94 protein-coding genes, 1 tRNA gene and 1 rRNA gene (1 of these 96 running past the window's edge) are annotated in these 115343 nt (G+C 47.3%); 65 read left to right on the top strand and 31 right to left on the bottom strand.

Translation table 11 applies throughout. The features are described from left to right. The 3 genes from AC3Y23_RS10865 to gyrA form a co-directional block, all read right to left on the bottom strand. A 16S ribosomal RNA gene (locus tag AC3Y23_RS10865) occupies window positions 1-167 on the bottom strand; the annotation flags it as partial. Window positions 168-562: 395 nt separating this feature from the next. Beyond that, window positions 563-1660 carry an HD-GYP domain-containing protein gene (locus tag AC3Y23_RS10870; RefSeq protein WP_379198628.1) on the bottom strand — a complete coding sequence of 366 codons (1098 nt, stop codon included), beginning with the start codon at window positions 1658-1660 and terminating at the stop codon, window positions 563-565. A gap of 221 nt (window positions 1661-1881) precedes the next feature. After that, window positions 1882-4416 (bottom strand): DNA gyrase subunit A, encoded by a 2535-nt coding sequence (gyrA, locus tag AC3Y23_RS10875; RefSeq protein ID WP_379198631.1) that lies wholly within the window; start codon window positions 4414-4416, stop codon window positions 1882-1884. A 302-nt stretch (window positions 4417-4718) separates the two neighbouring features. On the opposite strand from gyrA, the gene AC3Y23_RS10880 reads away from it, so the two are divergent. Continuing rightward, window positions 4719-5573, top strand: a complete 855-nt coding sequence (locus AC3Y23_RS10880) for a YheC/YheD family protein (protein ID WP_379198633.1) — start codon at window positions 4719-4721, stop codon at window positions 5571-5573. 108 nt (window positions 5574-5681) lie between these two features. Here AC3Y23_RS10880 and gyrB read toward each other — a convergent pair whose 3' ends face one another. From gyrB to dnaA, 6 genes are all read right to left on the bottom strand, one after another. Next, on the bottom strand, window positions 5682-7592 hold the full coding sequence (gyrB, locus tag AC3Y23_RS10885; RefSeq protein ID WP_379198635.1) for a DNA topoisomerase (ATP-hydrolyzing) subunit B: 1911 nt from the start codon (window positions 7590-7592) through the stop codon (window positions 5682-5684). Between the two features lie 47 nt (window positions 7593-7639). After that, window positions 7640-7888 carry an extracellular matrix regulator RemB gene (gene remB / locus AC3Y23_RS10890; RefSeq protein ID WP_379198637.1) on the bottom strand — a complete coding sequence of 83 codons (249 nt, stop codon included), beginning with the start codon at window positions 7886-7888 and terminating at the stop codon, window positions 7640-7642. Between the two features lie 16 nt (window positions 7889-7904). Beyond that, entirely contained in the window at window positions 7905-9023 is a 1119-nt protein-coding gene (gene recF, locus AC3Y23_RS10895) for a DNA replication/repair protein RecF (protein ID WP_379198640.1), read from the bottom strand. Between the two features lie 227 nt (window positions 9024-9250). After that, entirely contained in the window at window positions 9251-9478 is a 228-nt protein-coding gene (gene yaaA, locus AC3Y23_RS10900; RefSeq protein WP_379199337.1) for a S4 domain-containing protein YaaA, read from the bottom strand. A gap of 49 nt (window positions 9479-9527) precedes the next feature. Continuing rightward, window positions 9528-10670, bottom strand: a complete 1143-nt coding sequence (gene dnaN, locus AC3Y23_RS10905; protein ID WP_379198642.1) for a DNA polymerase III subunit beta — start codon at window positions 10668-10670, stop codon at window positions 9528-9530. Between the two features lie 195 nt (window positions 10671-10865). Further along, window positions 10866-12212: a chromosomal replication initiator protein DnaA gene (gene dnaA / locus AC3Y23_RS10910; protein ID WP_379198645.1), complete on the bottom strand. Its 1347-nt coding sequence runs from the start codon at window positions 12210-12212 to the stop codon at window positions 10866-10868. A gap of 678 nt (window positions 12213-12890) precedes the next feature. Here dnaA and rpmH point away from each other — a divergent pair. The 12 genes from rpmH (at window position 12891) to AC3Y23_RS10970 (ending at window position 25443) form a co-directional block, all read left to right on the top strand. After that, the gene (gene rpmH / locus AC3Y23_RS10915; protein ID WP_019914530.1) at window positions 12891-13025 is read left to right on the top strand and encodes a 50S ribosomal protein L34; all 135 of its coding nucleotides are present in this window, start codon (window positions 12891-12893) and stop codon (window positions 13023-13025) included. Between the two features lie 397 nt (window positions 13026-13422). Next, complete coding sequence (gene rnpA / locus AC3Y23_RS10920) at window positions 13423-13773, top strand: ribonuclease P protein component (RefSeq protein WP_379198647.1); 351 nt, start codon at window positions 13423-13425, stop codon at window positions 13771-13773. An 86-nt stretch (window positions 13774-13859) separates the two neighbouring features. After that, window positions 13860-14744 (top strand): YidC/Oxa1 family membrane protein insertase, encoded by an 885-nt coding sequence (locus AC3Y23_RS10925; protein WP_379198649.1) that lies wholly within the window; start codon window positions 13860-13862, stop codon window positions 14742-14744. Then, a complete protein-coding gene (gene jag / locus AC3Y23_RS10930) occupies window positions 14741-15469 on the top strand; it encodes an RNA-binding cell elongation regulator Jag/EloR (RefSeq protein ID WP_379198651.1) in 729 nt (242 codons plus the stop codon). The genes AC3Y23_RS10925 and jag overlap by 4 nt, the downstream gene beginning before the upstream one ends. Before the next feature lie 352 nt (window positions 15470-15821). Further along, window positions 15822-17198 carry a tRNA uridine-5-carboxymethylaminomethyl(34) synthesis GTPase MnmE gene (gene mnmE, locus AC3Y23_RS10935; RefSeq protein WP_379198653.1) on the top strand — a complete coding sequence of 459 codons (1377 nt, stop codon included), beginning with the start codon at window positions 15822-15824 and terminating at the stop codon, window positions 17196-17198. 228 nt (window positions 17199-17426) lie between these two features. After that, window positions 17427-19313, top strand: coding sequence for a tRNA uridine-5-carboxymethylaminomethyl(34) synthesis enzyme MnmG (gene mnmG / locus AC3Y23_RS10940; protein ID WP_379198655.1), 1887 nt, complete (start codon window positions 17427-17429; stop codon window positions 19311-19313). A gap of 3 nt (window positions 19314-19316) precedes the next feature. After that, window positions 19317-20039: a 16S rRNA (guanine(527)-N(7))-methyltransferase RsmG gene (gene rsmG / locus AC3Y23_RS10945; RefSeq protein ID WP_379198657.1), complete on the top strand. Its 723-nt coding sequence runs from the start codon at window positions 19317-19319 to the stop codon at window positions 20037-20039. Window positions 20040-20933: 894 nt separating this feature from the next. Beyond that, window positions 20934-21749, top strand: a complete 816-nt coding sequence (gene noc, locus AC3Y23_RS10950; RefSeq protein WP_379198659.1) for a nucleoid occlusion protein — start codon at window positions 20934-20936, stop codon at window positions 21747-21749. A gap of 232 nt (window positions 21750-21981) precedes the next feature. Further along, complete coding sequence (locus tag AC3Y23_RS10955) at window positions 21982-22743, top strand: ParA family protein (protein ID WP_379198661.1); 762 nt, start codon at window positions 21982-21984, stop codon at window positions 22741-22743. Further along, a complete protein-coding gene (locus AC3Y23_RS10960) occupies window positions 22736-23581 on the top strand; it encodes a ParB/RepB/Spo0J family partition protein (RefSeq protein WP_379198663.1) in 846 nt (281 codons plus the stop codon). Before AC3Y23_RS10955 ends, AC3Y23_RS10960 begins: the two co-directional genes overlap by 8 nt. Window positions 23582-23759: 178 nt before the next feature. After that, entirely contained in the window at window positions 23760-24926 is a 1167-nt protein-coding gene (locus AC3Y23_RS10965; protein ID WP_379198665.1) for an aminotransferase class V-fold PLP-dependent enzyme, read from the top strand. A gap of 16 nt (window positions 24927-24942) precedes the next feature. Continuing rightward, complete coding sequence (locus tag AC3Y23_RS10970) at window positions 24943-25443, top strand: DUF4446 family protein (protein ID WP_379198667.1); 501 nt, start codon at window positions 24943-24945, stop codon at window positions 25441-25443. Here AC3Y23_RS10970 and yyaC read toward each other — a convergent pair. Then, the gene (gene yyaC / locus AC3Y23_RS10975; RefSeq protein WP_379198669.1) at window positions 25415-26020 is read right to left on the bottom strand and encodes a spore protease YyaC; all 606 of its coding nucleotides are present in this window, start codon (window positions 26018-26020) and stop codon (window positions 25415-25417) included. The genes AC3Y23_RS10970 and yyaC overlap by 29 nt on opposite strands. Before the next feature lie 120 nt (window positions 26021-26140). Here yyaC and AC3Y23_RS10980 point away from each other — a divergent pair, with 120 nt between their 5' ends. The 4 genes from AC3Y23_RS10980 to AC3Y23_RS10995 all read left to right on the top strand — a co-directional run bounded on the left by AC3Y23_RS10980 (window position 26141) and on the right by AC3Y23_RS10995 (window position 27774). After that, window positions 26141-26410: a putative Se/S carrier protein gene (locus tag AC3Y23_RS10980; protein WP_379198671.1), complete on the top strand. Its 270-nt coding sequence runs from the start codon at window positions 26141-26143 to the stop codon at window positions 26408-26410. Beyond that, window positions 26403-27428 (top strand): mechanosensitive ion channel family protein, encoded by a 1026-nt coding sequence (locus tag AC3Y23_RS10985; RefSeq protein ID WP_379198673.1) that lies wholly within the window; start codon window positions 26403-26405, stop codon window positions 27426-27428. The genes AC3Y23_RS10980 and AC3Y23_RS10985 overlap by 8 nt, the downstream gene beginning before the upstream one ends. Next, window positions 27428-27640: a DUF951 domain-containing protein gene (locus tag AC3Y23_RS10990; RefSeq protein WP_379198675.1), complete on the top strand. Its 213-nt coding sequence runs from the start codon at window positions 27428-27430 to the stop codon at window positions 27638-27640. Before AC3Y23_RS10985 ends, AC3Y23_RS10990 begins: the two co-directional genes overlap by 1 nt. A 43-nt stretch (window positions 27641-27683) precedes the next feature. Then, a tRNA-Ser gene (locus tag AC3Y23_RS10995) sits at window positions 27684-27774 on the top strand. A 372-nt stretch (window positions 27775-28146) separates the two neighbouring features. Here AC3Y23_RS10995 and AC3Y23_RS11000 read toward each other — a convergent pair. Next, window positions 28147-28344 carry a YjzC family protein gene (locus tag AC3Y23_RS11000; RefSeq protein WP_379198677.1) on the bottom strand — a complete coding sequence of 66 codons (198 nt, stop codon included), beginning with the start codon at window positions 28342-28344 and terminating at the stop codon, window positions 28147-28149. Between the two features lie 213 nt (window positions 28345-28557). Between AC3Y23_RS11000 and rpsF the strand changes: the two genes are divergently transcribed. The 21 genes from rpsF to AC3Y23_RS11105 all read left to right on the top strand — a co-directional run bounded on the left by rpsF (window position 28558) and on the right by AC3Y23_RS11105 (window position 52575). Further along, window positions 28558-28842, top strand: a complete 285-nt coding sequence (gene rpsF, locus AC3Y23_RS11005) for a 30S ribosomal protein S6 (RefSeq protein WP_025706808.1) — start codon at window positions 28558-28560, stop codon at window positions 28840-28842. Window positions 28843-28890: 48 nt separating this feature from the next. Next, on the top strand, window positions 28891-29403 hold the full coding sequence (ssb, locus tag AC3Y23_RS11010; RefSeq protein WP_379198680.1) for a single-stranded DNA-binding protein: 513 nt from the start codon (window positions 28891-28893) through the stop codon (window positions 29401-29403). A gap of 20 nt (window positions 29404-29423) precedes the next feature. After that, on the top strand, window positions 29424-29696 hold the full coding sequence (gene rpsR, locus AC3Y23_RS11015; protein ID WP_019914552.1) for a 30S ribosomal protein S18: 273 nt from the start codon (window positions 29424-29426) through the stop codon (window positions 29694-29696). Between the two features lie 571 nt (window positions 29697-30267). Next, the gene (locus AC3Y23_RS11020) at window positions 30268-32202 is read left to right on the top strand and encodes an endonuclease MutS2 (protein ID WP_379198682.1); all 1935 of its coding nucleotides are present in this window, start codon (window positions 30268-30270) and stop codon (window positions 32200-32202) included. A gap of 304 nt (window positions 32203-32506) precedes the next feature. Further along, the gene (gene opp4A / locus AC3Y23_RS11025) at window positions 32507-34234 is read left to right on the top strand and encodes an oligopeptide ABC transporter substrate-binding protein (protein ID WP_379198684.1); all 1728 of its coding nucleotides are present in this window, start codon (window positions 32507-32509) and stop codon (window positions 34232-34234) included. A gap of 218 nt (window positions 34235-34452) precedes the next feature. After that, window positions 34453-35406, top strand: coding sequence for a D-alanyl-D-alanine carboxypeptidase family protein (locus AC3Y23_RS11030; RefSeq protein WP_379198686.1), 954 nt, complete (start codon window positions 34453-34455; stop codon window positions 35404-35406). Between the two features lie 358 nt (window positions 35407-35764). Continuing rightward, on the top strand, window positions 35765-36790 hold the full coding sequence (locus AC3Y23_RS11035; protein ID WP_379198688.1) for an LCP family protein: 1026 nt from the start codon (window positions 35765-35767) through the stop codon (window positions 36788-36790). Window positions 36791-36981: 191 nt separating this feature from the next. Continuing rightward, on the top strand, window positions 36982-37407 hold the full coding sequence (locus AC3Y23_RS11040) for a CBS domain-containing protein (RefSeq protein ID WP_379198690.1): 426 nt from the start codon (window positions 36982-36984) through the stop codon (window positions 37405-37407). A gap of 175 nt (window positions 37408-37582) precedes the next feature. Beyond that, window positions 37583-37885: a MazG-like family protein gene (locus tag AC3Y23_RS11045; RefSeq protein ID WP_379199339.1), complete on the top strand. Its 303-nt coding sequence runs from the start codon at window positions 37583-37585 to the stop codon at window positions 37883-37885. A 6-nt stretch (window positions 37886-37891) separates the two neighbouring features. Further along, complete coding sequence (locus tag AC3Y23_RS11050; RefSeq protein WP_379198692.1) at window positions 37892-38809, top strand: DUF2232 domain-containing protein; 918 nt, start codon at window positions 37892-37894, stop codon at window positions 38807-38809. 11 nt (window positions 38810-38820) lie between these two features. Continuing rightward, complete coding sequence (locus AC3Y23_RS11055; RefSeq protein ID WP_379198694.1) at window positions 38821-40827, top strand: DHH family phosphoesterase; 2007 nt, start codon at window positions 38821-38823, stop codon at window positions 40825-40827. Then, window positions 40824-41270, top strand: coding sequence for a 50S ribosomal protein L9 (gene rplI, locus AC3Y23_RS11060; protein ID WP_379198696.1), 447 nt, complete (start codon window positions 40824-40826; stop codon window positions 41268-41270). The genes AC3Y23_RS11055 and rplI overlap by 4 nt, the downstream gene beginning before the upstream one ends. A gap of 1 nt (window position 41271) precedes the next feature. After that, the gene (gene dnaB / locus AC3Y23_RS11065; RefSeq protein WP_379198698.1) at window positions 41272-42633 is read left to right on the top strand and encodes a replicative DNA helicase; all 1362 of its coding nucleotides are present in this window, start codon (window positions 41272-41274) and stop codon (window positions 42631-42633) included. 216 nt (window positions 42634-42849) lie between these two features. Then, window positions 42850-44136 carry an adenylosuccinate synthase gene (locus tag AC3Y23_RS11070; RefSeq protein ID WP_379198700.1) on the top strand — a complete coding sequence of 429 codons (1287 nt, stop codon included), beginning with the start codon at window positions 42850-42852 and terminating at the stop codon, window positions 44134-44136. A 168-nt stretch (window positions 44137-44304) separates the two neighbouring features. Next, window positions 44305-44976 (top strand): hypothetical protein, encoded by a 672-nt coding sequence (locus tag AC3Y23_RS11075; RefSeq protein WP_379198702.1) that lies wholly within the window; start codon window positions 44305-44307, stop codon window positions 44974-44976. Window positions 44977-45284: 308 nt separating this feature from the next. Then, entirely contained in the window at window positions 45285-46859 is a 1575-nt protein-coding gene (locus AC3Y23_RS11080) for a peptidoglycan DD-metalloendopeptidase family protein (protein WP_379198704.1), read from the top strand. Window positions 46860-47009: 150 nt separating this feature from the next. Continuing rightward, entirely contained in the window at window positions 47010-47747 is a 738-nt protein-coding gene (gene yycF / locus AC3Y23_RS11085; protein WP_379198706.1) for a response regulator YycF, read from the top strand. Next, a complete protein-coding gene (walK, locus tag AC3Y23_RS11090) occupies window positions 47744-49573 on the top strand; it encodes a cell wall metabolism sensor histidine kinase WalK (RefSeq protein ID WP_379198708.1) in 1830 nt (609 codons plus the stop codon). The genes yycF and walK overlap by 4 nt, the downstream gene beginning before the upstream one ends. Next, window positions 49570-50892, top strand: a complete 1323-nt coding sequence (locus AC3Y23_RS11095; protein WP_379198710.1) for a YycH family regulatory protein — start codon at window positions 49570-49572, stop codon at window positions 50890-50892. The genes walK and AC3Y23_RS11095 overlap by 4 nt, the downstream gene beginning before the upstream one ends. A gap of 26 nt (window positions 50893-50918) precedes the next feature. After that, window positions 50919-51656 carry a two-component system regulatory protein YycI gene (yycI, locus tag AC3Y23_RS11100; protein ID WP_379198712.1) on the top strand — a complete coding sequence of 246 codons (738 nt, stop codon included), beginning with the start codon at window positions 50919-50921 and terminating at the stop codon, window positions 51654-51656. 112 nt (window positions 51657-51768) lie between these two features. Continuing rightward, window positions 51769-52575, top strand: coding sequence for an MBL fold metallo-hydrolase (locus tag AC3Y23_RS11105; protein ID WP_379198714.1), 807 nt, complete (start codon window positions 51769-51771; stop codon window positions 52573-52575). On the opposite strand, the gene AC3Y23_RS11110 is transcribed toward AC3Y23_RS11105, so the two are convergent. Further along, window positions 52544-52750: a hypothetical protein gene (locus tag AC3Y23_RS11110; protein WP_379198716.1), complete on the bottom strand. Its 207-nt coding sequence runs from the start codon at window positions 52748-52750 to the stop codon at window positions 52544-52546. The genes AC3Y23_RS11105 and AC3Y23_RS11110 overlap by 32 nt on opposite strands. Window positions 52751-53094: 344 nt before the next feature. Between AC3Y23_RS11110 and AC3Y23_RS11115 the strand changes: the two genes are divergently transcribed. The 8 genes from AC3Y23_RS11115 to AC3Y23_RS11150 all read left to right on the top strand — a co-directional run bounded on the left by AC3Y23_RS11115 (window position 53095) and on the right by AC3Y23_RS11150 (window position 62399). Next, entirely contained in the window at window positions 53095-54336 is a 1242-nt protein-coding gene (locus AC3Y23_RS11115) for a S1C family serine protease (protein ID WP_379199341.1), read from the top strand. Between the two features lie 290 nt (window positions 54337-54626). Further along, window positions 54627-54827: a cold-shock protein gene (locus tag AC3Y23_RS11120; RefSeq protein ID WP_039878010.1), complete on the top strand. Its 201-nt coding sequence runs from the start codon at window positions 54627-54629 to the stop codon at window positions 54825-54827. 187 nt (window positions 54828-55014) lie between these two features. Beyond that, window positions 55015-55245, top strand: coding sequence for a cold-shock protein (locus tag AC3Y23_RS11125; protein WP_066377880.1), 231 nt, complete (start codon window positions 55015-55017; stop codon window positions 55243-55245). 224 nt (window positions 55246-55469) lie between these two features. Beyond that, window positions 55470-56873, top strand: coding sequence for a cytochrome ubiquinol oxidase subunit I (locus AC3Y23_RS11130; RefSeq protein WP_379198719.1), 1404 nt, complete (start codon window positions 55470-55472; stop codon window positions 56871-56873). After that, window positions 56860-57876 carry a cytochrome d ubiquinol oxidase subunit II gene (cydB, locus tag AC3Y23_RS11135; protein WP_379198721.1) on the top strand — a complete coding sequence of 339 codons (1017 nt, stop codon included), beginning with the start codon at window positions 56860-56862 and terminating at the stop codon, window positions 57874-57876. The genes AC3Y23_RS11130 and cydB overlap by 14 nt, the downstream gene beginning before the upstream one ends. After that, window positions 57876-59759, top strand: a complete 1884-nt coding sequence (locus tag AC3Y23_RS11140) for an ABC transporter ATP-binding protein/permease (protein ID WP_379198723.1) — start codon at window positions 57876-57878, stop codon at window positions 59757-59759. Before cydB ends, AC3Y23_RS11140 begins: the two co-directional genes overlap by 1 nt. Then, entirely contained in the window at window positions 59756-61687 is a 1932-nt protein-coding gene (locus AC3Y23_RS11145; RefSeq protein WP_379198725.1) for an amino acid ABC transporter ATP-binding/permease protein, read from the top strand. Before AC3Y23_RS11140 ends, AC3Y23_RS11145 begins: the two co-directional genes overlap by 4 nt. A gap of 544 nt (window positions 61688-62231) precedes the next feature. Continuing rightward, window positions 62232-62399, top strand: coding sequence for a CxxH/CxxC protein (locus tag AC3Y23_RS11150; protein ID WP_066377900.1), 168 nt, complete (start codon window positions 62232-62234; stop codon window positions 62397-62399). A gap of 173 nt (window positions 62400-62572) precedes the next feature. Here AC3Y23_RS11150 and AC3Y23_RS11155 read toward each other — a convergent pair whose 3' ends face one another. Next, window positions 62573-62854 carry a hypothetical protein gene (locus tag AC3Y23_RS11155; protein WP_379198728.1) on the bottom strand — a complete coding sequence of 94 codons (282 nt, stop codon included), beginning with the start codon at window positions 62852-62854 and terminating at the stop codon, window positions 62573-62575. 260 nt (window positions 62855-63114) lie between these two features. On the opposite strand from AC3Y23_RS11155, the gene AC3Y23_RS11160 reads away from it, so the two are divergent. The 5 genes from AC3Y23_RS11160 to AC3Y23_RS11180 all read left to right on the top strand — a co-directional run bounded on the left by AC3Y23_RS11160 (window position 63115) and on the right by AC3Y23_RS11180 (window position 69597). Then, a complete protein-coding gene (locus AC3Y23_RS11160) occupies window positions 63115-64527 on the top strand; it encodes a hypothetical protein (RefSeq protein ID WP_379198730.1) in 1413 nt (470 codons plus the stop codon). A 51-nt stretch (window positions 64528-64578) separates the two neighbouring features. Continuing rightward, window positions 64579-64737 (top strand): hypothetical protein, encoded by a 159-nt coding sequence (locus AC3Y23_RS11165; protein WP_379198732.1) that lies wholly within the window; start codon window positions 64579-64581, stop codon window positions 64735-64737. Between the two features lie 55 nt (window positions 64738-64792). Continuing rightward, a complete protein-coding gene (locus AC3Y23_RS11170; protein WP_379198734.1) occupies window positions 64793-65641 on the top strand; it encodes an EcsC family protein in 849 nt (282 codons plus the stop codon). A gap of 206 nt (window positions 65642-65847) precedes the next feature. Then, window positions 65848-66327 carry a 23S rRNA (pseudouridine(1915)-N(3))-methyltransferase RlmH gene (gene rlmH, locus AC3Y23_RS11175; RefSeq protein WP_066377914.1) on the top strand — a complete coding sequence of 160 codons (480 nt, stop codon included), beginning with the start codon at window positions 65848-65850 and terminating at the stop codon, window positions 66325-66327. Between the two features lie 204 nt (window positions 66328-66531). Beyond that, a complete protein-coding gene (locus tag AC3Y23_RS11180; protein WP_379198737.1) occupies window positions 66532-69597 on the top strand; it encodes an ATP-binding protein in 3066 nt (1021 codons plus the stop codon). Between the two features lie 453 nt (window positions 69598-70050). On the opposite strand, the gene AC3Y23_RS11185 is transcribed toward AC3Y23_RS11180, so the two are convergent. From AC3Y23_RS11185 to AC3Y23_RS11195, 3 genes are all read right to left on the bottom strand, one after another. After that, window positions 70051-70935 (bottom strand): HNH endonuclease family protein, encoded by an 885-nt coding sequence (locus AC3Y23_RS11185; protein WP_379198740.1) that lies wholly within the window; start codon window positions 70933-70935, stop codon window positions 70051-70053. Next, on the bottom strand, window positions 70932-73013 hold the full coding sequence (locus tag AC3Y23_RS11190; RefSeq protein ID WP_379198742.1) for an AAA family ATPase: 2082 nt from the start codon (window positions 73011-73013) through the stop codon (window positions 70932-70934). The genes AC3Y23_RS11185 and AC3Y23_RS11190 overlap by 4 nt, the downstream gene beginning before the upstream one ends. A gap of 611 nt (window positions 73014-73624) precedes the next feature. Next, entirely contained in the window at window positions 73625-73969 is a 345-nt protein-coding gene (locus tag AC3Y23_RS11195; RefSeq protein WP_379198744.1) for a hypothetical protein, read from the bottom strand. Between the two features lie 304 nt (window positions 73970-74273). On the opposite strand from AC3Y23_RS11195, the gene pyrH reads away from it, so the two are divergent. The 5 genes from pyrH to AC3Y23_RS11220 all read left to right on the top strand — a co-directional run bounded on the left by pyrH (window position 74274) and on the right by AC3Y23_RS11220 (window position 85226). Next, on the top strand, window positions 74274-75011 hold the full coding sequence (gene pyrH, locus AC3Y23_RS11200) for a UMP kinase (protein ID WP_301880595.1): 738 nt from the start codon (window positions 74274-74276) through the stop codon (window positions 75009-75011). A 225-nt stretch (window positions 75012-75236) separates the two neighbouring features. Further along, a complete protein-coding gene (locus AC3Y23_RS11205) occupies window positions 75237-76136 on the top strand; it encodes a helix-turn-helix domain-containing protein (RefSeq protein WP_379198747.1) in 900 nt (299 codons plus the stop codon). Between the two features lie 64 nt (window positions 76137-76200). Then, window positions 76201-77301, top strand: a complete 1101-nt coding sequence (locus tag AC3Y23_RS11210) for a phosphotransferase enzyme family protein (RefSeq protein WP_379199343.1) — start codon at window positions 76201-76203, stop codon at window positions 77299-77301. A gap of 267 nt (window positions 77302-77568) precedes the next feature. Then, window positions 77569-80085 (top strand): winged helix-turn-helix domain-containing protein, encoded by a 2517-nt coding sequence (locus AC3Y23_RS11215; protein WP_379198749.1) that lies wholly within the window; start codon window positions 77569-77571, stop codon window positions 80083-80085. 257 nt (window positions 80086-80342) lie between these two features. Further along, on the top strand, window positions 80343-85226 hold the full coding sequence (locus AC3Y23_RS11220) for an SGBP N-terminal domain-containing protein (RefSeq protein ID WP_379198751.1): 4884 nt from the start codon (window positions 80343-80345) through the stop codon (window positions 85224-85226). Between the two features lie 204 nt (window positions 85227-85430). Here the strand turns inward: AC3Y23_RS11220 and AC3Y23_RS11225 are convergent, their stop codons facing one another. Continuing rightward, window positions 85431-85994 (bottom strand): sugar O-acetyltransferase, encoded by a 564-nt coding sequence (locus tag AC3Y23_RS11225; RefSeq protein WP_379198753.1) that lies wholly within the window; start codon window positions 85992-85994, stop codon window positions 85431-85433. A 249-nt stretch (window positions 85995-86243) separates the two neighbouring features. After that, window positions 86244-87284: a sensor domain-containing diguanylate cyclase gene (locus AC3Y23_RS11230; protein ID WP_379198755.1), complete on the bottom strand. Its 1041-nt coding sequence runs from the start codon at window positions 87282-87284 to the stop codon at window positions 86244-86246. A gap of 408 nt (window positions 87285-87692) precedes the next feature. On the opposite strand from AC3Y23_RS11230, the gene AC3Y23_RS11235 reads away from it, so the two are divergent. Next, window positions 87693-88274, top strand: coding sequence for a sensor domain-containing protein (locus tag AC3Y23_RS11235; RefSeq protein ID WP_379199345.1), 582 nt, complete (start codon window positions 87693-87695; stop codon window positions 88272-88274). Window positions 88275-88395: 121 nt separating this feature from the next. After that, window positions 88396-90189 (top strand): response regulator, encoded by a 1794-nt coding sequence (locus AC3Y23_RS11240; RefSeq protein ID WP_379198757.1) that lies wholly within the window; start codon window positions 88396-88398, stop codon window positions 90187-90189. 124 nt (window positions 90190-90313) lie between these two features. Here the strand turns inward: AC3Y23_RS11240 and AC3Y23_RS11245 are convergent, their stop codons facing one another. Then, window positions 90314-92383: a serine hydrolase domain-containing protein gene (locus tag AC3Y23_RS11245; protein ID WP_379198759.1), complete on the bottom strand. Its 2070-nt coding sequence runs from the start codon at window positions 92381-92383 to the stop codon at window positions 90314-90316. A 253-nt stretch (window positions 92384-92636) separates the two neighbouring features. On the opposite strand from AC3Y23_RS11245, the gene AC3Y23_RS11250 reads away from it, so the two are divergent. Next, on the top strand, window positions 92637-93173 hold the full coding sequence (locus AC3Y23_RS11250; RefSeq protein ID WP_379199347.1) for a DedA family protein: 537 nt from the start codon (window positions 92637-92639) through the stop codon (window positions 93171-93173). 134 nt (window positions 93174-93307) lie between these two features. Further along, window positions 93308-93448 carry a hypothetical protein gene (locus tag AC3Y23_RS11255; RefSeq protein ID WP_379198761.1) on the top strand — a complete coding sequence of 47 codons (141 nt, stop codon included), beginning with the start codon at window positions 93308-93310 and terminating at the stop codon, window positions 93446-93448. Between the two features lie 207 nt (window positions 93449-93655). Here AC3Y23_RS11255 and AC3Y23_RS11260 read toward each other — a convergent pair whose 3' ends face one another. From AC3Y23_RS11260 to AC3Y23_RS11295, 8 genes are all read right to left on the bottom strand, one after another. Then, entirely contained in the window at window positions 93656-94468 is an 813-nt protein-coding gene (locus tag AC3Y23_RS11260) for a hypothetical protein (RefSeq protein ID WP_379198763.1), read from the bottom strand. A gap of 77 nt (window positions 94469-94545) precedes the next feature. Next, a complete protein-coding gene (locus AC3Y23_RS11265; protein WP_379198765.1) occupies window positions 94546-95184 on the bottom strand; it encodes a hypothetical protein in 639 nt (212 codons plus the stop codon). Between the two features lie 548 nt (window positions 95185-95732). Then, window positions 95733-98360, bottom strand: a complete 2628-nt coding sequence (locus AC3Y23_RS11270) for a family 16 glycosylhydrolase (RefSeq protein WP_379198767.1) — start codon at window positions 98358-98360, stop codon at window positions 95733-95735. 232 nt (window positions 98361-98592) lie between these two features. Then, window positions 98593-100164: a response regulator transcription factor gene (locus AC3Y23_RS11275; protein WP_379198769.1), complete on the bottom strand. Its 1572-nt coding sequence runs from the start codon at window positions 100162-100164 to the stop codon at window positions 98593-98595. A gap of 3 nt (window positions 100165-100167) precedes the next feature. Next, a complete protein-coding gene (locus AC3Y23_RS11280) occupies window positions 100168-102006 on the bottom strand; it encodes a sensor histidine kinase (RefSeq protein WP_379198771.1) in 1839 nt (612 codons plus the stop codon). 148 nt (window positions 102007-102154) lie between these two features. Next, entirely contained in the window at window positions 102155-103816 is a 1662-nt protein-coding gene (locus tag AC3Y23_RS11285) for an extracellular solute-binding protein (protein ID WP_379198773.1), read from the bottom strand. 271 nt (window positions 103817-104087) lie between these two features. Beyond that, complete coding sequence (locus tag AC3Y23_RS11290; protein ID WP_379198775.1) at window positions 104088-104972, bottom strand: carbohydrate ABC transporter permease; 885 nt, start codon at window positions 104970-104972, stop codon at window positions 104088-104090. 19 nt (window positions 104973-104991) lie between these two features. After that, entirely contained in the window at window positions 104992-105912 is a 921-nt protein-coding gene (locus AC3Y23_RS11295) for an ABC transporter permease (protein ID WP_379198777.1), read from the bottom strand. Window positions 105913-106059: 147 nt separating this feature from the next. Here AC3Y23_RS11295 and AC3Y23_RS11300 point away from each other — a divergent pair, with 147 nt between their 5' ends. Together AC3Y23_RS11300 and AC3Y23_RS11305 are read left to right on the top strand one after the other, a co-directional pair. Next, window positions 106060-106803, top strand: a complete 744-nt coding sequence (locus AC3Y23_RS11300; RefSeq protein WP_379198779.1) for a glycoside hydrolase family 16 protein — start codon at window positions 106060-106062, stop codon at window positions 106801-106803. Window positions 106804-107013: 210 nt separating this feature from the next. Beyond that, a complete protein-coding gene (locus tag AC3Y23_RS11305) occupies window positions 107014-107877 on the top strand; it encodes a phosphotransferase enzyme family protein (protein ID WP_379198781.1) in 864 nt (287 codons plus the stop codon). 44 nt (window positions 107878-107921) lie between these two features. On the opposite strand, the gene AC3Y23_RS11310 is transcribed toward AC3Y23_RS11305, so the two are convergent. After that, window positions 107922-108776 (bottom strand): LysR family transcriptional regulator, encoded by an 855-nt coding sequence (locus tag AC3Y23_RS11310; protein WP_379198783.1) that lies wholly within the window; start codon window positions 108774-108776, stop codon window positions 107922-107924. A 337-nt stretch (window positions 108777-109113) separates the two neighbouring features. On the opposite strand from AC3Y23_RS11310, the gene AC3Y23_RS11315 reads away from it, so the two are divergent. Further along, complete coding sequence (locus AC3Y23_RS11315; protein ID WP_379198785.1) at window positions 109114-110100, top strand: zinc-binding dehydrogenase; 987 nt, start codon at window positions 109114-109116, stop codon at window positions 110098-110100. A 14-nt stretch (window positions 110101-110114) separates the two neighbouring features. Here the strand turns inward: AC3Y23_RS11315 and AC3Y23_RS11320 are convergent, their stop codons facing one another. After that, a complete protein-coding gene (locus tag AC3Y23_RS11320; protein WP_379198787.1) occupies window positions 110115-111554 on the bottom strand; it encodes a serine hydrolase domain-containing protein in 1440 nt (479 codons plus the stop codon). 186 nt (window positions 111555-111740) lie between these two features. Between AC3Y23_RS11320 and AC3Y23_RS11325 the strand changes: the two genes are divergently transcribed. Both AC3Y23_RS11325 and AC3Y23_RS11330 read left to right on the top strand, forming a co-directional pair. Beyond that, window positions 111741-112367, top strand: a complete 627-nt coding sequence (locus AC3Y23_RS11325) for a type 1 glutamine amidotransferase family protein (RefSeq protein WP_379198789.1) — start codon at window positions 111741-111743, stop codon at window positions 112365-112367. A gap of 146 nt (window positions 112368-112513) precedes the next feature. Then, window positions 112514-113737 carry an ATP-binding protein gene (locus AC3Y23_RS11330; protein WP_379198791.1) on the top strand — a complete coding sequence of 408 codons (1224 nt, stop codon included), beginning with the start codon at window positions 112514-112516 and terminating at the stop codon, window positions 113735-113737. Between the two features lie 106 nt (window positions 113738-113843). Here the strand turns inward: AC3Y23_RS11330 and AC3Y23_RS11335 are convergent, their stop codons facing one another. Next, window positions 113844-114761, bottom strand: a complete 918-nt coding sequence (locus AC3Y23_RS11335; protein WP_379198793.1) for a DUF5643 domain-containing protein — start codon at window positions 114759-114761, stop codon at window positions 113844-113846. Window positions 114762-114773: 12 nt separating this feature from the next. Further along, on the bottom strand, window positions 114774-115343 hold the 3' end of the coding sequence (locus tag AC3Y23_RS11340) for a DUF5643 domain-containing protein (protein ID WP_379198795.1). It continues 621 nt past the right edge of the window; the window shows 570 of its 1191 coding nt (coding positions 622-1191); its start codon lies off the right edge, out of view; the stop codon is at window positions 114774-114776.

Below are 115343 nucleotides of genomic sequence, written 5' to 3' on the forward strand. Positions count from 1 at the left end.
CGTTTCCGGTAGTTATCCCAGTCTGTGGGGCAGGTTGCCTACGTGTTACTCACCCGTCCGCCGCTAAGTTGATTTGAAAGCAAGCTTTCAAATCAACTCCGCTCGACTTGCATGTATTAGGCACGCCGCCAGCGTTCGTCCTGAGCCAGGATCAAACTCTCCAAATAGGTATTTAGAAAGAGCGATTGCTCATTTTGAAACATCTGACGAGAATTAAATTCTCATTTATGAATCCACTTGCGTGAATTCGATACTCACTCGTTGTTCAGTTTTCAAAGATCAAGCTGTTCTCGTCGTCTGCTTAATGTCTCAGCAGCAACTCTTATACTATATCATGTCCGACGTTTTAATGTCAAGCTCTTTTTTGAATTTCTTTTTTCGAACTTCATTTTCGAGCTCGGCATCGTTATTTCTTGGCCGGAATTAGAATATACCATGTATAGCAACTCATTGCAAGTCTTTTTTTAGAAAAACTATAATGCTGCGATATATCCCTATTTCTCTCTCCTTGAAAGCTATCAAAAGCCCAGGATATATAGCAGCCGTACAGCTTCACTATCAGTTAAGCAATGATTTCATCAATATATAGCTCACGTTCGGTGGCGAGGTTAACAATGTTGCCCTCCACCTGTACCATAGGCCGGGTAGGGTGTGTGCGATCCGTAAAGATAATCTCTCCATGGCGACCATCACTGAGGCGGATCCGGGTCCCGTTATATAGCTCTGTCGACTTCTGAATAAAGGTTTGAACGATGGCCGGGTCTAGCTTCCCGAAACTCTCGGTTAAGATCTGCTCCAGCACAAGATAAGGCGACTGTGCCTTCTTGTAGGCTCGTTCCAGTGTCATAGCATGGAAGATATCCGCTACAGCTACAATCTTGGCGTACACATGAATCTGACTGCCTTCCATCCGAAGTGGGTAGCCTGACCCATCCACCTTCTCATGGTGCTGCAATGCGGCAAGTCTCACACCTTCATTTATCGCCGTAACGTTACGCAGTAACTGATAACCATAGGTGGTATGTCTACGCACTTCTTCCTTCTCTTCATCCGTTAAGGATTCAGGCTTCAGTAGCAGTGAAGGATCTACCTTTACGTTTCCTATATCATGCAGCAATCCTGCGAAGGCAGCCTGCAGCCAATCTTTTTGCGGATGACCGCACCACTGAGCGATCTTGTATGAAGTCAACGCCGACAACACGGCATTATGGTAATTGTAGTCCTGTTCATTCAATGTCCGCGGCGCAAACTTCAGAACATGATATTCCTTCAAATGGCCGATCAGTATTTCGAGTTGGTTTCTCAATTCAAGGATAGGGAGGGGTGCTGCCGCAGCAGAACGATAGCAGCTCTTAATGAGAGCTACCATTTTGTCATATTCATCATGTAAAACCGAGTTTTTGGACAGTGTTGACTCATTGATGAGCGAACCTGTTTTCGCCGTAACTGCTTTATTGCCAGACTTGACCGGCTCACTGACCTTGGTCTCACTCTCGCTGCCTTCAATCTCCACTTGTTGAATCAAAAAAGCCTGCAAAATCTCCATATCACGTGGCAGCAATACTTTACCCTTAGGAAACAATGTTCCTCCTAACGGTGTGACCACATCTTGTGTAATTTTCGAACCTGGTTTAACTTCTCCAACCGCTATGTATGGCATAAGCTCAGCCCCTTTATTCGCTAACCCATTAATAGTGACACTCTTGTAGTTTGAAACACATGACGTCCGGCTGATTCCAGTCCGAAGTTCCTTATTTCACCATATCCCTAATTATAGTATGTAAGGGAGCAAGCGACCAGTATAAGGCAGGGTAATCTTGAATTTTATATAAAAAAGAGTGGAAGTCTCTATAAAAGAAACTTCCACTCTTCATACATACTTTATTCCAGATGATCATCTTCGTTCTTGATCTCTGTAACGGACTCATCGCTTACGTCTGCTTCTGTAGTCTGTCCTTCTACGCCTTCCTCTGATTCAGACAAATCGTCCTCCTCATTCTTGTCGGCCCGACAAAGGGTAGCCACTGCATCGTCTTCGCGAATATTGATCAATTTAACACCTTGTGCATAACGACCCATGGTAGAAATACCATCCATGCTGGTACGGATCAAGGTACCGCTGGTCGTAATGATCATCAGGTCCTCATCCTTCTTAACGACCTTCAGGCCAACCACCAGACCGTTCTTATCTGTAAGGTTGATCGTCTTGATCCCCTTACCACCACGCGTCTGGGAACGATAATCCCCGGCTGGTGTACGTTTACCGTATCCCTTAGCCGTTACGATCAGCACCTCAAGCTCCGGATCGACACTGTCCATACCGATAACATGATCGTTGCTGTCTAGGGTAATCCCTTTGACACCCGTTGCGCTCCGTCCCATCGACCGTACATCGTTCTCGGAGAACGTGATCGACATGCCGCGCGCTGTACCGATAATAAGATTCTGCTGCCCATCGGTCAGCTTCACTTCAATCAGAGAATCCTCTTCACGAAGATTGATAGCAATCAAACCGCCTTTGCGGATGTTGTTATAGTCTTCGAGAGGCGTCTTCTTAACGATACCTTCACGAGTGGCAAAGAAGAGGTACTTATCGCTATCTGCATCCTCTACCTGGATAACCGCACTGATCTTCTCTCCCTGCTCGATCTGGATCAGGTTGATGATCGGCGTCCCCCGTGCCGTGCGGCCGAGCTCCGGAATCTCGTAAGCCTTGATTCGGTATACTTTACCCTTATCGGTGAAGAACATCAGATAGTTATGGGAGTTACTCACAAAGAGATGCTCCACGAAATCCTGATCCTTCGTATCCATACCGATTACGCCGCGGCCCCCGCGCTTTTGACTGCGGTAAGTTGTCACTGGTAGACGTTTGATATAGCCGGTATGCGTAATAGTAATGACAACCTCTTCACGTGGAATCAGATCCTCGTCCAGGATGCTCTCTTCCCCAACGGTGATTTCTGTACGACGGTTGTCGGCATATTTATCACGTAGCTCCTGCAGCTCGTTGCTGATAATCTCCAGCACAAGGTGCTCGTTAGCCAAAATCTCACGGTATTCCGCAATTTTAGCCAAAAGCTCATTATATTCGTTCTCGATCTTCTCACGTTCCAGACCGGTCAGACGCTGCATCCGCATATCGAGAATAGCCTGAGCCTGCTCAATACTGAGGCTAAAGGTACTCATCAATCCTTCACGTGCGATGTCTGTCGTACGGGAAGCTCTAATGAGGGCAATGACCTCATCAAGATGATCAAGTGCAATGCGAAGACCCTCCAAAATGTGGGCACGGGCTTCCGCTTTTTTCAGATCAAACTCTGTACGGCGACGAATAACCTCAATCTGATGCTGCAGATAGTGGTACAACACATCGCGCAGATTAAGAATCTTCGGTTCGTTGTTCACAATCGCCAGCATATTGATTCCGAATGTAGACTGCATCGAAGTATGCTTGTAAAGATTATTCAGTACCACGTTTGGATTAACGTCACGTCTCATCTCTACAACGACACGCATACCCGTTCTATCCGATTCGTCACGAAGGTCAGTAATACCGTCAATCCGCTTCTCACGCACCAGTTCGGCGATCTTCTCAACGAGTCGCGCCTTATTGACCTGATACGGCAGCTCATGCACGATAATACGCGCCTTGCCGTTGTTCTCTTCGATCGTAGCCTTGGCACGCATCGTAACCGAGCCCCGGCCTGTACGATAAGCCTGGCGAATCCCTTCGCGGCCCAAAATGTATCCCGATGTAGGGAAATCCGGTCCTTGAATATATTCCATCAATTCCATTGGCGTAATCTCGGGATTACGGATCATTGCCTGTACCCCATCAATAACCTCTCCCAGGTTATGCGGCGGAATATTGGTAGCCATACCTACAGCAATACCAGATACACCGTTGACAAGCAGGTTCGGGTAACGGGAAGGCAGAACCACAGGCTCGTGCTCTTCACCATCATAGTTGGGAGCGAAATCTACAGTTTCTTTATTCAGATCCCGGAGCATTTCCATTGCGATTTTGGACAGACGCGCTTCCGTATACCGCATGGCAGCAGCCATATCACCATCGATTGAACCGAAGTTACCGTGACCGTCAACCAGCATATAACGCATCGAGAAATCCTGAGCCATACGTACCATTGTTTCATATACGGCAGAGTCACCGTGAGGGTGGTACTTACCAATAACCTCACCGACGATTCTCGCTGATTTCTTATGGGGTTTATCCGGAGACATTCCGAGTTCCGACATCGCAAACAGAATGCGCCTGTGAACCGGCTTCAATCCGTCCCGCACATCGGGTAAAGCTCGACTGACAATGATGCTCATTGCGTAATCCATAAATGAATCGCGCATTTCCACCCCAATGTCCCGGTCTTTGATTTGCGGGTTATTTTGTTCAGCCATGAGTGCTGGACCTCCTTCAGTTAAAAAACCGCTACCCTTTATTATATTACTTTCACAAAAGTAGCACAATTAAACATAATAGCCTTTTATCTTTTAAACCTGATTTCTTTTGTTCCTGTAAGGGTATATGCCCTTTCCGCGAACGCCCCCCACACATAGACTGTATAGAGAGAAAGATAGCTTATATCGTTCTGTATTCGTCCAATAAAGCATAATCCCATATCCTTGTATTATACCATTGTTTAAAGAGCTTGTCCTGAAATTTCAACCACAGGAGATTAGGCTCCCTAAGGAGGAGAATGATGAAAATTCAACGGGTCTCCAGCAAATGGGCTAAAACAACTGCAATCCTTCTCAATCCCGCATTATCAAACTATATTCCTGATACTCGCAAATACAGCTTCCCTACACTTGTAGAAATGCTGGCCATCCACGCAACAGTGTATGTTAAGCCTGACCGAGGGACATATGGCACCGGTGTGATGAGAGCCGAACAGCGAATGGTCTCCCTAGCGCCCAGCATTCACGGTGACGACAGCGATCATCGCAAGGCAGTTCGGAAGGAAGAGAAAACCATGTACATTCTGCGTTTCAACAAAACAGCGCAAATCTTCGCTTCTTCCCAGGAACTGCATGAAGCTATATTAAGACGGACGCAGGGCAAATTCTATCTGATTCAAAAGGGAATCGAGCTGCTGCAGCATCATGACCGCCCATTCGACCTGCGGGTTCTTACCCAGAAAACGCCAATCGGCACCTGGGAAACCTCCGGTATGCTTGGCCGGGTCGCAGCACCGCATAAAATCGTGACCAATTATCACAGCGGAGGGCGCATTCTCCAGGTGAATACTTTATTCAAAGAGCATATGGACCCTACCGAGTCCAGCTCCGCCATCAAGCAATTGAAGCAGCTCGGTGTTCAAATCGCGAGGCAACTGGAGCTATCCTATCCGGGAATCAAAGAAATCGGCCTGGATGTCGCTCTGGACCAACACCATGACATGTGGCTCCTAGAGGTGAACACCCTCCCCTCCATCGTTGTATTCAAGCAGTTCCCCGACAAATCCATCTATCGCAGAATCCACCGTAATGCAGTCGCCTACGGAAGACTCAAGAAATCAGCGGGCACTGTTTCTTCCCGTAGTAAGGCACTATGACATCTTCTATGATCATTATCTAAAAAAGAAAACCTCCGGGCTGCTTATCCCGAGCGGAATAGCAACCGGAGGTTTCTGTATTGTTGATACTTGTTATTCTTGTTCAGCCTACACGTCAAGGTTCTTGACGGATTTGGCATGCTCTTGAATAAAGTCACGCCGCGGCTCAACATTATCGCCCATCAGTGTGTCGAAGATGCTATCAGCCAGGATCGCATCTTCAATCGTGACTTGCAGCATGGTCCGGCTTTCAGGATCCATGGTTGTATCCCAAAGCTGCTCTGCATTCATCTCGCCCAGACCTTTATAGCGCTGGACATTGACCTTCACGTTCTCACCGAAAGCGGCAATGATTTCATCGCGCTCCCTTTCGGAACTGGCATACCGTACAACCTTGTTCCGTTCAAGCTTGAACAACGGCGGCTGGGCAATGTAGATGTACCCCGCCTCTACCAATTTCCGCATGTACCGGTAGAAGAACGTCAGCAGCAATGTTCTGATGTGAGCTCCGTCAACGTCTGCGTCTGTCATAATAACAACTTTGTGGTAACGCGCTTTAGACAGATCGAAGTCATCACCGATACCTGTACCCAAAGCGGTAATGATCGCCCGAATCTCAGCGTTGGACAAAATACGATCCAAACGAGCTTTCTCTACGTTCAGGATTTTACCGCGCAGCGGCAGAATCGCTTGGAAATGACGGTCCCGGCCTTGTTTGGCCGATCCTCCAGCAGAGTCACCTTCGACGATGTACAGCTCACTGATAGAAGCGTCCTTGGACGAACAGTCCGCTAGCTTACCTGGCAGGGCGCTGACTTCAAGCGCACTCTTACGGCGAGTCAGCTCACGAGCCTTACGCGCAGCTTCACGGGCACGTGAAGCCTGCAAGGATTTCTCCAGCACACGGCGGGATACTGCCGGATTCTCTTCCAGGAATTCCTGAAGCTTCTCTCCGAACAGGGATTCCACAATACCGCGGACTTCACTGTTGCCGAGCTTGGTCTTCGTCTGACCCTCGAACTGAGGCTCAGGGATTTTGACGGAAATAATCGCTGTCAGGCCTTCCCGTACATCATCCCCGGTCAGATTGGAATTGCCGTCCTTGATCACGCCGGATTTGCGGGCATAATCGTTAATAATACGTGTCAAAGCGCTTTTGAAGCCCGACTCGTGGGTTCCGCCCTCATGCGTATTAATGTTATTGGCAAAAGAATAAATATTCTCCGTGTAGGAATCGTTATATTGCAGCGCTACCTCAACTTGGATCATGTCCCGTGAGCCTTCCACGTAGATAGGCTCCTCATGCAACGCTTCTTTTTTCTCATTCAGATATTTCACATATTCCACGATACCACCATCGTATCTGAACGCATTAGAGACACCAGTGCGCTCATCCGTGAGCGAAAGCTCAATTCCCTTGTTCAGGAAAGCTAGTTCGCGAATACGAGTGAGTAGCGTTGTATAATCATAAACCGTCGTCTCAGTAAAGATCTCCGGGTCCGGGTGAAACGTAGTTTTCGTACCCGTCTCTTCCGTATCACCGGTAATCTTGATATCGTACTGCGGCACACCGCGTCTGTATTCCTGCTGGTGGATATGCCCTTCACGCTTGACGGATACAACAACTCTCTCCGACAAAGCGTTTACTACGGAAATACCTACACCGTGCAGACCGCCGGATACCTTATATCCGCCACCGCCGAATTTACCACCAGCATGCAGAACAGTCATAACCACTTCAAGCGTCGACTTCTTGAGCTTCGTGTTCTCCCCTACAGGGATTCCCCGCCCGTTGTCGATAACGGTGATGCTGTTATCCTCGTGTATGATCACTTGAATCCGGTCGCAATAACCTGCCAGCGCCTCGTCGATACTGTTATCTACGACCTCCCACACCAAATGATGCAGACCTTTGGCGCTTGTAGAGCCGATGTACATGCCCGGGCGTTTCCGAACCGCTTCCAGCCCCTCCAGTACCTGAATCTGGCTCTCATCATATGTCGGTTGATTCATTGACATGCCTTCACCTACTTCTTTCAGATTATCTCTTTGTTACTGTGGTAGAGCTATATTTCCAACAGCATTTTGGCTCTTTTCTTGAGAGTGGAGGAGGAAATGGGGGAGTAATACACGCTATTCTTGGTTACGACAATAGATTTTGCTTCCTCTTCACCAATCCGGACCAGCTTCTTATCCTGCTGGGACTGGATGACGAACTGTTTGGATATCTTGGAAGATTTCTCAATCGAAATATCAAATATAGCAATCAGCTCTGATGACCGGATGATCTTTTCCCCGCCCAAATGAATATACATCTGCTTCCTCCGCTCTTTATAACTCCACTTGTCCGTCACGGACATGATATAGGCTTGCGCCCTTTAATTTATCGGCATGCAGACCTTCAATTCCCGTAGCGGTAATGAAGGTCTGCACCTTGCTTTGAAAGGTTTCAATAAGCTGAGTCTGGCGATAAGGATCAAGCTCGGACAGCACATCATCAAGAAGCAGCACAGGGTACTCCCCGATCTCCTCATGGATCAGCTCGATTTCCGCCAGCTTGAGCGACAGGGCTGTCGTGCGCTGCTGTCCTTGGGAACCGTAGACCTGGGCTTCTCTTCCGTTGATAAAAAAGGACAGGTCATCCCGATGGGGACCCGTCAGCGTCATGCCGCGCCTGATTTCCTGCTCTCTCGTTTGTGATAACTTTAACATAAAATTGTCTAATAAGACAGCTTCATCTTCTTCCTCTCTCTCGCCAAAAGAGGGTACGTAGCGCAATTTGAGCTCTTCTCCACCATTTGTAATTCCCTTGTGGATACTTTCCGCCCAGATCTGCAGCTTCTTTATGAATTCTTTCCTTTTTTTGACGATTTTAACACCATGCTCTACAAGTTGGGCATCCCAAATCTCCAGCATCTCCGTTCCGCCAGCTGGCTTACCCCATAATTGCTTCAGCAGATTGCCTCTTTGCACCAAAATTTTCTGGTACTGTTGCAGGTGGAACAGATATCCTGGCTGCACCTGTCCGATCTCCATATCGAGGAAACGGCGGCGAACACCCGGTGTACCTTTGACAATCTCCAGGTCCTCTGGAGCAAACATCACCACATTGAGCGAGCCTACGAACTCACTCAGCCGGCGCTGCTCCAGACCGTTGACCTTCGCCTTCTTCCCTTGGGCAGAGAGACTGAGCTCCAGCTTCAAATCCCCGTATTTACGCCCAATCTCGGCATAGATCTGTGCACTGCCGGCAGGAGCATCAAACGAGATTAGCTCACGATCCTTGGAGGTGCGGTGGCTTTTGGTCATCGCCAGGACGAACAAGGCCTCCATGAGGTTTGTTTTGCCTTGGGCGTTCTGACCGAGGATCAGATTCACATCCCCCAGGCTTTCCAGACGCAGCAGCCCGTAATTGCGATAATGCTGCAGGCCGATATTTTTAACAAACACGAAATGGTTCCTCCCAAGACCCCACAAGCGTGGAGTTTATGCTGCAAAGCTTATTTCGTAAAACGAGAATTATATGGTCCATGAAGCGTCCATGAGCATAAATGCCCTAAAGCTTTATTTTATACCAAAAACACGGATTGTTGTAGTCTCGCAAATGCCGGCCGTTCTTGGAACTAAAAAAAAGCGACTCCGAAGAGCCGCTCTGATCTTTAGGGGGCTTCCCCCTCTTATTTCTGCACTTCGCCGCCAATAACCTCGAACGTGCCTTCATCCTGCACTTCAATGCGGTCACCTGGATAGAGCTTTCTGCCCCGGCGTTCTTCTTTCTCCCCATTGACCATGACAAGCCCTTCCTGCAACAGAGCCTTGGCCATTCCCCCTGTGGATACACAATCCGACAGTTTTAGAAATTGGTCCAGCTTAATATATCCACTGTGGATAAGTATTTTTTTTATCATTTTTTATCCTTTCCACCACTTATCCACAGACTCGTGAACAGTGACTTTAGTTAGTCGTACGATATGGCAAAATCACATACATGCTGCGGCTGTCATCCAGCGGACGCAAAATAATCGGACTCATCATTCCAGTGAAGGCAATGACAAGCTGCTCGCTTTCGATAACTTTGAGCACATCCAGCATATATTTGGAGTTGAAGGAGATTTTCAAAGGTTCCCCTTTAAAATCAATGGTCTCCAGCTCTTCACGCACTTTACCCAGCTCTGAGGAGCTGGAGGAAATCTCGATGCCGCCCTGATCCAGGGTCTGCATGCGGACAATGTTCGTTTTTTCCTCACGGGACAACAAATAAGCACGGTCAATGGACTCGCTTAATTTTTTTGTGTCCAAAGTTAGTTCTGTTTTGTATGCCGTTGGAATAATTCTAGAAGTATCCGGATAAATACCGTCCAGGATGCGGGAATAGAACAGCACTTTGTCGATTTTGAAGAGCACCTGGTTATCGGCTACGACAATATCCACCAGCATATTCTGGTCCGGAATGATTTTGCTCAGTTCGTTCAAGGTTTTACCGGCAATTACAACATTGGAAAAATGAACATTCTCTGTTCCCTCCAAATGGGCTGCCCGTGTAGCGAGCCGGTGACGGTCTGTAGCGGTAAATTTGAACTCGTTATCGCTCAGATTCCAGAGAATCCCCGTAAGAATCGGTGTTGTTTCCTGAGTTGAGATGGAGAATGCCGTCTGCTTGATCATATTTTTGAGCAAATCGCCTGGGATAGAGATCATATCATTTTCTTCGATGTTTGGCAGTACCGGGAATTCTTCTGGGTCGAGTCCTACGATCTGAATCTCGGTGGAACCGGAAGAGATATAGGTTTGGAAGCCTTCTTTGACTTCCATGTGGATTTCTTTGGACGGCAATTTTTTGATGATTTCGACGAAAAATTTAGCTGGAAGCACAACGCTGCCTGGCTGCTCAACTTTTACGATGGTGTGGCTGTCATTCTCAGCAGGAATAAACGACTGGATCGAAATATCAGTGTCGCTTGCTGTCAAAGTTACGCCTTGATGGGTAACCTCTAGCTTAATCCCGGTCAAAATGGGAATAGTCGTTCTGCTGGAGATCGCTTTGGATACATGTCCAATGGATTCGTTGAGTTCGTTTTTGAGAATGCTGATCTTCATAATTTCACTCCTAGCTGAAAATGGGAAAGTTGCGTTATGCCGTGTGGCATTCACGCTTGTTATAGATGATGAATTATTAAAGTTATTTAATAGTATTAGTAGTAGGGGCGTCTAATATGTGGATAACCTTCGCAAGCCGCATAAAATTAAGCCTACCCACATGTGTATAGATTGTGTATAGGCTCTGTATTCCTCTTAGGAAGGATTTTTAATTTTCTCCGCAAGATTATTTACCACTTTGTATAGCTCCTGATCGACCTTTAGTGATTGCGTTATTTTCTCATGTGCGTGAATGACGGTCGTATGGTCGCGTCCCCCGAAGGCTTCACCGATCTTAGGCAACGAATAATCCGTTAATTCACGGGAGAGATACATGGCAATTTGGCGTGGGAAAGCTACGGCTTTCGTGCGTTTGCGTGCCTTGAAATCCTCCAGGCGCAAATTGTAGTATTCACCGACTTTTTGCTGAATATCACCGATGGTAATCATCTTCGGACGGCTGGATGGAATGATATCCTTCAGCGCTTCGGCTGCCAGATGAGTCGTCACATCCTGATTGGTCAAGGAAGAATAGGCAACGACCCGAATTAGTGCACCTTCAAGCTCCCGAATGTTCGTATCAATCTGGTTAGCAATGTACATCATCGCTTCATTAGGGATATCTAGGTTCTCGGCTTTCGCCTTTTTACGCAAAATTGCGATCCGTGTCTCCAGATCCGGCGGCTGAATATCCGTAATAAGACCCCATTCGAACCTGGAACGCAGCCGTTCCTCGAGGGTTGGGATTTCCTTTGGCGGTCGGTCACTGGAAATAATGATTTGCTTGCGCTCTTCGTGCAGGGCGTTGAATGTATGGAAGAATTCCTCCTGCGTGGATTCTTTGCCGGCCAGGAATTGAATATCGTCAATAAGCAGAATGTCTACGTTGCGGTATTTGTTGCGGAAGCTTTCCCCACGGTTGTCACGGATGGAGTTGATGAACTCATTCGTGAATTTCTCGGAGGAAATATAAATAACCTTGTTGTTGGGGTTATGCTCCAGCACATAATGGCCGATCGCATGCATCAGGTGGGTTTTTCCGAGACCCACTCCGCCGTAAAGGAACAAGGGGTTGTAGGCTTTGGCCGGCGCCTCGGCGACGGCCAGCGAAGCCGCGTGGGCAAAACGGTTGCCCGAACCGATGACGAACGTGTCAAAGGTATATTTGGGATTGAGCAAATGGGTCTGCGCCTCTTCGCGCGATACGGCAGGGGAAGGGGCGGACTGCTGAATGATCAGCTCAGCCGGCTTGTTCTCCTCAATGACGAATTTGACATCCACTTGTTGTCCGGTAACTTCCAAAACTGTAGCTCCCACCAGCTTGGTGTAGCGACTTTCCAGCCATTCTACTGCGAATGTTGTCGGAGCCGAGATAATGAGTGCCTGCTGGTTGAAGGTTAACGCTTTGGTGGCCTTAAACCAGGTATCGAAACTCGGCTTGCTCAGTTTGGATTGGATGATTGATAATATTTGCTGCCATAATTCGGAAGTATGGCTGTCCACAGACTGTCACTCCTTTAAATCTTCCAAATGTGGCATCAGCCATGAAGTGGAAATGTCGAAGAAAATATATAGATGCTGATATTTATCCCCAATGCACAGCATGAAGGGACAAAAAAATATGGATAAATTTGAATTGTTCACAACTTTATCCACAGCTTGTTGATAATATATAGAGCAATCAAATCTATTCACATTCAAAAGTAATACCATCATAGCAAAAGCACCCCTGTTTTTCAATGATTCGGGCTATTTTATCCACAAATTCAATCACTTGTGTACAAAATTTAAGAACAACACTACATATTGTTGATAAAGTGTTCACCGTTCGACAGGAACTGTCAGACGTTCGATATTTTTATACACAGGTTGTTCTAGTCTGCGGACAATCGACTTCTTTTTTTAATCACAGGTGGATAAGTGTAGAACGCTGTGGATTATTTTTTTGACGGATGGGGATTGTGGATAATAACGTTCTATATAGAGGGAGAGGAAGACTGCAAAGACAGGTTGACTTTTGACCGTGTGTTGTGTTTAAATATATAAAGGTGTTTTCTGTGAGGATATGTCTTCAACCATTTAAATGATGATACTGTAGATACTGTCCCTACTTTAAGGACGGCCAAGCCGTTTCTGCTTAGATATGACAGTAATTAAGATCCTGTAAGGGAGGTGCAATACATGAGACCGACGTTCAAACCGAATGTGAGCAAACGCAAGAAGGTACATGGTTTCCGCAAAAGAATGAGCACGAAAAACGGCCGTAAAGTGCTGGCAGCTCGCCGCCTGAAAGGCAGAAAAGTTCTGAGTGCGTAAGTTAGGCCATTAAGGACCACTGCGGTGGTCTTTTTTTCAACATATAAGACAGTATTTGATCTATATTCGTACTCCGCTTTCTTATAGTTCAGAGGTGAAACGGGTATCGTCTTTCGGAAAGGGCGGTACCCGTTTTTCGCTTGTTACATTCATACTTTTCCGGTGAAACCCTGCGAAGGTCTAGATTACGCTAGTATGCGTCGGCTACACTTTGTGGGGCTATTCGTATATGTACCTATATAGGAAGTAATCCGAATTGTCGGACCGTTAAGCCAGGCTGCCCAATCTATGTACAAGCTGCCGTTTACGGCTATCGCCGGGTGAGTATACTACTAAATAGAAGGAAAAATTCCGGAACGCCTAAAACAGACCGGTCTTTTCAAGTAAGGAGATTCTCGTGCACAAAAGTTTGCGATTACGAAACCGCGCCGACTTCAGTCGCGTATATCGACATGGAAAGTCATTTGCCAACCACCAATTCGTGGTGTATTGGTTCAATAGAAAAGAGGTGGAGCGTTTCCGGCTTGGGGTGTCAGTCAGCAAAAAGGTAGGGAACGCTGTTGTCCGCAACCGGATGCGAAGAGTCGTGAAGGAGATCGTTAGGCATCATGAGCCAGAGATCGCAAGCGGCCTGGATCTGGTGTTTATTGTGCGAAAAGGGGCTCTGTCCATGGAATACGCAGAACTTGAGAAAAGTGTGCTCCATGTGCTTCGCAAAGCCAAGCTACTCAAGGCTTCTCGCAAATAAGAAGGGCCGAAGAGGCTTGTTTATTTGTATTCATAATTATGGTATGATTTACGGTGCAATGGAATGTTCAAGAGAGGGGTTTTGAAGTGTCTCTAATGAAGACTAGACGAGGAAAATGGTTCTTCCTCATCGCTGTAATGGTGTTGATGATCGCTGTCTTGTCCGGTTGCGCTCCGTCAGCCACTGTTACACACACTACGGAGGATTTAAAGAATGGCGGTTTCTGGCAAAGTAACGTTGTTTATTATTTTGCTATATCGCTGGACACATTCGCAAAGTGGTTTAACGGACAATATGGACTAGCCGTACTTGTTATGGTTCTTATTGTGCGCACGCTGATCTTGCCGCTTACGATGAAACAGGTAAAGAGTTCGCGTGCGATGCAGGCCATACAACCGGAACTCCAGAAAATCCAGAAAAAATATAAAGACACACCTGAAAAAGTGCAACAAGAAACAATGCGTCTCTTCCAGGAAAACAAGGTTAACCCAATGGCGGGATGTCTGCCGCTAATCGTACAAATGCCGATTTTCATCGCGCTGTACAACTCGATTTATTACAACCCGCATCTGCGTGAGCATTCATTCTTGTGGTTAGAGCTTGGTAAGCCGGATCATCTGTTTATTCTCCCGGCATTGGCTGCGATAACAACATTCTTGCAGACTCGCATGATGACGAAGATGAACCCGATGCAGCAGCAGGGACCTATGCAGTTCATGATGATGGTATATCCTGTCCTGATTTTCATCATGTCCTATAATTTCCCGTCCGCTCTTCCGTTGTACTGGTTCTATAGTAACCTCTACACCATTGTTCAGAACTACTTCTTATACCGCAACAACGATAAAAATAAAATCGCTGTCGTAAACTCCGCTAATGACAAGGAAGTAAGCTCTGCGAAGAGTAAGAATGCATCTTCCTCGAAAGGGAATGGCAGCAAGGCATCGAAGGGGGCTAAAAAGTCGAAATGAGCAAAGTCGTCGCGACAGGAAAAACCATTGATGAAGCTGTAGAACGGGGAATGACCCAGCTTGGAGTTAACAGGGACCGCGTTACGGTCAATGTGCTTGAACAGCCCTCAAGAGGATTCCTGGGATTGATCGGTGCGAAAGAGGCCAAGGTTGAAGTGACCTTGATCCCTGCACCGGCGCCCGCGGCGAGTGCTCCGTCAGTGCCTCAGCAGTCAGCCAGAGAAAGTACACAGGAGGCTATCGGCGGTGTACCACGCCAAGATTCCGGACAACCGGGGGAAGAAGCTTACCAGCAAGCTGTACGTTTCATTGTGGACGTCGCCAAGAGCATGGGGCTCACGGTGGAAGTAGAAATCGTCCATACTAAGGAATCGACTACTCTGCAAATATCCGGTCCTGATCTTGGACTGGTCATTGGCAGAAGAGGACAAACGCTTGACGCCTTGCAGTATCTGGCGAATATCGTAGCCAATCGCTATTCCGACAGCTTCATTCGTCTGGTCCTGGATGCTGAGAATTTCCGGGAACGGCGCAAGAAAACGCTGGAGGAGCTGGCCGATCGGCTTGCAGGACGTGTCGTCCGCACCCGCAAAGAGGTGGTGCTGGAGCCGATGTCGCCTCAAGAACGGAAGATTATTCATTCCAGACTGCAGGATCACAAGCAAGTGAACACACTCAGTAAAGGCGAGGAACCTAATCGCCGCGTCGTAATTACTTTGAAGTAGAGACTATATGCCGCAATGACTCCTAGTCCAAACTAAGGGGTCATTGCTTTTTTACAAATAAAACAGATTATATTAGATGAATAAAAGAGTGAAACAAAAAGCGAGAAGGAACGAAGGGGAAGTTTGGAACTGTAGAAGCGATAGCGATCGCCTGAAAGCTTTTCGTAGAAAAGCTGGCATCGAAAGCACAAGCTGTCCCCGGATTTCAACCGCTAGAAGCGGTTTATATAGAAGAAATCTGGGGACAACAGCGACCGAAAGTCCAAACATTCTCCGTAGTGACGACTGAGCCTTATATTCGTATCTTAAGTTCATCTTATATAGTTTGTCATATAACGAGGTGAAAGACAGCATGTTCAGCGATACTATAGCCGCCGTCTCGACAGCACTCGGAGAAGGCGGTATTGCCATTATTCGGGTAAGCGGCCCGGAGGCTATCCCTCAGGTAGCACCCTTATTCCGCAGCAGGGTTCCATTGACAGAAGCGGAGTCCCATACGGTTCATTACGGGCATATCGTCAGCCCTGAGAACGGAGAAGCCATGGAAGAAGTGCTGGTGACCGTGATGAAGGGTCCTCGTTCCTTTACAACCGAGGATGTTGTGGAGATCAGTGCCCATGGCGGGATTATTTCAGTACGCCGCGTGATGGACCTTCTGCTACAGCAGGAGATCAGACTCGCCGAGCCAGGGGAGTTCACTAAACGGGCTTTCCTGGGAGGAAGAATCGACCTGACACAGGCTGAGGCGGTTATTGACCTTATCCGTTCCAAATCAGATCGTGCCTTCTCAGTAGCACTGAAGCAAGTTAGCGGCTCCCTGTCGGAGCGAATTCACGCCCTTCGTCATACTTTAATTGAGACGTTAGCACATATAGAGGTTAATATCGATTATCCCGAACACGACGTGGAGTCATTGACGGCTGAGTTTATTAAGGACAAGAGTAGTGAAGTGATGGAAGGTATCACTAGATTACTGAAGACTGCAAGTGAAGGCAAAATTCTTCGCGAGGGTATTACGACAGCGATTGTTGGGCGCCCTAACGTCGGTAAATCCTCACTCCTTAACGCATTGGCTCGGGATAACAAAGCGATTGTTACGGATATTCCCGGGACTACGCGTGATGTCATTGAAGAATATGTAACCATCAATAACATTCCTTTGAAGCTGCTCGATACCGCGGGTATCCGTGAGACAATGGATATTGTAGAGCAGATCGGGGTGGAGCGTTCTAAGGCTGCGGTCACCGGAGCCGATCTGATTCTGCTTGTGCTGAACGCCAACGAAGAGCTGCATGAAGACGAATTGGCACTGATGGAACAAATCCACGGTAGACAATGCCTGGTGATCATGAATAAAATGGACTTACCGTCCAAATTAGATAAGGCCAAACTGCTGACCTATTTTGAAGAAAGCAGTATTGTTCCGATGTCCGTTCTGGAAGAGGAAGGTCTGGATAAACTGGAAGATGCTATTTCAACACTGTTCTTCGGCGGCAAGCTGGAGTCCGGTGATTTGACATATGTGAGCAACGTCAGACATATCGCCCTGCTGAAAAAAGCGTACAAATCGCTGCAGGATGCTTATGATGCGGCGGAGCAGTTCATTCCGATCGACATGATTCAAATTGATGTGCGACTGGCTTGGGAACAGCTTGGCGAGATTGTCGGCGATACTGCCGCTGATTCGCTGCTCGACCAAATTTTCTCGCAATTCTGTTTGGGTAAATAAGCTTACAACCAAAATTGAGGTTATCTCTTACGAACAGAGCCGTTACAGGTTCGAAAGGTTCTTACGACCACTGTTAAATGCCGATTTCATGATGTGTTTGGTTAATGGTTGAAATCGGTCTTTAAAGGCGGCCACTTCGTTTCTACAGAATCTTTTCGACCCTCCGCTATGTTCTGGGAGGACACATTTAGGTTGAGCCATTAATTATAATATAGGAGGAAACAGGACATGAGTTATGATGGAGGCAGCTATGACGTAATCGTCATCGGCGCCGGTCATGCCGGATGCGAAGCAGCTCTGGCTGCCGCCCGAATGGGCTGCAGTACATTAATGATCACGATCAACCTGGATATGGTGGCATTCATGCCCTGTAATCCGTCTATTGGCGGACCCGCTAAAGGACATGTGGTGCGTGAGATTGACGCGCTTGGCGGCGAGATGGGCCGTAATATAGATAAGACTTATATACAACTGCGGATGTTGAATACAGGGAAGGGGCCGGCTGTACATGCTCTGCGTGCACAGGCAGACAAGTTCCTCTATCAACATGCGATGAAAGAAACGATGGAGAAGACACCCAACCTGACGCTGCGTCAGGGGATGGTAGAGCAACTAATTATTGAAGACGGCCAGTGCACGGGTGTTATTACGAAGACTGGCACGGAATATCACAGCAAGTCCGTTATTCTGACTACGGGTACTTATTTGCGGGGTAAGGTGATTATGGGTGAACTCATGTATGAGAGCGGACCTAACAATCAACAACCATCCATTAAGCTATCCGAGCATTTGCGTGAGCTGGGCTTTGAACTGGCTCGCTTCAAGACGGGCACACCACCGCGCGTGCACAAAGATAGTATCGATTTCTCCAAGACGGAGATTCAACCGGGAGACAGCAAGCCTAAGTTCTTCTCCTTTGAAACGAAATCGTCCGATAACGAACAGCTTCCTTGCTGGTTGACTTATACTTCGGAAGAGACACATCAGATCATCAACGACAACCTGCACCGGGCGCCTATGTTCACGGGAGTTATTGAAGGAACCGGTCCGCGTTACTGTCCATCCATTGAGGATAAGGTAGTCCGGTTCAGTGACAAGTCAAAGCATCAAATTTTCCTGGAGCCAGAAGGCAAAAACACATCGGAATACTATGTACAGGGTCTGTCCACCAGTCTTCCCGAAGATGTGCAATTGGCTATACTTCGTTCTATTCCGGGTATGGAAAAAGTAGAGATGATGCGTAATGGTTACGCCATCGAATATGATGCCATGGTGCCTACCCAGCTCTGGCCATCTCTAGAAACGAAACGTCTGCCTGGCTTATTCACAGCCGGACAAATTAACGGAACTTCCGGTTATGAAGAAGCGGCAGGACAAGGGGTTATCGCTGGTATTAACGCTGCGCGCAAGGTTCAAGGCAAAGAGCCTGTTATCCTGGACCGTTCGCAAGGCTATATCGGTGTGCTGATTGATGACCTTGTAACCAAGGGAACGAACGAGCCGTATCGACTGCTCACATCGCGGGCTGAATATCGTCTGCTGCTCCGCCATGATAATGCAGATTTGCGTCTGACGCCGATCGGTTATGACATCGGATTGATTACGCAGGAACGTTATGATGCTTTTCTTGATAAGAAGGAGCGGGTGGAGCGTGAAATTATCCGCCTGCAAGAAACCAAGGTGAAGCCAACAGAAATTAATTCCATCCTGGAACAGTATGAATCCGCGCCTATTGTGGATGGTAGCAATCTGCTTGTCCTCATGCGTCGTCCGGAAGTGGATTATAGTTTGGTCGACCAATTCTCCCCATCTCCTGTTGAGCTGGACGAGGACATGAAGGAGCAAGTAGGAATCCAGATTAAATACTCGGGTTATATTGAGAAGCAACTGCAGCATGTGGAGCGTCTGCAAAAGATGGAGAAGAAGAAGCTTCCTGAAGATATTAATTACAATGAGATTCACGGCATTGCCATGGAAGCTCGTCAGAAGCTCTCCAACATCCGTCCAATCTCTATTGGTCAGGCTTCCCGGATCTCCGGAGTAACTCCAGCAGATATTTCAATTCTCCTTGTGTATCTGGAGCATTATAACCGGGTGACGGCGGCGAAAGGATAAGTTATGGATCAGACTGTAGCACAATTTACAGAGCTTCTGGAGCAGCATGGGATAAGACTGAATTCCACTCAGCTGCATCAATTCGAGCTTTATTATCAAGAATTGGTATCCTGGAATGAGAAGATGAATCTGACCGGGATTACCGAACGAGATCAGGTCTATACCAAGCACTTTTACGATTCTATTTCGCTGGCCTTTTACCTCAATCTGGAGGAGAGAGGAAGCTTGGCGGATATCGGCTCGGGTGCGGGCTTTCCAGGTATTCCTCTGAAAATATGCTTCCCCCATCTAAAGCTGACGATTGTGGATTCTCTCAGCAAGCGGATCAAATTCCTCCAGCATATCTGCGATACGTTGCAGCTGGAGGGTGTACAGCTAATTCATGGACGTGCTGAAGATATCGCTAGACAGGGTGCTCACCGCGATGCTTATGACGTAGTGACAGCCCGGGCAGTGGCACGGATGGCACTGCTGAACGAGTTCTGTCTTCCTTTTGTCAAGAAGGATGGCGTCTTCGCAGCCATGAAGGGCAGCGATCCTGCTGAGGAATTAACGGAAGCCAAGTACAGCTTGAAGGAATTGCGAGGCCAACTTATTAAGGTAGAGCCTTTCAAACTTCCTGTAGAGGAATCGGCGCGGCACATTATTCTGGTTAGTAAGACAGCTACTACACCAGCGAAGTATCCGCGTAAGGCGGGAATTCCCGCCAAGACACCTTTGGTATAAATGTTTCACGTGAAACATCAGCAGCTATAGATTTATCGTGATATCCCAAGAGTCGCTCTCATCGTTGAAGATGAGGGCGGCTTTTTTTATGAAGACAAAAATGTGTTGTAGATCCTGAGCCTTCCCTTGTGAGCAGTTCATAAACTGTGATTTCGGTATACGGCATTAAAGTGTTGGCCGTCATATGTGAAATGAACAAAGCACCTGCTTTGATTATTCGGGAGTGGTAGCTGAACGGAGAGAGCGATAGGGATCATTTTGCTTCTTAATGGAGAGGGGTGCCTATTATAAGCTGAACTCAAGAAAGAAAACGAAAAGTGAGAAAGAGTGAAGGGGAGATTGTAACTGTAGGAGGGATAGCGATCCCCTGAAATTGTTTCGTAGGAAGGCTAGCTTCGGAAGCATAGCTTATCTTCGTATTTCAATCGCTAGCAGGGGTTAAATAGAAGTCTGGGAACTACAGCGATCGGAAGTCCAAGCTTCACCGGAACGACGCCGATCCCAAAGTTAGTCCCTTAAGTTCAATAAATAGATGTCCTTTTCTTTAAAAAATAGTGGGGCTTATGCAAAAGGTGAGAAGGGCTTATGTCTAAGGGCAATATTTAAAGTAGCAATGCAAGAGACGACACCTCCTTGTGAAATGTAAAGAGACGCATATTTGATAAATGCAGGAAAAATAGGTCTTTACGGAGAATAGGATTATAGAAGAAAAAGTGATAGAATAATATAGTAAGAATTTTATAGCGGAATAAGGCTCTCTTCGGCATTTATAGCGGGGGAGAGGGAAGAACTTGCTGGCCTAGGCGAGCAGTTTCCATTGCTGTACGATATGCTTTTACCGGGAAAAAGGTCAAGAAGATCGTACTATAACGAAATTAGGTGGTTATGAACGGAATGAAAGAACAATTCACCAAGCTTTTTGGATTTACCGAGCGGAGCAGCGGAGATGAGGTCAAACAAATCCCGGTTCATGAGGTCATCAGCAGTCCTTATCAGCCACGGACGATATTTGATGACGAGAAGATAGACGAGCTGTGCCAGACGATAAAGACACATGGCGTGATTCAACCTATAGTGGTTCGTATGCGCGATTCACAGTATGAGATCATTGCCGGTGAACGTCGCTGGCGGGCTGTGAAGAAGCTCGGTATGGAGACCATTCCAGCTATTGTTCGCGAGTTCAATAATTCCCAGGCGGCCTCTATTGCATTGATTGAGAACCTGCAGCGCGAAGATCTGACCGCTATCGAGGAAGCCTACGCGTATCAGAAATTGATTGATTTACATCAATTGACCCAGGAAAGCCTGGCGCAACGGATCGGTAAGAGCCAATCTACTATCGCTAATAAAATCAGACTGCTTCAGCTTCCTGAAGAAGTGAAGACAGCGCTTATGGAACGCCAGATAACAGAAAGACATGCACGTTCATTGTTGTCTCTGGATAGTCTGGAAATGCAGCTGAAGGTTCTGGAGGAGATTATCTCCAAGGGATTGAATGTTAAACAAACAGAAGCGCGTATCGCATTTTATAAAGAAGTATCACAAATTAAAAAAACAAAACGGGTTTCCTATACAAAGGATGTTCGTCTAGCTCTTAATACAATTCGTCAATCTATTGATATGGTGTCAGGCTCGGGGATGGAAATCAAAACGTCGGAGAACGACCGTGGTGACCATTACGAGATTGTAATCCAAATTCCTAAAAGATAAATTGTTTCAATAGCTGAAGGCGACCCGGTGGTGTTTGGTCGCCTTTTCTGTGGCTTAGCCAAGGATGTACAGCGAATATTCATAATGTTATACCGCCTGCTTCTTCGGAAAGGCATCCATAGATGCTTTGCTTATAATTCTCGCAGAAAGTGATGCTGTCCATCAGGTCAGCAACGCCGTTTCTACTTGCGACCTACAAGAAGACTCTTCCTAACTATTCGAGGTGAAATAAGTGTCCAAGATTATTGCCATAGCAAATCAAAAGGGTGGTGTCGGTAAAACAACGACCTCTGTGAATCTGGGTGCCGGCATGGCTACTCTGGGAAAGAGAGTGCTTCTTGTCGATATCGACCCTCAAGGCAACACTACCAGCGGCGTTGGCATCAACAAAGCAGATGTAGCAAATTGCATTTATGATATTCTAATCAATGAAGCCGAACCCGGGGAAACGATTCTGGAGACCACAATTGAGGGTCTACATATCATTCCTGCCACCATTCAGCTCGCAGGTGCGGAGATTGAATTGGTATCCACCATCTCACGGGAGCTCAAGCTGAAGAAAGCCCTGAATGCAGTTAAGGCGAATTATGATTACATCATTATTGACTGTCCGCCTTCGTTGGGGATATTAACCATTAACTCTTTGACTGCTGCGGACTCTGTGATTATACCGATCCAGTGTGAGTATTATGCGCTTGAAGGATTGAGTCAACTATTGAACACGGTACGACTTGTTCAGAAGAACTTGAATCCTCAACTGAAGATTGAAGGCGTACTACTGACTATGCTGGATGCTCGGACCAATCTGGGAATTCAAGTCATTGAAGAGGTTAAGAAGTATTTCCAGGAAAAGGTATATAAAACGATTATTCCACGAAATGTACGGCTTAGTGAGGCTCCGTCTCATGGACAGTCTATCATTACGTATGATTCCCGCTCTAAGGGAGCGGAAGTGTATTTAGAGTTGGCAAAGGAAGTGATTTCTTATGAGTAAGCGTTTGGGTAAAGGGCTGGATGCATTGATCCCGTCCCTGTCTATTAATGAAGATGATAAGGTGGTAGAAATCTCGTTAGGACAGCTTCGCGCTAACCCTTATCAGCCTCGTAAAGATTTCAACGAAGAGGCCATTCAGGAATTGGCAGAATCCATTCGGCAACATGGTGTCATCCAACCGATCATTGTACGCAGTGTGCTAAAGGGGTATGAGATTATTGCCGGGGAACGCAGATTCCGTGCTTCCCAATACTGTGGCAAAGCAACCATCCCGGCGGTTGTTCGCAACCTGAGTGATCAGCAGGTTATGGAGATTGCGTTGATCGAGAACTTGCAGCGCGAGAATCTGAATGCTATGGAAATCGCTGTTGCCTACCAAGGTCTGATGGATCAGTTCTCGTTAACTCAAGAGGAACTTTCTCTCAAAGTTGGAAAATCTAGATCGCATATCGCAAATTTCTTGCGGCTGCTATCTTTGCCAGAGGAAGTAAAGGAATATGTTTCACGTGGAACAATTTCTATGGGACATGCTCGTGCTATCGTCGCATTGAAGGATGCTGAACTGGTCAAACAGTTGGCTAAGCAGTGTGTGGAGCAAGAGTGGAGCGTGCGGGAACTTGAGGAAACGGTGAAAAATCTGGATCGCAAACCGGCAGGCGCGAACAAGACGAAAACCGTGAAACGTGATCCTTATATCGATAATGTTGAAGAGTTGTTGCGAGAACGATTCAAGACAACCGTTAAGATCAAGCAGGGCAAAGAAAGAGGAAAGATCGAGCTGAATTACTACAGCGCCCAAGACTTGGAAAGACTTTTGGAGTTGTTGGGTAACCTATGAGCACTAGGTATTGAAAAACATATCCTGAGATATCCTGGAACGGATAAGGAGGGGTATGTTTTTTAAAGTCAAATCAATTTCATAATGCGGATTTCAATCCGAATAGGTCGATGATCAAAGTCTCACTTATGGATTTATGGAATTGATTCAGTCAAAATAGAATGGAAGGTGGCGGAGCGTGGAAAAGTTGGTGTACCTGGATCATGCAGCCACTTCTTGGCCTAAACCACCAGAGGTAGCTTCAGCTATGATGGATGCCCTGCAGCATTCCGGAGCGAATGCAGGTAGAGGTAATCATTCCCTGGCTATGGGCGCTGGACGTGTGTTGATGCGGACTCGCAGTTTATTGGCGGATTTATTCGGAGTGTCCAATGCGCAGGATATTGCTTTTACTCACAACACGACTATGGGTCTTAATATGGCAATCAGAGGGGCATTGCGTGCTGGGGACCATGTCATCGCGACAATGACTGAACATAATTCTGTTCGCCGTCCGTTGGAGTATTTGCGGAAGACTCAGGAGCTTGAAGTGGATTACATTCGGGTGAATGAGGAAGGGCAGCTTAATCTGCAGGAATTGCAGACGGCATTTAAGCATAATACTAAGATGGTTATCTGTAATCACAGCTCCAACCTGTTAGGCAGTATTCTTCCGATAGGTGATATTGGTGATCTGGCAAAAGCTCATGGCGCAATATTTCTGGTGGATGGTGCACAGAGCGCAGGGGCGCTAGATATTGATGTGTCTTCGATGAACATTGATCTGCTAGCATTTCCTGGACATAAGGGATTGCTGGGTCCGCAAGGAACGGGTGGGTTGTATATTGCACCACATCTGGATCTGGAGCCGCTAATGCTTGGAGGGACGGGAAGTCAGTCTGAGAATATCGAACAGCCTTTGGTCCGCCCAGACAGGTATGAAGCAGGGACACAGAACGCAGTGGGGATAGCCGGGCTCATGGCAGGTGTGAAAAAAGTCAGATCTATTGGAGTAAACGTAATTCACGAACGGGAATGGAGTCTGACTCAAACGCTGATGGAGGGTCTGTCCATCATTCCAGGTATTCGACTGTTAGGTCCTGCGCTTGGGGCCCCGCGAAGTGGTATTGTGTCCTTCGTGATTGAAGGGCATGACTCTGCTGAAATTGCTCATCGACTGGATCGTGAATACAATATAGCTGTACGCGCAGGGATGCATTGTACGCCTTTGGCCCACACGGCAGTGAATACGCTGACCAGTGGGGCCGTCAGGGCAAGTGTAGGTGTTGATTCAACCGAACAAGATATAAGTAGAATGCTGGCAGCTATGAAAGAACTCTACGGTAGTGCCCGCAGCACCAAATAAAAAGGATGGTCCGTTCATGTCAGAAATGAATCAATTGATTAATGAGCAGTTACAGTGGTTTGTATTGGGGTTCACGGTGTTAATTCTGGTGCTGTTGATTGTGGCCATGGTGCAGGGTAGCAGACTGCGTAAAATGAAACGCAGATACGAGGCGATGATGACCGCCACAGGGGTAGAAGATCTGGAAAGCTTGCTGATTGATTTGAAAAATCAAAGCGATATGCTGGAAGATGGAATGCGTGATCAAGCTGCCCAATTGGAGGCTGCCCAGTTGAAAATTCGCAGTATGAAATCCAATGTAGCGCTAAAGCGTTACAATGCTTTTGGTGAACGGGGCAGCGACCTGAGCTTCTCCCTGGCTGTTCTGGACGATGAGCGCAGTGGGGTCGTGCTGACCAGCCTCCACAACCGTGAGAACTCCTACATTTATTCCAAGCCACTACAGAACGGTGAATCGCAATACCCGCTGTCCCCGGAGGAAAAAGAGGTTATTGCTCTCGCGCAGCAGCGGTCTTAGAATGAAGATTCCATTGCTTCAGGGCAGAATAGAGGCTGGAAGCGATAATGTCTGACAATCGCATCACCAGACTTAATCGGGTGTTCTGAAGTACAAAGTATTCCATAAAGCCGCCGACGTTAACGATTCCTGTCAAATGGATATCGCCTACCGGCGGCAATTGTTTATTTACGCCAGCACCAGGCTTGAGTGGACCGTCCACGACTTGTATGCACCCAACACTGGTGGAATGGCCCAAGCAGGCGTCAATTCCAATAATGAACGGATTGCTGTATCTATCATTTATTAGTGCCAGGGTCTCTTCAAGATTCACGGCATGGACAGGTTCCTCCAGAGTTCCGTAGAGCTCGAATAACGGGCTGTGAAAGCGGGTGAGTGCTGTGCCTACAAGCGGTCCGAGAGAATCGCCTGTACTGCGGTCTGTGCCGATGCAGACGACCACAATCTGAGTGTCAGCAGTGGTGCGGGCAAAATGGAAGAGCAGTCTGTGCGTGATGGCGGAATAGATATCAGGATCAGTATGTGATATTTTTAAACAGGACAATTCTTGCATGGATGATGCTTTGGGCGAGTTCATCTCATCTTCCTTTCTGATGCTGATTCTATTTGATGATATCTAGTATATGGATGGAAGAACGATTTTATACTATGGCAGCAAGAGATAGGACAAGATACCCAAAAAGGAGGCGTGAGAGCGATGGAGGATGAGATGTTGATTGCTTTTGACTCTACCCAGCAGGCGCTGCGCGCCGAAATGCTGCTTGAGTATGCAGAGCTTGAGATTGATATCTTTCCAACCCCGAAGGAGATTACAGCGGGCTGTGCGATCTCCATTCAGTTCGAAGGGGATAAGCTGGATGAGGTAAGGCATATTATTGTGGATCAACGGATTGAGATTCGTGGGATTTATGGGAAGAATACTGAAGGGTATGTTCTGATTGAAAGTGGGGGAGAACACCATGAATAGATGGGTGCTTGAAGCTACGACTGAGGGTCAGGTACAGGCTGCACTTCGTTTTAAAGATAAGATCTGGAATCTGATTACGGATGTTGAGATGTGGACCAATATATTATTCTCTGGTTTGAGACTTCTCCTTATTTTTATCCTGACAAGGGTCATTATTAAGGTAGTCTATAAGGTGATAGATCGTTCTCTTGATCGAAAAACAGGGGGAAGGCTTCTTGCGAACACCCGAAGGTTCACTACCGTAGGTGAATTGCTCAAAAATGTGGTGACGGTCATCTGCAATTTTGTGATGATCCTGCTGCTTCTTTCAGAGTTCAACTTTAATCTGGCACCGCTATTGGCCAGCGCAGGGGTTCTTGGGCTTGCGATCGGATTCGGGGCACAGAGTCTGGTGAAGGATGTCATTACCGGCTTCTTTATTATCCTGGAGGACCAGTTTGCAGTTGGCGATGTTATTCAGACGGGCACATATAAAGGGACTGTGGAGCTGATTGGACTCCGAACCACCAAGCTGCTTAGTTCTACTGGGGAGATGCATATTATCCCGAATGGCTCCATTACGAATGTTACCAACTATTCCTTGGCTAATGCACTAGCGGTAGTTGATGTACCGGTTAAAATGGAACGAAGCCTGGAGTCCACACTTGGCCTTATCGCTGAGGCGCTGAAGGGGATTGAAGAACGTAACGCCAATGTCTTGTCTTACCCTAATATACTGGGCATCCAGTCGATGAGTACCTCTGAGTATGTGATCCGTGTGGCAGCGAATTGTCTACCCAATGCCCGCGATGAGGCACAGCGACAAATCCAAAGCGATATCAAGCACGCACTGGAGAAACAATACGAACTGGAACTCGCTGAGGCCGAAGCTGAGGCGCGCGAGAAGGCCGAGTCTGAGGAATGTGCGGAAGGGGACAAGACGGCCACAGAAGCGACTGAAGAAGGTCAGAAGCCGGGTGGCGTTCAAGGGCGCCAACAGGCGGCTGCAACACTGGAAAAAGGGGAGGAAGAGAAGTAATGGAACGTAAGGTATTTCAGCTTGGTGATGTGGTACAGATGAAGAAACCTCATCCCTGTGGTACCAATGAAATGGAGATTATCCGCATGGGGATGGACATTCGTGTGAAATGCACGGGCTGCCAGCACAGCGTGCTAATTCCTCGCGCCAAGTTCGAGAAGAATCTGAAGAAGGTCCTGCGGTCAGCCGAGGGCGGGACTAGCAATAATTAGGCTTGCAATAAGACAAGCTGCATGTTAAAATAAACCTTGCTGCGGAGAGGTACCCAAGAGGCCTAAGGGGGCTGACTCGAAATCAGTTAGGCGTGTCAAAGCGTGCGTGGGTTCGAATCCCACTCTCTCCGCCATTTAGATCTTAATATCAACTATCGAAGCCTTCGTTCCCCGAACGAAGGCTTTTTTGTTTCAATTTTTTTGAAAAACGTTTTGTTGTCCCGAACAAACAAAAAGAAGGACCCGGGGGTCCTTCTTTAGGAGGCAGCACATTTTTGATGTTCGGAATTTCTCTGTCTAAGCCCTAAAGTGACGATAGGCTTCGTGCTCGCTGCCGCTTTTTTAAGGCGGCAGCTGTTACTGTTCCCAACTTACAATAGATGCTGATTCAGAATTCCAGTGATTTGGTTCGACTACGAAGTCCAACGGAACCACACCTCTCTTTTGTACTGCCTGAGAATAGTATGTGCCAGCTGAGTTTTTTTATACATCCCTTTTTAAAAAAATTAATGGACCCGTGCTTTCTCAACCTTTTTCCACTTGCGGTTCTTATTGGTGGTTTCGGGAAAGGTATCACCCTTGTCCATGTGAATTCGCTTCGGATTCTGGATCTCAGTGTGGAAGCTGCGCGCTTCTCCGACCTCTGTGTACATACCGGGGTTAGGGGCTTTATCGCCCTTTTCGTATTCTGTCTTCTCACCCATGGTTATCATCCTCCTCTTGAGTAATTAAGTCCGTCTTTATTGTGTGCGGAGAGGGAGGGGTTCATGTACAGTAGCAAAGGATTGACTGCATCCAGAATATAGCTTGCACTCGACTGTTCATTTTGGTATATTAATATGGTTCGAGTTAATGTTTGTGCTCGATCCTTGCTCCTGACTCGATCAGGGGCCGCAGACCATAAGGAGGTGAAATTTATGCGCAAATACGAAGTGATGTACATTATTCGTCCTGACATTGAACAAGAAGCCGTTCAAGCAGCAGTCGAAAAATTCCAAGGCATCATCTCCAATGGCGGGGAAATTACAAAGCACGACGTGCAAGGTAAACGCCGTCTTGCGTATGAGATCAAGAAATTCCGTGATGGCGTTTATGTTTTGGTTAACTTCACTGCAGAACCTGCAGTTGTTACCGAATTGGAACGTATCATGAAGATTTCCGACGAAGTTATTCGTTATCTCATCACGAACGACGTTGCCTAAGATTTTGACAAGCTTTGTAATCAATCGCTCTAAAGGAGGGGAACAGAATTGTTGAACCGTATCATTCTGATCGGACGGTTGACCCGTGACCCAGAACTTCGTTATACTCCCGCTGGTGTTGCCGTAACACAGTTTACGCTTGCCGTAGACCGTAACTTTACGGGCCAGAACGGTGAACGTGAGGCAGACTTCATTCCAGTTGTAACTTGGAGACAGCTTGCAGAGACCTGTGCCAATTATTTGCGCAAAGGACGTCTGGCAGCCGTAGAAGGACGCATCCAAGTACGGAATTACGAGAATAACGAAGGCAAACGTGTATACGTTACTGAAGTTATTGCCGATAATGTCCGTTTCCTGGAATCATCGCAGAACCGTGAAGGTGGAAATACTTCAAGTGGTGCAGGTATGCCTGAAGAACCATTCTATGGTGGTGGCTCTGGTAATGGCGGTAACAGTGGACGCGGAAATAACAACAATTTCTCGCGTAACAACAATACTCAAGATCCTTTTTCGGGCGATGGTAAACCGATTGATATATCGGATGATGATTTGCCATTTTAATAAGGAAGGACTGAACTGACATGGCTTTCAAACAAAGAGAAGGCGGAGACAACGACAAGAGACCAGCACGTCGTGGTGGACGCAACAAGCGTAAAAAAGTATGTTACTTCACTGTGAACAAGATTACTCACATTGATTATAAAGATACTGAGCTTCTCAAGAAATTCATCAGCGAACGCGGAAAGATTTTGCCGCGTCGTGTAACAGGCACAAGTGCAAAATACCAACGTGCTCTTACCATTGCTGTAAAACGCTCGCGTCAAATCGCGTTGCTGCCTTACACAACGGAATAGTACGCTTTACAGAGGCAGCCGGGCAACCGGCTGTCTTTTTTGTTGTGCTCAGATTGTTGTGCTCAGACTGTTGTGTTCAGGAAAGGCGCCATAACTGACGTGTTCATTGCATCGACCCGAGAAGTTTGACGTTAACTGGATAATGTAGTAAATTACAATTATCCGATAACTAAAGGGGAAATTTTGATGTTGGTGAGCGTTCTTAACTAAGCAATTTCATATCACCTGAGGAAAAGGCAGCAAGGCCCGTCTTAACAATAAGGCGTGCTCTGTTTGAGTTCGCATGTTAGCGGTCTCTGATATCCGAAGGGTGAATGAGTTAGTTAAGAACACACGAAGCGTCGAATAGCCTGTTTACGGCTGTTGTTCTCTTTGTATTTAACCGTGCTCTTGCAGCACGGTTTTTTTGGTTCCATGGCCTCTGCAGCAGTTATGCAGTGTCCACAGGAGCTTAACAAAGGACAAAAGCTGGAAATGAGGGCAAGGACTGCCGTAGTGGCATTCTTTGCCCTTTTTTGCGTTGTGGGACAGTTAGGGACGAAGTGAAAGCAAGCCAAAGGAGGCAGGTAGCTTGGATAGACAAAGTATGGACACATTGGAATACAGATCTATTAAAGAGGAGCTTGGACATCACGCGGTTTCTTATGTTGGGAAGTGTTATGTTCAGGAATTGGCACCGATGAAGAACCTTGTGGGGATAAGGAGAGCGCTTGAAGAAACTGAAGAGGCCAGAGCTCTTCTGGATAGAGGGGCAAGTGTCCCCATTCCTTCGCTGGAAGGCATGGAATGGCTTATGTCCCTGATAGGAACAGGATATCTTTACAGTGAGAAGGATTTCACGGCGGTGGCCACTTTTCTGAACAGTTGCAGTCAGCTGCGCAAATATATGGCCTCCAAGGAGCAAATCGCTCCACGGATTGGCGCTTATGCGTCCTCGCTGATGGAGCTAAGGCAGGTACAGGATGAAATTAACCGCTGCATTCGTTTTGGTGCCATTGATGATGGAGCCAGTAAGGGGCTGGAACGGGCGCGAAAACGTCTGAAGGCGACCCGGCTGCGTCTGCAAAGAAAAATTGAGGGGATTATGTCCCGTCACCAGTCTATTTTGCAGGAACAGCTTTTCAGTATGCGTAACGGTCGATATGTCATACCAGTGAAACGGGAGTATCACAAGCAAGTCAAAGGGAGTGTGCTGGATCAGTCCACAAGTGGGCAGACAGTCTACGTGGAGCCTGATGAGGTGGCAGCGCTCCAGAACGAGCTGGATCTGCTGTCGGCAGAAGAAGCACGCGAGGAGGCCATAATTTTGAGCATGCTGACTGGTCTTGTAGAGGGGGAACAGGAAGCGCTACGGCTGAATATTGAGGTCACCGGGACGTATGATTTCATCTTCGCCAAAGCCAAATATGCCCGGAGTATCGGGGGAATCGCCGTTAAGCTGAATGAGCAAGGGGTTCTGGTCATGAACGGTGGACGGCATCCGCTGCTTAAAGAGATGATTCCCATCAACCTGAGCGTTGGCAGTGGCTATCAATCCCTGATTGTGACTGGACCTAATACGGGCGGGAAAACGGTGGTGCTTAAGACATTAGGCCTGCTGACGCTTATGGTACAATCTGGCCTGCTGATTCCGGTGGCGGAAGACAGCGAGTTTCCTATTTTCACCGAGATCATGAGCGTAATTGGAGATGGACAGAGTCTGGCGCAATCGCTCAGCACATTCTCGGCACAGATGAAGAGTATTGAAGGTATGCTGCGACATGCCGGGAAGGGCGTTCTGTTGTTGATTGACGAACTGTCGGCAGGTACTGACCCCGGGGAAGGGATCGCCCTCTCCATCGCGATTCTGGAAGAGCTGAGCCGCCAAGGGGCGAATATCATCGTCACTACTCATTATAATGAGTTGAAAAGCTTTGCCGCAGCCACTCCCGGATTTCAGAATGCACGAATGGAGTTTGACAAAGACACATTGCAGCCATTATATCGGCTAACCATCGGTGAAGCGGGTGAAAGCTATGCCTTGCAAATTGCAGAGAAGCTTGGTATTCGGGCCGAGGTGATCCGTCGTTCTCGGCAAATTGTAGAAGCACAGCAGGGGCAAGATCAGGAGACTACCATTCCATGGAATACCAAGCTTGTAAACCAAGCCAATGAGAAGGCACAGATAACGGGGAATGAGAATAAGAAAGGGTCGGAGGGCCAACAGCTTCAAGCTCCAAAACGGGATTTTGAAATAGGAGATGCCGTATTTGTTAGCTCGCTGGGGAGAACAGGTATTGTCTGCGCACCACGAGATTCGCTAGGGATGGTCGGCATAATGATTCAGAAACAGCGCCTAAGCGTCAATCATAAACGTCTTAAGCCGTACATTTCGAAGGAGGAGCTGTATCCGGAGGATTACGATATGGATATTATTTTTGAGAGCAAGGAGAACCGCAAGAAACGCAAGCTGATGAGCCGCAAGCACGTGGAAGGACTGACTGTCGAGCTGAAAGAGGATCGATAAAAAAACAACAAAGTTACAAGGGTCTGCCTGACGGGGCAGGCTCTTTTTCTCGCTATTTTGCCAAGGCGCGAGGTGTATTGGCTAAATTATAGGCTTCACTTTGCCGGGATTATTGTATATATTCTACTATAGTATGAGTATAGTGGTGACTACTAAACATTTTTAACAGACATATATTGAATTGACCAATGGTTTATTCTTCTTTAGAGGAGCGCCCCGTTATAATCCAAGGGGGTACTTTGTCTTTCATCCATCCTGTCACAGACATCTAAGGCATCACAGAATAAGAGAAGGGAAGGAACATATGATTAACAAGAGAAGAAGCGGGGTCACGCTGTGGCTGCTTATGATAGCAGTAGCAGTCCTGGTGTCCGCGTGCAGCGGAGGGGACTCCAGTAGTACTCTATCTGTTGCAAGCCACTCGGAAGCGGCAGAAAAGCCACAGGCGGGCGGTATTGTTACGTACGGATATGCTTCGCCGTTCCAGGGTCTATTTGAGCCTGCATTCTATGAAGGTGAAGATGATTATAATGTATTGCAATTCAGCACAGAAGCGATGTTCACCATAGAGGATGACTTATCAACGAAGCCGAATATCGCCACTTGGATGGAATCGGAGGATCACAAAGTATTCACTTTCAAGATCAAGCCGGGTATCCGTTGGCACAACGGGGATGAGTTGACGGTGGAGGACTGGAAGTTTGCACTGGAAACGATTGCAAGTCCCGACTACACAGGTTCACGTTATTATAGTGTGGAAATGATCCAGGGAGTGGAGGCTTATCATACCAGCAAGGCTAAGGAAATCTCCGGCATTAAGGTAGTTGATCCCTATACCATTCGAATTACGATGGCGACTGCACGGGTGAACTCGATCGACAATTTGTGGCCATACCCGATGAATAAGAAATACTTCACAGACGTTGAGGTCAAGAACATGCCGGACAGTGACCAGGTGCGGAAGCATCCCATCGGCATTGGTCCGTTTGAGATTACTGAGATCCAGCCTGGCCAGCTCGTGGAGCTGAAGCGTTTTGACAATTACTATCAGGGAAAAGCGCATTTGGATGGTGTACTGTACAAAGTGTCCGATGAGAAAATGATCACCAGTTTGTTCGAACAAGGTGAAGTTGATATCGAGACGGTGCCCCGCGATGCTTTTGAGAGCCTGAGCAAGCTGGATACTGTGGTTCTATTGCAGACACCGGAGCTATCGTATGAATATATCGGGTTCAAATTTGGACACTGGGATAACGATGCGCAGAAGATTGTCATGGATAATCCGAAATTCAAGGATAAAAGGTTACGGCAGGCTATGTACTACGCTCTGGACCGTCAAGGTATTATCAATGCCTATTCCTATGGGCTGGGCCGACTTATTGAAACACCGATTCCAAGAAGCAGTTGGGCCAAAATCCCGGATTCTGAGATCAATACGTATCCGTACTCGCCTGAGAAGGCCAAGGAGCTGCTGGATCAAGCAGGTTATTTGGATAGCGACGGGGACGGATGGCGTGAAGATCCGCAGGGCAATAAATTCAAAATCCACTATGATGCAATGATCGGTAGCTCAATGGCTGGGCCACGCACAGCGGCTATTATCCAAAACTGGCGGGATGTTGGACTGGATGTTCGATTGAGCGATGGAGGTCTCAAGGAGTATAATGCCTTCTACGATGCGGTAGAAAATGATGACCCCTCTATTGAAATGTTCAACGGAGTGTGGGGTCTAGCCAGTGATCCTGATCCATCTGGTCTGTGGCGGGAGAATGACCTGTGGAACTACCCAAGATGGTCATCACAGCGGAATGAAGAGCTAATTCGTGACGGAATTAGTATGAAATCTTATGATAAAGAATACCGTAAACAAGTGTACTATAAGTGGCAAAAAATGATTAATGAAGAAGTGCCGATGATCTTCTTCGCCGAACGGGAGACCATAACCGCAGTTAACAAGCGCCTGCAGGGCGTACGGGTCAACTCAATGGGCAATATTATTGAACCACAGAAATGGTGGATCAAGGAAGAATAGGGGCTGTGTCCCTGTCACTTAACCGCAAGCCGGGCTTTTGATATTAACCGGTTTGCGGTTTTTGTATTTTTATGGCGGTTATACGTTTCTTACCCGCATCATTTTGGTGAAAAGTAGGTATCCGAGGGGAATTTACCAAAAAAATATTTATTTTTTTCAAAAAATATGAAATCAAAATGGTGTTTCATTCGTCATATATATTATGGAGGATGACGACGATGAAGAGACGGAGCATAATATGGGCCTTAGTAGCCCTGCTAATCGTTGCCATACTTGTAGTGAGCCGACCGGAAGGTCTGGGGTTCAGGCCGCGCATTGACGCCAGCGCGGCTGTACTGCTGGATATGGAGAGCGACAGCATATGGATGGAATCGAACGGTGACAAGGCGATGCCCACAGCGAGTGTGACGAAGCTAATGACAGAGATGATTGTGCTGGATCGCATCTCCTCAGGAGCCATCCACTGGGACGACAAGATAACGGTTAGCCCCTATGCGGGATCTCTAGGGGGCGCAACACTATCCCTCAAACGGGGGGAAACTTATACGGTAAGAGAGCTGTTCGAAGGGATCACAGTGTATTCTGCGAATGATGCTGCTGTAGCTTTGGCTGAATATACGGCTGGTTCGGAGAACGCGTTCGTGGGGCTGATGAATGAGAAGGCCCGTAGCCTGGGGTTGTCGCCAGGTACGATTTTCACCAATGCCTCCGGGCTGGCATCGAGTGAACTAGGACCGAGCCGTCCGCCGGGATATGTTAGCGGCGAGACCTTGATGACAGCCAAGGACACGGCAAGGCTAGCGGCAGCTCTGATCCGCAGCCATCCCGAGGTGCTGAATGCCAGCAGCCGGACACAGATGCAGCTGAAGGCCAAGGGGCTGTATGCCAGCAATACCAACCTGATGCTGCCTGCCATGGGCGGAGCGTTTGCCTATGCCGGAACGGATGGTTTGAAGACCGGATATGATATCCGATCCGGCTACTGCATCGCAGGAACGGCTCAGCGTGACGGGCACCGGCTGATTGCCGTTGTGCTGGGGGCGGAGACCAGTCAGAGTCGTTTTGAAGCCGCAACGAGGCTGTTTAACCATGGATTTTACAAAAGTTTGCCGACCGGGGAGAGAGTGAAGCATATCCTGCATGCGACCTTTTCCTTACTGAGCTGGAGATAAAGCATCATGCCGATTTACATCATCGGTATGGTGCTTTACCACTAATACTGCCGTTTTTTGTTGTTTCTTTTTGGGCGCATAGTGATTACAATAGAAATATTGTTCTACAGGCAGACTCGAAGGAGAGCAATTTACATTTCCGGCCAAGCTTGAAGTCCAATGAAATTCCTAACGTTTATTTAATAATTGGTATGACCCTATTTCCGGAAAGGGGGAACAATAAGGCAACCGAATAGGGACAACTATCATTACAGCCGGAGAAGTCCTATCATGGGCGCCTGTGTTAGATGCAAAGGCGGCCATTGCCCATATATTGTTATTCGTTATTCTTTTATTCCACAATAAAGAAGGTCAAATCATGAAAAAGTTGAAAAAACGATATATCGCGTTAATTGTACTTGTGGTTCTCGTGACCGGGGGCTTCCTGTTCCGTAAACCTTTAATGGTGCTTGCGTTCGATTTGTTCCTCTCCGATCAAGTGGAGAGCAAGCTGGTAGAGAAATCCTATCAGCCTTTGGTGAATGACGACAAGCCCAAGCCGGAGCCTATCGTGTATAAAAATGATCCGTTCTCCCTTATGCTGCTGGGAACAGACCAGCGCGGTAATGAGACCGCACGGTCGGACAGCATGATCTACGCGGTGGTTCGCCCGGAGGATTACAAGATCCTGCTGGTCTCGATTCCGCGTGACACATATACGGAGATCATCGGGCATAACCGCAATAAGAAAGACAAGATCAACCATGCCTTTGCTTTTGGTGGCCAACAAATGGCCAAGGATACGCTGGAGGCCTTGCTGGGACATGATATCCAATATTATGCCACGATTAATTTCCAGGGGCTGAAGGACGCTGTTGATGCTATCGGCGGGGTGCCGCTGCCCATCAAGAAAGATATAGTTAACAAAGGCAAGGACCATGAGAAATTCACGATCAAGGGTGGCAAGTCGAATTACAACGGTGAAGAGGCACTGAACTATACCCGCTACCGTGAAGATAGCGACTTTAACCGGACTAAACGCCAGCAAGTGTTCATCGATGTGGTCGCGAATAAGATGCTGTCGATCAGCCAGATCGGCAACATTCCGGAGTTGCTCGATATTATGGGTGACAACTTCAAGACGGATATCGAGCCTTCCATGATTCTTGGTTTGGCCAAGAAGTTCATGGGTGGCAAGGAAATGGATATCTCCAGCTTCACGGTCATGGGTGAAAGTAAGCGTATAGACGGTATTTCTTATGACATTGTAGACCAAAAGGATTTGGATCAAGCTAAGCTGATGATCGATAACTGGATCAATGCGGGTACGCCAGCAGATCAGCTGATTCAGCCGGGTAAGGCTGGAAACGCGCTGGAGCCGAAGTCTACACCAACAGCAGAATAATTCTAATAAATTCATACCATAAGTTGAAAAAAGCAGCAGCCATTCATAATGTTAGTGGCTGCTGCTTGCTGTCTTCATGGTATAATGAGCTGGAACTATTCATGAGTTTCTGCGTATAATTACGGTGGCCCTATGACAAGGGGAAGGTTAGGCACGTTATTCCTTCGGAAATCTTTGAGGAGGATCAAGACATGAACATTGCATTTTTTCTGCTCCCGAAGCAGGAGGTGGCTTGTGTTACGCTGGACTCTACACTGCGGCAAACGCTGGAGAGGATGGAGCATCACCGTTATACAGCCATCCCCATACTGAACAGGAACGGAGAATACGCTGGAACGGTCACAGAAGGTGATCTGCTCTGGTATCTTAAGGATTCGGAAGGCAAGGTAACATTCGAGAACGCCTCCAAATATCAGCTTAAGGATGTACCACTCAGAATGAACAATAAGCCTGTATCCATTGAAGCGGATATGGAGGACCTGATCAACTTGGCCAAGATCCAGAATTTTGTGCCAGTCGTCGATGATATGAACCGGTTCATTGGCATTGTCCGCCGCAGCCAGATCATAGAATACTGTGAGAAGTTTGTCTCGCGGCAGTCACAGGAATCGTTATAACTAGCTTATCTTAGTCAGCCGAGAGAGCGAAACCAAGGCCTGTATTTCCGGCACCAGCGGAATGCGGGCCTTTTTTGGAAGTGCCGCTGCCGCCGGAGGGTTTGTGTGACCGCGATTTTTTTATGCTATAATGGAGAATAAAGCTTTTAGCCGGAGGTAGAGAGACGTGCCCAATGTGCCGAAGGATCTGGATGTAGCCAAACGCGCCAAGGTGATTGAATGGCTGAAAACCGAAGTAATTGATCAAGTCTCGCGGTTATTTAAAGCCTTATGGGAGGGTAGTACGACCCGTGTAGGTGACAGTCTGGCAAGCTTGCTTATGAGTTCTTACATTCTTGGGCGCAGACTCGGCATTTCTTATCGTGAAATGGATGATCTGCTGCTGGAGAAGCTAAGGAAACACCGCCAGGAAGGTCATCAACTGGAAGACTGGTACCAGGATATATCCGCATTAGAAGACCATATGCGTAAGAGGTGAATACTTTTGAAATTTCGTTGGACATCGGTGGCGTGGAGTATTGCTTATTTGCTCCTGCTGCTATCTCTATCGACCCCGCTGCTCATTATCACCACATTATTTATGATTGTTCCGGCTGTAGTGCTGTTCACCAGCCTCAGTACCAAGCAGTTTATTCTGCATGTAGTGCCGGTTCTGCTGATTATTGCTTTAATTACCCCGGTATATTTATTGATTGCGCTCTATTTCTTGATTCCCGCTCTGGTGATGGGCAGATGGTACAAAAGGCGTGCTTCGGCAATGTCCACCCTGCTGGCAGGGACAGTCACCATTCTTGGTGAGTTCTTGCTTATGCTCCTTCTGGGAACAACGCTGTTCCATTTTGACCTGACTGGCTATGTGAATGATGTGCTGGAAATGGTGACTTCACCAATGTCGCAGCTCGGCACGACCAATCCACTTCTGAACGATCTGAGCTTTTCGTCTGAAGATGTGCGGATGATCAGTCATATGACGATCCAGATGATTCCGATGACACTTATTGTCAGCTCCTTCATGATTGCTGTTATTACCCACTCCATTGTCCGTCCTATCCTGAACAGCATGGATTATGCGGTTCCGAAGCTCAAGCCTGCACGGGAATGGAGACTGCCGAGATCTTTTATCTGGTACTATCTGATTGGAATTGTGATTCAACTGATGTTCTCGGGTTCAAAAAACAACTATATGCTCATGATCGCCGCCAATCTGCTGCCACTTTTGCGAATCGGCTTTATGATTCAGGCCATCGGATTCTTCTTCTTTCTGGCGCATGAACGGAAATGGAATAAAGTGATGCCAATTTTGCTGGCGGTTCCTGTTATCTTGCTTCCGCCGCTACGGATCATCGGTATCATTGATCTGGTGTTCCCGCTGCGCGAGCTTGTGACGAAATCGAAACGATAGGGTGAGAGGTCATGCCTAAATTTCTGCAACGACGCTGGCACGGCTATCATACCGTCTGGGCGTTCATGCTGCTGCTGGTTCTTATCATAATCGTGAGCATCTATAACTGGGCTCTGGGGATCGTCAGCCTGTTTCTGGCAGGCACCTTGTGCTTCACGATGCTGAAGGCGGAGATCTCATTCCGCCGGAATCTGGTGGAGTATATCAACGGTCTGTCGTTTCGCATCAAGCGGATAGAAGGGGAAGCGGTCAGTATGCTGCCGCTCGGGATTATCCTCTATAGCGAGGACCGCACGGTAGAATGGCACAACCGGAATGCGGGCGATATCTTTGCCCGTAAGTCACTGGTTGGGGAGTCGCTTCAGGAACTCCTTCCCGATCTGATGCCTTCCCTCGCAGGAAGCGCACAGGGGAAGCGTGAAGTTGTCAAAGACGGGGCGGTAAAGGACCACCGTGTGGAGATTACCGTGGATGAGCGGTATTACCAGGTGGTGATAATCCCAAGTGAGCGCCTGCTCTATCTATATGAGATTACCGAGCTTGTTGTTCTGCGTGAACGTTATGAGGGCGAGAAGCTTGCCCTAGGTATAGTAATGATGGACAATCTGGACGAGTCGGCGCAGGGGATGGATGACCAGCAGCGGACCTCACTGATTGCCAAGGTAACGAGCGAGATTACTGAGTGGAGCAAGGAGTATGAGGTATACCTGCGGAGGCTTTCATCAGAGCGGTACCTCATGCTGCTGAATCACCGCAGCCTGCAGGCACTGGAGGAGAGCAGGTTCGTCATTCTCGACGAAGTGCGGGAGATGACCGCTGATCTGAAGGTGCCGATGACGCTGAGCATCGGGCTGGCCTTCGGGGCAGACTCTGCGAGCGAGCTTGGGGCGCTGGCCCAGTCCAGCCTGGACATGGCGCTGGGGCGGGGCGGCGATCAGGCGGCCGTCAAGTCCGGCCAGCGGCTGTCCTTCTACGGCGGCAAGAGCAACGCCGCAGAGAAGCGGACTCGGGTGCGTGCGCGGGTTATCGCCCACGCACTGCGTGATTTGATGCAGGAGAGCGACCGGGTGCTGATTATGGGGCACCGGACGCCAGACATCGATGCCGTCGGGGCATCGATTGGCCTGCTCAAGGCCGCGCAGATGTACAACGTGGAGGCCAACATTGTGCTGGAAGGGCCTAACCCGTCCATCACGCGTATGTTGGAACAGATCCGCAAGGATGAGGAGCTGCACAAGTCTTTCATCTCCACGGAGCAAGCTTTGCAGATCATGACGGAGCATACCCTGCTGATTGTGGTGGATACCCACAAGGCATCGATGACGATGGAACCACGGCTTGTGCAACACGCCAGCCGGATTGTGGTTGTCGATCACCACAGGCGGGGCGAGGAATTCATCAACGAAGCTGTGCTCGTGTACCTGGAGCCATATGCTTCCTCCACCTGCGAGCTTGTCACGGAGCTATTGCAATACATCCATGACAAGGTTCAGCTAAGCCCGCTGGAAGCGACGATGCTGCTGGCGGGAATCACGGTGGACACCAAGCATTTTGCGCTCCATACCGGATCGCGCACCTTCGAAGCCGCAGGGTTTCTGCGCCGGATCGGCGCGGATACGATCCTTATCCAGCGAATGCTGAAAGAGGATCTGGAAGAATACATCTCTAAGGCGGAGATTATCAAGCATGCGCGGATGGTCTACGACCATATTGCGCTGGTAGTGACTCAGCCGGGGATGAAGATTCCCCAGCTTCTAATTGCACAGACGGCGGATACGCTGCTGGGCATGACCAATGTGGTAGCGTCCTTCGTCATCAGCGAGCGGCCTGACGGCCTGATCGGTATCAGCGCCCGTTCACTTGGGCGGATGAATGTGCAGGTCGTAATGGAGAAGCTGGGCGGAGGCGGGCATTTATCGAATGCCGCCGTCCAATTGGAAGGGAACTGCAAGGAAGCAGAGGCCAGACTGCTTAAGGTGCTGGCAGAAATTGAAGCGAAAGAGGGTCTGTTCGAATGAAGGTCATTTTCTTAAAAGATGTTAAGGGACAAGGTAAAAAAGGTCAGGTTAAAGAGGTATCTGAAGGCTACGCTACTAACTTCCTATTGCCACGCGGTCTGGTTCGCCCAGCTACGGAGGGCAATGTGAAGGTGCTGGAGAATCAGGCTGCTGCTGAACAGCGCCGCAAGGATAACGAGAAGGAAGAAGCTCAGAACCTTGGCAAGAAGCTGGACGAGCTGACGCTGACTATGAAGGCCAAAGCTGGCGAAGGTGGCCGCTTGTTCGGTGCTATTACCAGCAAACAGATTGCAGAAGCCTTGGCTTCCGCAAACGGCATCACCGTGGATAAACGCAAAATTGAGTTGAACGAACCTATTCGTCATCTGGGCGTAACCCAGGTAAGTGTGAAGCTGCATACGGAAGTAAAAGCTACGCTTAAGGTTCAGGTAACGGAGGAGTAAGATGGGCGGAGATCTCTTTTTCGATCGGATTCCCCCGCAGAATCTGGAGGCAGAGCAGGCTGTCATCGGCGCGATTCTACTCCAGGACGAGGCGTTAATTACCGCAATGGAGCGGGTGAACACCGAAGACTTCTACGATAAACCGCATCAGATGATCTTTGAAGCGATGGTGCAGCTCGGAGAAGAGAGCCAGCCGATTGACCTTGTTACGCTGACCGCCAAGCTGCAGGATAAGGGCGAGCTTGAGGATATCGGAGGTGTCAGCTACTTGGCTAAGCTGGCACATGCGGTGCCGACTGCGGCCAACGTGGATTATTACGCACAGATTATCGAAGAGAAGGCGATGCTGCGACGGTTGATTCGTACAGCGACGCAAATTGTGAGCGAGGGGTATACGGGCGGCGAAAATGTCGGTGATATGCTGAGCGATGCCGAGCGGAGGATTCTGGAAATCTCCAACCGCCGCAGCGGCAGCGGGTTCGTCGCCATCCGCGATGTCCTGATGGAAGTCTTCGAGCGGGTTGAGGTGCTCCATCAGAATAAGGGTAACACCTCAGGAATCCCTTCCGGGTTCGCCGATCTGGACAAGATGACGAACGGCTTCCAGCGGAATGACCTTATCATCGTAGCGGCACGTCCTTCCGTAGGGAAGACGGCCTTTGCGCTCAACATCGCCCAGAACGTCGCGGTTCGTGCCAAAGAGACCGTTGCTATTTTCAGTCTGGAGATGGGTGCAGCCCAACTCGTACAGCGGATGATTTGTGCCGAGGCGAACCTGGATGCCAACCTTATGCGTACTGGTGACTTCAAAAGCGACGATGATTGGTCCAAGCTGACAATGGGAATTCAGTCCTTGTCAGAGGCTGAGATCTATATTGATGACACGGCGGGGATTACAGTCACGGATATTCGTTCCAAATGCCGTCGGTTGAAAAAGGAAAAAGGACTTGGCATGATCCTGATCGATTATCTACAGCTGATTCAAGGGCGCGGCAAGGCCGGCGAGAACCGTCAGCAGGAAGTCTCGGAAATCTCCCGGACCCTGAAGATGATTGCCCGTGAGCTGGATGTGCCGGTTATTGCACTGTCACAGCTCAGTCGTGGTGTGGAACAGCGCCAGGATAAACGACCGATGATGAGTGACTTGCGGGAATCGGGTTCTATCGAGCAGGATGCCGATATCGTTGCCTTCCTGTATCGTGACGATTATTACAACCAGGAGACCGAGAAGAAGAACATTATCGAGATTATCATTGCCAAGCAGCGTAACGGACCAGTGGGTACGGTAGAGCTGGTATTCCTTAAGAATTTCAACAAGTTCGTCAACTATGAGCGAGCTCATGCAGAACCATTTGCAGGTTAAACCTAATTCTGACAATACCCGAACGATTGTACATTTCGATGTATAATCGTTCGTTTTTATTTGACTTTAAAAATGACGACTGGTACACTGATTATTGTGCTTTAACGGGAAAAACCGCTGAAGCACCCGCAAGGGCTGCGTACATAATATCATTGTTAAGGGCCCATATTATGAAAAATAATGGTGCTGTTTGTGAGCACCTACGGAGGAATGAACATGTCAACAGTAGTCGTCGTGGGAACACAATGGGGAGACGAAGGTAAAGGGAAAATCACTGACTTTCTGGCGGAGAGCGCAGATGTGGTCGCCCGGTATCAGGGGGGCAACAATGCCGGTCACACGATTCTGATTGACGGTAAGAAGTTCAAGTTGAGCCTTATTCCATCAGGTGTATTTTATAAAGAGAAGACTTGCGTGATCGGCAACGGGATGGTTATCAACCCGGCAGCGCTGATCGAGGAAATTAATTATATTCATGAGAACGGCTTTGACACAGAGAATCTGGTTATTAGCGATCGTGCTCACGTAATCATGCCATATCATATGTTGCTTGACGCACTGGAAGAGGACCGTAAAGGCCCGAACAAAATCGGAACTACCCGCAAAGGGATCGGCCCTTGCTACATGGATAAAGCTGCCCGTAACGGTATCCGGATTGCAGATCTGATGGATGCTGAAGAGTTCGAATTACGCCTGCGCCATCTGGTGACAGAGAAGAATCAGATCATTACTCAAGTCTATGGGGCGGAAGCACTGGACGTTGAGGAAATTCTGACCCAATACCTCGGCTATGCTGAAGTGCTGCGCAAGTATGTGACAGACACCTCGGTTGTCTTGAATGATGCCATCGATAACGACTCCAAAGTGCTGTTCGAAGGCGCACAAGGGGTTATGTTGGATATCGACCAAGGTACGTATCCGTTCGTAACTTCCTCTAACCCATCCGCAGGTGGCGTGTGCATTGGCTCCGGCGTGGGTCCATCGAAGATTCAACAAGTTATTGGGGTAGCCAAATCTTACACTACCCGTGTTGGAGACGGCCCGTTCCCAACTGAACTGAACGATGCTATCGGTGATACGATCCGCGAGACCGGACATGAGTACGGTACTGTTACAGGTCGTCCTCGCCGTGTAGGTTGGTTCGACAGCGTCGTGGTACGTCATGCTCGTCGGGTTAGCGGAATTACCGGCTTGTCTTTGAACTCCTTGGACGTTCTGAGCGGTCTTGAGACGGTTAAAATCTGCACAGGCTACAAATACCGTGGCGAGATCATCACACACTACCCTGCAAGCCTGAAGATGCTGGCTGAATGCGAAGCAGTGTATGAAGAGCTGCCAGGCTGGAGCGAGGATATTACAGGTGCGAAGACGCTGGCTGATCTTCCTGAGAACACTCGCAAATATGTTGAGCGTGTATCGGAGCTGACAGGTATTCCGATTGCGATCTTCTCCGTAGGACGCAACCGTGAACAGACAAATCAAGTATTGCCAATCTATATCTAATGTCAAAGGGGCCTCTTTAGAGGCTTCTTTTTTTGTTGTCTTTTTCCTGATTTCATAGCTACCTCAAGGTTTCCCGAGGCCTGTTCCCGTCAATACTGGAGAGATGGATGTAGAAGCGGCATGATCCTTAGGGATCAGCGTTGAACAGACACTAAGGGAGTGGTAAATATGAGACTGGTAAAACGTACGCTAGCCGTATGCATGATTGTCGTGCTGGCAAGCACCCTTTCAATCCTGACGACGGGGGTTGTGGTGAATGCCTACATTCAATCGGTGCTGGCGAGCTTTGACATCAAGCTGGAAAAGCCTGCACCTGGCATTGTCGGGATGATGCGGAGCCTGATGGGGACGAAGGAAAAGCCTGCTGTGGCAGAAGCTGTGAACGGGGACAAGGGTAAAGCGACACAGGATAAGGGCAAGAGTGGTAGCAACAAGGATACGCCAAAACCATCAAGTTCCCCGGCCAGTGGCGACAAGCCCACGGAGGAGAAGGTACCAGAGGATGCGCTCCCTGTCATGGGGCAGATTGCTGGCGAGTCCGCAGATGCCCAGAACCAAGGGGGAAGTGCCCTGGACCAGCAATTGGTGATGACCCCGGAGGCTATGCGTGATCTGAAGGACAATTTGCCGTCTGCAGAGAAGGTTAACATTTTCAATATCCTGATGAACAAGCTGCCACAGGAGGAAATGCAGAAGATCTCCGTTATGATGGAGGACGGACTGACGGAGGCGGAGGTCAAGGAAATTCAGGCGGTTATCGCCAAGTATGTGGACCCCAAGGAATATAATGAGTTGATGAAAATGCTTACTCCTACGGTGCCGGAAACTTCGCTGCACTGAAATCTGTCATTATTTGGACACGAAATTACCCTGTAAAGCCTATACTACTGGAAAAAACCCGCGTTTTCAGCGGGTTTTTCCATGTCAGTAAAGTTGAAAATCCTCGGCTGGCTATGTTAAAGTAGACAAGGATTGAATAAGGTTAATATTTTGTAACCTTTTTTCGTAGCTACAGACTAGAGAGAACCATACAAATCGATGCAGCATAGAAGCAGCAATTTATACAGCAGAGGATACACATGGGATCGCAATTTTAAGCTTGGTCGCTGACCTGCGGCATGGAGATGCAAGCTGAAAGGGAGAGTTTCATGAAAGGATTCAAGTTAATACGCCGGGTGGGGAAGCTGCAGAACAGCGCGGAGATGCCTGCGGAGTCCGGTGTGAAGGATGTTCATGAAGAAAGAAAGCCCCGAAGACGGTGGCGTTACTGGGCACTGGCTTTAGCTGGGGTGGCGCTGCTCACCATCTTTGCCATCAATGCAGAGAAGAAGTACGTTGCTGCTAACACGGAGTCCTTTTACCGGGTAATGCTGCGTGACAAGGAGATCGGTACAATCGGTGACACCGGTGAGCTGTCCGCCCTATTCGAGAAGAAGAGACTGGAGTATCAGACTAAGTACCCAGGAGCGCTGATGGTTGTACAGACGGACGGGATTACGACGAAGCCTGATCAGGCTTACAAGCCTAAGGTTGAAAGCGAAGCCACTCTAAAGAAATTGGATGGCATGCTCAAAGCCTACGCGGTAGGTGTACAGCTGATGGTGAACGGTAAAGCCGTCGGCATCGTTAAGGATCAGGAAACGGCTAATGCCGTGTTGCAAGGTGTGAAGCAGCATTATGTACCAGAAACGGGAGCATCACAAGGCGCTCAGCTGAAGCGGACGGCGGCGAGCGGGAAAGCGGTGGCCTCTGGGTCTAAAGCCTCACCGGAGCTGGTGGGATCGGCGAAGATTCGTGAACAAGTGACGATTGAACCAGCCAAAGCAGACCCGAACAAGGTGCTGGGCGTGGAAGAAGCGATCAAGGTGCTGACGGAAGGCAAGGATGCTCCGCTGATTTATGAGGTTCAGGAAGGTGACACCATTTCGGCTATCGCCAAGCGGTTTGGAATCACACAGGCTGATATTTTCCGTAACAATCCTGGGGTCAAGGAATTGACACTACAGATCGGGGATGAGCTGCAGCTCACGGTACCCCAGCCGGAGCTTACCGTTGTAACGGTAGAGAAGGTGTCCGAGCAGATTGTTACGGAACCGGAAGTGATCGTGCGTACAAGCGATCTGTTGGAAGCCGGGAAGAGCAAGGTGGTTCGTCCCGGACAAACCGGACTTAAAGAGATGGAGTACCGGTTGACTAAGGAGAACGGAGTCGTGGTGCAGGAGGAATGGCTGGGCCAGACGGTGCTGAAGGACTCACTCCCGGAGGTTGTATACCGGGGCACCAAAGTGGCCAAGCAAGCATCTGGCACCAAAGCGGCCGTGCAAGCCTCTGGCATCAAAGCGGCCATGCAATCATCGGGTATGTTTGCATGGCCGGTTAGCGGGGCTACGATCTCCAGCAGCTTTGGTGAACGGTGGGGCCGTGCCCATAAGGGTGTAGATCTGGTGTCCGGTAATCGGAAGATCAAGGCCTCGGATGCCGGCACGGTGTCCTTTGCGGGTGTGCAGAGCGGCTATGGCAATGTAGTGATTATTAATCACAACAATGGCTATGAGACTTATTATGGCCACCTCAGCAGTATTGCTGTATCCCGGGGACAGCGTCTGGAGCAGGGCGCGACGATTGGCGTCATGGGCAGCACGGGACGTTCCACAGGTACGCATCTGCATTTCGAGATCCGTAAGAACGGATCGGCATTGAATCCTATGAAGTATTTAAAATAATTCATATCTTCTAACAGGCCGTCCGAGACTTCCTTCGGGCGGCTTCTGTTTTCCCTCGGCAGACTGCTTAATTGGGAGGATGTGAGGCCACGGCAGGTATGTTAGAATAAAGGAATGTAAGCAAGTACAGAGAGAAAGGTGAAGCCGCATATGCAGATGGGAACGATTCTGGTTGTGGACGATGAGCAGCCTATTGCTGATATTTTGAAATTTAACCTTGAAAAAGAAGGCTATGAGGTCATTTGTGCCTTTGATGGCAATAGCGCAGTAGAGTTGGCTTTGTCCAAACGGCCCGATCTTATGCTGCTGGATCTGATGCTTCCCGGCAAGGACGGGATGGATGTATGCCGGGAGGTACGCTCGGCCCATCTGGATATTCCGATCATAATGCTCACAGCCAAGGACGGGGAGATCGACAAGGTACTCGGGCTGGAGCTGGGGGCCGACGATTATGTAACCAAGCCGTTCAGCACGCGTGAGCTGCTGGCCCGGGTTAAGGCGCAGATGCGGCGGCAGCACAAGCCCAGTGCGGCAGAGACGCTCAGTAACGAGCCTCCTGTAGCCAAGCAGGGCATTCACCATTTCGATTTGTTTATAGATACGGATATGTACATGGTTTATAAAGATGGAGAAGCGCTCGATCTGACGCATCGGGAGTACGAGCTGCTCTACTATATGATCCGCCATGCTGGCAAGGTCATGACCCGGGAGCATTTGCTACAGGCCGTTTGGGGCTTTGAATACTTCGGTGATGTGCGGACCGTGGATGTTACGATCCGGCGTCTGCGGGAGAAGATTGAGGAGAACCCCAGCAAACCGGAATATATCTTTACCCGACGCGGTCTTGGTTATTTGATGCATAGCCCCAAAAACGGAGGGTTAGGATGAAGGGACTGTCCTTTTTCCGGACGATTCAAGCCAAGTTCATTATCATTTATGTCCTGCTGATCTTGATTGCGATGCAACTGATCGGCGTCTATTTTGTCAGCTCGATGAAAAATTCACTGACCGACAACTTTACGAAGGATCTCAAGGCGAGAGCCGAGATGCTGTCCATTCTGACTGCAGACAAGTTCGGTAGTGAGGCTGGTACCATCGATGAGGAGACAGCGGTAGAGAGTCTGCGCGGAATGGTGAACAATCTCTACATTAACGGTGCCGAAATACAGGTGCTGGATGCCAACGGTAAGATTATCACGACGTCTGTCCCTTCACAGAATGACTATGTAGGTCAGCGAAATACGCAGACCGTGGTCAGCCGTGCCCTTCAAGGCATTAGCGACAATGAGGAATATATTATCGGCGATGACAATGTACGCAAGAAGGTCGTTGCAAAGCCGGTACTCTCCGGCGGTAAAGTCGTGGGCGCTATTTATATCGCTGCCGATATGAAGGATCTCTATGCCACGATGAGCCGGATTAACAGTGTATTCATCTCCGGCCTATTACTTGCGCTGACCCTTACGGCGGTGCTTGGCGTTATCATTGCCCACACATTCACACAGCCGATCAAGGAGATGACTCGTCATGCTACGGCAGTGGCTGAAGGGCGCTTCAACCGGAAAATGCCCGTCTTTGGCAATGACGAGATCGGTCAGCTGAGTCAGGCCTTCAACTATATGACAGGCCGATTGCATGAGGCGCTGTCACAGAATGAGGAAGAGAAGGAGAAGCTGGCCTCCATTCTGACGAACATGAGCGACGGCGTGGTGGCAACCGACGAGACAGGCGTGGTCATTCTGATGAACCGCCGCGCCGCGCTGATGCTGGGTGCCGAAGGGCCGCTCCCAGAGGGGGCGCCCTTGAATGAACTACTCGGCTTGGACCCTGAGCAGGCCGGAGCCTTGCCGCGTGACAATGCCCATTCGGCCATGCTCCGTTTGTTGCCGATGGACGGTGGTGACCCTAATATTGTGCGGGTCACCTTCACGCCGATCCACCGCCGGGAAGGCGGGATCGCAGGAACGATCGCCGTGCTCCAGGATGTCACGGAGCAGGAGAACCTGGAGGAATCCCGCCGCGAGTTCGTGGCGAATGTATCGCATGAGCTGCGTACGCCGCTCACGACGATCAAGAGCTATGCCGAGGCGCTGGATGACGGCGCACTGGATGATCCGCAGCTGGCTGCCCGCTTTGTCGGAGTCATCCGCAATGAGACAGAGCGGATGATCCGGCTCGTAACGGATCTGCTGCATCTATCGCGGCTGGACTCCAAGGAGGCTCTTCTGCGTATACAGCAGACGGATGTGGCCGAGATGCTGGAGGATGTGGCAGACCGTTTCTCCTTCCAGATCCGGCAGAAGCGGATCAATATCCGTACGAAGGTGCGCAAGGAGGCTGCTTCCGCTTGGCTGGACCGTGATCAGATTGATCAGGTGCTGGGCAATCTGGTGTCCAATGCGCTCAAGTATACGCCCGAGGGCGGCAGTATTGAGCTGGAAGCCCTGCAGAATGAAGAAGGGATGCTATCGATCTCTGTGCGAGATTCCGGAATCGGGATTCCGAAGAAGGATATTGAGCGCATTTTTGAACGCTTTTACCGGGTAGATAAGGCCCGCTCACGCAACATGGGGGGAACCGGTCTTGGACTCTCCATTGCCCGGGAAATTGTGAAGGCGCACGGAGGCTCTATTTCCTTGCAATCTGAAGTCGACCAAGGCTCGAAGGTGACCTTCACGCTGCCTCTGAACGAGCAAAGGGGGAGTGAAGCGTGAAGGAGAGAGTAAAGACATGGATTCTTGCGCTGCTCGTCCTCAGCAGTCTCGTAGAGAGCTATTATCTGATATATCGCTTGCCGGGCAGCGACTCGGCGGTGATGTCGGAGAATTTGTATGTAAAGACAGACAACATGGGACCGGAGGAAAAGGTAGAGAACCTGCTCTATCCCGACAAGATGATTATTCATATGGGCGAGGACAAGCATACGCTGTTTTATCCTAGCTCCACGTTCTACAACTTGATCATCAATCGGTTGAAGGGCCGCACCTTCGAGAGCTTCCAGCGCCGGTCGGTGGACGACTTCGACTGGAATAAGATCCGCAAAGAGAACCCGGGCATTGAGCTTTCCTTCGGTGCAGGGATTCCTGTAACGCTGCTGCAACGGGTGATGCAGCTCTCGCCCGATTCCTTGTTCGCCGGGGAGAGCATCGACCGAATCTGGATCTACAATGTCAAGAATGATTCCAAAGCGCATGCCATCTTCTTCAGTACGAGAGGCGACATCGTCTATGAGGCGGCTAAAGCCGACTTGACCGTGCAGGACGTTCAGCAGCATGTGGATTTCGGCAAGAACTGGACGCTATATACGACGGCGAACGGCGATTATTATGTACCGACAGACAAGCTGTCGCTGGTAGAGGTCGAAATTCCTTCTGGTTTGTATACTATTGAGCAAATGCAGAGCAATCTCTTCTTCGATACCAGCAGCACGCGGTATATTCGCGAGAAGGACGGATCGGAGATCTATACAGACAGTAAGCGCAGTCTCCAGGTGGATCAAGAGCAGAACTGGATGAGTTACAGTGATCCGGCGGCCTTGCCAGCCGGGGAGAGTACGCCTGCGAAGGATGCGCTGGAAGCTGTGGACTTCGTGAACCAGCATGGAGGCTGGAATGGAACCTATCGGCTGGCTGCGGCGGAAGACGAAACGCAGGACCAACTGCCAATAGGGGACGGTAACAAGGAGCGACGGGTATCTTTTCAACAATACTATGGTTCTTACCCTTACGGCTCCTATCCGATCCTGAACCGCCCGGAGCTGAAATTCGGTGTGATTCATTTGGAACTGCAGAAGGGGACTGTCTCTTCTTATGAGCGCTCTCTGTTGTATCTGAACGAGAATCAGGCGGTGAAAAAGGTGGCCGAGCTATCGGGGGGCGAAGTACTGCTTAGCCGATTGGCCCAAGTCAGCAAGACCTCGCCGATTCAGGATTTAACACCGGCCTATATCCCTTCGCTGAAGGGAGAGAAGCTGCAGCTGGTGCCGGTATGGAAGGTTACGCTGCGTGACGGCAGTATGTTTACGCTGGATTAAGCTATTCACTTGAAGGAGGAACGGAGATGGATTGGGGAAGAGCCAAAAATGTGCTGATCTACGCTTTTTTACTGTTGAATATGCTGCTGTGTTATCAACTGTGGATCGACCTACGCGATCAGGTCAGCGCCAATCTGGATTTCACTTCCCTCTCCGAAACTACACAGCAAGTGATGGAGCAGAAGGGAATCCGTATTCTGTGCCCAATCCCGGCGGCAACGCCGCAGCTTCCTGGCATTACATACCGCTACTCCGGGGATGAGCAGAGCGAGCAGCCAGTTCTGCTCAAGCGGCCGATAGACAGTAAGCTGATCTTTACATTCTCTGAGCTTAGTCGTGAGCTGCAAAATGAAATACCTGATATTTCTAATTACCAGTTCGATCCATTGGAGAGCGGAGCGGGCAAATTCGTGCTGCATCCGCTGGTGAAGAAGGAATGGCCGCTGTTTAGGGTCAGGCTGGAGTTAATCTACAACAACCAGAAGATTGTGGCGTACCGAAGTCCCAAAATCGAGATAGGGCTGGGCAGCAATGAGGATGTGCAGAAGGTGCTTCCGGCGTCTAACGCCCTGAGCAGTCTGATTGAGAAATATTTTCCTCCGGACACGGCAGTCAAGGAAATTCAGCTGGGCTATTACGGGGAATTGTTCAATTCCGAAAGCCAGGTGGCTGCCCCGATGTGGCGGTTCATGCTGGAGAATGGCAAGTCCTATTATGTGGACGCCATCAGCGCGGACATCATCAGTCCCAAGACAACAGATTAGAACCTCTCTGCCGCCTTGGCGGCACCATCAGAGGATTGAATTTCATGGGAGACCGATATTCTCTAGTGAAATATAGAAATATCGTGATTTCAGGATAGAAGGAGTAGTAAACATGGGGATATCTTTTTCAGTATTGTCCAGTGGTTCTACAGGTAACGTGACCGTGGTACGCAATGGGGAGACAACGCTGATGATTGATGCGGGTCTTAGTGCGAAGCGGATCGACGAGCTATTGGGCATGCGTGAGCTGACCGGGCAGGATATTGACGGGATTCTGGTGACCCACGAGCATTCCGATCATATCAAGGGGCTCGGGGCTATGGCCCGTAAATATGAGCTGCCCATCTACGCCAACACCAATACCTGGAGAGCCATCGAGAAGGGCATCGGGAAAATACCGGACCATCATCGCGTGATTATGGAGACCGGACAGCAGAGGGATTTCGGCAGTCTGCGTGTGGAGTCGTTCGCAATCTCCCATGATGCCGCAGAGCCGGTGGGCTACAACTTTTATGATGGCAAAGAGAAGCTGTGCGTAGCTACAGACCTGGGGTATGTCAGCGATAAGGTAAGGATGGCGATTGCCGATTCCGATGTGCTGGTGCTAGAGGCTAACCATGATATCGAGATGCTGCGGATGGGACGCTACCCTTGGAACACCAAACGCCGTATTCTCGGCGACATGGGCCATCTCTCCAACGAAGCTGCGGGCGCAGCCCTGAGTGAGATCCTGACGGGGCGGACGAAACGCACCTATCTGGCGCACTTGAGCCTGGATCATAATATGATGGATCTAGCGAAGATGTCTGTGCGCGGCGCCATGGAGGACCGGGGTTGCTTCTACAAAGACAGCGAATTTAAACTATGCGAGACTTATTATGACCGCCCTACGCCATGGGATACGGTGAGCCAGCCATAAGCTGGTCCAGTTCGGATGTCTTGTGTTCCAGTTCCTGACGAGTGATCAGGCCCTTGTCGATCAACAGCTCGATGACGGCACTGAGGGCATGTGTCATATGGTAATGCTCATCCTTCAAATCACCAAGCTTACCGATAAATTGCACCAAATCCATGTTTAGTGAAGAGGATTCCATTTCTTTGCACTTCCTTTGGGGATGAGATAGGGGTTTGGGAAAAATGTGCAGAATAATTACGGCGGAAAAGCCGCGAAAGCGTGCCCGCCTGTGATACAATCAATACAGAGCGTTTAGGCGTAAGTGACAATTGGAGCTTTCTACTATTGTAGTCTTTTAAGTCGTAAAATATTCCCTGATTGAAAGAATATGAGACCCCTACGCTTGGAATCCGCCTATTTGGGTGAATGGATAAAGTGAAACCTTTTGGCACTCTTTGGAGTCTTGAAAGAGTACGAAGCCGTTCGGGTGTTGCTTGGCGTTCAGGTATGAATGCAGTAGCAATAGAGGGGAGAGGATTACAGTTGGGATTGTTTGATGATGATTTTTATTCAACGAAGGTACCACGGCGGAGCAGAGAACAGGACAAATCCAAAGGCTTTTCACGCGGGTGGCGTACTAGCAGATCGCGCCGTAGTCTCTCAACATGGCAGATCTCTGCAGTTAGCTCCGTAATCAGTGCGGTGGTAGCAGTATTGCTGTTCAGCCTGGTGACCGGGCAATGGGCGCCGGAGCGAGCAAAAAGCTCAACCGTCATTGAGAACGTGACGCCGAGCAGTGGCGATCCTTATGATCGTATTATTCAGGCGGCGGCGATGGTCCGTCCTGCCGTAGTAAGTATCGTTAACCACAAGGAAGATAACAAGGAACAGAATATTCTGGATCAGTCCTCACTGGGCTCCGGAGTTATTTATAAGAAAGATACGAATAAGGCCTACATCATTACCAATAACCATGTCGTTCAGGGAGCAGGCAAGCTGGAGATTGTTACGGTGGCTGGGGAGACCCGCAGAGCCGAACTGGTCGGCGCAGATAAGGTAAGCGATATTGCTGTGTTGTCCATTGACGCCAAGGGAATCAACACCGTGGCCCAGATTGGCGATTCCTCCAAGCTGCGTCTTGGAGAGACCGTCATAGCCATTGGCAATCCGCTTGGTCTTGGTGACACGCTGACTTCTGGCATTGTAAGTTACACGGAGCGGAAGATTCCGGTCTCTCTCAACCAGGATGGTGTATACGACTGGGAGCAGGAGGTCATCCAGACCGATGCGGCTATCAATGAAGGCAATAGTGGTGGTGCGCTGGTAGATCTCAACGGCAAGGTAATCGGGATCAATACGATGAAAATTTCGGATACTGGTGTAGAAGGGCTTGGCTTTGCCATCCCGGCCAATCATGTTATGGAGACGGCGGAGGAGCTAACCAGCAAGGGGAAAATCGCACGATCCTATCTCGGTGTCTACACTGTGGATCTGAACAATCCATATGTCCCGCTGGCTGAAGATCAACGCAAGGAACTGAACCTGCCTGCGGCGGTTAAAGATGGTGTAGTTGTACTCGATGCTGTTGGACCGGCAAAGGTTGCGGGCCTCCAGTTCAATGACGTTATCACAAAATTTGACGGAGAGCCGATTACTTCTACCCTTTCACTGCGGAAGTATTTGTATAATCACACCAAGATCGGTGACGAATTGCAGATCACTTTTTACAGAAATGGGGTTCTGAAGCAGGTCTCGGTAAAACTTTTGGAGAAACCTGAGGAATAAAACCTTCAGAAATGGTATATAATGATACAGCAGTCATGACCAGACAGGCTGACAGCCCTTACATTGGGAAGTCAGCCTTTTGTGGGAAAAAACGGAGATATTCGGATGGGTCAGCTTGCCTTTACTCCGCAGGTGTGGTACTATGAAAACAATCATACATTTGATACCTAATTCTCGCGTTGAAAAGGGCTGTCAATTTAAGTAATATACAACCTTTTTCAATGTGTGAATTTTTTCTTTGTTTGAAGATAAAAAGAACATATTAATTTAAATTTGTGGAGGTTACACACATGCAAACAGGTACAGTTAAATGGTTCAACGCTGAAAAAGGATTCGGATTTATCGAAGTTGAAGGCGGTAGCGACGTATTCGTACACTTCAGTGCGATCACTGGCGAAGGCTTCAAAACTTTGGACGAAGGCCAACGCGTTGAATTCAACGTTGTTCAAGGCAACCGTGGTCCACAAGCCGAAAACGTTGTAAAACTGTAATAATAGAAGATACCGTCCCCGCTTGTTGAAAGTTGGGACGGTCTTTTTTTAACAGAATTCAACACCTATGTAAAGGCTCCGTATTGGGGCTTTTCTTATTATTATAGAGGTGTAAGCATAAATCTTAACATTTTGGGGTATCATGTATCGTTAATCCACTTGTGGCATAAAGGAAGGAGGAACGGCAATGAACTACCGGAAGAAACCCGTGGAGGAAATCCCGGAAGAGAATACCGCGATTTGGGCCTGTACGAACGAGGGGTGCAATGGATGGATGAGGGACAATTTTGCTTTTGACACTGTACCTTCTTGTCGTCTCTGCAACGCTCCGATGGTCCGCAGTATGAAGATGCTGCCGCTGCTGCTCAATTCCAACGGTGATCTAAAGTCGCTGAAGAAAGGTATTTCCATTACGTGACGGGCGCCTTTATGAGCCAAGCCTAGTATAGAATAACGCACAAACTCCAAGACGGTTAAACCGTCTTATTTTTTTTGCTTTCTTGTCACTACTTTGTGATATTTGTCACAAAATTTATATTTTTATAGCTAAATTAGAGCGTATAATGTGATTTACATCACACGTTACCCTTAAAATTTTTGACAAAATAGACGTATTGATAAGGGAAAGGGAAGGGGAGAAATATGGATACAATCATGCTGTCACGTATTCAATTTGCGTCGACGACAATTTTTCACTATTTCTTTGTGCCAGTGTCTATTGGGCTAGCGCTTTTGATTGCGATCATGGAGACTATGTATGTAAGAAAAGGCGATGAAGAGTACAAGAGAATGGCGCAATTCTGGGGAAAGCTGTTCCTCATAAATTTTGCGGTCGGGGTAGTTACAGGTATTCTGCAGGAGTTCCAGTTCGGGATGAACTGGTCAGATTATTCACGATTCGTCGGTGACGTGTTCGGTGCACCACTGGCCGTGGAAGCTCTTCTGGCCTTTTTTCTGGAGTCTACATTTATCGGGCTGTGGATCTTCGGTTGGGACAAAGTCTCTAAGAAGGTGCATCTGCTCTCCATCTGGATGGTTGCGCTCGGTACGATGCTGTCAGCCTTCTGGATCTTAGCGGCGAACTCTTTCATGCAGCATCCGGTGGGCTTCGAGATCAACAATGGGCGTGCAGAAATGAATGACATCTTCGCTCTCATTACGAACGGACAATTGCTGGTGGAGTTCCCACATACGGTGCTGGCGGCCTACGCTACAGGCGCGTTCCTTGTAACGGGTATCAGTGCCTACAAGCTGCTGAAGAAACAGGAAGTATCTTTCTTTAAGAAATCTTTCCAAATTGCGGCGATTGTCGGCATTATCTCTTCTGTGGGTGTAGCAGTGGCAGGACATGCCCAGGCACAATACCTGGTAGAGACTCAGCCGATGAAGATGGCGGCTTCTGAAGGACTATGGGGTGATAGCGGCGATCCTGCACCTTGGACGGTGTGGGCGAGTATTGACCCTACGAACAAGACCAACAGTGGTGAATTCAAAATCCCATACTTGCTTAGCTTCCTGTCTTACAGTAAGTTCTCCGGTGAAGTTAAAGGGATGAACCAATTGCAGGCAGAATATGAACAGCAGTATGGACCTGGGGATTATATCCCTCCGGTACGGACTACCTTCTGGAGCTTCCGGATCATGGTCGCTGCGGGTACGCTAATGATGGTGCTTGGTCTGTATGCAATGTACTTGATTTGGCGTAAAAAGATGGATCGTCCGAACACCTGGTTCATGCGCTTCATGTTATGGGGACTATTGCTTCCACCAATCGCTAATACAGCGGGCTGGATCATGACCGAATTTGGTCGTCAGCCGTGGACCGTATTTGGCTTGATGCAGACCAAAGACAGTGTGTCGCCTAATATTACTAGCGGACAGGTACTGTTCTCAGTGATTTCTTTTACAACAATCTATTTAATTCTGGGTCTGGTACTGGTCGGCTTGTTCATCAAAGTTATCAAAAAAGGTCCTTATGCGATGGATAACGATCACGGCGATTCGCATGATCCATATAACAAGGAGGGATCCCATGCTTTCTCTTAATGAATTGTGGTTTGTATTGATTGCGGTTCTGTTCATCGGGTTCTTCTTCCTGGAGGGTTTTGACTTTGGCGTAGGAATGGAAACACAGTTCCTGGCCAAGAATGATACGGAACGCCGGGTGCTGATCAACTCGATCGGGCCATTCTGGGATGCCAATGAAGTATGGTTGTTGACTGGTGCGGGCGCGATGTTCGCGGCCTTTCCGAACTGGTATGCGACGCTGTTCAGTGGATTCTATATTCCCTTTGTGTTCGCGCTGTTGGCGCTGATCGCTCGGGGTGTAGCATTTGAATTCAGGGGCAAGCGCGATTCCCTGGCCTGGAAAAAAACTTGGGATGTCTGCATCTTCCTTGGTAGCTTCCTTCCGCCATTCCTGCTGGCTGTTGTCTTTGCAAGCTTCATCAAGGGCCTGCCGATTGACGCGAACATGCAGATGTATGCCGGATTCACGGATATCGTCAATATCTACACCGTAGTTGCCGGGATTACAGTAGTTCTGCTCTGTCTGGTACACGGCCTGATGTTCACGACGCTGCGTACGATTGGCGATCTACAGGTTCGGGCCCGCAAACTAGGACAGAAGCTGCTGATTCCACTCGGCGTACTGCTGCTGAGTTTTGTGGTCATGACCTACTTCATGACTGATATTTTTGAAAAGCGTGGAACACTGCTTCTGAGTATAGTAATATTGGGTATTATTGCATATGTACTGGCGGGCTACTTCATGTTGAAAAAGAAGGACGGCTGGGCATTCGGCATGACGGGAGCGGTATTCGCTCTGTCGGTGGCTTCCATCTTCGTGGGATTGTTCCCACGAGTGATGATCAGCTCTATTGATCAGGCGTTCAACCTGACAATCACGAATGCGGCTTCCGGACACTATTCACTGAAGGTCATGACGATTGTGGCGTTGACGCTGCTACCGTTCGTACTAGGTTATCAGATTTGGAGTTATTTTATCTTTCACAAACGGGTTCACGAGAAGGAGCATCTTGAATACTAATGGATAAAAATTTGCTTGGGTACAAAGGAGTTAAGCCGGTCTTCCTGATCGTCGGCTTCCTAACCCTGGTGCAAAGCCTGTCCATTCTTCTACTGGCCAAATGGCTGGCGGAAGTTGTCTCTGCGCTGTTTGCGGGAGCACCGCTGAAGGAACAATGGGGTACTTCCCTGTTGTTCCTTCTTGCGTTTCTGGTGCGCCATGTGTGCGCTCTGCTGATGAGCAGGGTATCCTACCGGTTCGCGGAAGCCACCGGAAGCAGCATGCGGCAGCAGATGATGGATAAGCTGTTCCAGCTAGGGCCGAGATTGGCAGGCGACCGGGGAACCGGCACGCTGGTTACACTGGTATTGGAAGGCGTAACGAAGTTCCGCACTTATCTGGAGCTGATTATTCCACGGATGGTCGGCATGTCGGTCACACCGCTGCTGGTGCTCGTCTATGTGTACACGCAAGATACGACAAGCGGCGTGATTCTCACCGTGACGATGCCGATCATTATTGTCTTCATGATCTTGATCGGTATGACTGCGCGTAAACAAATGGATCGTCAGCTGAAGTCCTATCGGACGCTGTCGAATCACTTTGTCGATTCGTTGCGGGGGTTAGAGACGCTGAAGTTTCTCGGTCGCAGTCGTAGTCATAGCGAGAGTATTGCCCAGGTGAGCGATCGTTATCGCTCGGCCACGATGCGCACCTTGCGTGTGGCGTTTCTATCTTCTTTCGCACTGGATTTCTTCACCATGCTCTCGGTAGCTTCTGTAGCCGTTAGTCTTGGACTGCGGCTGGTCAATGAGCAGATGACGCTGGTCACCGGGCTGACCATTCTGATCCTGGCACCGGAGTATTTCCTGCCGGTCCGGCTCGTGGGTGCAGACTTCCACGCTACGCTGGACGGGAAGGAAGCGGGTGAGGCCATGAAGAGTATTATCGACCGGGAGACCGTGCAGGCGGTGAAGCTGACGGAGGGTGGAACTGGACGTGTTATTAATGTTGGTAGTGATGGCAGTGTTGGTAGTGATGGCAGTGTTGGTAGTGCTGGCAGTGTTGGTAGTGCTGATAATGCCGATAGTGCTGGTCGCGCTGAAACTGCTGACACCGCCCCTGTGGGGAAGCCGTCCGCTGCTTCCGACTTTGCTTGGACTAACGATGCCATCTTACAATTGAATGACGTTGGCGTGAAGTATGAAGAAGGCGGTCCATCCTCACTGGAAGGGGTCAATCTGCGGTTCGCTGGAGCGGCCAAGATCGGCATTATTGGGGAGAGTGGAGCAGGGAAGTCCACATTGGTGGATATCCTGGGCGGCTTTCTGCATCCTACTTCTGGCAGTATTACCGTGGGCAATAACACGTTTAGTTCGCTGACAGACGAAGCCTGGCGGAAGCAGACCGCTTATATCCCGCAGCGGCCTTATATTTTCAGTGGTACGCTTGCAGATAATGTGCGCTTCTATTACCCGGAAGCCTCGCTAGAGGATGTTCGCAGAGTCATCAGCGAAGCCGGATTATCGAGATTGGTAGATTCTTTACCGAGTGGACTAGACGAAATGATCGGCGGGGGAGGTCGTTCCCTCAGCAGCGGACAGGAACAGCGGGTGGCTTTGGCTCGCGCTCTGCTCAGCAGCCGCCCGATTATGCTGCTGGATGAGCCGACCGCCCATCTGGATATTGAAACAGAGTACGAGCTCAAGGAAACGATGCTTCCACTGTTTGCCGGGAAGCTGGTCTTCCTCGCGACACATCGCCTGCACTGGATGGTCGATATGGACCTCATTGTCGTGATGAAGCAGGGGCAAGTAGCTGAGACTGGCACCCACCAGGAACTGATTGCTCGCAAGGGTGCCTATTATGAGCTTATTCAATCGCAATTGGAGGGAATCCATTGAAACGAGAAGGATGGTTTGCCCCTTATGTATCTTCATACTTCTGGCGGTTTGTGCTGATTATTATCCTTGGGGCACTAACGGTGTTCTCGGCTTCTTCTCTGATGTACACCTCAGGGTTCCTGATCTCCAAGGCATCCATCCCGCCGGAAAATATATTAATGATCTATGTACCGATCGTCGGTGTGCGCACCTTCGGAACAAGCCGGGCAGTGATCCACTATGTGGAGCGGCTGGTCGGTCATGACACGATCCTGCGGATTCTGTCCAAGATGCGTGTCCGCCTGTATCATATACTGGAGCCACAAGCGTTGTTCTTGTCCTCACGTTTTCGGACTGGCGACATTCTCGGCATGCTGGCCGACGATATTGAATATTTGCAGAACGTATATCTGCGTACCGTCTTTCCTAGTATTATCGCGCTGTTATTGTATGGCGGAGCGGTTATAGCGCTCGGTACCTTCGATCTGGCCTTCGCGCTTCTGATGGGCTTGTACATTCTGGTGCTGGTGGTTGTGCTGCCACTGGTCTCGCTGTTGTTCACACAAAGACGGCAGCGTGAAGTGAAGCAGGAGCGTAACCGTCTCTACCAGAAGCTGACCGATGCTGTACTAGGCATGGGCGACTGGATGATCAGCGGACGGCAAAGCCAGTTTGTAGAGACCTATGAATCCGATGAGCGCAAAGTGGCTCGTACCGATGGCTGGCTGCGAGGCTGGGCCCGTCTGCGGATGTTTATCGGGCAGGCTATTGTCGGGATCGGCGTGCTGTCGATGCTTTACTGGGCAGGGGGAGAATATGCTAACGGAGCCATTGCTGGAACGCTGATCGCAGCGTTCGTGCTGGTGGTCTTTCCAGTGGCGGATGCCTTCCTGCCGGTCTCGGAAGCGGTGGAGAAGATTCCGCAGTACCGGAACTCGCTGGAGCGCTTGTCCGGGGTGGAGGAGAAGGATGGGGTGCTCACGCAGAGCGCTATAGTGAAAGAAAAGAATGCGCAGGGAGCCCGTACGGTAAGTGCTGGTGCATTGGAAGTAGCGTCAGCGGCTGGAAGTAGTACAGAAGCATTGGACGAAGTACGTATGCAAAGTGCTGGAATAGCGAAAATTAGAGTGACTGTTGGTGGGCGCGACATTTCGACGACTACGGGGCAAGCTAGTAATGAAGGCCACAGCCTACATGGTAGTATGGCTGAGACTCACATCCGGCTGGAGAATGTCGGCTACCGGTACGGAACCGATGATGCTTGGTCTGTCCGCGATCTAAGCCTGGATATCCCGCAGGGGAAAAAGATCGCGATCATCGGACGCAGCGGAGCGGGCAAATCGACGCTGCTGAAGGTCATTCAGGGTGTGATTCAGCCGATGGAAGGTACGGCTGAGATTAACGGGCGGGCCGCCGCGTCCTACGGCGACGACATCCCTTCGCTGATTGCGGTGCTCAATCAGCGTCCGCACTTGTTCGACACCACAGTGGCGAACAATATCCGGCTGGGGAATCCGCAGGCTTCCGAGGAAGAGATCCGGGCTGCTGGCGAGCTGGCGAAGCTGGGCAGCCTGATCTCTTCCCTGCCGGAGGGCTATAACACGCCCGTCCGCGAAGCCGGGCAGCGCTTCTCCGGCGGCGAACGGCAGCGGATCGCGCTAGCGCGCATCCTGCTCCAGAATACGCCGGTCGTCGTGCTCGACGAGCCCACCGTGGGTCTCGACCCACGCACCGAGCGCGAGCTGCTGGCGACGATGTTCCAGGCAATGGCCGGAAAATCGCTGGTCTGGGTCACGCACCACCTTGTGGGTGCGGAACTGATGGACGAAGTGATTTTTATGGAGAATGGAACTGTCGAAATGCGCGGCACTCATGCTGAGCTGCTGGAGAAGGAGCCGCGTTACCGTAGATTGTATGAGCTGGATCGGCCGGTGCAGTTCCTGGGCTAATAAGAAGACGTGTAAAGTCGTTGGATCATGGAAGAGATTGAGAGTGGAAGTGTAACCCGAAGCGGAATACAGATCAAGATAAAGCCCCGTCAGGTAAAAGTCTGACGGGGTTATTTTTTCACAGCGTTGCAATAGGGGTTATCTTTGGGTAGTTCCGTACATGAATGTTAACAGGAGTAGTAGAGTGCATACAGTTTTTATTTCAATGGGAGCCTTGAGGTTAAGGCCTACTATTATGAATGAAAAGAGTAACCCTACATTCTCTCTGTAGTACTTGGTGAACTTTTGTTTGATAGCCCGGAATATAAAGAGGCCTGCAGTGAACAGACTAAAAGAGACGTATCCTATCGTTATGAACATTGGAATCCTCCGAGTAATATTTGCAACAGCATTCTTATATTATCGGGTATAATTTCCAAAATTACATCCACCTCTAAGGAAATGACAGGAATCGACGGCGGGGAGTTCCCTTTTACCTGGAAGTGTGGTAGAACAGTAGAAGGAGTATTACGCCGCAGCGGCACAGAAAGGGATGCTTGGTTGAATGTATGTAGTGTGTAAGGAACACGTGGAGCTAGCCATTGACAGGTTTGTGGACGAGTACGAAGACGCACCGGATGTTGTGGATCTGAAGGAAACGGAGTTCTCTGACTGGGACCCGCCGGCGAAATGTGCGGAATGTGAGAAGAATGCTGAGTATTTGGTCGTGTAAAAGGCCTGTACGTAAATGATAAGATGATGAAAAGGACGTGAGTGTTCACGTTCTTTTTTTAATGCTCAATATAGGGTCAGGGATAGCCACCTGGCTTCCAAACTTCCAATAATATCGCGGTATTTATGGAGGGTTTGCTGTTTGAGTGAGATGAGCAATGTGCCCTCCCTCTTTTAGTGTGATATTTCTATTTTATCAAAGCGGTTCCGTTGAAAAAAACTTGAGCTATAGCTTACAAAATAATAAGATTGCTCATTAAGAGTACTGGTGTCAATTTTAGAAGGCACTCTCACTTTTGTTTTTTCTCCAACCGCGTTTATTACAACAATACTATCTTTTGATATCTCTGAGAGTTGAACAATAGCGGATGTATGAGCTCTACTGAATACCAAGAAAAATAAGACAACACCTAAAATAATCAGCAAAGCGGGCATGTTTTGCTTTATTCTGTTCATTTACTCCCCTCCTTGAAACTGGACGTTATATACAAATTATAACATTTATTTTCTGTTTCAGTCTCATCTTTAAGCTATGCTTCTAAACTAATTTGCATGAGGTTAATGGATAGTTAAGTCCAAGAAATTGCCATGCGATTAGCAGCTAAAAAATGCCCCTTTTTATTTCCCCTATAGGCACCTGATGTCGAACTTTCGCCCATGCCCCTGCATAGCATATAGCACCTACTGAGTTACAGGTGAGAAAGGGGCGCACGATCATGGGGATTGAGCTATCAGCGATCCATTATGTGTATCTGGTGTTCATTGTGTTCATCCTTGGCCTACTGATCCGGCGGCGGGATACAACAATGATCTGTGTGGTTGGGATTTTTGCCTTGGGCCTATTAGCGACGAATACGCTGAGCGGTTCGGTGTCGGGGATTTTCAATTCTTTTGTCTATGCGACCAAAGAGCTGCTCGGTACGATCATGATTATCTCCATTATTGTAGCGATGAGCCGGATACTGATTATTACCGGGATCAATGAGACGATGGTTGCGCCGCTCAGCCGTTTCATTCGTACGCCGTCCATGGCTTACTGGGGAATTGGCATCATTATGATGGTGACGTCCCTATTCTTCTGGCCTTCGCCGGCGGTCGCTCTGATCGGTGCTGTATTGCTGCCTGTTGCGGTTCGTGTCGGTCTGCCTGCGCTGGGCGCGGCCATGGCGATGAATCTGTTCGGTCATGGTATCGCGCTATCCGGGGATTACATTATTCAGGGCGCCCCCAAACTCACCGCAGACGCAGCCGGACTCCCGGTAAGCAGTGTAATGGAGGCCAGTGTCCCGCTCGTGATTGTTATGGGGGTGGTTACGACGGTGGCGGCGTTCTGGCTGATGCGCAGAGATCAGAAGAATGGAATGTGGCGGGATGGGCTGGTCACGGTAAAAGGAGGTAGTACGCTCACGGAGGTGGGTGAACAGCTCATAGGGCCGTTATTGATTAGTCCCCGTGGCAAAAAAACGCTGGCGATCGTCATCCCGCTTCTATTCCTAGTCGATGTTGTTGCGATGTTCGTTCTGAAACTGCAAGGCGGGGATGCCACAGCGCTCGTTGGCGGCACGGCGGTACTCATTCTGATCGCCATCACCATGCTGGCCCACCGCAACCGGGGGCTCGAAAAGATCACATCCTATTTAATAGAAGGATTTGTTTTTGGATTCAAGGTGTTTGGTCCGGTGATTCCGATTGCGGCTTTTTTCTATCTGGGTGATTCGGCGTTCACGGAACTGTTCGGAAAAGTACTCCCGGATGCCTCGCACGGCATCGTGAACGACCTCGGTGTGGCGCTGGCGAACCATGTTCCGCTTAACGGTGCGGTGGGCGCTGTCACCATGACTGTGATCGGGGCGATCACCGGGCTGGATGGTTCGGGCTTCTCCGGGATTTCACTGGCTGGCTCTATTGCGCAGCTATTCGCATCTGCTATTCATACCGGGGCAGCAACGCTGACCGCTTTGGGGCAGGTGGCCGCGATCTGGGTCGGCGGGGGTACGCTGATCCCGTGGGCGCTCATTCCGGCAGCCGCCATCTGCGGTGTTAGTCCGTTCGAGCTGGCCCGGCGCAACCTGAAGCCTGTACTGCTGGGGCTGGCGGTGACGACGATTGTGGCAATGTTTCTGGTGTAATGGGATCGAATTTATCTATATAAAAAGCATCCGCGGGTAGCGGGTGCTTTTGTGCGTATACGTACGGCTGTCTTGAAGGACGGCACATTGTGGTACACTAAAAGAAAAGCGGCAGCAGCGGAATTACGCTGGGCGGTAATCGGGGAATGGTCACAGGGTGGACTGAAATATGGACCTGATCATCTGCTCAGACGTATATCTTTTAAATAAAGATGATTTGATCAGGGGCAGCTAAGCCCCGTATACCATTAGGGAGGTTCTCAAAATGGCGCATCCACAACATCCATCTGCACAGTTAGAGACACTGGATCGGCTTGAAGCCGCACTGGCTGAGGTCACGAAGTGGGAAAAAGAGCAGAAAAAGCTGATGATCTGGGACCGCATGTCCCGTCTCCCTTTTAAATTACTGGACAAGATTACACCGAAGATTATTCACGATAAAATAGGCCAACTGCTCGACGAATTGGGGGGCTATATCCAGAACGGTGGCAACTATCTGGTAGCGGGACGTAAGGTAGGAACCCTCGTGGCTTCCCAAAGTCAGGCCGCTGGCGGGTCGGAGCGAGGTCCTTATTCCTTGTCTGTCATGGATGCGTCAGCACTTCAGCTCATCGAGAATGGACGGGAGACAGCGACGATTCAGGGGGCGACCACTGGAGTTGGCGGCGTGTTCACCCTGGCAGTAGATATTCCGGCTATTCTAGGCCTATCCCTGAAGGTTATTCAGGAGATCGGCTTGTGCTATGGCTATGATCCGACCGATAAGGCGGAACGGGTATTCACGGTAAAAGTGATGCAGTTTGCTTCCTCAGACATCGTGGGTAAGCAGGCGATTCTGGAAGAGCTGAATCTGCAAGCAGGAGGCAGCGGCGATATCCTGGAAGGAACAAACGCGGCCGTATCCAAAATCAAGGGCTGGCACGAAGTCATCACCGTATACCGGGACAACTTCGGTTGGAAAAAGCTGTTGCAGATGGTCCCGGTGGCGGGAATTGTTTTTGGCGCTTATACCAATCGCAAAACGATTGAGGATGTAGGTGAGGCTGCGCGGATGCTGTACCGGAAGAGAAGGATTCTGGCGCGGATGGTGGAGTTGCGGGGAGCAGGGGAGTAGGCGGAGACAAGAGCTTGGAGCTGTAGGAGTAAGAGTTTCAGATTTGAATCGGTAGAAGCGGTTTATAGAGAAAAAGTCTGGGGCAAGAGCGACTGGAAGTTTAGACATGCTACCATAGTGACGCCAGGGCCTTTCGCTGGAGTTACACCCCATGAAAGAAGATAGATTTTAGACATAGTGTTGTAAGCAAACAGATGGAGGGTCATATGTTAATTCAGATTATTGGCGTAGGTAAATTGAAGGAAAAGTACTTGATTGATGGCATCGCGGAATATGCGAAAAGGCTGACGCCTTACCTCAAATTCCAAGTGATTGAGGTAGCGGATGAAAAAGCACCCGACTCTCTGAGCGAAGCAGAGGTGGTGCAGGTGAAGGGGCGCGAGGGCGAACGTATCCTCGCGCAGATTAAAAGCGAGGCGCATGTCATTGCGCTCGCGATCGACGGCAAGCTCTGGAGCTCGGAAGAGCTTGCCGGAGAGATCGACCGGCTCGGCACCTATGGGACGAGCCATGTTGTTTTTGTTATCGGAGGGAGCCACGGGCTCTCCGACGATGTTATGCGCCGCGCGCAGCAGCGCATGAGCTTCGGGCGCATGACGCTGCCCCATCAGCTCATGCGCCTGGTGTTGGTGGAGCAGATTTATCGCGCGGTGAAGATAAATCGGGGGGAACCTTATCATAAGTGACGGCGAAAAATTTGCTGTAGAAAGTTCGGTTCAGAGCCGAATTGCAAAATGCACAAGTTGCCATTAAGCCCGGAACGCCGCCGCGGCACACCTAGGCGTATTTTCGCTGCTTAATTCGGGCTAAAAAGGCGGTAATAATGTGAAACGGTGCTTGTTCATTTCATTAACGGGAGGAATACAGCATTTTTTGTCGAAGATATGCTTATGATAACCAGAAAAAAATTTCTTTTCAAAGTCGGCTGCTTTTTCCTAATCCTAACGGCAATGCGAATCATATGGATACTTTTTCAAACTACTCCTGATCATCTTCATGCCATTAAGGGTGAATTGGATTTACGAAATTGGGACTTCACGGACAATCGTACGCTATCACTCGATGGGCAGTGGGAGTTTTATCCTCGTTTATTGCTTCAACAGAAGAACAATAGCGAGCACTTCATCCCCGATGATAAAGTGTTTATTGATGTACCGGGAACCTGGAACAACGCTATAGATGACGATAAAAATCCAACCTTCGGTTACGGAAGCTACCGTTTACGGCTCCTGATCGATCCTGATAAAGACCAATTGTTTAGTATCCGTATGCCCAGTATCGCTTCCTCCTCTAAGCTTTATGTCAATGGACGCTTGTTGGCCCATTCCGGTAATCCTGCCGCTAACGCAGAGCAATACACCGCTGGCAATGTGCCTTATACCGCTTCTTTTGCCACCGATCAGAACGAGATCGAAATTATTATAGTTGTAGCAAACTATACCGACCGTTTGTCGGGAGGTCTGTTTTTTCCTGTTAAATTCGGCACTGATCGTGCTATCGACAAGGCTGTCGGATTTTCAGTAGTCGCACAGGTAGCGGTTTGTCTTCTCCTTCTGATGCATGTCATCTATGCATTAATCTTATATTGGATGGGAACTAGACAGAGAGCACTGCTCTATTTTGTGATACTGATGCTTTGTGCTATTATCACTATCCTGATCGACGATGATCGGTTATTGCCGGCTTGGTCTGCTGTAAACTACCATTGGACTTTAAAGCTATATTACCTGGCATATCTTGGCGTCGCCGCGTTTATGACTCAATATATCAAATTGCTTTTGCCCGAATATGCAACCTATAAGAGCTTCCGTTGGTATTCAATCCTATGTGCAGTTTATGCCTTATTTGTGCTGATTCTGCCGGTCAAAACGATCATGCTTGCTGATACTCTTCATACATTTATAATCGTTGTCCCTTTCTTTGTGCTCCCAGTCCTAATATACCGTTCAGTTAGAAAGGGCAATGAAGATGCGATTTATTTATTATTCGGTTTAACGGGTTTAACAACGAGTTCGATCTGGGGCGTTATTAAAAATACAGGCATCATTGAAATGAACTTCTACCCTTTCGATATGGTCATTACCAGTGTCGCCTTTGGTGCCTTCTGGTTTAGAGGTTATGTTCGTTCCAACTTGCAGAGAGCAAAGCTCACAGAGCAGCTTCAAAAAGCGGATAAGCTGAAAGATGACTTTCTGCTTAATACCTCTCATGAGCTGAGAAACCCATTGCACGGCATGCTCAATATAGCCCAAACCGTCCTAAATAGCGAAAGCAGATATGATGAAGATAAAAATAAAGAACATATGAAGCTGCTTATTTCTGTAGGAAAACGGATGTCCTTCTTGCTGAATGATTTGCTGGATGTAACGATGCTTAAAGAGAGCCGTGTGCGGCTTCAGGTCGAGAATATTCAAGTGCAAACCCTTGCTACAGGCGTATTGGATATGCTGCGATTTATGACGGAAGGCAAATCCATTCGACTTATTCATAACATCCCGGATAATTTCCCCTACGTTATCGCAGATGAGAATCGCCTGATTCAGATCCTGTTTAATCTGCTGCATAATGCTGTGAAATTCACTAACGAAGGCTCTATCACAATAGGGGCACAAATTATAGATCATAAAGCCCACATACATATCACGGATACTGGAATTGGGATGGATCTGGAAACACAGCAAAGAATTTTTCAACCCTATGAGCAAGGTGAAGGGGAACAAACCGCAAGTGTAGTTGGACTTGGACTGGGATTAAACATCTGTAAGCAGCTTGTAGAACTGCACCATGGAACGCTTTCTGTCAGCTCCACACCAGGTCAAGGCTCCTCTTTCACTCTAACCTTGCCTTTATCTGATATTTCTCGTAATCAAGATGATGTTGATTCTGTTGCTCTGCTCTCTTCAGGCTATTTAGAGACCGCAGCAGCTAGTTCAAGCTTAATTTCCGAAGTTAATACTACATTAGCTGAAGATAGGCCTAAAATTTTAGCTATCGATGACGACCCAATTAACCTGAGCATCTTGGTCAATGTTCTGTCTATAGAGCGATATGATATCGTAACAGCTACAAGCGGGGCTGAGGCATTAGCTTATCTGGATTCTCAAGAGTGGGATTTAATTATTACCGATGTGATGATGCCCCTTATGTCCGGTTATGAGGTTACGCGGTCCATACGTGATCGTTTTTCTGTATCGGAGCAGCCAATCCTACTGCTAACTGCACGCAATCGGCCCGAGGATATTGAGGCAGGCTTTCTGGCGGGAGCTAATGATTATGTGACAAAGCCTGTTGATGCGATGGAGCTGAGGTCACGTGTGAGATCATTGACCGAAATCAAAAAATCCATCAGCGATCGGTTGCGGATGGAAGGAGCATGGCTTCAAGCGCAAATTCAGCCGCACTTTCTATTCAATACTTTGAATTCCATCGCAGCTTTAAGTGAGTTTGACTCAGACCGCATGCACAATTTGCTTGTTGAATTCGGTAAATATCTCCAGGGAAGCTTTGATTTCCGCAATTCTGAGCGTTTGATCCCGTTGAATAATGAACTGGACCTTGTTCGATCTTACCTGTTCATTGAAAAAGAACGTTTTGAAGAACGTCTTCAAGTAACTTGGAATATCGATGAGAGCATGGAGCTTCTTATTCCCCCGCTTTCGATCCAACCGCTGGTTGAGAATGCCATCCGCCATGGCATCTTGAAGCGTACCGAAGGCGGGAGCATTCATATTCAAATTCTGGATCTTGGCTCCTACGCTGAGGTGTCAGTGGCAGATAATGGTGTTGGGATGGATAATCAGACCCTCCAGCAGCTGGAGGGTAAAGAATCCAGACGAAAATCAGGCATAGGTCTGACTAATACTAATCGCCGCCTAAAGCAGCTTTATGGCAGCGGTTTGCAAATCCGAAGCAACCTCCATCAAGGCACCACGGTTACCTTTATCGTTAAAAAGTGAATAGGGAAGAAAACTCGATAACAGACTGATATAAGGAAGGATCTATGGGTTTGTAGATCTGCTCCTGACCGACATGATTCATAATCGATTTTTGAAATCGTGGAGCTTTGTTTAATTTTATGAGCAAAACAGTGGAAAATCCTATGCAGTGGCACACTTAGGTCGATTTTTCGCCGATAGACCCGTTAAGCTGAACCGTATCACAAGTAGGGCGAAATTGTAGGTTGTTTTCTAAGAAAGGCGAAGTATAAGTAGATATTAGTAGAAAGACGCCCTTTATCTTTCTTTAATAGAGTTTGAGATATCGGTAAAAGTATCAACAAACTATGATCGAGTGATTGTTGTGGTAAAGAAGAATGAGAATATTCTATATTATGCCAATGGTGATACTAACTAGTGGAGCAACTGTTACCTCAAGAGTTTAGAAAAGTGGCTATTGAAGATGCTCCAAGGTTATTTGGCAAGTACTTGGGGCTCTCCTGTCATTTTCCCGAATAACTCCAACAACGGGCGCACAACCGGCTCTTGTCGCGTAATAAAATCGGTAGCAAACTTACGGGCAATGCCTTGGAATTCTTCCGTTGGATCGTTAACCGATTTATGTAAAAATTCAAAACAGATCTTCAGATCGCGAAGGTTGTTCTCAATGGCTTTAGCGATCTCTTGATCCGCAGGCAGTCGACTGAAAAGTTTTACATTTTGAATATACTGAATCACCTGAGCTTTCCGATCCTCAATATTCTTAACGAATTTCTCTCTTCGATCTTTTAATTCTTTGCGATGAAGCCCATATACTTGTATAGATGTCTTTCCTTTATCTGTCTTGGATTGGATAACTCCCGCAGTAGTATATTCGAAATGAGCTGCTGGATCGTCATTCTTATTACAGGGGTCGATAAGCAGCGGCTCTTCTTGCATTTGCGCGTCATGTGTCGTTTTACGTTGACTTTCATCAACTATAGGAAATAGATTTTTTTTATACTTTTGATTGCATTTAGTGCAAGATAGCAACAGATTGTTCCAATCCATTGCGAGCCAGTAGTACCCTGGATAAATGAGGTCTTGACCCTTTGCCCTTCTGTAAGCTTGTTTTGGGCGAAAGTGCTCAACATCCCCATAGTCAATGGAAATTACTTCACGTTCGCAATATGCACACTTGCCGTGGAACATGCCGATGAGTGCTTCTTTAACCTTTGGATCTGAATATACATCGAAGTTAAATGCTCGGTCATTTGTTCTAAAATGTGTAAGAGCAGCCTGATATTCAATATATCCTTTAGATCCTTGATCTTCTAGATCAAGGATTGCAGGTCTCTCCTTTCTTTCTACGTAGATCATAATAAATATTTCCTTTCTAACAATTCAATGGCCTCCATAATCCCGTGCTGAAGGTCTCGTTCAATTAATTCGCTATTTCTATGCTTTTGATGGGCTAAATAGAGATCAATCGCGTCATAGAATAAGCGGTCACGCATCGTCGTCCCCATCATGCTTGCGGTATGTAGTTCTAATTGATATTTTTTAATCTCCTCTTGCTGCTCTCTAGTAGGGTTGGGATCGGATAAGAGAAGATAATATTCATTAAATTTTTCATTTATCTCGGGAGAAGTGTTATTTAATCCAAACAGCTTCGAAGTGAGTATTTCGTCGATCATCAGATCCTTTTGGTTGGGCAATTGTTGACTAATCACAGTGTTGCGATTGTTATCTTCCAAGATGACTGACAGTTCACCTTGATCAAGACCTCGTAACGTTAATGGATTGTGCGTCGTCGCAATAAATTGAACCATAGGAAATGCTTTACGGAGCCGAATGACAATTTCGATATTCCATCGAGGATGGAGATGTGCATCTAATTCATCGATAAGGACGATTCCTTCCGCATCCATGCTGTTCCATCTCGTTTTCATAACCATCATGATATCCGCCGCTAGTGCAATAATGGTTCTGAACCCGTCGCTAAGATCCCTCAAAAGTACCATTTCCTTCTTCTCAATAAATTCGAATAGGATTCCATTGGGTTCACGAGATAACAGCACCGGTTCAAGAAATAATGATTCGATGGCTTCCCTCATTTTAATAAAATCCTCTTCTTGCAGACTTGTTAAGTATTGTTCTACATTGACTAGAGGAGCAAAAGGATTAAATAGATTTTCTACGCGTACCCATTGTTCGTCGTTAGTTTGCGGATAATTTATTGGCGGCAATAATCTTGTCGAACCGTAGGAAAGGATCAACACTCTCGGAGAAATGTGATGTTCTCCTTCAAACCCATCGCTACCTTGACTCAGAAGAAGTCTCACCGGTTTATTTTCACCAGTTAATTTAACGAAGACATGCCCCAAGTCAGCGCCATGTCGCAAAAAATCGCGCGCTTTCAACTTAAGAACTTCCCTTGCCTGCCGTCCCATTAACGTGATCGAGATCGCTTGCAAGATTGAGCTTTTTCCAATCCCATTCTCGCCGAGAAGCATTAACCATGGGGCCGTTTTGCTTTTACTTCGACTGAAATCGAGATGTATGTGTTTGATACCCCGAAAATTGCAAATCTCTACGGATTCAATGAATCTTTGCTTACCGTATATGTCCCGAATGAGCAGTCTGCCATTTGGATCGTTAAAATCGCGGTTTTCAATGATATTTGATTCCATTGTTGCAGGCTTTTTAGCCGGCCCCAATTGGTAATAACGGGGATTCGTACCAATCTTTCGACGTAAGGGGCTCAGTAGCTCTTTCCTATTCGGCATCTGGCCCGACTCGATCATTTCCGCGAGCAAAAATCTTTTAAGACCTGCCATACCTGCATGTGGAGAAACATTCTCTTCGATAGCGTAGAGCAAGCTAGAATCGTCTTGATACTGCAAATATTGCTCGCAGAGGGCTTCAAACTTCTTACTTTCCACGTTTCTTCTTGCCACCAAATCGACTCGATTCAAACTTAGAACGTCAATCGATGTGAGACCTTTTTGCGTATGTGAACCGATTTTTCCGTTTCTTTCATAAAAGAAGTGTTTTTCTGGATGATCAATAAACGGATTGAGCAATAATCTTTTTTCTTTAAGTAATTCTTTTTCGGATGCGTCTATCGGTGCCAATCTTCCTTCAACGGGAAATCGATTACTCTTTGATCTTAGACAATGCTGACAAATAACGACGAAATTATCCCACTCATTTTCTAACCATCGATAATGGTCTTTGAAGAGTTCGCCTGTTGTTGAATTTCTTGCCCCCTTTATGGGCCTATAATAATCTAGGAAAAGTTTCTCGTCGTTGCCTTGTGTTTCACAGAAAACACACTTTTCATTTACGAATTCGATGAAGTCTCTTGATAACTTATATTTATCTGAAAGCAGTCCTTGGGCTTTCCACTCTTGATAAAACGGTTCAGATCGCTTGCCCCTATAAACTCGTATCATAAGGTAACTCCTTAGCAGCATTTTAGTATTTTCGACATAATTTCTATCATTCTAGCTTTCATCGGTAAATTCCTGCCTTTTCCATAGGAGGTATAGAAACATCTGCCATCCATCATGAAAAGCTCGAAACAGTCGACCGTTGAATAACGAAAAATGGATAACACTACATATTTTAAGAACGATATCTTGTTTTTAGACGCCTCTTAATTGGCAGCAGGTTTTTCATGAGAAATGTCGAACTATGAGCATGAATGAGACTAATGCTTCGATCCAAGGAGACAACGCTATGAAAAAACAAGTATTCTGATTTTATAAAATATACATTTAAATTAAATCCTGTACTTGTTGTTGGGAGCGGTATTTCTACAGGCGCAGGTATCTCTGGCATGGGGAAATTGGCTGCATATTTATCCGAAAATGTTCGTGTGGACAAGTTGAATGCTCTATTCCGAAAATTATCTTGGCTATGGAGTTATCCAGCACTGTGAGAGCAATGATTAAAGAGAAGGTTATCAAAAATTTCATCGCAGTTCAAAAAGCAGACGAGTACAGGGAAATAATCAGCGATAAATTTCAGCCCTTTGTCCTGCAGGAACCGAACCATTGGACGTTCACTGAACTTCTAAATCAATCATGTGTAGTGTGTAACAGGACTTAAATCTCAATTGCCAAAGGTCGAGGGAGTCTTTATCATTGACTCGTTTCGCGTATCCCATGCCCATACTCTGTCGTTGAAGTGAGATCCAAGTGAAGGCACCCAAAGGCCCCAAACGGGTGCCTTTCAATTTCGCTTTAAAGATGATACGGTGAACGGTATCACAAGTAAGCACAAAGTCGTCGTTAATTGAAGCGTCAAAGAACAATTCAATGTCCTTGACGCTTCTTTCGTCGGGGTTGTTCCCAATGTTAACAGTGATCTTGTTTATGATTGAGTGAAGTAAGTCTTTTTGTTTCACTGGTTCAACCTTCGTTATTACCGTTGAGAAGCCCGTGGAAGTAAGGTGTAGAACACACCAGAATGGCTTCTGGTGCGGTCTGGCGAAGCGATACGATAACAAGTAAAATATGTAGGTTACGGTAATTGCAATTTACCTTCACGTAATGTAAAATTACTTGATGGAAAAAACATCAAGGGGTGGGAGTATGAGGTGGAAACGGAAGACTTACATTCAGTCGACTTGCGTAATTTCATATTTCCATTCCATTAGAACACTAAAGCATTTATTGCTTTAGTGTTTTTATTTTATGGGGGTGTAATAATTGTCAAGGTACAAAAGGGTTCTCGTTAAGCTAAGTGGTGGAGCAGTAGCAGGAAACTCTGAATTTGGTTTTGAGCCAGAAAGGTTAGACCATATTGCGGATGAAATTATGTCAGTAGTAAACTTAGGCGTTGAAGTATCGTTAGTTATAGGTGGGGGTAACATTTTCAGAGGTAATATGGCGGAAAGCTGGGGGATAGAAAGGGCAGAAGCTGATAACATTGGGACGCTTGCGACTGTAGTAAATAGTTTAATGCTTCGTGGAGTTCTTAAAGCCAAGACCAAAAAGGAAGTACGAGTAATGACGGCAATACCTATTACTTCAGTTGCAGAACCATACATCCGTCTAAGAGCAATCCACCATCTAGAAAAAGGCTATATTGTAATTTTTGCAGGGGGGAACGGTCAACCTTACGTTACAACAGACTATCCTTCAGTACAAAGAGCCATCGAGGTTAATTGTGACGCTTTATTAGTTGCAAAGCAAGGTGTTGATGGTGTTCTTAATGCAGACCCTAAATTTGATAAAGATGCAAGGAAATTTCGTTCGCTTCATTACAACGACGTTTTAAAACACAACTTAAAGGTAATGGACCAATCAGCTTTCATTTTAGCAAGAGACTACAATCTGCCAATGCATGTGTTTAACTTCGATAAACCAGGCTCGATGAAAGAAATTTGTGAAGGTAAGAATAACGGTACGATAATTAGTGGCGAATCAGTTTTAGAGTTGGAATGAAATATGTTAGATATAAGGGTCTTGGCTCTAGGTCATGAATATGATATATGTAGCAAAAATTGCTTGAAGCGGTCTTAGCTAACGTACAGAATAGCAGGAAATTCGATAATTTATAAGGATTCTAGCCCTTCAATTAAGCGACAATAATTTCCACCTTGTGGTATGATTTCACTAGTAGCAAATATGTTCGGTTTAGAATTTTAGGAACAAAAACATACCAGGAGAGTGACATCGGCTATACAACCATACAAACTCCTTTCTGATCTCCTATCCCGAATAGAAGAAAATATTTCTGGTACGAGCGAGACAGAATATCTGAACGATCTCCCGATCTCCACTATTCATTTGCGTCGACTTTTCAAGTTCGCTTTTGGCGTGCCGCTACAAAGCTATATCCGCTCTCGAAAGCTAGCCGTCAGCTTAGAGGATTTGATGAAAACTGAGAAGCGGGTCCTCGACATTGCTATGGAATGCGGTTATGAACATGAGCAAACCTACATACGTGCGTTTAAACGCGAATATGGGCTTACGCCTGGTGAATGTAGAGATTCCGGCAGAAACATTCACTTAACACCTCCTCTTAATCTATTTCCAAAGAATAATGTTAGCGGGAATATGCTATACGGGCCGGAATTGGTCATGATTCCATCCTTTCATTTAATCGGGCGAATGTATCAAATTGAGATTGCTGAAGCACCGACAAAAGCACCCGAAGTGGCCAAACAGTTTTGGTGGGGCAATCGGCATAATGTTCCTGATCCAGTAGAATCTAATATCTTTTACGGTCTAACGAGGAAACCTGATTCATCGCTTAGTTGGACGCACTATCTACCGTCTATGCGTGTAAGGGATCTGAACGATATTCCAGACGGTTTTACAGGTGACACAGTCCCTGCTTCTATGTGTGTGAGCTTTCGCTATATTGGGAACCATCATTACGAGGAAATTAGCGAATTACGCGCAGAGGCGCTGTATACTGCCATCGATAGGCTTGTCCAGGAGCACAATGGGAGATACGAACTTCTGGATAGCGAATTCTTCTTCGAAAAAATTGACACGGATGCATATGATGGACAATATTGTGAAATGGAATGGTTTGCGCCCATCAGAGTGAACAATGCTTAAAATGATCAAAAAAGTCCATTGAGCTTGCCGCTATTGAGGTATGCTCTTTTGGTATTCATAAATGATGGTTGTACGAAAAGGAGAGATAGTTATAAACTACAACGAAGTTGTTTCAATCGGAGATACCTATTTACTTACAGCAGTATCAGAATTGTTCGGATTAGAAGGCTTTGTCATCCGGCAGATACCGCCACATGAGGGCGGCAGGAATGTCGTATACACCTGTGAGAAAGAAGGTGTCAACGCCAAGATACTAAGAATCGCTTTTTTGCCTGACAGAAGCCGGGAAGATTTTCTGGGAGAAGTGGAGTATATCAGGTATTTATTCGAGCATGGTGGAACTGTCGCGGATGTAGTCAGCTCCAAGAAGGGAAACCTGCTAGAAGAAATCACTCACAATAACCGCACTTTTTTTGTCTGCCTATTTGAAAAGGCCAAGGGCAAGACGCTTGTGGAAAATCATTATCAGTACCGGGATGGAGCTCCGATTACTGAATATTATTATAATTGCGGTAAAGTTCTGGGGAAGCTGCACCATATATCAAAAGGATATACGCCTGTTCATCGCCGTTATAGTTTTTTTGATAAATTTAATGCTGAATATATCGATAGACTGATTCCTGACTCCTTACCCTTGGTTAAGGGGAAAATGGTACAGATCCTCAATACTTTAAAAGGATTGGGAATTAATCAGGAGACGTTCGGTATGATCCATTTTGATTATAACGATGGGAATTATTCGATAGATTTTGATACTGGGCAAATAACCGTATATGATTTCGATAATTCATGTTTCGGGTGGTATATGTGTGACCTAGCAAGTCTCTGGACTCACGGAGTGGGCTGGACTCAATTTGAACCGGACGCTGGTAAACGCAGAAAGTTTATGAATGATTATTTTGAAACTGTCCTCGCGGGATATAGATCCGAGACCAAAGTGGAAGATTCAATGTTGGATAGGCTGCCCTTATTTATTCAAGTAGACATTATGGAGAGTATTGTGGATGCTTTCGAGGTAATGCAGAACGCTGGTGAGGAACCGGAGTGTGACGAGGAATTGTCGTATCTCATAAAATGTCTGGAGGACGATATCCCGTATAAGGGATTTTTCCATGACATGTACTCTTGTGAAGAGCCCTTTGAGTATGAGGAACGGAATATTTAGTCTTTTTGTAGCATCCTCTAACTGAACTAGTGACGAACGATAGTTGAACAAAGCCAGATCAAAGAAAGGGCCATCCGACAAAGGATGGCCCTAAAACTTGCCGCTTCAGCCAACGCGGTGAACCGTATCATAAGTAAGACGAAATTTTTCGCATTAATCGATGGCTGGGCGAGGAAGCTGCCCGGCTTATTTTATTTAGCAACTCTAGATTAGAAATCAGATATAATAGAGAAAGGATTAACACAACCAGATTCGAGGTGCCCTTCAATGATCCTGAGTACTAAGCTTCATATCCCGCAGACGCGGCGCGATGACCTTGTTGAGCGAGCGACGATCACGGATCTATTAAATAAAGGATTAAAGAGCAAACTTACATCTGTGACGGCTCCCGGAGGGTACGGCAAAACTACAGCTTTGAGTCAGTGGCTGCAGCAGTCCGCCATACCTGCCGTATGGATTTCCTTGGGTCCTCAAGATAATGATCTGATTGAGTTTTGGAGCTATACGATCGCTGCAGTCAATAGTAAGAACCCCCAATTTGCGGAAACAGTCACCCCGTATTTGTCATCCTTAAAGTCAGGAGCGTTTGAGCCGTTCATCTCAGCCATGATTCGCGAGCTTGACAGCAACTCGGATGAATTGGTCATGATTTGGGACGATTATCATGTGATTGATCTTGCCTCCATTCACGCATCAGTGGCATATTTTCTTGCTTATTTGCCCGCTCATATCCACCTCTATGTAACAAGCCGGGCAGAAATGCCCTTTCCTACAGCAAGGCTGCAGACGACTGGCCAAATGGTGAAAATCACGATTCAGGAGCTGCGATTTCAACTTGCGGAAGGAATTCGTTACTTTCAGGATTGCATGGGATTGCCACTGTCGGGAGAAAAGATAGCTGTACTGGTCGACCGCACGGAAGGGTGGATTAGCGGACTGTATCTTGCGGCCATTTCGCTGCAAAGAAGTAGCAATTATTCGGATTTTATCCGCGCCTTTAGCGGGGAACACCGCAACATATCCGATTTTTTGTTTCAGGAGGTTTTTAGTCTCCAGCCGAGCGAAATTCAGTCCTTTCTATTGGAAACTTCGATCGTAGTCAGGATGAATGGCCCGTTGTGCGAGACGGTTACCGGACAAGCGAATTGTCAGGAGCTGCTGGAAAGACTGGAACAGCATAATTTGTTTATCGTTTCCTTGGATGATCAGCGGGAATGGTATCGCTATCATCATTTGTTTTCCGAGTTTTTACGGAGGCTTTTTCGGCAGAGGTATGCGGGACAATCGAAGGAGTTGCATGTCAAGGCAGCCCGTTGGTTGGAGGAGCACGGGTTTTTGGAAGAAGCGGTTGAGCAACTATTTATGGGTGGACTTCAACTCGAAGCAAGCGCTTTGATCGAAAAGCATCTGCAAAACCTTCATGCGAAGAGAGGTGTGCTTTATCGATGGTTGCGCGATCTACCGGAGTCCTGTTTTACTGGAAAGCCGGGAATTCAATTTCTTTTTGTCAAAGTGATGGTGGAAACTAATGAATTGGAGTTGGCACAAGCAAGACTTCGCCTAATGGAGGACAAGCTATCGGATCCGGAATGGAAACCTTACGCAGGAACCGTCCATTTTTTGTCCGCGGCCGTTTCTTTTTACCGAAGAGACTTTCGGCGGGCGAATGAATATTTTGAGATATTTGATCGGCATGCGCCTGAGGGAAGCTACGTTCAGATGATCGAAGCGAACTCGTATTCGATGTATTTTGATACCTTATTGAGTTTTTTCAATGATCTGCATGATGCGGAGAGATTCTTTAATAAATGGATTAAAGTATGGGAAGAGAGAGACAATTACCCCTACGCCGGGTTTTTCTACAATACGTACAGCTTGCTGTTATATGAATGGAACCGCTTGGAAGAAGCCGAAGCTTATGCGGAGAGGGTACTGAGGTCAACGTGTATGCAGCCGTATGCTCTTATTCTGTTAGGCGCTTCTGTTAATGTTGCGCGGATCTGTCAGGCCAAGGGGGATTCGGCTAAAGCGTTGGAATGGCTTGAGTGGGTTAAACCTAAGATCAATTCAGTGGATAAAGCCATGTTTATGAGGAGGATAGAGGCGGAGAAGGCAAATTTGTCGCTTGCGAACGGCTCTATGGATGAGCGTTGGCTGCAAACATGCGGCATCAAGCATACCGATACGATCCCGCTCGGTCCGATTAAAGAATATCTTATTTTGGCAAGCGCGCTTATGGAACGCCGAGAAGTCGATGAAGCTTTACAACTGCTAGAACAATTGTACCTGCTTGTCGATAAGGCTGAGCGGACCTGGGATAAGGTCAAGGTGGTCATTCTACAAAGCATGGCTTTTTATCGAAAAGGAGAATTGACGAACGCTGTAATGAAGCTGGAAGCGGCACTCCAATTGGCGGAACCAGGGAAATACATCCGCAGTTTCTTGGATGAAGGGGCAAAGATGGCCGAATTGCTGCGTGAATATATCCGGCAAAGGCAGATCAGCGTTAACCGTAAGTCTGCGGGTATACTCTACGCCAGAAAATTGCTTTTGTTGATGTCGGATCATACGAATGGGACTGCAAGCCCGAGAGCCCTTATCACGAAACAGGAATTAAAAATATTACGGATGATTGACATGGGGCTATCGAATAAACAGATCGCCGAACAACTTCAAATCACAGCCGAAACGGTCAAGAGCCATCTGAAAAGTATGTATAGAAAACTTCATGTGAACAGCAGAGCACAGGCACTGAAGCAAGGAAAAGAATTAAAATGGTTGTGAGAGCTATTTATCGCAATTAAGGAGAATCCTTATTGTACAATAAATATTTGCATGAGGTATATCCCCCATATTTTTTCCGTCCCTCCCCCTTAGATGGGGGATTTTTTTTGTGTTGAAATCGTCTTATATTAGGACGACAGTGACAATGATCGACAAGAATGGCGAGGGAATGTTGTTATTTGTCGTCTATAGTCATCTTGTATCGCTGCATCGCCGGTTGCAATCATTATTACAAATAAAGAGGTGTATACGAATTTATGAAACGATCGACATCAAGACTCAAGAGGTGGTCTTCCCGATCAGGGAAGATCGTTCTGGCATTTGTACTCGTCTTGACGCTCATCCCATTCATGGGTGCAGGAACGGCAGTCCATGCTGCCTCGTCAACTTGGCCAGCGGTGGGACAAAGTGTACAACCGTCCAACGTGCAAACTTTGCTCAAAGTGGACAGCACGTTGTATGCGGGGACGGGGAATTTCGGCAATGACGTATGGTCGAACAGTAATGGTACTTGGACACAGATGAGCGGCTCGCCGGCCAATGTGCGAAGCTTTCTCGTTGATGCGGATGGCACGTTGTATGCGGGGGCTTGGGGTGACGGCAATAACGTATCAACGTACACGGCTAGTGGTGGATGGAAGCAGATGCCCGGCTCGCCGAGCAATGTGTATTCCTTGATCGATGTAAACGGTGCGATTTATGCGGGGGCTTCGAATGGCTCTAGCAACGACGTATGGACGTACACGGCTATTGCCGGTTGGACGAAGATGATGGGTTCGCCGGGCGATGTACAAGCCTTGACGTATATTAATGGCACGCTATATGCGGGGACTGGAAGCAACGGCGTATGGTCGAACAGTAACGGTAGCTGGATGCAGATAAGCAACGGCGTTAGCAATCCCAAATATATAGCTTCGTTGCTTAATGTAAACGGCATGCTGTATGCGGCGGGAACTCAATCTGGAGACAACCGCAGCGTTTGGACGTACAATAACAGCAACGGTACATGGACGCCAATAGCCGGTGCGCCGGCCAGAGTGAAAACCTTGCGCTTCGTGAGCGGCACGCTGTATGCGGGAACTGCCTCCGGTGCCGGTTTCGACGACGTATGGACGTACACGACTGGCGACGGTTGGGCGAAGATGAACGGCGCACCGGGCAGTGTATATGCCTTGCTCGATGACAACGGGACGTTGTATGCAGGGACGCAGACCGGAAGGAACGACGTATGGACGAACAGTAACGGCACGTGGGCACAGATGGGCGCTTTGCCAGGCAGAACCAACACCTTGCTTAGTGCCAATGGCACGCTGTATGCAGGGACGGATGACGACAATAACGCCGTATGGGCGTATACGACCAGAGGCGGATGGACACAGATGAGTGGCTCGCCGGGATATGTGTATGCCTTAATTGATGTAAACGGTACGCTGTATGCGGGGACTTCTAATGACGACGATGACAACGATGTATGGACATATGACACGTCTGCTACTACTCCAAAATGGACGCAGATGACAGTAAGCAATGCGCCAAGTAACGTATATGCCTTGCTCAATGTAAACGGAACGCTGTATGCGGGGACGAATAACGGCGACAATGACATATGGACATATGATACTGCCGCGACTATGCCTGAATGGACGCAGATGACGACCGGCAGCGCGCCGAGTTACGTAAATACGTTGCTTAATGTGAACGGCACGCTATATGCGGGGAATGCTGCTGGTGGCAATGACGTATGGACATATGACACGACTGCGACTACGCCCGAATGGGCGCAGATGACGACCAGCCATGCGCCGAGTTATGTGACATCCTTGCTCAATGTGAACGGTACGCTGTATGCGGGGACTAGTAACTTTGACAATGACATATGGACCTACGATGCTAACGCGACTATACCCGAATGGACGCAGATGACGACCAGCCATGCGCCGAGTGGTGTGAATGCCTTGCTCAATGCGAACGGTACGCTGTATGCGGGGACAGATAACGATAGCAACGACGTGTGGATGTACAGCAACGGCATATGGGAACAGGTAGTCGGTTCGCCGAGCCAGCTACATGCGCTGCTGGAAGTCGGGGGAACGCTATACGCAGGGGGAATAAACGGTGTAGTACAACTAATCGCTCCCGAAACACCTGCGAATTTGCAATCCAGCAGCACCACATCTGTATCAACTATCCTTTCGTGGGATGCCGTATCAGGAGCGACCGGTTATTACCTCTACGAGAATGGAGACAATCCGGCGATTGCCACTGTATCCGGCACCACTTATACGGTGAGCGGACTGACACCGAATACCTCTTATACGTTTACGGTGAGCGCATTCAATGCAATTGGTGAATCGGAGCAGAGCGATGCAGTCCCTGTTCAGACACTGAGCGCAGACGCAACGCTGACCTCGACGATAGGAACGGTAAGCACAGGCGGAACAGCGGAGGAAAGCATCACGAATGTTCCGTACGCCACGACGTTGAATGAGTTCAAGGCAGCGATCACGCCGGCAGAGAATGCATCGTTTGAAGTCTATGATGCAGACGGAACAACCGTAGCGACGGCTTTGGCAACCGGCAAGAAGGTTATTGTTACTGCGCAGGATGGAACTACGAAGGTAACGTATACGGTAACGGTGACGGTGGCAGCAAATTCTGCAAAAGCCATCACAGCATTCGGATTCGAGGGACTGAGCCCGGCGGTAACGGGAACAGTTAATGAATCGAATAAGACCATCGAATTGACCGTGCCATACGGAACGGATATAACGTCACTAGTCCCAACGTTTACAACAACGGGCGTTAGCGTGAAGGTGGGAAGTACTGCGCAAGAGAGCGGAACAACACAGCAGAATTTCACTGAACCAGTAACATACACTGTTGTAGCGGAAGACAATACGACACAAGATTATACGGTAACGGTGACGGTAGCGGCGAATCCTGCAAAAGCCATCACGGCATTTGGATTCGCGGGACTGAGTTCGGTAGTAACGGGAACGGTTAACGAATCGAATAAGACCATCGCATTGACCGTGCCATACGGGACGGATGTAACGTCGCTAGTCCCAACGTTTACAACAACGGGCGTTAGCGTGAAGGTGGGAAGCACCGAACAAGCGAGTGGAACAACACAGCAGAATTTCACGGAACCGGTCACATACACCGTTGTAGCAGCGGACAATACGACACAGGATTATTCGGTAACGGTGACGGTAGCGGCGAACACTGCAAAGGCCATCACAGCATTTGGATTCGCGGGATTGAGCCCTGCGGTAACGGGAACGGTTAACGAATCGAATAAAACCATCGCATTGACGGTGCCATACGGAACGAATGTAACGTCGTTAGTGCCAACGTTTACAACAACGGGCGCTAGCGTGAAGGTGGGAAGCACTGAACAAGCGAGTGGAACAACACAGCAGAATTTCACGGAACCAGTAACATACACCGTTGTAGCAGCGGACAATACGACACAAGACTACACGGTAACGGTGACGGTAGCAGCGAACTCTGCAAAAGAAATTACAGCATTTGGATTCGCGGGATTGAGCCCGGCGGTAACGGGAACGGTTAATGAATCGAACAAAACCATCGCGTTGACCGTGCCATATGGAACGAATGTAACGTCGTTAGTGCCAACGTTTACAACAACGGGCGCTAGCGTGAAGGTGGGAAGCACCGAACAAGCGAGTGGAACAACACAGCAGAATTTCACGGAACCCGTAACATACACCGTTGTAGCGGCGGACAATACGACACAGGATTATACGGTAACGGTGACGGTAGCGGCGAACTCTGCAAAGGCCATCACAGCATTTGGATTCGGGGGATTGAGTTCGGCGGTAACGGGAACGGTTAATGAATCGAACAAAACCATCGCATTGACCGTGCCATATGGAACGAATGTAACGTCGTTAGTGCCAACGTTTACAACAACGGGCGCTAGTGTGAAGGTGGGAAGCACAACACAAGCGAGCGGAACAACGCAGCAGAATTTCACGGAACCAGTGATATACACCGTTGTAGCAGCGGACAATACGACACAGGATTATACAGTAACGGTGACGGTAGCAGCAGCACCAGCATCAACACCAACACCAACACCAACACCAACATCAGAACCAACATCAGGCAATAGCGGTACCCTGCCAGTAACGTCCTCAAACAATACAGTGATCTCCACAGACGGTACGCTAACGCTTTCCATTGGTAAATCCGGCGAGGTTAGCATAGGCGATGATGTCAAGATTATAATTCCTACAGGTGCGTCAAACAAAGAATTGAAAATCACGGTAGAAAAAGTGGCAGACACACAAAAGCTGCTTACAAGCAAGGATGTTCTGGTCAGTCCGGTATTCGAAATTCTAAAAAACTTTCCGGAAAATTTCAGCAAGGAACTCACGATGATCTTTACCTTTGATCCGAAAAAATTAAAGGGTAATCAAAAACCTTCTGTATTTTTCTACGACGAAATAAAGAAGGTATGGGTGGAAATCGGCGGCGAGGTAAAAGGAAATACCATCACCATAAAAGTTAACCACTTTACGAAGTATGCGGTACTCGCAGCAGGTCAAGGCGAAGATTCAGCTACAGTCACGCCGGTCAACTTCAGCGATATTTCCGGACACTGGGCTGAGGCGAGCATCAATCAAGCGGTAAGCTTCGGAATCATCAGCGGTTATCCGGACGGTACGTTCAATCCGAACCGTACCGTAACGCGTGCGGAATTTGCAGTTATGCTGATGAATACTCTCAAGCCGCAAGGAGATGGAGCCGAACTGACGTTTATTGATAAAGGGAAGATCGCAACATGGGCGCAGAATTCGGTCGCGCAAGCGGTAAAAGCGAGCATCATTAATGGCTATGAAGACGGCACTTTCCGACCGGACGCCGAAATTACGCGTCTGGAGATGGCGGTGATGATCGCAAAAGCGCTGGGACAGTCAGTTGAAGCTGCAACGGCAACAGGCTTCGCGGACGAAAAGGAAATTCCGAACTGGGCGAAAGGTGCAGTTGGGGCCATTAAAAAGCTGAGCATTATCGAAGGCAAAGGTGCAAATGCATTTGCCCCGGGCGATAAAACGACAAGAGCAGAGTCGGTAACGGTGCTACTGAGAATGTTGGCGCAAAATAACAAGTAAAGGGAAATCAAACAAGGCTGCTTTGAAGTCAATTTCAAAGCAGCCTTGTTTTTGTGTGGAGCTTGCACATCAAAGCAAAGTCCAATACTGCTCGAATCCCAGGATGTAAATGTGACAGATAGATAACGCTAGGAATTAGGGTGAGACCACATGAGGGTTGTTGTTATAGTTCTGACAGCGATAGAATCCCCGATTGGCGCCCGACTAAAGGGCTTTTTTCAAAGAGCGAATGACCTTGCACGGATTGCCCACAGCCAAACTATCTGGCGGAATGTCCTTCGTAACGACACTGCCGGCCCCGATCACGCTGTTCGCGCCGATCGTCACTCCCGGCAGGACTGTAGCGCCTGCACCGATCCATACATTATCACCAATATTGACTGGATGTGTGTATTCCAACCCCTCCAACCGTTGCTCTACATCCATGGCATGTTCTTCTGTTATAAGGCAGACGTTGGGCGCAATAAATACGTTGTTACCAATAGTAATTTTCCCGCTGTCCATGAGTTTGCAATTAACATTGAGAAAAAAATTATCCCCTACCGTGGTATTGTACCCATAAGTACAGAAAAGCGGCTGCTCCACAACGCAATTATCTCCCGTCTTTCCCAGCAGTCCGCGAATGGCAGTCCGTCGTGCTTCGTGGTCTAGCGGGTGTATATTGTTATATTCATATAGCTTTTTCACGGTATCCGCACGGTCTGCGACAAGCTCAGGATCGCCAGGTTGGTATAACAGACCAGCATGCGATTTTTCTTTTTCGTTCATAACATCAACTCCTCTGTTCAAAGTATTTTATTATAAGGGATGATATGGTTCAACTATAAGATTACGCCATTGGCATTATGGAGATTGTGAGACAGAGATGGCCGAATGTAAATCCATTAGCAAAAAAAGGCACCCTAATCGGGTGCCTTTCGATTTCTCACTTTTGCCTAGACTCGCGGCGTCGATGAATATTTCCATTGTTTTGACTGGCCCCGTGACCCTCTTAATGGGGTATCCGTATAACTGAAATCACACTACCAGCTCGCCTTTAATCGCAATTCTATTAGTACCGTTGGTCTTGGCGAGATACATCGATTGGTCCGCATCGCGAATGAGATCAAGTTCCGTCATGCCCTCCACCCATAGCGTACAGCCAACGCTAGTGGTCATCGGTAGTTGAAGCTCCTTGATCTGCATCGGTGACTCTAGTTGCCCGATCAAACGCTTAGCAACCTGCACCAAGCCGTCGTAGCCGTTTTGCAGCCATGCTGCCACCAGAAATTCATCGCCGCCAACGCGTGCTAATAGATCGGTCTCCCGAACGACTTGCTTAATTCGCTTCGCGAACTCTACAAGTACAAGATCACCGACTTCATGTCCGTAAGTATCGTTGCATTGCTTGAATTTATTCAAATCGAGGTAGAACACCCCGAATACGCCTTCTTGGCAACTAGCCCGATTCATCCAGCCTTGGATGCGAGTGCTAAATCCTCTGCGATTCAACAAGCCCGTCAAAATGTCACGCTCTGTCAATTGAATAAGCTCGATCTCTAGTTCTTTACGTTTTTCGATCTCGGCTCTTAATTGAATCAATAATTGCTCATAATCGTTAAGCACACGAATTTTGTCATCGTAGTTAATTTGTTTGCCTAATTCTGAGCCCAGGGCGAGCGATAATAACTGTAGCGTTTCAATATCGCGGTCAGAGAAAGCGTCGGAGCGACCGGAAATGACCTTCAACACGCCGACGGCAGCGCTGGAGTCAAACAGGGGTACGCAGACCATGCTCCGTGCGCCGACTCTCATAGTCGCTTCCTTATCGACGCGATCGTCCTGCTGTGTATCCGGCGAATACAAAATTTCTTTCTCTGTCACGCACAAACCCGACAAGCTGCCGTTCTTTTTTATTCGAATTCCAAGATGAGGCTGCAGGGTACCGCTGACAGCGGCATAAACCATTTCATCGTCCGCCAGCATTTCTATAGTAGAACCGTCGGCATCAGTTAATAGGCACATCCGATCGCAGATTGTCTGCATAAACAACTTCAGATCAAAGTTAGATAACAGCATCTGCTGTTGGACTTCCATTAAGACTTTTAGGCGATGGTTTTCAAGCATCTTCCCAATTCCTCCATACTATGCGTGTAATTATTCGTCATGATTAGATAATATGCTAGCACGTTTAATACAGTTTGTCAGCGCTAAGCCCTAAGCTTGACGGACAGTTGGGAGAGCTTCATCTTCTGATAGCAGATCGTCATCGGCGCCGTTGTATCCGATGTATCAAGATGATTCTAATGAGTAGATACGTAGGGGCGAAGGCAACGGAGACCGAAAAGTGGCTCATCTGGCACCTGTCCCGCTCGTTACTGCGGATAACTCCGTTCATTTTATGTCATATGACATTATGACACTGGCGGATTTGACATCAAGATCCTTAAAATACATCTACTACTTGGAAAGGATGTGGGCTCTTTGATGGCCAGAACCGTCGTTAGCTTTATTCAAAACGGCTATTTCCTGCTGCTTACTTTTGTCACAGGAATGTTTTACTTCAGCTTTTATCTGGTCGCTCTAACCTTGGGCTTGAGTCTTTCGTTTACTGTCGCGGGAGTTCCTCTCCTGACACACGTTTTGCGGACGACGACCGCCTTCCTGCAATTTGAACGAGTACAGACCAAGATCTATACGGACATTACCACCGAGCCTTGCGTTAAATCCGCGAGACCCGATGTGTCGAGCTGGCTTCAAGCGAAAAAGGAGCTGTTGAACGTACGCAACTGGATCGCAATTGGCTGGCTGCTGTTGAAATTCCCGATAGGGATATTAAGTCTGATCAGTGCGGCCTTGCTTTACGCAGCGCCGCTTGTATTGATTGCGGCCCCGTTCCTCTATCGGTTTATCAACCTTTCCTTTGTGGGGGTAGATACGATTGCCAAAGCCGTGATGGTATCGGCCGCAGGGGTCGTGTTGATGGCGGTGAGCTACAGGCTTACGGGTCGCTTGGCGTACTTGATAGGCGGTTACACACGTCTGATGATCAAGCATGTGAACCGGTAGTCGCCACGCCCGTATTTGCAACGTAGGCCGCCCGATGGTAGTTTACTCTATAGCGGTTTATTCAATACTAATTACGTAATGTCATACTGAAGGTCGTTAGGGGTTGATGAATTTGTTCGATATGGTCAAGCAATGGTATTGGTACGATTGGCTCATGTTCATAATCCGCCTGATATGCAGCATTTCGCTCGTGTTTACGACTATAGGGCTGCAAGAATATTTCACGCTGCCGATAGGGGTGCTTATCCTGTGGCAGCTGATTGCTTTTTCCGTTCCGTGGCTTTGCTTGCAGCTCGGTTATAAATACTACCTGTTTACCGAAATCGTGATCTCGGGCGGGATGTGTTTGTACCTGGCTGCATTTTTTCCGCAAGCCTATTTCTCATTCCTGCTGTATGCCTTTCTAATTGCTGCCCACAGCGCGCAAAAGACCTATCTCTGGTCAGGGCCTGTATCCATATTGCTCCTGCCCGCCATGATCAAGCTGCTTGCAGAGCAGAGTGAATACTGGGTCATGGCCGTTCACATCGGGCTGGCGTATGTCTTCGGATTTTCCTTTCATTTACTCGCGCTCAATTCTCGTCAAGGCGAAATTATCCGCGAACAAAATGGAGTGTTGGAGCAGTACCTGTCCCAGATCGAGCGCATCACGCTTGCTGAAGAGCGGAACCGACTGTCCAAAGAGCTTCACGATACCGTCGGTCATGCCTACACTTCGCTCATTATGGGATTGGAAACGTTGCGTCCTGAGGTGGCAACGGATACAGGGAGAGAAAGGCTCGATTCCCTATTGAACCTGGGCCGCCAAAATATGGAGGAGGTCAGAAGCTACGTGCATCAAATCGAATCGCCGCATGAGGCACTTCCGCTGCTTCAGTCTTTGAAGAAGCTGGCGGAGGAGTTTCAAGAGCATGCCAAGGTGACGGTTCGGTTCCATGCCTACGGGGAAGAATACCCTGTAACGAAGCAAGCGAAGACAGCCCTTTATCGCTGCCTGCAAGAGTCGTTGACAAATGCTGTGCGTCATGGAAACTCGACAGAGATTAAGGTGTCCGTGCAATTCGAGCCCCAGCAGACGAGACTGGAAATCCAAGATAACGGCCGCGGGATGGAAAATGTGAAGGAGGGCTTCGGTTTGAGCGCCATGAAGGAGCGGGCGATGAATTTGCAAGGCCATGTGGCCGTCTATACGGAGCCGGGACAAGGCACTCTGGTTACCTGTACGCTGCCCAGACAAACGGAGCTTAAGGATGAAGTCATCCGGCTGTTGGTCGTAGATGACCAGCCCTTTATCCGTGAAAGCCTGCGGACTCTGCTGGAGGAGCAGCAGGATTTGCAGGTTGTTGGAACGGCAGAGGATGGCGAGCAAGCGATCGAGCTGTGCAGGCAGGTTCAGCCGCAGCTGGTGCTTATGGATCTGGAAATGTCGAACATGGATGGAATCGCCGCATCTCGTACGATAAAAGAATTGTGGCCCGATATCCGCATTCTGATTCTCACTACGTTCGAGGATACCAGACAGGCTCTCGAGGCAATGCGAAGCGGGGTGGACGGATACTTGTTGAAGTCCATGCAGCCGTTAGAGCTGGCTGAAACGATACGCACCGTCTACCGCGGGGGTACACTGATCGATCAAGGCATGTCGCACAAATTGTTTGCCCAACTGGAAGCGGACAATAGCGGAGATGATCCTTCGTTAGTCAAAGAAGCGTCATCGGCCTATGAGTTAACGCCCCGGGAGCTTGAAATTTTACAATTCGTCTCCAAAGGGCTGCGATATAAAAGCATTGCTTCTAAGTTGTATTTATCCGATGGTACGGTTCGAAACTATGCATCATCGGCTTATATGAAGCTGGGGGTCCGCAACCGGGAGGAAGCGGTGCAAAAAGCCAGGGAGGCTGGGCTTTTGGAATAACCCCAAGTTATGTATTATGGTGGCGGATGCCCGGCATACGGAGTGATAATGCTTCGTATGTCGGCATCCGCCATTTAGATTTTTAAAGGCTTTTTTACTTATTCAGAATTAGGGTTTACGTTCATTACCGTTTGGCAATTGGCAATGTGTAGTAATCAAATGCTAGATCCAATAAGGCGCTCGCTTCCTGCCGCTTCAGTGGCTGCTTGGAACGGAAGTTGATGGAGCCGTCCTTATTGATCTGGGTATCCGGGTCCATGATGCCTTGGGATACAAGGGTTGTGATGGCTTTAACTGCCCAGGCATCACCTTCGCCACGCAATGTAACCTTCTTGGTTCCAGGCTCAGCTTGTCTCAGGTTTTGGATCATCACTGCCGCCATCTCTCTGGTGATAGGAGAATTAGGCTTATAATTAGGCACTCCGGACAACATTTGCTTCTTGTTGTCTTCAATCGTATAAGGCATGCTTTCCCAGCCATGGGCGTGTAGCAGCAACGCCGAGAACTCGCCTTGAGTTAACTTTCCATTCGGATCGAAGCGGGTAGCTGTCTTTCCGTCCATGATCTTTAAAGCACGGAGATTTTGAATATAAGACGCATACTTGCTGTTCGCCGGTACATCAGTGAATCGCGTATCCGTATTTACTTTTTGTGCATAACCCACGTAGTGCGGAAGCGTCATGTAATAGAAATAGGTGATTTTGCCTGCCCCATTTTTTTGAAAGGCTATTTTATTGCCGGCTTCATCCTCAAAGAGTAACGGGCGGATCATTTTCAGCGTACTCTTGCCCAGATCTCCTGTCTCTATAACCAATTTTCCGTTTGAATAGGAAACGTGTGATCTCATGGATCCAAGACGCGTGTTTTGGTACAATCCCACGTAGTCCTTGGCTTGCTGCTCACTGATAGCCGAGTAGGATGGCTTTGGATCCGCTGTTTTTTTAGGATAATAATGATTCATAAATGCCTCATACACGTCGAGACTCATCATGGAGTCGTTATTGTAGGACATGTAGAGCGCTGTATTTTTCTCCGGCAGAAGAACAATCAAGGAAGAATGCCCAGTCACATTTCCCCCCTTGATAACCACATGTTGACCATTCATCTTCTCTTTGAAGTAGCCTTCGAATCCGATGGTTGTGACAGGGATATCTTTGTCAGGGAACACCTGGTAGGTGTGCATTTGCTTGATGCTCTCGGGACTTAAGATTTGTTTTCCTTCATACGTTCCGTTGTTCAGATGCATCATAAGGTACTTCACCATGTCATCTGCGTTGGATACCATACCACCGCTAGGCCGATCGGTTGGTATGAATCCCTCCAAGGGGATTAGCTTGCCTTTAGGATCATAATGGGCAGCCATTCTTTTGAGCAGGTCGGGTTTAAACCGCACATTCGTCGAGTTCATGCCCAGCGGTTTGAAAATATTGTCCTCCATATACTGGGCGTATGACGTGCCCGCTACTTGCCCTACCGCATACCCCGCCAGTGTGAATCCAAAATTATCATAGGTGTACGCTTCCCCCGGAGGTCTGACCACCGTCGGCATATTCGCTTCAAGAGCTTCCTTCATCGGGTAGAATTGATTCACATATTCCGGCTTCGATCCCGAGAGGATATCCGGTTTGTCAAAGCCGCTGGTATACGTAAGCAGATCGTACATCGTTAGTTTTTTGCCTGTTTTATTCGGTACCTTCATCCCTCCCAGGTATTCCTGGATATCGTGATGCAAATCAATTTTTCCCTTATCGACCAGCTGCATAGCTGCCAATGCCGTGAACTGCTTCGTCACAGAACCAATTTGGAAAACGGTGCTGCTGTCTACCGGAATTTTATTTTCCCTGTCGGCATAACCGTAACCCTTGCTTAACAGCACTTTACCATTTGAAACGACTGCAAAATTAGAACCAACCGTATTATACTTTTTCATCGCTTCCTTAAAAACGCCATCTGCAAAGGTCTCCAGTTCCTTGGAATCCCGCGGTCCCTCCAGTGCCTTGGTATCCTGCGGCGCCTTCAGGCTGGTAACCTCAGATGTAACTGGCGGGGGAGTCTGCGGGCTATTGGCTGCGTTCCCTACTTCCGTACAAGCGTTAATGACTGTACCCGTTAACACCAGAACAGTTAATAGTAGAACTGCGCGATTCTTGCGAATCCATTTCTTCGTATTCTTTGTATTCTTCGTATTCTTCATAAATGATGTCTCCTTAACTATTGGATTTGCCTTTTAATCATCGGCTGAGCCCAGTATCGCAAAGGAGTTGTCACACCAACAAGTTGCATTTCGTCATCTATGACATTCAGCTGCTTTGCAAGTGTCATGTGACAATTCGGCACTAGGTTCATTGACAAGGGAGGCGCTAAGATACCTGAAAGGGCGATGAATCATTCAGGAGACGAGAACAGTCTCCCTTGCCCAAAGCCATTAGAACTGGAGTGTGGACATCATCGCTTTCATACAAGATATCGTTACCCAGTACGGTTATATTGGCATCTTCCTATGCCTTACGCTTGGTATTATTGGTTTGCCTGTGCCTGATGAAGTTCTCATGACGATTGTGGGCTATTTTTCTTCAATAGGGGTGCTTAATTTCCCAGTATCCCTTGTGGTCAGCGTCCTCGGGGCTATGAGTGGTATGCTGTGCAGTTACGCCCTTGGACGGAAGTTCGGCAAGCCGTTGCTATGGAAGTATGGAAAATGGGTCAGACTCACAACCAAAAGGTTAGAGAAAACAGAGAACTGGTTCCAGCGTTACGGCCCCTGGGCGATCTGCATCGGCTACTATATTCCAGGGTTCCGTCATCTGACTTGTTATCTGGCAGGGATGAGCGCTATGAACCCACGGAAATATATACTTTTCTCGGGCCTCGGAGCCTTGTGCTGGTGTGCGATTTTTATCTCCATTGGATATTTTCTAGGGGGAACATTTGATTTCTCGAATGCTCATGGATCTTTTTTGGGGTTGTTTTTCTCTGGAGAATAGAATTGCTTATGCGTCGATAATTGCTTGTTATGGTGATTTTATTAATTCTTTCGAACTCATTCAATTATGGTTTAGGCACTTGCAGAACGTGATGATATGATCGATACGTATTTGGCAGGTGTTGAACGAGGAGAATGAAACATTGCGCTGGAGACACCCAAAAGATTGTTACTGCTCTGGAGGTTGAGCCATTTGATGCCCTGGAGGAAATTAAGCTGGTTCGGGAATTACTCAGGATATTAATGAAGACAGTGGATGAAGGCAAAGTTCAATAATAATAGATTGTAGCTTCAGTATCCCGACAAGGATATTGAAGCTATTTGCTTCGGAGGGCCCTTCAAAAACATTCTTGATGGCTACGGCTGATCGGGCAGGAGAATTTGCTTGTTATGCCAGCCTGGAGGCTACTTATCTTTACAGGTGAACTTCGCAGAACCTTATTCTACTGACAAAGAGGTTCGAACGAGAATACTCATATAACGCTAGTTGTTATTGATACTTTGAGCGTCTATTGGAATAAATGATTTGCTGATAACATGATGCAAACCACGGTATTGCTGCTCTACAATTAGTTCAAAACTAACATTGTTAAGATCGTTATTCAATAGATAAGACTGATTAACAAAAAATACAAATTGATAAGAAGAAGATTTATCATTTTCAGTTAGTAAAGTTGTTGATGGGTTTACAAGAATATCTTGTGTGGAATATGGAAGTCTAAATCTGATCTTAGAATCAGGAGTATTAGTTAAGCTAAAAGTCATTATGATTTTCTGTCCTTCTTGCCTAAAATGACTTGATCTCTGGTAGCTTTCTTTTCCCTCTGGTAGCTCACTATACTTCACAGAGTTATCAAATGAATATAAACCCGTGTTTAATGTGATTACTTGATCATACAGGTCCAATACTTCAATACGATTGAAATCGTTTATTGGACTTTCTTCATTAAAGATGATTTTATTCTCATTCAAACTAATCTTTGGTGTGTCTTCATTTGAAATGGTATCAGTTTGCTCCTCATTAAAAAAAAAGCGAACCTCTTTAATTTTATTAAGAAAATCCAAAGAATAAGGAAAAATAATAGTGAACATATCATCTTTAAACAAAAAAGTTTCTTCGTTTATTCTCAAACTTTCGAGGGTCTGTATTTTTTCTTCGTTATATCTAAATTTCTCTATTTCTGTTACTGTCTGATCCGAACATCCGCTTAAAATGAGCAATCCTACAATAATTAGTATATTTAATTGAATGAAACGCGTAGTTGCTTTCCAACCCGTATACGTAATATTCCTCATGCCAACCCTCCTTGTCTTACGACAATGGGGCAATCCTCTAATGGACGCCCCATTACCACTAACTAAATTATCTTAACCTATAGAGGATTTGAAAATACCCAATATTCATTACCTCGATGATCAAGACTTGAAGCGTAATAATCAGTATCCCATATAATACCTGTATCAGTGTATTTGTAGTTTTGCTCTAAAGCTTTCTTGGCACTTTTGAGTTCAGTAACATAATACCCAGGAACTGACACGCTTTGTGTAAACTCCTTCGAATATGTTTCACCGATAGTAGCAGTCATTGAAGCCTCAGCCACATCTTTAAATCCGAATTTAGTGCTTCCACTAATTGAAGCTGTCATGCTCGATGTCGTTTTTAACGTTACCGAAACAGCTTTGCTTGTATTATTGTTATATCTATCCCAATCATGACCTGTATAAAAGTTTGATTCAGATATTTTGGTCCATTTGTTGATACCCCTAGTTGAAATTTGATCTTTTGATTTTGGTACTTGAACAATTTCTTTTAGTTCAGCATCTCTTTTTCCAGCATAGTCGTCAGGAATTACTTCTATACCGTTTAAATATGTAATATTGTTTATAACTTGTTGATCTGGCTTGCTGGAATTAATAAGATCACCATCAGTTTCAGCATACGCTGGAAGAGCAAACGAAACAGCCAAGACAGTAACTAATGATGATTTTAAAAACAACTTTGATTTTTTCATTAAATCATCTCCCTTAAATTAATTAATTCTATTTAATATTATATTTAATTCAAAAATTAGGTAATAGTTCAAATTAACTAATTTTGTTTATTTATGGAATTTATAACAACTAGCGGAAGTGACTATCTACAAAGTTTTAATTTCCAGAGGAATGAAGGGCTGTTGCCTATACTTCCAGAATTAATGAGGATAATGTAAGGGGTAAAGCGCATAAGATGGTTTATACCGATGATAGATACCATACCAGAATGGAGAAAAACAGTATTTGATTCATCAACTCATTACTAGTAAAGTTACACCTAAAGACGTAGCTGAAACTGTTAATTTTTTAGTGACATTTGTACTATAAAATCCGATAAAAGAAAGGAAAGATACCCAATCGATTCCGCGATATTGCAGTGCTCCTAACGATGTTGCTGAAACAACAAAACAGGCGAGGGGAAGCCAACACTCCCCCTCGCCTGTTCGTATTCACACAGTTCTCCTAGCGTCCAGTCACTTTAATTCCTCTCCTAGTAGCAACATGCTCCTACTAAGGTCTAACCAATTTACTCCGGAGTCCCCTGCGTCACCCCATGAACATACGTGAGCGTCGGGCTATCTACAGCCCCTTGCCCCGGATTATAGGTGAAGAAGTACTCGACGGTATCCCCCTGTTGCAGGTTATTTACAGGATACGTATAGTTACCGTTCCCTGCCGGGGTCATAGCTACGTTCAACTGCCCACCGTTATTGATCTTATAATGTAAGTCGGCAAAGGTTGCACCATTCACATAGAAGGTCAGGTCGTTGCCTGTCTTCTTCAAGCCCCGCACCGCATCGCCAACGATGATTGTACCGGATGATGATGACGGCACAACGGTGATGGTGGAGACGGCTGTTTTATTGCCATCCGCAGTTGTAGCTGTAACGGTTGTCGTGCCTGGAGCGAGGCCGGTCACGGTACCGTTTTGGCTCACGGAAGCGATGCTGTTGCCTGACACGCTCCAAGTGACCTGTTTATTGGTTGCATTGGACGGGGCGACATTGGCGTTCAACTGTACAGTCTTTCCAACCTCCACCTGTGCGGTGGTCTGATTCAGCGTTACACCGGTAACCGGCACGTTGTTGTTACCTGGATTTTCACTGTTGCCTTCTTTATACACACGAACATAATCGACCTGCATCGTTGCAGGGATATCAGACGGATCTGGGGTATTTAAATTGTCAAAGTAACCACCGATCGCCAGATTCATGATGAGGTAGAATGGCTTATCGAATGGGGCGTTTGGATTGTTCGGCGCGGCAGTGGAATACCATTGATCTCGGCTAACTTTGAAGAAGAAATTGCCGTCCACATACCACTTTATGTTATCTTCTTCCCAGACCATGGAATACACATGATAGTCATTAGCGAAGGTCTGACCTTCAGGGAAGTGATATTCGCCAGCAATATATCGGTTAACCGGCCACTGCCCGCCAAAGTGTATAGCGCCGCTGGTCGTACCTGGCAAGCGTCCTTTTGCTTCCATAATATCGATTTCACCGGATGCAGCCCATGCACCATATACAGAATCTTCTGGGAGCATCCAGAGTGCAGGCCAGACGCCATTGCCTGTAGGCAGCTTGGCACGAATATCTACTCTGCCATACTGGAAGGACAGATGGTCCTTGGTGTTGATTTTACCAGAGGAGTATTGTGCGAACCGGTTTGGATCCTGTGGAAAGGATTTGGAGTCGTGCAAGACCCGGATGTTCAGCTTTCCATCTTGTACAAAAATATTTTGTGGACTGTCTGTATAGTGCTGCAGCTCCGCATTGCCCCAACCCCAGCTATGAGGATCATTACTGATATAGTACCCTGTTTCATAGTTCCATTTATTCATATCGAGTGCGGTTCCGTTAAATTCATCCTGCCAAATGAGATTCATGCCCGCGATTGTCGGATCAGTTGGTGTGCCGATGGCAATGTCATCATGATCAGATACATCCGGGCGTGGGGCATTTGGATTGCCAATAAAGGTATAGTAGACAAAATTATTGCCGACACTGCCACCCGCTTGGCCATTCAATGGATAACCGATACGGATCTGCATATCCTCCTGAATCGGTTGGAACCAAAGTCCGTAGATATAGTCAGCCCAGTATCCCCACTGATTGGCATCGGACATGTGGTTGTAGCCATTCGCGGCGTATGCGAATCCGCTCTGACTGGAGTCACTCATAGCCACCCATTGTCCGTTAATGTTAATCTGGTACACGAATTTTCCAAGCTCGGTGCCGATTGGGGCGCCCCCATCAATTTTGGGCAGCGGTACGCCTATGACGCCGTTCACATCTGCTGTGTAGGTTGTGCCATCATAGGGAGTGAGCACATACGAATTTCTTACGGGTTCATTAAAAGTGATCGTATAAACGACGTTAGCCGAGGAGGTTCTCGACTCTAATTTTACGTTGATAGACTCCGTTACGGTAAACCAATAGCCACCACCGCCTTCGGTGAATTGGCCGAAGTTGTTATCATAGATCCAGCCGCTGGCTGCGTTATTATCAATATCAATCCATGTACTGCTGTTTACAGGTTTTACGAACACCTTCAAATCCTCAGCCACAGCTTGATAAGGGATGGACGGGTCATTGTTGAAGGTAGGATAAGTAAAGCCTGCACTGCCTGTGAAACCTGCTGTAATCTGCGGCCCTTGAGTAGGTGCCATAGCAGTGATGGTTGCTTTGTTTATGTTTTGAAAGACAAGAGTGTAATCAAGGGTAACCCCATTAGCTTTGGAGAACAGTTGAATCTCAGTGGTTGCGGAGAGTGTGAACCAATAACCGTTCAAGCCGCCGTCGCTCCAGTGCCCCCAGTTCTGGTTATAGGTGTAGCCACTTGCGCTATCAATATCAAGCCAATTGCCATTCACTTTTACCTTTACACCTACATCATCCGACACGTTGTTCCAGGTAGCGGAGCCTCCATTGAATATAGGCATAACAAAACCGAAACTGGCTTGTCCAACCCCGGATTTGGAGATGACAGGTCCGTCTGCCCCTGAAAAGTAAGCCATAGAGGTAACGGTCGTTCCTGCTGCCTGAACCTTTGAAGTTGGCAATAGCCCAACACCAGCCAGCAGCACTACTGCTAAGAACAAACTTAATAGCCTGTGCGTCAATCCACTCTCCGTTTTGCGAAGTCGCTTCATACTTGCCCTCCTGTGCTAAAATAATGGTGTTCCTTCGGAATAGACTGACCTATAGACGACAATGTCCCCAATGAAGCGGTTCTGTGCGCACTATTTGGAAACCGCTTTCATTTTAGGGTCATCTTTATTCTATCGAATGTAATAATGGGCTGAAAGGTACAATAATTTTTGTTATAACCCAATTTTTTGGCTTTTGCTTATGTCTGTTTATTTAAGCACGGATATCGCCCATTTATAGTGCGGTGTCCTGGTATTCCCCTTCGCTGTCATATTTTCTACGCATCAGTTGCCGGTACTCGGTGGGTTGCATATCCATGACATCCCGGAAGGTCCGTGTGAAGCTCTTGTAGCTCTCATACCCGACCATGGTGGCTACTTCGACGATTTTATGATCCGTTTCGGCGAGCAGTCGCCGGGCTTTATCCAGACGTACATCGCGCAGGTATTCAGCAAAGCCTTTACCGATATTCTTCTTGAACAGGTTTGAAAAATAGGCATAATTAAGCGACACGTGGTTGGACACCATCGCCAGGTCTAGCGGTTTATGATAGCTTTCGTGTATAAAACGTATGGCTTCATTCAGATCCTGCGTGTTGCGATAGCTGCACTTATATTCATAGTAGAACTGGTTCAGCCGGAGCAGCTGTTGTTGCAGCGCCTGAATATAATCGCGAATGCCATGATAATCAAATAGATTACGCAAGCATTCGATGTCCAGCGTTTCTTCTCCCATATACGGGGTGATCACTCGCACATATTCCTCCAGCATCTGTACAATGGCGCGGGATAACTGCTGTGTGTAGCGGATGTGATAGCGTTGCAGCGTATCTTTGTGAAATACTTTGGAAATGCCTTGGGTGATTGTACCGCTGTTCTTGGTGCCGATTAGCTGGAACAGGGCATATAGCTCCTCATAGGGAAGCTCCCATTGCTGCTCTAGCCGCTCAATATGTGTTGGCAGGATGCAGTTCCGATCAGGAAAAAGGTAACTGTGGTGATATAGCTCTAACGCTTGTGTATAGCTATTAGGCAGCTCTTTTAATCCTTGCTGCGGACCAGTCATGGCAATGATAGCATCCTTCTGCTCTGCCTTAAGAGCCGTGGGAAAGACTCCCGGATCTACGGCTGCATCGACAGCAAGGATCAGATACGGCCGGTGTTGCAGGCATATACATCCTTGTCTGCCATATACACGATAGGCAATGGATTCTATGCTGTGGCTACTGTCCGCCCCCGGTTGGTTAATCCATAGCTCCTCCCGTAGCAGACACAGACGGTAATTCTGCCACAGCTCTGGATTCTGCCCCTGGGTCTGAAGGATCCACGCTTCATCGTTCACTGCACCCTGCATGTACATACTTAGCTCCTTGCGGTCTGTTTCTTGCGCGCGGCGGGAGATATGCTCCATATTGCGCGAGAGCGCTTGCCGTGTTGTTATCTCCTGCTCTACATGTTCAACCGCGGTTTGCAGATCTTCACGTTTCACAGGTTTGAGCAGGTAACCCTTGGCCCCAAGCCCAATAGCCCTTTGTGCATAAGCAAAATCGCTATAGCCGCTAATAATCAGGAAATCGACCTCAATGTGCTCCTCTTTGGTCTGCGCCATCAGTGTCAGTCCATCCATATCGGGCATGCGGATATCAGTAATTACCAGTTGGATGTCGTACTGACGCAATATTTCCAGTGCCTCAATCCCGTTTACGGCACAGTAAATGTTATCAAGCTGCAGAGGGAATTGGCGCAGCATGGCCTGTAGCCCATCGCGAATATGTTTTTGATCGTCCACAATCAGAATATTGATCATGCCTTACCATCCTCCAAGATTCACATTTTCCCAAGGCAATCGTATGGTTACACAGGTATAGACGCCCTGCACACTATCGATCCATAGGCCGCAGCCCTTGCCGTAATGAAGCTGTATGCGTTTATGAACATTCTCCAAGCCCAGTCCATTCTTGCTGGTGACAATCGGCGTATCGGAGTCGCCCCGCAGCACAGCCTGCAAACTGGACAGCATCTTAGGGTCAACTCCTGCACCGTCATCCCGTATCTTGATGAGCTGAAAGCTGTCATTCTCTACGGATACGGTAATTTGGATGTTTACACTGCCACCCGAAGGTGCTGCGTGATGCACAGCATTTTCGACAATGGGCTGCATGCACATTTTAGGAATCGTATAGCGCAGCACCTCTTGCGGGAGATCCGCCGTCAATACAATGCTGCCACCTTCCATAAAGTTTATGAAACGGACATAGCTGTGTATGTTCGCCAGTTCTTCGCTAAGGGCAACAGTATCGCTGCGCCACTGCATGCTGTATCGTAGCTGTGAGCCTAACGACACCAATGCGTCGGCGATCGCTGGTTGCCGCTGAACCTCTGCCAGCATACGGATGGATTCCAGCGCGTTATATAAAAAGTGGGAGTTGATCTGCGAATGCAGCGAATGCAGCTGTGCGTTTTTGGCGATTAGCTGCTTATCCACCACCTGTGTCATCAGATGTTTGATCTCGTCTAGCATACTATTGTAGCTGACGGCCACCTCGTCGATTTCATCGCCAGGTTCATTTTCACCGAGACCGGTATTAATTTTCGCATCCAGTTGGCCTTGTCGCACCTTGCGCATAGAGACCAGTACTCTGTCTAATCGGCGAAAAATGCGCCGGGTGGTATGCGAAACGAGCAGCAGCATCAATAGCAGCACACATAATGTGATCGCTACTACGAGCAGATACCAGCTTCGCGGGCCCTCCATAAGCGCCTGATGGGAGGCAATATCCACTACATAGGCGTTCAGTGGGGCGATGTAGCGATAAAGTGCGTAGTACGTATGATCCCCTACATTGACTTTAATTGGATTATTCTGCTGCAGTACATCCAGCCGCTGATGAATGCTGCCAAGAATCTCATTCAGCTCGTTCCCGGACGTTTGCGCAAACATGTGCTGAGGATTGTATACAGATCGAGCAGAATTACTTCTGTCCATTACCACAGAAAAAAAATCTCCACCGCTCTCCTCTAGCAAATCGCTAAAAAACACGTTATGCGGGGTGCGAATTTCCATAATGGTGGGGAGCTTCTGCTGCTGACCCTGAAGGCGTACCAGCCGGTAATAGGAAAGGGTATGCTCGCCATCTTTAAAAGCAAATAAGCGGTGTGCGGCCCCGCCATCCTCCCGAAGCGTCACCCAGTAATTTTGCGGCCAAAACTTGTCATAATGATAGATTTCAGGCCAAATCTCAAATAGATTTGGATTATCGACATAGAAGCTGAGCTCACTGATCATCTCATGGCTCTGAATAATATTATGCATTTGCTCATATTGGTTTTGTCTAAATTTCACAAGACGCAGGCCATCCCCGCGCATATTGGAGTGAATAAAATCCACAAATGCCTTTTGATTCAGCGCAGTAGAGGAAGCGCTCTCAATAATCCCCAGTCTTGTACGCAGCTGTTCGTTAAGCCGTGAGACATGATTGCTGCCGGTGGCCATTGCATCCTTGTATAGCTGGCGTTCCTGTGTGCGTATAAATAATAAGGATACTAAAATTCCAGGGATGACAATCAGCATGCTAAAAGCTAGAAATAATTTCTTAGATATGCGCGAATTGCGGTAAAGCTTTCTTACTTTAGTAAGCAGATACATCATTTTAATAGCCTCCCTACCTTTGTAATATACCATATATTACAAACCGCCCGGTAGGTAACGAGGCTGTTGTTCCCAATGGTTAGAACCCCAGAAGCAGGGAGTACCGGCCACCATTTCGGTGACCGGTACAATCTTGGTACAAGCATTGTTACTCTGCCATTTTAGCTTTTCGCGCATCTAGTTCGGTCTGACGGTATTCCATCACCTTGTCAAAGCCATAGGTTCCGCGGCGGTCAAGGAAATTGTCGAAGATTTTATCAAACTCAGCTTCATTCTTGGCCGTAATCAGCTCAGGCATCACTTCCTCCCAATTCTGAGCAATACGCGCCCAGGACACGGATACATCAGAATCGCCTTGTGGATCTAGACCTTTGTAGATACCGCTATCAATATCAGCCCGCTGATTGGCGAAGTCCTCCATTTGCTTAAGGACAGGGGCTTTCGCCGGTCTCCACTGGTTAATGATTACAGGGTTACGCATCATCCAATAGGTATCCATGATGCCGTACTGCTTCTCCATTTTCTCAATATCGTTCTCCTGCAGATTAACCATTTCAGGCTTCAACTGCGGCTTGCCATCAACCATCTCCCATGTTTCACCTTCTTTACCAAGGAACAAATCTCTTTGTCCTTCTTCACTAGCCAGATAGGTCAAAAAGCTGATGGCTCGTTCAGGGTTTTTGGTAGATTTGCTAATCATCGTTACCATCCAGCCGTCCATGTTACCAGGGAATAGCTTAGGACCATCACCCTTGCTGTTCTTTGGCCCATCGACTGCGATGTAGTAGGAGTCCGGGTTGGAGCTTGCAGCCAGCATCGGATTGACAGCTGCCATTCCGTTCCACTCGCGAACCATCATGAAATAACGGGCATTGTTCGTTTTTTCCTCAACTTGAGTATCGGAATCCACCAGGAAATCTACATTAATCAGCCCGCGCTCGTAAGCTGTGCGGAAGGTTTTCAACCAAGCGACATAATCGGGATCGGTAACTCGGTCATATACCTTCCCGTCTTTCTCATGTGGTACGGCCAACAGATTCTGCAGATATTCAGTCATCCCGTAAGGAACATTCCCCTGTGCAAAGAAGGGACTGATAGGCTGACCTTTATACTGGGGATACTTATCCTTCAACAGTTGCAGCGCGTTCAAAAAGCCCTCTGGGGTGCTCAGATCCGGGCTACCCATTTCTTCATACAGATCCTTCCGCACCAGGAAGGTCTGGTTGGCGGCTGTCATGCCGGTTTCATGCATCAGGTTAGGGCTATAGGAATCATTTGGCACGCCATAAGTATTACCATTTTCTTGACGATACCACTTCAATGATCCTTCGCCAGCTACCTTGAAGAAGTAGGGATCGTACTTATCAGCCAATTCATTCAAGGCATACACATGATCGCCTTCCCATAGCTTTTTGACAGCGTTTTCCCAAGAACCCATCGAGATTAAGTCTGGCAGCTTGCCGGAGGTCATCATCAGGGTAACATGTTCATTCGCTTCCCCAGAAGGTACTTCCAGCTTGATGTTAACGCCAGTCTTTTCCGTGACATACTTGGAAGTTAAGCTATCACCCCAGGTTTGGCCGTACCAGTTAGCGCCTACGAACCAGGTTAAATCTACGGGGCTGGTATCCTGCTTCCATGCAGGTTCATCGGGATTGAGCTTTACTTCGCTCGGCGGCGACTGCGTACTATCCGTAGGTTGTGGGGTCGGGCTACTTTCGTTAGATGAATTGCTACACGCGGCCATACCTAGCGCCAAGGATGTAGCTAGAACAAGGGTCAAGCCTGGCTTGAGAAAATTGCGTTTCATGACAGGATCATCCTTTCTTTTTTCTGAACTTTGTATATAAGTTTTTATATAACTTGAACTAAAGAAAGAAACGAAAAGGGAGAAGGAGTGGAGGGGAAGATTGGAACTGTAGGAGCGTTAGCGATCGCCTTTGTCTCCAGATTTCAACCTCGACATGAGGTTAATTATAGAAGAAATCTGGAGACAACAGCGACCGAAAGTCCAAGCTTCACCGGAGCGACGCCGATCCTTATGTTAACATCTTAAGTTCAATATATATCGACGCATACACCTACCCTTTAATGGCTCCAATCATCACGCCTTTGACGAGATAGCGCTGAATGAAAGGATAAACTACCAGAATAGGCAGTGTGGCCACCATCATGGATGCAAATTTGATAGAGTTGCCGGGCAGCCGTGCGCCGAATTGCGCCATCGCTTGCTGCTGCATGAACGACATGGAGTTCTCTGCAATAATTTTGTACAACATAGTCTGCAGCGGCAGTAGGTTCTGGGAGCGGATGTAAATGACCCCCTGATAATAATCGTTCCAATGATAGACGGCTGAAAAAAGCGATATGGTCGCAATAACAGCCATGCTGTTAGGCAATACGATTCTGAATAGGACGCCATAGTCGGATGCACCGTCTACCTTCGCAGATTCCTCCAGGCTGTCGGGAATGGTGCGGAAGAAACTCATGAATATGACCATATTAAAGAAAGTGTACATGGAAGGAATGATGAATACCCAGAAATTATCGTATAGGCCAAGCTTCGTCATCAGGATAAACGAGGGGATCAGCCCCCCTGAGAATAGCATCGTAATCAAGGCGATTTTCATATACACCTTGCGACCGATCAGATTGGACTTGCTCATTCCGTAAGCGATAATGGCGGTAAACAACACATGCGTCGCTGTCCCGACCACCGTACGCAGAGTAGTGATGTAAAAGCCGTTCATCATCGTTTTATCGTTGAATACAACACTATAGCTGGCTAGCGAGAATTCTTTGGGAAACCAGTTGACGGTACCCAGCGATGCTTGCTGCGGCGCATTAAGCGAGTTCACGAACACAAACCACATCGGGTACAGTGTTAAAAAGCAAACCGCCAGCATTAGCAGGGTGTTACAGACCTCAAACACTCCAATCTGTCGAAATCTTCTGCGTCTTTCCATACTTCTCTCCTCCCTCCTTTTAAAAAATGCTATCGCCAGTTAGTTTCTTGGCTGTGGAATTAGCCAAAAATAACAAACCAAGCGCCACAATAGAGCGGGCGAACAGGACGGCTGTTGAGAAGGAATGACGCCCGGATACCAACCCCATGTTGTAGATGTACAAGTCCAGGCTTTCCGCCATTCTCATGTTCATGTTGTTCTTCAACATAAAGATCTGCTCAAAGTTACTGCCGAGGATCCCGCTGACAGCGAGGATGAACAGAATAGCGATGGTGGGGCGTATGCTCTGAATAGTGATATGCCACATCCGCTGCCACCGATTTGCGCCATCCAGCTCGGCCGCCTCGTATAGCCCCGGATCAATACCAGATATTGCTGCTATGTAGATAATGGCGCTCCAGCCGGTTTCTTTCAGCGTATCGGTGAAAAAGGTAATCCACCAAAAGTATTTAGGTTCGCTGTTAAACAGGATTTCGCGTTCCTGGAGTCCGAGCCCCATCATCAGCTGATTGATCACACCGCCCTCGCCCAGCCAGTTAAGTGCAATCCCGCCAAAAATCGTCCAGGCGATAAAGTGCGGAAGGTACGAAATGGTTTGTACCGTACGCTTAAATCGAAGACTCCGTATTTCATTGAGGAGCAAGGCAAACAAGATCGGAATGGGAAAGCCCAAAATTAGCTTGATGCTGCTCATCCCCAGGGTATTGCGGATCGAACGCCAAAACCGCTCATCCGACAAAAAATCCTGAAAGTGCTTCAGCCCGACAAATGGTGAATCAAGTAAGGGCTTGGCGATACTGTAGTCCATAAATGCAATAATGAGCCAAAACATGGGGATATAACAAAAGATAAACATCCAGATGATGCCTGGAATGACCATGCTTTGCAATTGCCACTGCTTAAGAAGCGCTTTCATTTGTCCCGTTCTGTATTGGAACATGTTCCGTCCCCCTTTCTATTTCATCGTATGAAAATGCGCATAGGAAAAAAAGCCCATGATTATGGACCCTATCCCATTATTTTAGATTTGTTTGACCAGGCGCAAAATTTAAGTATGCTGTGATTAAATGAGGGGAGTGTGTAAAGGATGCACAAGCTTGTATGGGAACAGAATTTCTTAAAGCAAAATGCTGATTTGAAAGAGTGGAATATTCGCCTTGGGAATGACTTACTTGATGACCATGGTAATCCTATAGCCCCAGGCTGGGGCAACAACGAGCAGCAGTTTTATAGTGATCATTCCAGCAATCTATTTTTCGATGAATTTGGTCTGAATTTATGCGCGCGCAGTGAAAATATAGAATCGGAGGGCCGTCATTTTGCATATACCTCGGCCCGTTTGGACACCAAGGATCACTTTTCCTTTTGCTACGGGAAGCTAGTTGTACGTGCAAAGCTGCCTGTAGGGCAAGGGTTATGGCCTGCTATCTGGCTGCTTCCACAGCACCAGACTTATGGGCCTTGGCCTGCTTCTGGCGAGATTGATATTCTGGAAGCCAAGGGCCGCTTGCCCCAGCAAATCTTTGGCACGTTGCACTACGGAAAGGACTGGGAACATAAAGTCATTGAGGAGTTCTCCTACCAATTAGAAGACGGAACGATAAACGAATTCCGTGATTATGCGCTGGAATGGGATGCAGAGGGAATACGTTGGCTGGTAGACGGGCATTGCTATGCCGAGCATCGTCTGGAGCCAGGTGTAACGCCTTTTGACGAGCCTTTTTATCTGCTACTTAACCTTGCGGTGGGTGGCTGGTATGACAATGTAGCCGTGGATGAATCTGCGCTGCCGGCGGTTATGACGGTTTCGGGGATTTGGCTGTACCAATAAGCTAGACCATGATGATTGGTCAGATTGAAAAGGCAAGGGCATACCCGTGTTGGGGATGCCCTATTTTTGCATAATGTTGATACAGTGAGCGGTAGCGATTATCCTCTCGATTTTATCTTGAAAGAATGACCACCTAATATTTACAATTAAGCTACGGCTGAGCAACCTTTTGCATTAGTTAAAAAGGAATTAGAGATCGGGGGATTCATTGTGATCAATGTTCAATGGAGTGAACAAGAACCATCTTTCGCTGAGTGGCTAAATCAAGGAATGGATATTACTTTCCGTGAAATAACAACTGGATTTGAAGCCGATATATTGTTATTGCAGAAGAAGGATGAACCTAAGTATGTGTTAAAGGTATGGAAACAACTTTTTAATTCACAAGCACATCAACAATATAAGTTCTTATTTAATGCGCAAATTGCAGGATTACCTGTCCCAACGCCTGTTGGTTGGGGAAAAACAGATACGGGGACAGAAGTTCTAGCCACTGATTTTTCAGGATATCCAGTCGATAAACCATCAAAGCGCCAAATCGAACAATTTGCAAGGGTTCTATATCAGATTCACCATACCCCAACCCATCATCTTGGATTGGATAGTGATACCGGGGGTGAAATTATTGATATAATTATAAATCAGTATTTTCCCGATATTGAACAGCATCAAGATATTATGATTATACTGGAAAGTTTGAAAGGAACCTATCCAGATCGAGAACGCAGGCTAATTCATGGTGATTTTAACTTAGGGAATATTCTTCTTAAAGATCATGAGATCACAATAATCGATTGGACTAATGTTCAAGTGGGAGATATCCGTTACGATGTAGCGTGGTCCGCTGTTCTGCTGTTAATATCTTTAGGTGAGAATGAATACAACTGGTTCAAGTCAGCCTATTTATCTCAGCAACCCTTTGAAGATATTGAACTAAATGTATTTGAAAGCATCGCTGCCTTAAGGTGGCTGCTGCTAAACAGGATCGTTTCATTTCCGAATGGAGAGGAAAAGAGCAAAGAACTGCAATGTTTTTTGGAGAAACGACTTCCAATAAACTTTGAACTTCGTTAAAGGGAACCAGATCAGAAGATGCTTAATGGAGCTAATACTTGCGTCTAAGCCTGCTCAATCATTTGGAGTAAGCTTGACAATGCACTGGAGAAAACCGAATTCCGGCGATACACGAACCATACCTGCAAATTACGATACCCTTCAGGCAAACGGTGGGAAGCGATGGCTCCAGCCTCTTCCGCTTTGGTAATCGACGATTGTGGTAGCAAAGATACGCCGAGTCCAGCGGCTACCCCACTTAGAATCACTTCTAACGTCCCAAACTCCATAATCTGATAAGCACTTATCCCGCTTTCGTTTAGGAAGCGTTCAGCTTTTGCCCGGTGTGTACATCCAACGTCAAAGAACAACATCGGCTTCGTAAGTAATTGGTGCATGTCGTTATTACCCGGTTGTGAGATTAGCACCAACTCCTCGTCGAAAGCCGCGATATGATCTATATCAGGCTGATCTATGGGTCCATACACAAAGGCTCCATCTAGTTCGTAATCAAGCACCTTTTGTAAGAGACCATGCGTTTCGCCAGTTACGAGGGATAGATTGACATCGGGGTATCGTAAGTGATATTTGGTCAGAAGAGGGGTGAGGTGAATAACCGCTGTCGTTTCGACAGAACCTACACGGAGAAGGCCCGCAGGGTGTTCCGAGTATTGTGTAGATTTCACAGCCTCGTCCATCAGCGTCAGTATTTTATCCGTATATTCTAGCAGGTTCTTACCTGCCGCCGTTAGTGTCATCCCCCGATTAGATCGACGAAAAAGAGGGAGCTTCAGCTCAGCTTCAAGCTGCTGGACCCGGCTCGTCACATTGGACTGGACATAGTTCAGAGCTTGTGCAGCCTTGGTTATAGTGCCCTCGCGTGCAACGGCTTGAAATATTCTCAAATCCCCACTTTCCATTTCCATCCACCTGCCTGGTATGATTCTTTTTGATAGTCGCCTTCATTTTTGATCATTTTACTGGATTATATCCTCTATGTACAATTCAATATATACGATGAATTTAAGATCCGAACGTAAAGCTCGGTCGTCACTACGGTGAATGTTTGGACTTCCGGTCGCTGTTGTCTCCAGATTTCTTCGATTGAACCGCTTCTAGCGGTTGAAATCAGGAGACAAAGGCGAACGCTGCGCTCCTACAGTTCCAATCATTCCACTCCATTCCTCCTCCCTTTCTGTTAATCTCTTTTGTTCATCTTATATATATTCATTAACAACGATTAAAGGAGTAATCAAAATGAAAGCCATTGTACATGCTGGGCAAAGTGGCCTGAAGGGCTTGAAATATAGGGATATTACAGATAGACAGCCGGGTGCTGGCGAAGTGAAGGTAAGGATAAAGGCTGCAGGACTGAACCATAGGGACTTGTTCATTATGGCAGGCCGGACAGAACAAGATGTCCCTCTAATTATTGGCTCTGATGGCGCGGGCAGGATTGAAGCAGTAGGTGAAGGTGTATCCCACCATACAGTGGGGGCTGCTGTCATCATTAACCCATGTCTCGGATGGGAATCTGTCGACAATGTTCCACACATTCCAGCCATTGTGGGCGGTCCTTCAGAAGGTACATTCGCCGAGTCTATTATCATCCCTGCACAAAATGCCATCAGTAAACCAGCGTACCTGTCTTGGGAAGAAGCGGGTGTGCTGCCCCTGTCTGCCTTGACCGCCTATCGTGCTCTGTTCACGAAAGGTCGCTTGCAGCAAGGGGAGCACGTCCTTATTCCTGGCATCGGCGGTGGTGTTGCGACTTATGCCATGATGATGGCGTTAGCAGCAGATGCACGTGTCAGTGTCACATCACGTAGTGAGGCGAAAAGACAAGCTGCCCTCACATATGGTGCTAACTATGCATTCGACAGTAACGGTGATTGGAAGGAATGTATGAATGGGAACAGCGTGGATCTCATCCTCGACAGCATCGGGCCTGCGACGTTCCCGCATTACTTTGACATTATTAGACCCAATGGCCGTATTGTCACGTTTGGTGCAAGCTCGGGAGATCGAATAGAGATCCCCGTTCGGTCCATATTTTTCCCGCAAATTAGTATCATCGGCACTTCTATGGGAAGCAGCGAAGAGTTTGCTGATATGCTGCAATTTATGGAACGCCACGGTCTTCGTCCTATCATTGATCGAGTATATCCTTTACAAGATACTGCCGAGGCATTTCACAGAATGCAGCAGGGAGAGCAATTCGGTAATATTGGAATAAGCGTTTAAGTATCGGTTCATTTTCATAATACCCCAGTTATGGTGTACGCCTCACTATCAAGAGATGCATTGTTGGAACATTGGAGTTCAATGGTTTTATTTCTAGTGGAAATATTGTATGTGATCACATAAGGCGTTTCAATGTAAAACAAAGTGAGCACCAAGGTATTTTCACTAGACCAATATGCATGAGTAACAACTTCTTGATCATGAAGGGCCAAGTCTTTCGTGAATAAGTCTCGTGCATGAACAAGAGTGTCAAACTCAAACCAATATCTCTTATTTACCTTGCTGTCATAAATCATTTGAAACTCTAATTGATTGTTTTGGAAAGAGAAACGGACTTCCTCTATGCACTGAGAATTGTCGTGAATAGTATATCGGGCATCCTTGAAAATGAATTCGTTGTTTATTAAATCCTTAGATGGTGGGAAGGGATAGGCAACGTTAGAAAGGTATTCTTGTAATGCAACTGCGTCTTCTAATTCCGAAGGAGTCCCATGATTGAATTGCCCAAGGATGTATTCATACACTAAGTCCAGGAGCGATTGCAGATGCTTCATACTGGGTAGGCAGGAGGTTGCTGCGATAACAATCCTCTCCTTAGGGGCTACAAAACAAAGTTGTCCGTATCCACCATTACCCATGAAACAATCATTACGACATAGAAATAATTGATAACCGTATCCTTTTGAAAAATCAATTCTGCTCTCGTCGCGCATCGTATCCGCATGTTTTGAGGTAGCAAGGTTAATGTATTTCTCCGATACAATTCTTCTACCCTTGAATATACCTTTCTCTAAAAGCATTTGACCAAATCGGGCAATTCCTTCGGTGGAAATGCTTAACCCCATTCCCCCAGCTGTAATTCCCATTGGACAAGTCTCCCACGATGGTCTGGGAATCTCTAAAGGTTCGAATAATCGTGGCATCAAGAAATCGACTAAATTCTGACCGGTTACTCTTTCAACAATAGCAGAGAGCATGTAAGTAGAGTGCGTACTATATCGATAATAACTTCCTGGCACATGATGTACCTCTTGAGATAGGAATGATGATATCCAGTCAGTATGCTTTACCACGTCGCCATAAATATTATTTTGATGACCAGCAGTCATTGATAAGAGATGATGTATGGTCATCTGTGACAAATTAGGCGATATATAATCAGGCAATTTGTCTGAGAAGAACGAGATCACCTTATCGTGTAGGTCGAAATATCCTTCATCCCAAGCTATTCCTACCGCAATAGATGTAAAGCTTTTACTAAGGGAAAATAATAATTGTGGTGTATCCTTTCGATAAGGCTCCCGATAAAATTGAGAAATAGCTTGCCCATCTTGCATTAAAATAAAACTATTTATATCTAAGTTCGACTCTTGCACTTTCTTGAAAAACGCTAATAAGTCTTTTGAAGATAAATCGTGATCTTCTGGAAGATTCTTAACGGTGGTTTGTACCATATCGTTCCTCCTCAAGTTAAGTTGCTATATGTTCTTGATAGATCAATCCATATTAATCCAATTATATAATAAAAAGCATCACTGACAGCAGATGTCAGTGATGCTTTTTTATAATGATGATAAACATTGATCACCGACCGATGGTTGAGATCACTGGTTGAATTGTAAAATAAGGAGAGCTTGAGAATGAATCATACCGTATACCTCTATGTATTCGACACAATGGCAGACTGGGAGATCGGTTATTTAACTGCTGAACTGAATTCGGGAAGATATTATAAAAAGGAAGTAGCCCCATCAAAAATAGTTACCGTGGGCATTGAAAAGACGCCAGTAACAACAATGGGCGGATTGAAAATACTACCTGACATCAAGCTGGATGAGTGTAACATTGAAAGCACAGATGCCTTGATTTTGCCCGGTGGAGATACATGGACAGAAGCCATTCACGAGCCCATTTTAAAAGTCGCTGAGAGGTGTTTGCAGGAAGGGGTATTAGTTGCGGGGATTTGTGGTGCCACATTTGGCCTTGCCCAAGCAGGACTACTAAATTCACGTAGGCATACAAGTAATGATCTGGAATTCCTTAAAATGATCTGCCCCACCTACATGGGCGAAGAGAATTACCAAATGGAATCTGCTGTAACGGATGGAAATCTGATCACTGCATCTGGAACGGCTCCGTTGGAGTTTTCTGTACATGTAATGAAAGCTCTGGGGGTGTTTTCTTCAAAAACATTAAATGCCTGGTATAGTCTTCATAAGACTCATGAATCCAAATATTTCTTTGAGTTGATGAATTCAATTCAGTAAAAGTATGTTACCATTTTTAGATACTCGCTGATATAATTAATTGCAACTATATGCAGAAAAGGGCATCCAGATGGGTGCCCTTATATTTCGCCTCTTGAGAGGTTGCATATTGAAAACGGTAAAATTAATTTGAATGTGGTGAATTCATGAAAGAATTGGATAGTGCGGTGAATCGAAGAACATATTATATAGTAATGGTAATGATCATCGTACTTATGGTTGCTGGATTAATACTTTCTACAACAGAGCTCGAGGGGATTACTTTTGGATACATTTTGCACGTTTTGTGTGTGATTTTTATATCTGCTTCTTTGTTGATCTATCCTAAGCATGAAACTCATTTTCTCAGAAAGATCATTATTCTATTAGCATTTGCTTACTTCTATCTTCTTTTCTTTTTATATCCTCAGACTTGGACCACCTATATTTTTATTTGCCTCATACCTGCTCTTTCTATTCTATTTTATGATTTAAAGCTGTTTTATTTTTCTTTTATTGTAAATGGGATATTGATAGCTCTTACTTTTAGTTATATCTTCTTGATTGATATGAATAGAGGTAATTTATATGCATATTTACATCAAGATAGTATAGGTAATCTTATAAATATAATAGCTATTCAAGCCTTATTATTTCTTATTTTTTATCTCTCTTTTAGAAGAATGAGAAGTCAGCAAGTTTATTATGAACAATTACAGCAATCTGAGCGGTTAAAGATGGTCGCACATTTAACAGCAGCTGTGGCACATGAAATTAGAAACCCGGTAACAGTGGTTAGAGGTTTTTTGCAGTTTTACAAAGAAGATGCTTCATTTAGTGATCCTATCAAAAACAAGTTCAAATTAATGATAGATGAATTGAACACAGTGGAACAAATTATCTCGCAATTCCTCACACTTTCCAAACCGAATGGAGACCAGACAACAGAGAAAGTCGATGTGAATGAAGTTCTACAGAGGGTTTCAGGGCTGCTCAATTCGTATGCAATGCTATCTGATAATCAAATCCATATAAATGTAGAGGAAGACTGCATTATTTCCATCAATAAAATTGAGTTTAAGCAGCTGCTCATTAATTTAATAAAAAATGCTTTAGAAGCTTCGGATGTTGGTAAATCCGTATTTATTATCGCAAAGAGAAACAATAATTTTGTTGAGATAAAAATCATCGATGAAGGCAGCGGAATGTCAGAAGCTGAGGTTAAGCTGCTAGGCACTCCTTTCTATTCAGTGAAAAGTAATGGAACAGGGTTAGGGTTAATGATCTGTTTTAATATCGTAGCAAAATATGATGGAGAGATTCATTATGAAAGCTCTGAAGGTCATGGGACAACCGTTAATATTCGCTTTTCAGCTAAGAATGATCAGTAATAGTAGACTTTCTCACAATGGAAAAGGGGATTACCTCAGGCTGTGCGGCCCGATCGGTAATCCCCTTTTTTCAGATAAGTATGAATCTATTGGCTTGCGACAATGACTATTTCAAAGGAATTTTGATTTCCAGTTGCTTATTGTAGTTTTTAACTACATCCCCTTTGGCATCCAATTTATATGCCCCGGAGTTGCCTTTTTCGAACACTGCTTCATAAGGTCTGAGGGTCAGATATTGTGCGTCCGGGCGGATCTTCTGGAGCAACAAATCTTCAGTAGTAGTATCCTTGGAGGTTTTAGTAGATTCCCGGGCAATGAATTCTACTTTATTCCCCAGATCATCGTAAGCGTCATATCCTATAGCGTGCGCTTGCTCCGGTACTCCTGTAACCGTTAATCCAATGCGTACAGAAGCTTCTCCCACAGCAACTCGGTTGGCCTGGATTTTAAATTGCTTATCTGACTTTGCAGCAGATGCTGTAATGTTACGCACCAATCCGCCTTTCTTGAATGAAAACTTCAGTGTATACGGATCTTGGATTCCTTGTAGCTTCAAATCAACACTCAATTCAGAGGAGGCCAGGCTGGCCCTTTGTTTCTCATCTAACCATCCTGTTTGCAAAACAATGACCGCCTTGTTGGCATCACCGCCACTGATCCAGCGTGGTGACTTAAACTGAATCCCTTCTGGGTTTGATATTGCTGCGTCTACTCTAATGAGTGATCCATCTGACAGATAAGGCTTACCTTCATCATCATAGTTTAGTGCTGCAAAATTTCCTGGATATGAAGACGTCTCACGGCTCAGATTGATCTTAATATAATTACCGTCAAACTGTGCAACGCCTGTTAAAGTAACCTTATCGTGTGAATCGGAGGCTTTCGCTGTATTTAGCAACGTGTTAGCGGCTGGTTGAACAGCGGCTGCATGGGTTGTGGCCGGTATTCCCAGCCCGCCAAGACCTACAGCAGCAGCAAATAGAAGTGCAGACAATTTCATTGTTTTTGTTCTCATGATATCCATCTCCTAAGTTTATTATTGGACTAGCACGCTTATCTTAAGACCATCAATGTAATGCTTAACTATGTTGCCGGAACTGTCTATTTTGAATGCTCCAGTCTTACTTTTCGGGTCTTCGAACTCATTAAGATAGGCACGGATGGTGAGTCTATTAGGATGCTTGTCGAACGGCTCAGTCAGCAAATCCACATGAAATGATCCATTGGTAGACGGGAGGTTTTTTTGTGATATAAAATTCAGCACCTCTCCCTGATCATCCTTTACTTCAAAGGATACTCCGTCCAGAGCGGATGGATCTCCATCTGGCCCTGGTTCAAACATGAGCGATAGACGAGTTGTTAATGGACTGTATTCCAGCTTTTGCAGCAGCATAGTCCATCCTTCTGCGTGTGCGCTTATATCAGGTGTGGAAATCGTATTCGTTGTGACCTTCCGTGCAGGGATTTGAAGAATATACGGTTCATCAATGTCTTGTAAGCCAATCGTTACGGTCAGTACGAATTGATCCGGGAACGGTTTGGCGGAGAGACCCAGATTCGAAGAATCCACCAGTCGGAAAATAGCGGTATTCTCCTCCTTGCCTGC

This window comes from Paenibacillus sp. MAHUQ-45 (genome assembly GCF_058133325.1).

Bases quoted from the DNA above. Each gene is read 5' to 3' on its own strand.
- AC3Y23_RS10870 (WP_379198628.1), bottom strand. From the start codon at position 1,660: ATGCCATACATAGCGGTTGGAGAAGTTAAACCAGGTTCGAAAATTACA.
- gyrA (WP_379198631.1), bottom strand. From the start codon at position 4,416: ATGGCTGAACAAAATAACCCGCAAATCAAAGACCGGGACATTGGGGTG.
- AC3Y23_RS10880 (WP_379198633.1), top strand. From the start codon at position 4,719: ATGAAAATTCAACGGGTCTCCAGCAAATGGGCTAAAACAACTGCAATC.
- gyrB (WP_379198635.1), bottom strand. From the start codon at position 7,592: ATGTCAATGAATCAACCGACATATGATGAGAGCCAGATTCAGGTACTG.
- remB (WP_379198637.1), bottom strand. From the start codon at position 7,888: ATGTATATTCATTTGGGCGGGGAAAAGATCATCCGGTCATCAGAGCTG.
- dnaN (WP_379198642.1), bottom strand. From the start codon at position 10,670: ATGAAGATCAGCATTCTCAAAAACGAACTCAACGAATCCATTGGACAT.
- rpmH (WP_019914530.1), top strand. From the start codon at position 12,891: ATGAGACCGACGTTCAAACCGAATGTGAGCAAACGCAAGAAGGTACAT.
- jag (WP_379198651.1), top strand. From the start codon at position 14,741: ATGAGCAAAGTCGTCGCGACAGGAAAAACCATTGATGAAGCTGTAGAA.
- mnmE (WP_379198653.1), top strand. From the start codon at position 15,822: ATGTTCAGCGATACTATAGCCGCCGTCTCGACAGCACTCGGAGAAGGC.
- mnmG (WP_379198655.1), top strand. From the start codon at position 17,427: ATGAGTTATGATGGAGGCAGCTATGACGTAATCGTCATCGGCGCCGGT.
- rsmG (WP_379198657.1), top strand. From the start codon at position 19,317: ATGGATCAGACTGTAGCACAATTTACAGAGCTTCTGGAGCAGCATGGG.
- noc (WP_379198659.1), top strand. From the start codon at position 20,934: ATGAAAGAACAATTCACCAAGCTTTTTGGATTTACCGAGCGGAGCAGC.
- AC3Y23_RS10960 (WP_379198663.1), top strand. From the start codon at position 22,736: ATGAGTAAGCGTTTGGGTAAAGGGCTGGATGCATTGATCCCGTCCCTG.
- AC3Y23_RS10970 (WP_379198667.1), top strand. From the start codon at position 24,943: ATGTCAGAAATGAATCAATTGATTAATGAGCAGTTACAGTGGTTTGTA.
- yyaC (WP_379198669.1), bottom strand. From the start codon at position 26,020: ATGAACTCGCCCAAAGCATCATCCATGCAAGAATTGTCCTGTTTAAAA.
- AC3Y23_RS10980 (WP_379198671.1), top strand. From the start codon at position 26,141: ATGGAGGATGAGATGTTGATTGCTTTTGACTCTACCCAGCAGGCGCTG.
- AC3Y23_RS10985 (WP_379198673.1), top strand. From the start codon at position 26,403: ATGAATAGATGGGTGCTTGAAGCTACGACTGAGGGTCAGGTACAGGCT.
- AC3Y23_RS10990 (WP_379198675.1), top strand. From the start codon at position 27,428: ATGGAACGTAAGGTATTTCAGCTTGGTGATGTGGTACAGATGAAGAAA.
- AC3Y23_RS11000 (WP_379198677.1), bottom strand. From the start codon at position 28,344: ATGGGTGAGAAGACAGAATACGAAAAGGGCGATAAAGCCCCTAACCCC.
- rpsF (WP_025706808.1), top strand. From the start codon at position 28,558: ATGCGCAAATACGAAGTGATGTACATTATTCGTCCTGACATTGAACAA.
- rpsR (WP_019914552.1), top strand. From the start codon at position 29,424: ATGGCTTTCAAACAAAGAGAAGGCGGAGACAACGACAAGAGACCAGCA.
- opp4A (WP_379198684.1), top strand. From the start codon at position 32,507: ATGATTAACAAGAGAAGAAGCGGGGTCACGCTGTGGCTGCTTATGATA.
- AC3Y23_RS11030 (WP_379198686.1), top strand. From the start codon at position 34,453: ATGAAGAGACGGAGCATAATATGGGCCTTAGTAGCCCTGCTAATCGTT.
- AC3Y23_RS11035 (WP_379198688.1), top strand. From the start codon at position 35,765: ATGAAAAAGTTGAAAAAACGATATATCGCGTTAATTGTACTTGTGGTT.
- AC3Y23_RS11040 (WP_379198690.1), top strand. From the start codon at position 36,982: ATGAACATTGCATTTTTTCTGCTCCCGAAGCAGGAGGTGGCTTGTGTT.
- AC3Y23_RS11055 (WP_379198694.1), top strand. From the start codon at position 38,821: ATGCCTAAATTTCTGCAACGACGCTGGCACGGCTATCATACCGTCTGG.
- rplI (WP_379198696.1), top strand. From the start codon at position 40,824: ATGAAGGTCATTTTCTTAAAAGATGTTAAGGGACAAGGTAAAAAAGGT.
- dnaB (WP_379198698.1), top strand. From the start codon at position 41,272: ATGGGCGGAGATCTCTTTTTCGATCGGATTCCCCCGCAGAATCTGGAG.
- AC3Y23_RS11070 (WP_379198700.1), top strand. From the start codon at position 42,850: ATGTCAACAGTAGTCGTCGTGGGAACACAATGGGGAGACGAAGGTAAA.
- AC3Y23_RS11075 (WP_379198702.1), top strand. From the start codon at position 44,305: ATGAGACTGGTAAAACGTACGCTAGCCGTATGCATGATTGTCGTGCTG.
- AC3Y23_RS11080 (WP_379198704.1), top strand. From the start codon at position 45,285: ATGAAAGGATTCAAGTTAATACGCCGGGTGGGGAAGCTGCAGAACAGC.
- yycF (WP_379198706.1), top strand. From the start codon at position 47,010: ATGCAGATGGGAACGATTCTGGTTGTGGACGATGAGCAGCCTATTGCT.
- walK (WP_379198708.1), top strand. From the start codon at position 47,744: ATGAAGGGACTGTCCTTTTTCCGGACGATTCAAGCCAAGTTCATTATC.
- yycI (WP_379198712.1), top strand. From the start codon at position 50,919: ATGGATTGGGGAAGAGCCAAAAATGTGCTGATCTACGCTTTTTTACTG.
- AC3Y23_RS11105 (WP_379198714.1), top strand. From the start codon at position 51,769: ATGGGGATATCTTTTTCAGTATTGTCCAGTGGTTCTACAGGTAACGTG.
- AC3Y23_RS11110 (WP_379198716.1), bottom strand. From the start codon at position 52,750: ATGGAATCCTCTTCACTAAACATGGATTTGGTGCAATTTATCGGTAAG.
- AC3Y23_RS11120 (WP_039878010.1), top strand. From the start codon at position 54,627: ATGCAAACAGGTACAGTTAAATGGTTCAACGCTGAAAAAGGATTCGGA.
- AC3Y23_RS11125 (WP_066377880.1), top strand. From the start codon at position 55,015: ATGAACTACCGGAAGAAACCCGTGGAGGAAATCCCGGAAGAGAATACC.
- AC3Y23_RS11130 (WP_379198719.1), top strand. From the start codon at position 55,470: ATGGATACAATCATGCTGTCACGTATTCAATTTGCGTCGACGACAATT.
- cydB (WP_379198721.1), top strand. From the start codon at position 56,860: ATGCTTTCTCTTAATGAATTGTGGTTTGTATTGATTGCGGTTCTGTTC.
- AC3Y23_RS11140 (WP_379198723.1), top strand. From the start codon at position 57,876: ATGGATAAAAATTTGCTTGGGTACAAAGGAGTTAAGCCGGTCTTCCTG.
- AC3Y23_RS11150 (WP_066377900.1), top strand. From the start codon at position 62,232: ATGTATGTAGTGTGTAAGGAACACGTGGAGCTAGCCATTGACAGGTTT.
- AC3Y23_RS11155 (WP_379198728.1), bottom strand. From the start codon at position 62,854: ATGAACAGAATAAAGCAAAACATGCCCGCTTTGCTGATTATTTTAGGT.
- AC3Y23_RS11160 (WP_379198730.1), top strand. From the start codon at position 63,115: ATGGGGATTGAGCTATCAGCGATCCATTATGTGTATCTGGTGTTCATT.
- AC3Y23_RS11170 (WP_379198734.1), top strand. From the start codon at position 64,793: ATGGCGCATCCACAACATCCATCTGCACAGTTAGAGACACTGGATCGG.
- rlmH (WP_066377914.1), top strand. From the start codon at position 65,848: ATGTTAATTCAGATTATTGGCGTAGGTAAATTGAAGGAAAAGTACTTG.
- AC3Y23_RS11180 (WP_379198737.1), top strand. From the start codon at position 66,532: ATGATAACCAGAAAAAAATTTCTTTTCAAAGTCGGCTGCTTTTTCCTA.
- AC3Y23_RS11185 (WP_379198740.1), bottom strand. From the start codon at position 70,935: ATGATCTACGTAGAAAGAAAGGAGAGACCTGCAATCCTTGATCTAGAA.
- AC3Y23_RS11190 (WP_379198742.1), bottom strand. From the start codon at position 73,013: ATGATACGAGTTTATAGGGGCAAGCGATCTGAACCGTTTTATCAAGAG.
- AC3Y23_RS11210 (WP_379199343.1), top strand. From the start codon at position 76,201: ATGGTTGTACGAAAAGGAGAGATAGTTATAAACTACAACGAAGTTGTT.
- AC3Y23_RS11215 (WP_379198749.1), top strand. From the start codon at position 77,569: ATGATCCTGAGTACTAAGCTTCATATCCCGCAGACGCGGCGCGATGAC.
- AC3Y23_RS11220 (WP_379198751.1), top strand. From the start codon at position 80,343: ATGAAACGATCGACATCAAGACTCAAGAGGTGGTCTTCCCGATCAGGG.
- AC3Y23_RS11225 (WP_379198753.1), bottom strand. From the start codon at position 85,994: ATGAACGAAAAAGAAAAATCGCATGCTGGTCTGTTATACCAACCTGGC.
- AC3Y23_RS11230 (WP_379198755.1), bottom strand. From the start codon at position 87,284: ATGCTGTTATCTAACTTTGATCTGAAGTTGTTTATGCAGACAATCTGC.
- AC3Y23_RS11235 (WP_379199345.1), top strand. From the start codon at position 87,693: ATGGCCAGAACCGTCGTTAGCTTTATTCAAAACGGCTATTTCCTGCTG.
- AC3Y23_RS11240 (WP_379198757.1), top strand. From the start codon at position 88,396: ATGGTCAAGCAATGGTATTGGTACGATTGGCTCATGTTCATAATCCGC.
- AC3Y23_RS11245 (WP_379198759.1), bottom strand. From the start codon at position 92,383: ATGAAGAATACGAAGAATACAAAGAATACGAAGAAATGGATTCGCAAG.
- AC3Y23_RS11255 (WP_379198761.1), top strand. From the start codon at position 93,308: ATGAAACATTGCGCTGGAGACACCCAAAAGATTGTTACTGCTCTGGAG.
- AC3Y23_RS11260 (WP_379198763.1), bottom strand. From the start codon at position 94,468: ATGAGGAATATTACGTATACGGGTTGGAAAGCAACTACGCGTTTCATT.
- AC3Y23_RS11265 (WP_379198765.1), bottom strand. From the start codon at position 95,184: ATGAAAAAATCAAAGTTGTTTTTAAAATCATCATTAGTTACTGTCTTG.
- AC3Y23_RS11270 (WP_379198767.1), bottom strand. From the start codon at position 98,360: ATGAAGCGACTTCGCAAAACGGAGAGTGGATTGACGCACAGGCTATTA.
- AC3Y23_RS11275 (WP_379198769.1), bottom strand. From the start codon at position 100,164: ATGATCAATATTCTGATTGTGGACGATCAAAAACATATTCGCGATGGG.
- AC3Y23_RS11280 (WP_379198771.1), bottom strand. From the start codon at position 102,006: ATGATGTATCTGCTTACTAAAGTAAGAAAGCTTTACCGCAATTCGCGC.
- AC3Y23_RS11285 (WP_379198773.1), bottom strand. From the start codon at position 103,816: ATGAAACGCAATTTTCTCAAGCCAGGCTTGACCCTTGTTCTAGCTACA.
- AC3Y23_RS11290 (WP_379198775.1), bottom strand. From the start codon at position 104,972: ATGGAAAGACGCAGAAGATTTCGACAGATTGGAGTGTTTGAGGTCTGT.
- AC3Y23_RS11295 (WP_379198777.1), bottom strand. From the start codon at position 105,912: ATGTTCCAATACAGAACGGGACAAATGAAAGCGCTTCTTAAGCAGTGG.
- AC3Y23_RS11300 (WP_379198779.1), top strand. From the start codon at position 106,060: ATGCACAAGCTTGTATGGGAACAGAATTTCTTAAAGCAAAATGCTGAT.
- AC3Y23_RS11310 (WP_379198783.1), bottom strand. From the start codon at position 108,776: ATGGAAAGTGGGGATTTGAGAATATTTCAAGCCGTTGCACGCGAGGGC.
- AC3Y23_RS11315 (WP_379198785.1), top strand. From the start codon at position 109,114: ATGAAAGCCATTGTACATGCTGGGCAAAGTGGCCTGAAGGGCTTGAAA.
- AC3Y23_RS11320 (WP_379198787.1), bottom strand. From the start codon at position 111,554: ATGGTACAAACCACCGTTAAGAATCTTCCAGAAGATCACGATTTATCT.
- AC3Y23_RS11325 (WP_379198789.1), top strand. From the start codon at position 111,741: ATGAATCATACCGTATACCTCTATGTATTCGACACAATGGCAGACTGG.
- AC3Y23_RS11330 (WP_379198791.1), top strand. From the start codon at position 112,514: ATGAAAGAATTGGATAGTGCGGTGAATCGAAGAACATATTATATAGTA.
- AC3Y23_RS11335 (WP_379198793.1), bottom strand. From the start codon at position 114,761: ATGGATATCATGAGAACAAAAACAATGAAATTGTCTGCACTTCTATTT.